The sequence below is a fragment of the Pinibacter soli genome (assembly GCF_029961145.1).
Lineage (GTDB): Bacteria > Bacteroidota > Bacteroidia > Chitinophagales > Chitinophagaceae > Pinibacter > Pinibacter soli.
The window spans coordinates 2780245-2895587 of sequence record NZ_JASBRG010000007.1 but is presented as its reverse complement, the minus strand read 5'-3'; the positions used below and the strand labels follow the sequence as shown (position 1 = coordinate 2895587).

Annotated in this window: 98 protein-coding genes and 2 pseudogenes (1 of these 100 running past the window's edge); 38 read left to right on the top strand and 62 right to left on the bottom strand. The window is 41.2% G+C overall.

Going from position 1 to position 115343, the window contains the following annotated elements:
- Nucleotides 1-113: 113 nt before the first annotated feature.
- The 4 genes from QJ048_RS22145 to ruvB all read left to right on the top strand — a co-directional run bounded on the left by QJ048_RS22145 (nt 114) and on the right by ruvB (nt 4969).
- Nucleotides 114-806: a response regulator gene (locus tag QJ048_RS22145; protein ID WP_282336623.1), complete on the top strand. Its 693-nt coding sequence runs from the start codon at nt 114-116 to the stop codon at nt 804-806.
- 101 nt (nt 807-907) lie between these two features.
- Nucleotides 908-1960, top strand: a complete 1053-nt coding sequence (locus QJ048_RS22140) for a sensor histidine kinase (protein ID WP_282336622.1) — start codon at nt 908-910, stop codon at nt 1958-1960.
- A 467-nt stretch (nt 1961-2427) separates the two neighbouring features.
- A complete protein-coding gene (locus QJ048_RS22135; RefSeq protein WP_282336621.1) occupies nt 2428-3639 on the top strand; it encodes an OmpA family protein in 1212 nt (403 codons plus the stop codon).
- Between the two features lie 298 nt (nt 3640-3937).
- Nucleotides 3938-4969 (top strand): Holliday junction branch migration DNA helicase RuvB, encoded by a 1032-nt coding sequence (gene ruvB, locus QJ048_RS22130; RefSeq protein WP_282336620.1) that lies wholly within the window; start codon nt 3938-3940, stop codon nt 4967-4969.
- 181 nt (nt 4970-5150) lie between these two features.
- On the opposite strand, the gene QJ048_RS22125 is transcribed toward ruvB, so the two are convergent.
- Entirely contained in the window at nt 5151-6650 is a 1500-nt protein-coding gene (locus tag QJ048_RS22125) for a SusD/RagB family nutrient-binding outer membrane lipoprotein (protein WP_282336619.1), read from the bottom strand.
- Between the two features lie 10 nt (nt 6651-6660).
- Nucleotides 6661-9846, bottom strand: a complete 3186-nt coding sequence (locus QJ048_RS22120; protein ID WP_282336618.1) for a SusC/RagA family TonB-linked outer membrane protein — start codon at nt 9844-9846, stop codon at nt 6661-6663.
- Between the two features lie 474 nt (nt 9847-10320).
- Between QJ048_RS22120 and QJ048_RS22115 the strand changes: the two genes are divergently transcribed.
- On the top strand, nt 10321-11823 hold the full coding sequence (locus tag QJ048_RS22115) for an oligosaccharide flippase family protein (RefSeq protein WP_282336617.1): 1503 nt from the start codon (nt 10321-10323) through the stop codon (nt 11821-11823).
- 185 nt (nt 11824-12008) lie between these two features.
- Here the strand turns inward: QJ048_RS22115 and QJ048_RS22110 are convergent, their stop codons facing one another.
- A complete protein-coding gene (locus tag QJ048_RS22110; RefSeq protein WP_282336616.1) occupies nt 12009-15290 on the bottom strand; it encodes a S41 family peptidase in 3282 nt (1093 codons plus the stop codon).
- A gap of 149 nt (nt 15291-15439) precedes the next feature.
- Here QJ048_RS22110 and QJ048_RS22105 point away from each other — a divergent pair, with 149 nt between their 5' ends.
- Nucleotides 15440-15928, top strand: coding sequence for a hypothetical protein (locus QJ048_RS22105; RefSeq protein WP_282336615.1), 489 nt, complete (start codon nt 15440-15442; stop codon nt 15926-15928).
- 246 nt (nt 15929-16174) lie between these two features.
- On the top strand, nt 16175-16849 hold the full coding sequence (locus QJ048_RS22100) for a peptidoglycan DD-metalloendopeptidase family protein (protein ID WP_282336614.1): 675 nt from the start codon (nt 16175-16177) through the stop codon (nt 16847-16849).
- An 84-nt stretch (nt 16850-16933) separates the two neighbouring features.
- On the opposite strand, the gene QJ048_RS22095 is transcribed toward QJ048_RS22100, so the two are convergent.
- Nucleotides 16934-17983 (bottom strand): IS481 family transposase, encoded by a 1050-nt coding sequence (locus QJ048_RS22095; RefSeq protein WP_282336613.1) that lies wholly within the window; start codon nt 17981-17983, stop codon nt 16934-16936.
- A gap of 363 nt (nt 17984-18346) precedes the next feature.
- Here QJ048_RS22095 and QJ048_RS22090 point away from each other — a divergent pair, with 363 nt between their 5' ends.
- On the top strand, nt 18347-18655 hold the full coding sequence (locus tag QJ048_RS22090) for an RNA-binding regulator (protein ID WP_282336612.1): 309 nt from the start codon (nt 18347-18349) through the stop codon (nt 18653-18655).
- A gap of 258 nt (nt 18656-18913) precedes the next feature.
- Entirely contained in the window at nt 18914-20164 is a 1251-nt protein-coding gene (locus tag QJ048_RS22085; protein WP_282336611.1) for a TCR/Tet family MFS transporter, read from the top strand.
- Nucleotides 20165-20167: 3 nt separating this feature from the next.
- Here the strand turns inward: QJ048_RS22085 and QJ048_RS22080 are convergent, their stop codons facing one another.
- Entirely contained in the window at nt 20168-20473 is a 306-nt protein-coding gene (locus QJ048_RS22080) for a hypothetical protein (RefSeq protein ID WP_282336610.1), read from the bottom strand.
- A gap of 227 nt (nt 20474-20700) precedes the next feature.
- On the opposite strand from QJ048_RS22080, the gene pheS reads away from it, so the two are divergent.
- Nucleotides 20701-21732 (top strand): phenylalanine--tRNA ligase subunit alpha, encoded by a 1032-nt coding sequence (gene pheS / locus QJ048_RS22075; protein ID WP_282336609.1) that lies wholly within the window; start codon nt 20701-20703, stop codon nt 21730-21732.
- Nucleotides 21733-21939: 207 nt separating this feature from the next.
- Here the strand turns inward: pheS and QJ048_RS22070 are convergent, their stop codons facing one another.
- Nucleotides 21940-22557, bottom strand: a complete 618-nt coding sequence (locus tag QJ048_RS22070; RefSeq protein WP_282336608.1) for an acyltransferase — start codon at nt 22555-22557, stop codon at nt 21940-21942.
- Nucleotides 22558-22770: 213 nt separating this feature from the next.
- Between QJ048_RS22070 and QJ048_RS22065 the strand changes: the two genes are divergently transcribed.
- The 3 genes from QJ048_RS22065 to QJ048_RS22055 all read left to right on the top strand — a co-directional run bounded on the left by QJ048_RS22065 (nt 22771) and on the right by QJ048_RS22055 (nt 25961).
- Nucleotides 22771-23196 carry a YybH family protein gene (locus QJ048_RS22065; RefSeq protein ID WP_282336607.1) on the top strand — a complete coding sequence of 142 codons (426 nt, stop codon included), beginning with the start codon at nt 22771-22773 and terminating at the stop codon, nt 23194-23196.
- A gap of 249 nt (nt 23197-23445) precedes the next feature.
- The gene (locus QJ048_RS22060) at nt 23446-25614 is read left to right on the top strand and encodes a S46 family peptidase (protein WP_282336606.1); all 2169 of its coding nucleotides are present in this window, start codon (nt 23446-23448) and stop codon (nt 25612-25614) included.
- A 173-nt stretch (nt 25615-25787) separates the two neighbouring features.
- Nucleotides 25788-25961, top strand: coding sequence for a hypothetical protein (locus QJ048_RS22055; RefSeq protein ID WP_282336605.1), 174 nt, complete (start codon nt 25788-25790; stop codon nt 25959-25961).
- Between the two features lies 1 nt (nt 25962).
- On the opposite strand, the gene QJ048_RS22050 is transcribed toward QJ048_RS22055, so the two are convergent.
- The 5 genes from QJ048_RS22050 to QJ048_RS22030 form a co-directional block, all read right to left on the bottom strand.
- On the bottom strand, nt 25963-26571 hold the full coding sequence (locus tag QJ048_RS22050; protein WP_282336604.1) for a DNA-3-methyladenine glycosylase family protein: 609 nt from the start codon (nt 26569-26571) through the stop codon (nt 25963-25965).
- 145 nt (nt 26572-26716) lie between these two features.
- Nucleotides 26717-27442 carry a hypothetical protein gene (locus QJ048_RS22045; RefSeq protein WP_282336603.1) on the bottom strand — a complete coding sequence of 242 codons (726 nt, stop codon included), beginning with the start codon at nt 27440-27442 and terminating at the stop codon, nt 26717-26719.
- Between the two features lie 102 nt (nt 27443-27544).
- Nucleotides 27545-28291: a LolA-like protein gene (locus tag QJ048_RS22040; protein WP_282336602.1), complete on the bottom strand. Its 747-nt coding sequence runs from the start codon at nt 28289-28291 to the stop codon at nt 27545-27547.
- Between the two features lie 308 nt (nt 28292-28599).
- Nucleotides 28600-29184 carry a hypothetical protein gene (locus tag QJ048_RS22035; protein ID WP_282336601.1) on the bottom strand — a complete coding sequence of 195 codons (585 nt, stop codon included), beginning with the start codon at nt 29182-29184 and terminating at the stop codon, nt 28600-28602.
- Nucleotides 29171-29650: an RNA polymerase sigma factor gene (locus QJ048_RS22030; RefSeq protein WP_282336600.1), complete on the bottom strand. Its 480-nt coding sequence runs from the start codon at nt 29648-29650 to the stop codon at nt 29171-29173. The genes QJ048_RS22035 and QJ048_RS22030 overlap by 14 nt, the downstream gene beginning before the upstream one ends.
- A 246-nt stretch (nt 29651-29896) precedes the next feature.
- Between QJ048_RS22030 and QJ048_RS22025 the strand changes: the two genes are divergently transcribed.
- The gene (locus QJ048_RS22025) at nt 29897-30265 is read left to right on the top strand and encodes a DUF4870 domain-containing protein (RefSeq protein ID WP_282336599.1); all 369 of its coding nucleotides are present in this window, start codon (nt 29897-29899) and stop codon (nt 30263-30265) included.
- 127 nt (nt 30266-30392) lie between these two features.
- On the opposite strand, the gene mfd is transcribed toward QJ048_RS22025, so the two are convergent.
- Nucleotides 30393-33818, bottom strand: a complete 3426-nt coding sequence (mfd, locus tag QJ048_RS22020; RefSeq protein ID WP_282336598.1) for a transcription-repair coupling factor — start codon at nt 33816-33818, stop codon at nt 30393-30395.
- A gap of 170 nt (nt 33819-33988) precedes the next feature.
- Complete coding sequence (locus QJ048_RS22015) at nt 33989-34438, bottom strand: carboxypeptidase-like regulatory domain-containing protein (RefSeq protein ID WP_282336596.1); 450 nt, start codon at nt 34436-34438, stop codon at nt 33989-33991.
- Between the two features lie 137 nt (nt 34439-34575).
- Here QJ048_RS22015 and QJ048_RS22010 point away from each other — a divergent pair, with 137 nt between their 5' ends.
- Together QJ048_RS22010 and QJ048_RS22005 are read left to right on the top strand one after the other, a co-directional pair.
- The gene (locus QJ048_RS22010; RefSeq protein WP_282336595.1) at nt 34576-38322 is read left to right on the top strand and encodes a S8 family serine peptidase; all 3747 of its coding nucleotides are present in this window, start codon (nt 34576-34578) and stop codon (nt 38320-38322) included.
- Between the two features lie 147 nt (nt 38323-38469).
- Nucleotides 38470-39213: a ferredoxin--NADP reductase gene (locus QJ048_RS22005; RefSeq protein ID WP_282336594.1), complete on the top strand. Its 744-nt coding sequence runs from the start codon at nt 38470-38472 to the stop codon at nt 39211-39213.
- An 8-nt stretch (nt 39214-39221) separates the two neighbouring features.
- Here QJ048_RS22005 and QJ048_RS22000 read toward each other — a convergent pair whose 3' ends face one another.
- From QJ048_RS22000 to QJ048_RS21965, 8 genes are all read right to left on the bottom strand, one after another.
- Nucleotides 39222-39506: a hypothetical protein gene (locus QJ048_RS22000; RefSeq protein WP_282336593.1), complete on the bottom strand. Its 285-nt coding sequence runs from the start codon at nt 39504-39506 to the stop codon at nt 39222-39224.
- A gap of 70 nt (nt 39507-39576) precedes the next feature.
- On the bottom strand, nt 39577-39813 hold the full coding sequence (locus QJ048_RS21995; protein WP_282336592.1) for a hypothetical protein: 237 nt from the start codon (nt 39811-39813) through the stop codon (nt 39577-39579).
- A gap of 210 nt (nt 39814-40023) precedes the next feature.
- A complete protein-coding gene (locus tag QJ048_RS21990) occupies nt 40024-41466 on the bottom strand; it encodes a glycine--tRNA ligase (RefSeq protein WP_282336591.1) in 1443 nt (480 codons plus the stop codon).
- A 121-nt stretch (nt 41467-41587) separates the two neighbouring features.
- Nucleotides 41588-42430 (bottom strand): MBL fold metallo-hydrolase, encoded by an 843-nt coding sequence (locus QJ048_RS21985; protein ID WP_282336590.1) that lies wholly within the window; start codon nt 42428-42430, stop codon nt 41588-41590.
- Nucleotides 42431-42490: 60 nt separating this feature from the next.
- Entirely contained in the window at nt 42491-43798 is a 1308-nt protein-coding gene (locus QJ048_RS21980; RefSeq protein WP_282336589.1) for an MFS transporter, read from the bottom strand.
- Nucleotides 43799-43947: 149 nt separating this feature from the next.
- The gene (locus QJ048_RS21975; RefSeq protein WP_282336588.1) at nt 43948-44742 is read right to left on the bottom strand and encodes an undecaprenyl-diphosphate phosphatase; all 795 of its coding nucleotides are present in this window, start codon (nt 44740-44742) and stop codon (nt 43948-43950) included.
- Between the two features lie 190 nt (nt 44743-44932).
- Complete coding sequence (locus tag QJ048_RS21970; RefSeq protein WP_282336587.1) at nt 44933-45196, bottom strand: DUF3098 domain-containing protein; 264 nt, start codon at nt 45194-45196, stop codon at nt 44933-44935.
- Between the two features lie 133 nt (nt 45197-45329).
- Nucleotides 45330-46202, bottom strand: a complete 873-nt coding sequence (locus QJ048_RS21965) for a cell division protein FtsX (protein ID WP_282336586.1) — start codon at nt 46200-46202, stop codon at nt 45330-45332.
- A 345-nt stretch (nt 46203-46547) separates the two neighbouring features.
- On the opposite strand from QJ048_RS21965, the gene leuS reads away from it, so the two are divergent.
- Nucleotides 46548-49310: a leucine--tRNA ligase gene (leuS, locus tag QJ048_RS21960; RefSeq protein WP_282336585.1), complete on the top strand. Its 2763-nt coding sequence runs from the start codon at nt 46548-46550 to the stop codon at nt 49308-49310.
- A 226-nt stretch (nt 49311-49536) separates the two neighbouring features.
- Here the strand turns inward: leuS and QJ048_RS21955 are convergent, their stop codons facing one another.
- The 19 genes from QJ048_RS21955 to QJ048_RS21865 form a co-directional block, all read right to left on the bottom strand.
- Nucleotides 49537-51171: a pyruvate dehydrogenase complex dihydrolipoamide acetyltransferase gene (locus QJ048_RS21955; RefSeq protein ID WP_282336584.1), complete on the bottom strand. Its 1635-nt coding sequence runs from the start codon at nt 51169-51171 to the stop codon at nt 49537-49539.
- A gap of 187 nt (nt 51172-51358) precedes the next feature.
- Nucleotides 51359-51799, bottom strand: coding sequence for a DUF937 domain-containing protein (locus QJ048_RS21950; RefSeq protein WP_282336583.1), 441 nt, complete (start codon nt 51797-51799; stop codon nt 51359-51361).
- Between the two features lie 119 nt (nt 51800-51918).
- Nucleotides 51919-52338, bottom strand: coding sequence for an SH3 domain-containing protein (locus QJ048_RS21945; RefSeq protein WP_282336582.1), 420 nt, complete (start codon nt 52336-52338; stop codon nt 51919-51921).
- 6 nt (nt 52339-52344) lie between these two features.
- Nucleotides 52345-52854, bottom strand: a complete 510-nt coding sequence (locus tag QJ048_RS21940) for a BON domain-containing protein (protein WP_282336581.1) — start codon at nt 52852-52854, stop codon at nt 52345-52347.
- Between the two features lie 243 nt (nt 52855-53097).
- Nucleotides 53098-53661, bottom strand: coding sequence for a hypothetical protein (locus QJ048_RS21935; protein WP_282336580.1), 564 nt, complete (start codon nt 53659-53661; stop codon nt 53098-53100).
- A 152-nt stretch (nt 53662-53813) separates the two neighbouring features.
- On the bottom strand, nt 53814-54152 hold the full coding sequence (locus tag QJ048_RS21930; RefSeq protein WP_282336579.1) for a DUF7674 family protein: 339 nt from the start codon (nt 54150-54152) through the stop codon (nt 53814-53816).
- 408 nt (nt 54153-54560) lie between these two features.
- Nucleotides 54561-55127, bottom strand: a complete 567-nt coding sequence (locus QJ048_RS21925) for a hypothetical protein (RefSeq protein WP_282336578.1) — start codon at nt 55125-55127, stop codon at nt 54561-54563.
- Nucleotides 55111-56463: an NrfD/PsrC family molybdoenzyme membrane anchor subunit gene (gene nrfD, locus QJ048_RS21920; protein ID WP_282336577.1), complete on the bottom strand. Its 1353-nt coding sequence runs from the start codon at nt 56461-56463 to the stop codon at nt 55111-55113. Before nrfD ends, QJ048_RS21925 begins: the two co-directional genes overlap by 17 nt.
- 71 nt (nt 56464-56534) lie before the next feature.
- Nucleotides 56535-57491 carry a 4Fe-4S dicluster domain-containing protein gene (locus tag QJ048_RS21915; protein WP_282336576.1) on the bottom strand — a complete coding sequence of 319 codons (957 nt, stop codon included), beginning with the start codon at nt 57489-57491 and terminating at the stop codon, nt 56535-56537.
- A 135-nt stretch (nt 57492-57626) separates the two neighbouring features.
- Complete coding sequence (locus QJ048_RS21910) at nt 57627-58037, bottom strand: c-type cytochrome (RefSeq protein WP_282336575.1); 411 nt, start codon at nt 58035-58037, stop codon at nt 57627-57629.
- 38 nt (nt 58038-58075) lie between these two features.
- Complete coding sequence (locus tag QJ048_RS21905) at nt 58076-59032, bottom strand: DUF5777 family beta-barrel protein (protein ID WP_282336574.1); 957 nt, start codon at nt 59030-59032, stop codon at nt 58076-58078.
- A gap of 23 nt (nt 59033-59055) precedes the next feature.
- A complete protein-coding gene (locus QJ048_RS21900) occupies nt 59056-59436 on the bottom strand; it encodes a cytochrome c (RefSeq protein ID WP_282336573.1) in 381 nt (126 codons plus the stop codon).
- A gap of 51 nt (nt 59437-59487) precedes the next feature.
- Nucleotides 59488-60153 carry a YceI family protein gene (locus QJ048_RS21895; RefSeq protein ID WP_282336572.1) on the bottom strand — a complete coding sequence of 222 codons (666 nt, stop codon included), beginning with the start codon at nt 60151-60153 and terminating at the stop codon, nt 59488-59490.
- Between the two features lie 49 nt (nt 60154-60202).
- Entirely contained in the window at nt 60203-60448 is a 246-nt protein-coding gene (locus QJ048_RS21890; protein ID WP_282336571.1) for a hypothetical protein, read from the bottom strand.
- Nucleotides 60449-60899: 451 nt separating this feature from the next.
- Entirely contained in the window at nt 60900-64040 is a 3141-nt protein-coding gene (locus QJ048_RS21885) for an efflux RND transporter permease subunit (RefSeq protein WP_282336570.1), read from the bottom strand.
- Nucleotides 64041-64164: 124 nt separating this feature from the next.
- Complete coding sequence (locus QJ048_RS21880) at nt 64165-65262, bottom strand: efflux RND transporter periplasmic adaptor subunit (protein ID WP_282336569.1); 1098 nt, start codon at nt 65260-65262, stop codon at nt 64165-64167.
- Nucleotides 65263-65282: 20 nt separating this feature from the next.
- Nucleotides 65283-66563 carry a TolC family protein gene (locus QJ048_RS21875; RefSeq protein ID WP_282336568.1) on the bottom strand — a complete coding sequence of 427 codons (1281 nt, stop codon included), beginning with the start codon at nt 66561-66563 and terminating at the stop codon, nt 65283-65285.
- Nucleotides 66564-66825: 262 nt separating this feature from the next.
- On the bottom strand, nt 66826-67524 hold the full coding sequence (locus tag QJ048_RS21870) for a response regulator transcription factor (protein ID WP_282336567.1): 699 nt from the start codon (nt 67522-67524) through the stop codon (nt 66826-66828).
- A 3-nt stretch (nt 67525-67527) separates the two neighbouring features.
- Complete coding sequence (locus QJ048_RS21865; protein ID WP_282336566.1) at nt 67528-68793, bottom strand: sensor histidine kinase; 1266 nt, start codon at nt 68791-68793, stop codon at nt 67528-67530.
- A gap of 183 nt (nt 68794-68976) precedes the next feature.
- On the opposite strand from QJ048_RS21865, the gene QJ048_RS21860 reads away from it, so the two are divergent.
- The gene (locus tag QJ048_RS21860; RefSeq protein ID WP_282336565.1) at nt 68977-69237 is read left to right on the top strand and encodes a hypothetical protein; all 261 of its coding nucleotides are present in this window, start codon (nt 68977-68979) and stop codon (nt 69235-69237) included.
- A gap of 225 nt (nt 69238-69462) precedes the next feature.
- Here the strand turns inward: QJ048_RS21860 and QJ048_RS21855 are convergent, their stop codons facing one another.
- From QJ048_RS21855 to QJ048_RS21805, 11 genes are all read right to left on the bottom strand, one after another.
- Nucleotides 69463-69939: a YcxB family protein gene (locus tag QJ048_RS21855; protein WP_282336564.1), complete on the bottom strand. Its 477-nt coding sequence runs from the start codon at nt 69937-69939 to the stop codon at nt 69463-69465.
- 185 nt (nt 69940-70124) lie between these two features.
- Nucleotides 70125-70772, bottom strand: coding sequence for an ABC transporter ATP-binding protein (locus QJ048_RS21850; protein WP_282336563.1), 648 nt, complete (start codon nt 70770-70772; stop codon nt 70125-70127).
- Nucleotides 70750-71556: an acyl-ACP--UDP-N-acetylglucosamine O-acyltransferase gene (gene lpxA, locus QJ048_RS21845; protein ID WP_282336562.1), complete on the bottom strand. Its 807-nt coding sequence runs from the start codon at nt 71554-71556 to the stop codon at nt 70750-70752. Before lpxA ends, QJ048_RS21850 begins: the two co-directional genes overlap by 23 nt.
- 110 nt (nt 71557-71666) lie before the next feature.
- Nucleotides 71667-73073 (bottom strand): bifunctional UDP-3-O-[3-hydroxymyristoyl] N-acetylglucosamine deacetylase/3-hydroxyacyl-ACP dehydratase, encoded by a 1407-nt coding sequence (locus QJ048_RS21840; RefSeq protein ID WP_282336561.1) that lies wholly within the window; start codon nt 73071-73073, stop codon nt 71667-71669.
- 406 nt (nt 73074-73479) lie between these two features.
- On the bottom strand, nt 73480-74394 hold the full coding sequence (locus QJ048_RS21835; RefSeq protein WP_282336560.1) for a DUF5777 family beta-barrel protein: 915 nt from the start codon (nt 74392-74394) through the stop codon (nt 73480-73482).
- A 165-nt stretch (nt 74395-74559) separates the two neighbouring features.
- Nucleotides 74560-75099, bottom strand: coding sequence for a YceI family protein (locus QJ048_RS21830; protein ID WP_282336559.1), 540 nt, complete (start codon nt 75097-75099; stop codon nt 74560-74562).
- 29 nt (nt 75100-75128) lie between these two features.
- Nucleotides 75129-75509, bottom strand: a complete 381-nt coding sequence (locus tag QJ048_RS21825) for a hypothetical protein (protein ID WP_282336558.1) — start codon at nt 75507-75509, stop codon at nt 75129-75131.
- A 20-nt stretch (nt 75510-75529) separates the two neighbouring features.
- Entirely contained in the window at nt 75530-75940 is a 411-nt protein-coding gene (locus QJ048_RS21820) for an OB-fold protein (RefSeq protein WP_282336557.1), read from the bottom strand.
- 32 nt (nt 75941-75972) lie between these two features.
- A complete protein-coding gene (locus tag QJ048_RS21815; protein ID WP_282336556.1) occupies nt 75973-77421 on the bottom strand; it encodes an outer membrane beta-barrel protein in 1449 nt (482 codons plus the stop codon).
- A complete protein-coding gene (locus tag QJ048_RS21810) occupies nt 77409-77984 on the bottom strand; it encodes an RNA polymerase sigma factor (RefSeq protein ID WP_282336555.1) in 576 nt (191 codons plus the stop codon). The genes QJ048_RS21815 and QJ048_RS21810 overlap by 13 nt, the downstream gene beginning before the upstream one ends.
- Before the next feature lie 635 nt (nt 77985-78619).
- The gene (locus tag QJ048_RS21805) at nt 78620-82000 is read right to left on the bottom strand and encodes a vitamin B12-dependent ribonucleotide reductase (RefSeq protein WP_282336554.1); all 3381 of its coding nucleotides are present in this window, start codon (nt 81998-82000) and stop codon (nt 78620-78622) included.
- A 295-nt stretch (nt 82001-82295) separates the two neighbouring features.
- Between QJ048_RS21805 and QJ048_RS21800 the strand changes: the two genes are divergently transcribed.
- The gene (locus QJ048_RS21800) at nt 82296-83018 is read left to right on the top strand and encodes a DUF2490 domain-containing protein (protein ID WP_282336553.1); all 723 of its coding nucleotides are present in this window, start codon (nt 82296-82298) and stop codon (nt 83016-83018) included.
- A gap of 135 nt (nt 83019-83153) precedes the next feature.
- Here the strand turns inward: QJ048_RS21800 and QJ048_RS21795 are convergent, their stop codons facing one another.
- Nucleotides 83154-83543, bottom strand: coding sequence for a group III truncated hemoglobin (locus QJ048_RS21795; RefSeq protein ID WP_282336552.1), 390 nt, complete (start codon nt 83541-83543; stop codon nt 83154-83156).
- Nucleotides 83544-83706: 163 nt separating this feature from the next.
- On the opposite strand from QJ048_RS21795, the gene QJ048_RS21790 reads away from it, so the two are divergent.
- Nucleotides 83707-84468 (top strand): phosphoglycerol geranylgeranyltransferase, encoded by a 762-nt coding sequence (locus QJ048_RS21790; protein WP_282336551.1) that lies wholly within the window; start codon nt 83707-83709, stop codon nt 84466-84468.
- A 168-nt stretch (nt 84469-84636) separates the two neighbouring features.
- Here QJ048_RS21790 and QJ048_RS21785 read toward each other — a convergent pair whose 3' ends face one another.
- Nucleotides 84637-87186: a zinc-dependent metalloprotease gene (locus tag QJ048_RS21785; RefSeq protein ID WP_282336550.1), complete on the bottom strand. Its 2550-nt coding sequence runs from the start codon at nt 87184-87186 to the stop codon at nt 84637-84639.
- Between the two features lie 396 nt (nt 87187-87582).
- Between QJ048_RS21785 and QJ048_RS21780 the strand changes: the two genes are divergently transcribed.
- The 11 genes and pseudogenes from QJ048_RS21780 (at nt 87583) to QJ048_RS21730 (ending at nt 95970) form a co-directional block, all read left to right on the top strand.
- Nucleotides 87583-88443 (top strand): MotA/TolQ/ExbB proton channel family protein, encoded by an 861-nt coding sequence (locus QJ048_RS21780; RefSeq protein ID WP_282336549.1) that lies wholly within the window; start codon nt 87583-87585, stop codon nt 88441-88443.
- A gap of 73 nt (nt 88444-88516) precedes the next feature.
- The gene (locus QJ048_RS21775) at nt 88517-89173 is read left to right on the top strand and encodes an ExbD/TolR family protein (protein ID WP_282336547.1); all 657 of its coding nucleotides are present in this window, start codon (nt 88517-88519) and stop codon (nt 89171-89173) included.
- Nucleotides 89174-89204: 31 nt separating this feature from the next.
- A complete protein-coding gene (locus QJ048_RS21770) occupies nt 89205-89741 on the top strand; it encodes an ExbD/TolR family protein (RefSeq protein WP_282336545.1) in 537 nt (178 codons plus the stop codon).
- Nucleotides 89742-89798: 57 nt separating this feature from the next.
- The gene (locus QJ048_RS21765; protein WP_282336544.1) at nt 89799-90635 is read left to right on the top strand and encodes an energy transducer TonB; all 837 of its coding nucleotides are present in this window, start codon (nt 89799-89801) and stop codon (nt 90633-90635) included.
- 138 nt (nt 90636-90773) lie between these two features.
- The gene (gene mnmE, locus QJ048_RS21760; RefSeq protein ID WP_282336543.1) at nt 90774-92159 is read left to right on the top strand and encodes a tRNA uridine-5-carboxymethylaminomethyl(34) synthesis GTPase MnmE; all 1386 of its coding nucleotides are present in this window, start codon (nt 90774-90776) and stop codon (nt 92157-92159) included.
- Between the two features lie 286 nt (nt 92160-92445).
- Nucleotides 92446-92859, top strand: a complete 414-nt coding sequence (locus QJ048_RS21755; protein WP_282336542.1) for a helix-turn-helix domain-containing protein — start codon at nt 92446-92448, stop codon at nt 92857-92859.
- 18 nt (nt 92860-92877) lie between these two features.
- Nucleotides 92878-93057, top strand: a pseudogene (locus QJ048_RS21750) (site-specific integrase); the annotation flags it as partial.
- Between the two features lie 6 nt (nt 93058-93063).
- Nucleotides 93064-93996, top strand: a complete 933-nt coding sequence (locus QJ048_RS21745; RefSeq protein ID WP_345774547.1) for a tyrosine-type recombinase/integrase — start codon at nt 93064-93066, stop codon at nt 93994-93996.
- Nucleotides 93984-94331, top strand: coding sequence for a helix-turn-helix domain-containing protein (locus QJ048_RS21740; RefSeq protein ID WP_282336541.1), 348 nt, complete (start codon nt 93984-93986; stop codon nt 94329-94331). Before QJ048_RS21745 ends, QJ048_RS21740 begins: the two co-directional genes overlap by 13 nt.
- 189 nt (nt 94332-94520) lie before the next feature.
- A complete protein-coding gene (locus QJ048_RS21735; protein WP_282336540.1) occupies nt 94521-95246 on the top strand; it encodes a DUF6577 family protein in 726 nt (241 codons plus the stop codon).
- Between the two features lie 22 nt (nt 95247-95268).
- Complete coding sequence (locus QJ048_RS21730; protein ID WP_282336539.1) at nt 95269-95970, top strand: nucleotidyl transferase AbiEii/AbiGii toxin family protein; 702 nt, start codon at nt 95269-95271, stop codon at nt 95968-95970.
- Here QJ048_RS21730 and QJ048_RS21725 read toward each other — a convergent pair.
- The 4 genes and pseudogenes from QJ048_RS21725 to QJ048_RS21710 all read right to left on the bottom strand — a co-directional run bounded on the left by QJ048_RS21725 (nt 95861) and on the right by QJ048_RS21710 (nt 103294).
- Nucleotides 95861-98626 carry a type I restriction endonuclease subunit R gene (locus QJ048_RS21725; protein ID WP_282336538.1) on the bottom strand — a complete coding sequence of 922 codons (2766 nt, stop codon included), beginning with the start codon at nt 98624-98626 and terminating at the stop codon, nt 95861-95863. The genes QJ048_RS21730 and QJ048_RS21725 overlap by 110 nt on opposite strands.
- A 126-nt stretch (nt 98627-98752) precedes the next feature.
- A complete protein-coding gene (locus tag QJ048_RS21720) occupies nt 98753-99898 on the bottom strand; it encodes an ATP-binding protein (protein WP_282336537.1) in 1146 nt (381 codons plus the stop codon).
- Nucleotides 99899-99941: 43 nt separating this feature from the next.
- Nucleotides 99942-100091: pseudogene (locus QJ048_RS21715) on the bottom strand (helix-turn-helix domain-containing protein); the annotation flags it as partial.
- Between the two features lie 89 nt (nt 100092-100180).
- Nucleotides 100181-103294, bottom strand: coding sequence for a glycoside hydrolase family 31 protein (locus QJ048_RS21710; protein WP_282336536.1), 3114 nt, complete (start codon nt 103292-103294; stop codon nt 100181-100183).
- A 445-nt stretch (nt 103295-103739) separates the two neighbouring features.
- Between QJ048_RS21710 and QJ048_RS21705 the strand changes: the two genes are divergently transcribed.
- The 3 genes from QJ048_RS21705 to QJ048_RS21695 all read left to right on the top strand — a co-directional run bounded on the left by QJ048_RS21705 (nt 103740) and on the right by QJ048_RS21695 (nt 108098).
- Entirely contained in the window at nt 103740-104762 is a 1023-nt protein-coding gene (locus QJ048_RS21705) for a glycoside hydrolase family 88/105 protein (RefSeq protein WP_282336535.1), read from the top strand.
- 17 nt (nt 104763-104779) lie between these two features.
- Nucleotides 104780-106042 (top strand): DUF2264 domain-containing protein, encoded by a 1263-nt coding sequence (locus tag QJ048_RS21700; protein ID WP_282336534.1) that lies wholly within the window; start codon nt 104780-104782, stop codon nt 106040-106042.
- A 109-nt stretch (nt 106043-106151) separates the two neighbouring features.
- The gene (locus QJ048_RS21695) at nt 106152-108098 is read left to right on the top strand and encodes a hypothetical protein (RefSeq protein WP_282336533.1); all 1947 of its coding nucleotides are present in this window, start codon (nt 106152-106154) and stop codon (nt 108096-108098) included.
- A 57-nt stretch (nt 108099-108155) separates the two neighbouring features.
- On the opposite strand, the gene QJ048_RS21690 is transcribed toward QJ048_RS21695, so the two are convergent.
- The 3 genes from QJ048_RS21690 to QJ048_RS21680 all read right to left on the bottom strand — a co-directional run bounded on the left by QJ048_RS21690 (nt 108156) and on the right by QJ048_RS21680 (nt 110506).
- Complete coding sequence (locus QJ048_RS21690) at nt 108156-108833, bottom strand: dihydrodipicolinate reductase C-terminal domain-containing protein (RefSeq protein ID WP_282336532.1); 678 nt, start codon at nt 108831-108833, stop codon at nt 108156-108158.
- Nucleotides 108834-108872: 39 nt separating this feature from the next.
- Nucleotides 108873-109394: a DinB family protein gene (locus QJ048_RS21685; RefSeq protein ID WP_282336531.1), complete on the bottom strand. Its 522-nt coding sequence runs from the start codon at nt 109392-109394 to the stop codon at nt 108873-108875.
- Between the two features lie 182 nt (nt 109395-109576).
- Nucleotides 109577-110506: a c-type cytochrome gene (locus tag QJ048_RS21680; protein ID WP_282336530.1), complete on the bottom strand. Its 930-nt coding sequence runs from the start codon at nt 110504-110506 to the stop codon at nt 109577-109579.
- Between the two features lie 227 nt (nt 110507-110733).
- Here QJ048_RS21680 and QJ048_RS21675 point away from each other — a divergent pair, with 227 nt between their 5' ends.
- The 4 genes from QJ048_RS21675 to QJ048_RS21660 all read left to right on the top strand — a co-directional run bounded on the left by QJ048_RS21675 (nt 110734) and on the right by QJ048_RS21660 (nt 113454).
- Nucleotides 110734-110859: a hypothetical protein gene (locus QJ048_RS21675; protein ID WP_282336529.1), complete on the top strand. Its 126-nt coding sequence runs from the start codon at nt 110734-110736 to the stop codon at nt 110857-110859.
- A 150-nt stretch (nt 110860-111009) separates the two neighbouring features.
- Nucleotides 111010-111471 (top strand): DUF4268 domain-containing protein, encoded by a 462-nt coding sequence (locus tag QJ048_RS21670; RefSeq protein WP_282336528.1) that lies wholly within the window; start codon nt 111010-111012, stop codon nt 111469-111471.
- A 97-nt stretch (nt 111472-111568) separates the two neighbouring features.
- Nucleotides 111569-112738, top strand: a complete 1170-nt coding sequence (locus tag QJ048_RS21665) for a glycoside hydrolase family 88 protein (RefSeq protein WP_282336527.1) — start codon at nt 111569-111571, stop codon at nt 112736-112738.
- A gap of 80 nt (nt 112739-112818) precedes the next feature.
- On the top strand, nt 112819-113454 hold the full coding sequence (locus tag QJ048_RS21660; RefSeq protein WP_282336526.1) for a class I SAM-dependent methyltransferase: 636 nt from the start codon (nt 112819-112821) through the stop codon (nt 113452-113454).
- A 40-nt stretch (nt 113455-113494) separates the two neighbouring features.
- On the opposite strand, the gene QJ048_RS21655 is transcribed toward QJ048_RS21660, so the two are convergent.
- On the bottom strand, nt 113495-114253 hold the full coding sequence (locus tag QJ048_RS21655) for a GLPGLI family protein (protein ID WP_282336525.1): 759 nt from the start codon (nt 114251-114253) through the stop codon (nt 113495-113497).
- A 10-nt stretch (nt 114254-114263) separates the two neighbouring features.
- Nucleotides 114264-115343, bottom strand: partial view of an outer membrane beta-barrel protein gene (locus tag QJ048_RS21650; protein WP_282336524.1) — the 3' portion only. The gene runs 1695 nt beyond the window's last position; only the last 1080 of its 2775 coding nucleotides appear in the window; the start codon falls outside the window, past its right edge; its stop codon occupies nt 114264-114266.

The following is a 115343-nucleotide window of genomic DNA, read 5'->3' as shown; positions in this document are numbered from 1 at the left end:
CCTTAACATTAAGGTAATACAGGCCCGATTTACTTGTAGCTTAACAATTTCATAATCGAATTCGTAATTTATGCATTAAGACGTAAATTAACTTTGCGTAAACAAATTGTTAAATGGAATCCAAAGGAAAAAAGGTACTTATAGCTGATGACGAGCCGGATATATTGGAAATCATTGGATATAATCTGGAAGGAGAAGGCTACAACGTGTACACCGCGAAAGATGGAGATGATGCTTTGAACAAGGCGAAACTGGTTAAACCGGACCTTATTATTCTTGACATTATGATGCCAAAGAAAACAGGTGTGGAAGTGTGTGAGATTTTGAGGTCGCAGCCAAATTTTAAAGAAACGCTGATCATTTTCCTTACTGCACTAAGCGACGAATCTTCTCAGGTAAAAGGTTTCGAGAAAGGTGCGGACGATTATGTGAATAAGCCAATAAGCCCGAAATTACTGCTGAGCAGGGTAAATGCGCTTTTCAGAAGAGTAAGCAAACCGATTGATGAAAATGGTGCTGGTGTATTGACAATAGATAAAATAGTTATTGACCCTGTGAGATTTATAGTAAAAGTGGGCGAAGAGGAAATTACATTGGCGAAGAAAGAATTTGAATTGTTGTACTTACTCGCTTCAAAACCAGGACGAGTTTTTCTTAGAAATGAAATCTTGAACCAGATCTGGGGAAATGAAGTTATTGTGGGTGACAGAACCATCGACGTACACATCAGAAAAGTGCGTCAGAAATTGGGTCTGGATTGTATTACCACTGTAAAAGGAGTTGGTTACAAGTTTGATCTTCAATAAATTACCTCTTTAAGTAAAAATTTAAAAGTCAAAAACCACCAGGCGCAGTGTGACTTTCTTTTTGAATTTTTACTTTTGAATTTTTACTTTTTCAATTCAGAATGCTTTCAACAAAAAACTTATCCCCCCGTCAAATAGCTGCTATCAACGCGGCGTCTATATCAATATTGGTGGCTATTGCCAACTTCATCTTTATTGGCAGTTGGTGGGTGGCTTTGCTTACCCTTATCATACTTTATACGGTCGCGTATTTTCTCATACTGTTTTTTCTGCAACAGTTCATTTACCGGAGGATCAAGCTGATTTACAAGTTTATTTATCAAACGAAAGCCAGCAAAAAGGAAGAGGTTTACTACAAATACATCATTCCCCACAAAAGCATTGACGAAGTAAGCGAGGACGTGGAGAAATGGGCGGCACAAAAAAGTGATGAGATTGAAATCCTTAAGAAAAACGAAGCTTACAGGAAGGAGTTTTTGCAAAACCTGGCCCATGAATTCAAGACTCCCATTTTCGCTGTCCAGGGGTATGTAGATACGCTTTTAAACGGAGCGATGGAGAATCCCGACGTTAGAAAAAGATTTCTTGAAAATACCGCACGCAACGTTGAGCGTCTGGTGCACCTTATGAACGACCTGGATGAAATTTCCAAGCTGGAAAGAGGCGAGCAAATATTGTACAAGCAAAACTTTGTTATACAGGATCTTATAAAAGAGCTGTATGAATCTCTGTCCATTAAGTTGACCGAAAAGCATATTCGCACGAGCATTAAAAAAGGTTGCGAAGCACCGGTAACGGTTTTTGCGGACAAGGAAAAAGTAAGGCAAGTGCTTATAAACCTCATAGACAATGCCCGTAAATACGGAAAAATAGAGGGCAATATTGTTGCCAGCGTGTATAAAACTGAAGGCGACCGGGTTTTGGTAGAAATAAGCGACGACGGGATTGGTATTGAAAAAGAACACCTGCCACGCATTTTTGAAAGATTTTACCGCACAGATAAAGGTCGCAGCCGCGACAAAGGAGGCGCCGGCCTTGGCCTCGCTATTTGCAAGCACATCATAGAAGCTCACGGACAGGCAATGCATGTACGCAGTACGCCAGACGTGGGAACGACTATAGGTTTTACGCTGGAAAAAAAGAAAGACCTGTAGTTAATTGAAAATGGAAAGTTGAAAGTTGAAAATGGGTGTCCAGCTTAATTTTCAACTTTCAACTTTCCATTTTCAATTAATAAAAAAAACCGCTTCATAGACATGAAGCGGAAACTGCATGAGAAAATTCTATTCTTTGCTCAATTAAAACCATTTGATTAACACAACAAGTAAATAAGAGCAGTACAAAAGTATCTCACCATTATTACCGAATAATTAAGTGAACATTACGCAATAATTAAATTGGCAGGGAACAGAGTTTGCAGTAGTGACAGGTGCATCGTGAAACGTGAATGCAGCTTGGTTACTGTTTCGGAGCCAGACCAGAGGCCACATTCACGATTGACTATTCACTATTGAACTCTTATCTCATTAATTTGTTCTACTTCGTTTACACTGTCCTCCCTTCGAAGACTTTGTCCTGTAGCTATTTTGATCTCATTTCTTAAAATTAAAAAAACAACATCATGGCATTCAGTCTTCTCGATTCAGTAAAAAACTATTTTCACAGCGACTTTATAAGTAAAGCCGCCGGGCTATTGGGAGAAAACAATGTTGCGGTGAGCAAAGCCGTAAATGCAGGTATACCCGCAATATTAGCCGGCATTATAGGCAATGCGCAGGCCGATGGTGGCAGCAACCTTTTAAATGCGGCCAAACAGGCGGCTGCTTCCGGGATGCCGGAGGCGCCGGAAAATCTTTTCTCTGGCGCTGGAAGCAGTTTGCTTAGCACGGGATCTTCATTTATAACCAGCATATTTGGAAATAACAGCGGTGTGATCGGAAATCTTATCTCCAATTTTTCCGGCATAAAATCATCTACCGCCACAACCATTATGAGCGCCATCGCTCCGATAGCATTGGGGTTTATCGGCAGGGAAGCAACGAGTAATAATCTGTCCGCAAGTGGTCTTACGAATTGGCTCGGTTCGCAAAAACAGGATATAATGAATGCATTACCTGCAGGGTTCACACTACCAACTCTTGGTAAAACGATGAGGCCGGCCGATACTACTTACAATGCGAGTTTGCCGCCTACTGAAAAATCCGGCACTAACTGGTTGCTGTGGTTATTGATTGCTATCGTGTTGATAGCATTGTTATGGTACCTGATGCGCGGTTGTAACAAAAATGTACCGCCTCCGCCTCCGCCGCCTGACACAACAAATGTTGTGAAACCAGATACAACCACTACTGTCGTGATGCCTCCTGCACGAGAATCACTAAAAGTAAAGTTGCCTGATGGTACTGAACTGGACGCATGGAAAGGTGGTATAGAAGATAAATTGGTTGCCTTCCTCAATGATCCGAATTCGCAACCAGGCAAAGATGTTTGGTTCGATTTTGACGACCTGAACTTTGAAACAGGGAGCGCAAAAATTACTCCTGAGAGCCAAAAGCAGATCAACAACATCGCCGCTATTTTAAAAGCTTATCCAAAAGTGAAAATCAAAATTGGTGGTTATACTGATAAGACAGGCGACAGCACTGCAAACATGAAATTGTCTACCGACAGGGCAAAATCCACTTCGGATGCTATTAAAGCTGCGGGTGCAAAAGGTGCCCAACTGCTGGGCGGAGAAGGCTATGGATCAATGTATGCGAAAGCCGCTGCTGATGCTTCGGACGAGGAAAGAAAGATGGATAGGCACATATCTGTAAGTGTGAGGGAGAAATAATGATTAGAGATTTGAAATTTGATATTTGAGATTGGTGTCGATGTTCGAAGTAATTGACGTCATTCAATATGTTTAACGAGGCTTCGGCAAGCTTAGCCTGACACTGGTTTTTGATGTCAGTCGCGGTTCGTCGAAGCCTCTTTATTTTGAGTTCTGGTGAGTTTCACTAGTTTGAGTCTGCTAGTATCTTCATTCAAACATCCGTGCAAATCAGTCTAATCTGCGTCATCTGTGAGCCATCAAATCTAAAATCTCAAATTTCCGATCCCTAATCCCAAATCGATCTATATTTGCATCAATGTCAAATCCCATTTTAAATAACGATAAATCGCAGCTGTCCGCTGCCGAGAAAGAGTTTGAGAACAATATAAGGCCGAAGCAGATTGCCGAATTTTCGGGTCAGCCGCAGGCAATTGAAAATCTCAAGATCTTCATCAAAGCCGCCAAAATACGCGGTGAGGCATTGGACCACGTGTTGTTTCACGGCCCTCCGGGATTGGGTAAAACAACATTGTCGAGGATTGTGGCGAATGAATTGGGAGTAAACATTAAAGAGACATCCGGACCTGTAATTGAAAAGCCGGGCGATCTTGCCGGATTGCTTACTAACCTCGAGCCAAACGATGTTTTGTTTATTGATGAGATACATCGTTTGAGCACTGTTGTGGAAGAATATTTGTATGCTGCAATGGAAGACTACCGCATCGATATTATGATCGATAGCGGCCCCAACGCAAGAAGTATACAACTTACGTTGAATCCTTTTACATTGATTGGTGCCACTACAAGAAGCGGTTTGCTAACTGCTCCTTTATTGTCAAGGTTTGCCATTAAATCAAGACTTGAATATTATAATGCGGCAACGCTTAAGAAAATCATCGAACGAGCTGCCGGTATTTTAAATACGGCCATCACATCTGATGCTGCTGGGGAAATAGCACGCAGAAGCCGCGGCACACCTCGTATCGCCAATGGGCTGCTTCGACGTGTGCGTGATTTTGCGCAAGTGTTAAACGATGGACAAATTGATCTGGGTATTACGCAACATGCATTGAAAGCTCTGAATGTAGATGAATACGGTTTAGATGATATGGACAATCGCATCCTCAACACGATCATTGAAAAATTCAAAGGTGGTCCTGTCGGCATCTCCACTATCGCCACTGCTGTTGGCGAAGAGCCCGGCACCCTCGAAGAAGTGTACGAACCATTCTTAATCCAGGAAGGCTTCATTCAGAGAACGCCGCGCGGCCGCGAAGTAACCGCCAAAGCGTATGAGCATTTGGGTAAGAAGCCGTCCCGGGGCGCGAATGACCAAATGCTGTTTTAAAATCAATAACTTCTTGAGTGTAATTGTGTACGAAGTACGATGTACGAAATTCGTTAGAGTAGCCTCATGAAGATGGCTTTGTGCTAGGGCCTCGCTGATATAAACTAATCATCTGTTTCTAAAATAGGGTTACATCCTGTAAGGAATGTAACCCTATTTATTTTTAATTATTAATTCCCCGCTACTTGTCCCACCAAACCTTGCCAGTCAAATCATCTTTGCCATTTAAGCCGGATTGTTGTGCAACGGCAGCTTTATAATTAGTGCCGTTGATGGTTTGCTCAGTGGTTGGATAAGCTTGCCTGCGTGGAATGGCAATGTTGTTGTTGTTAGGCGCGGGCGACAAAGTTGGATAACCGGTTCTTCTCCATTCGGCCCAGGCTTCATATCCATTTGTATAGAGGTGCACCCATTTTTGATAACCGATTTGTTTGAGTGCATCTGTTGCATTGTATTTCACAGAAGGTTGCGCCATCAATGCACCAAGGCCGGTAGTGTCGCCTTTATCGGCAGGGTTATAGTTCTTTTCCGGTGGATTGCCGCTTGGATTATATTCCTTCAAATAGCTCCTGTTCCATTGCCTTACAGAAGCTTCGATCGCTTTGTTGTAATAGGTGGCGGCATTGGCATCACCTCCGCTGATCCAGCCAATCTTTGCAGCTTCTGCCTCTGCAAACAAGAGTTCCGCATAAGTGACAATGAATGTTGGTGCATTTTGTGCGCGAATATGCAATCCTGTATATGATACATCTGCGGTTTTAATAAGTGCAATCGCATCTCCGTCGAGGCCATAAGGAACACCGGCATAATCTCCATGGCTGTTCTTTTCTGCAAATGTTGGCAGGCGTGGATCGTTAAGCGGCTTCATATAGTTAACCAATGTGGCGCTTGTCCAATACCATTTGCGGTTTTGCACTACATCCACATAATACCAGTAGTTCTCATAATTCGCCTCCGGCAAATGGGCATACACAGCATTCTGACTGTTGTCAGTAAACACCCCTGCCTGCATTGCATCGTTAAATTGGGCCTTGCCTGTTGTTGCGTCAACTTTGGATAATCGCAGCGCCATGATCATGCGTATAGAGTTGGCAAACATTCGCCATTTATTCATGGCTCCATCATACAAAACATCGCCTGTTACGGCATTGCCGTTGTCAATTTGCGCAGCCGCTTCTTTTAATTCTTTAAACAGATCATTATAAATATCCTGCTGCTTATCGTAAGTAGGAGTAAGATTGTCTTTTCCTTTCAATGCCTTGGTGTAAGGAATATCGCCCCATCTGTCTGTCATTTGCCAGAAATAATAAGCCTTCAAAATTCTGGCAACCGCTTTTTGATTTGCCTCAGAACCTTCGTTCACGTTGTAGCTTTTCGCGTTAAGAATGGTATACAGATTCTCCAGCGGTTCTGAATAGATGTCATAAAAATCAAAACTCACCACTGTGTATCGCGAGTTGTCTGTGTAAGGAAGTTCGGACCAATGTTGCGAATACAGCATGCCATAAGATGATTCAATTTCATCGGTTAAGTGATTGATGGCATAAGTTAACAACTGAGCATTGGAAGCATTGGTGGGAGCATTGGGATTGACATTGATATCATCCGAAAATTTGGTACAACCCGATTGTATTACACTTAGGGCTGTGAAGAAAAGTATATAGATTAAATAGTTTTTCATGATGTGCTGTTTAAAAATTAACGTTAAGATTTAAACCATAGGAACGAACAGTAGCCAGCTGTCCGGTCTCCAGCCAGTTCAGCGAAGAAGCGCCGGTAGCCAGTTCTGCAGGATTCACACCTTTGGGAGCCTTCTGCCATATCATGAAAGGATTTCTTGCGATGAACGCAATGTTGATGCTTCTGAATGGAAGCTTTGCATAATTAGCTTTTGCAAATGTGTAGCCGAGGCGCAACTCTCTCATTCTAATGTAGGAAGCATCATAGACCCACTCTTCATACACTTGTGTGCCGATGGTATTTCTGTAATAAGTTCTTGCAGAAACGTAGGCAGTAACGTCCTGGCCGCTTGCTGCCGAAATGCCTTCTATTTTGAAACCACCTCCGTCCGCCAGTGGGTCGCGTATATTTTTTCCTTTATCATTCATCGCAGCAGTTTCTGCAGCTTGCCCGCTTTTAACAGCAAGCATTCTTGTCCAGCTGATAAATTTTCCACCGCTTTGAAAATCGATATTCGCTGCAAAGTCAAAGTTTTTCCATGTCACAGTATTCGTCCATCCTCCTGTGAATTTTGGAACGGCTGTACCAAGATTATGACCTGTTTCATACAGCGGCATGTTGTTTGTGCCCAGTAAGATCTTTCCTGTTTTCGGATCGCGTTTGTAGCCATTGCCAATAATGGTTCCGAATGGCTCGCCAACATTTGCCAGCAAATACATGCTTACTCTGGCATAGGTATTTTGATCGAGCAGCAAAGAATTCAAACCTGGATACAGCTCCAGTATTTTGTTCTTGTTATACGCATAGTTGATAGTAGTGCTCCAGTTTGTGTTTTTTGTTTTTACAGGAATGGCATTCAGCGATAATTCCAACCCCTTGTTCTGAATATTTCCCGCATTGATCACATAAGTTTGATAACCGCTCGCTCCGGAAATATCAAGATCAAGAATGGCCTTCTTGTTTTCCTGGTGATAATAAGTGGCGCTAATGCCTAAGCGGTCCTTGAAAAAACGAAGGTCAAGCCCCGCTTCATAAGCCGTAGAGAGAGAGGGTTCCAATGATCCGTTGGAAAGGCTGTCAGGCACATACTCAGGAAAATTTCCATTGTACGGTGAACCAAGATTATAAAATGAAGTTGTTTTGTATGGCTGCAGATCTGCTCCCGCTTGCGCAAAACTCAAACGTGCTTTACCATAAGAAAGCGGTTGCCATTTCAGCAATTCGCTGAAGACAACACTTGCAGACACTGATGGATATACGTATGCATTGTTTTCCGAAGGAAGCGTTGAAGAAATATCTCGGCGCAGACTCGCATCTAAAAAGTAAGTGTTGTTATAACCCAATGTTACCGAACCATAAGCGCTTCTCACTTCTTTTTTTCTCAGGTAATTTTCAACGTTTGGTCTTTCCAGGGAATTCGAAATGTTATAAAAGCCTGGAGTAACAAGCCCTCCAACGGTTTGCTGGTACAGATAAGAATAATTCTGTTTCAAAATATTTCCACCCAATGCTGCTGCAACAGAAAACTTGCCGAACTCTTTATTATACTGCGCCAGGAACTCGTAGTTGTTTTCTTTGTTTTCATATTTCCCAATAGAAAAACTTGGTGTTCCTCTGCCACCTTCTGCATTTCGCTTATCAATGTTTTGTGTGTAGTTATCCTGCCTTATAAAACCGCTAACCTGCAGGCCCGGAATAATCGTGTAAGTCGCGCCAATATTTCCAAACAATCTGTCGCGGGAATCGTGCGCAGGATTTTCGTACGCATCAAAATAAGGATTGTTCCAGTCGATCGGTATCATGTCTTCGTAAATGCCGTCATCATTAGGATCGTTCACGTTCCACTGATAGAATGTGCCGTCAGAATATTTGTACTGCTTAAGTCTGTTCATATCAAGGTTACGCTCGAACCACTGATACATATTTCTCGAACCCAATGCCTGGTAACCCTGCGAGGGCCTTTGAGCACTGTTATTTGCATAGTTGATATTTGCAGAAATACTTAGGTTGGATAACACGTTAATGCTTCCATTCAGGCCAAGATTATTTCTTCTTAACCAGGTGTTTGGCTCAATACCCTTGATGGTGGTGTTGTTATAAGACAAACGGAAGCTTGTATTTTCTCCGCCTCCGGCAAATGATATGCTGTTGTTGATCGTGTGCCCGGTTTCAAAATATTGTTTGATGTTATCTGGCTGCGGCACGAACGGCGTCGCTTTTCCGAAGTCGGGATCGGCAGGGTAGAAGCTGTATTGATGTCTTACAGGAGTTCCGTCCATTTTTGGTCCCCAGCTTTCATCCCATGTTCCATCAACATATTTTGTTGAAACTCCGTTTATATTAATGGTAGGGAAATTTAAGCTGGAGCCCGCTCCGTAAATGTCTTGCAACGGCATATAATTTCCAGCCTTATCCAAAGTGAAGGACGAGCTGAAGTTTACAGTTGGTTTTTTGTTCTTGCTTCCTTTTTTTGTCGTGATCATAATGGCGCCGTATTGGCCGCGCAGTCCGTACAAAGCAGCTGCAGCAGGGCCTTTCAGTACGTTGATAGATTCAACGTCGTCAGGGTTGATATCTTGCGCGATATCGCCATAGTCACGTCCGTTTTTAACTGCATAGTTGCTGTTGGAAATAGGCGTTCCATCTACAATGATCAATGGTTCTCCTTCACCTGTGATTGAATTTACGCCACGCAGCTGGATTTTTTGGGTGCCACCCATACTTGCGGCAGAGGATCCGGAAAGTTGCACACCGGAAATTTTACCTGCAAGAGAACCGAGTACGTTTTGCTCTTTGGCAACAGTAAGATTCTCGCCGCTTATTTGTTGCGTGGAATACCCAATGGATCGCTCTTTGCGGGTAATGCCAAGCGCCGTTACAACAACCTCAGACAAATTTCCTCCTTGTTGTAAAACGACATTGTAAGAATTGCCAGACGTAAGGTTTATTTCCTGCGTGGAAAAACCGGAAGACGAAATTTCCAGAACAGGATTATTCCCGGCCACTTCAATCCTGAAGTTTCCTTTTTCATCTGTGCTGGCGGATCTTGATGTTCCTTTTTGATGAACCGTGGCAAATGGCACAGGACCACTTTTGGGGTCTTTAACTGTACCGGTAATGAGCCGTGTTTGACAAATGGCAACATGCTGCTGAAGCACTAGCAGGCATAGTAATGCCAGTGTAATTGCAATTCTCATGGCAGATCAGTTTTTTTTAAGGTTAGACAATATATGTGTTGAGAATAAACGCCCTTTAATTGGCAAGCAATAGTCGATTTAGTTGTTAGTTGATAGTTATTAGTGTTGGGTCAAATGGGCTGTCTTATCTAACAACCAACAACTATCAACCAACAACTGTCTTTAGCAGAATCTACCTATAATGGAAAAGAGGCAAGTAGCTGGACCGTAATCAATTAATACAAAATAGGTAATACTTTCCACAAAGTAAACAGGTATGTATACCTGTTTTTTAAATTTTTTTATAAATGGCATTTCGCTGGCAATATTTACCTTCGGTGCTCTGAATGGCAATGCTGAATGCCGTGGTTCGTGTCTTCACGAACCATTCACCAATTGGTTGGTGGTTTGTAGAGACACAAACCACGGCATTCGTGAAGACGCGACCTCGGCATTCTGTTCGGAATTTTTAAATTTGCTAAAACAACAGATGATTTGAGTAGTCTAAAATCCCTGGCATCGCAAACCTTCTGGTACGGCGCCAGTTCCATAGCAGCAAGGTTTCTAGGTTATTTGCTTACACCATACCTTACCGGGATAATGACCGGAGTTGATTACGGTGAAATGAGTATCATGTATGCCGCGATTCCATTTTTTACTGTAATTTTTACTTATGGAATGGAAACGGCTTTCTTTCGTTTTATGCAGAAAGAGCAGTACAAAGGGCAGGTGTACAGTACCAGTTGTCTTTCCATCATTATCTCTACTGCGACGCTTGCATTGATCATGTTTGCGGGGCGAAATGGCATTGCCACGCTGCTCAACATAAAAAATCATCCGGAATACTTTACATTAAGTATAGCGATCATCTCAATCGACACTTTATCTACGCTGCCCTTTGCCAAATTAAGGTTTGAAGGAAGGCCCATGAAATATGCTGCAATTCGTATTTCCGGCATTCTTATCAACATAGGGTTTGTTGTACTGTTTCTGTCTGTTATACCGGCATTTAAAAAAGCAAATCCACACCATCCCATTTCAATTTTTTATAGAGAGGATGCAAGTGTTGCTTATTATCTTGTTGCCAACCTTATATCATCTGCTGCCACTTTTTTACTGCTGTCGAAAACATTTTTTTCTTTTTCATGGAAATTTGATTTCCGTCTTTGGAAAGAAATGATGAAATACTCATCACCATTGATCCTCGTTGGCTTTGGTGGTGTAATTAATGAGACATTCGACCGTATTATGCTTGACTGGTGGTCGCCTTCATTAACGCCGGAGGCCAAAAAGCTTGATGTAGGAATTTACAGCGCCTGCTATAAACTTTCTTTGTTGATAACGCTTTTTGTGCAGGCATTTAGAATGGGTGCCGAGCCTTTCTTTTTTAAACAGGCGGAGGCTGGCAACGCACAAAAAACATATGCCCGTGTAATGAAGTTTTTTGTCATCACGGTTTGTGTGATGTTCCTCGTAGTGGTGCTTTATCTGGAAATCTGGAAATACTTTATCCGCAACCCGGTCCTGTGGCAAGGCCTGAAGGTAGTGCCTGTATTATTGCTTGCCAATATGTTCCTGGGCATTTACTACAATCTTTCTATTTGGTACAAATTGAGCAATCGCACCATGGCAGGGGCGTACATCACCATCATTGGTGCAGCCATTACACTTTTGATCAACTATTTCTTTGTTCCGCGTTTCAGCTATGTAGCTTGTGCGTGGGCAACCTGCATATGCTACGGCACCATGATGATCATTTCATTTATATGGGGACAAAAAGAATATCCTGTTCCGTATGCATGGAAAAAACTTGTGGCTTACATCGTGATTGTTGTGCTGCTTTATTTCATACAACAACTGTTCTATTTCTTTGTACCAAACAAAATAGCAAGCATGGCGTTTGGAACCATTCTGCTTCTGGGCTACATCGGTTTTATTCTGAGAGTAGAAAAGAAAGAGTTTCAGAAGCTTCCTGTAATTGGGAAATTCATTAGGTGACAATTAAGAATTAGGAATTAAGAATTAAGAATTGTTGCTGGTATGTCAGAGTAATTTTTAATCGAGCATAAAGAAGATGCCGCACTCAACTATGAATGCGGCATCCTTCTTTATTGTAGACTTTCGTTAAGGTTCTTATTTTTAGTGCTCAAAGATCGACCTAACGAATTCTTAATTCCTAATTCTTAATTAGCGGCAGTTCCTCCAATCTCCTTCAACATCTCTCTCACCGCAGCCTCAATCTGCACATCCTTGCCATTAAGGAAATCTTCATAAGGCAAAGGCACTTTGATATCTGGCTCCAGTTGCAGGTTTTCGGTTGGCCGGTTTTCTTTGCCGATAGTGGCTACCATCGGAATACCGAACACGATTGTTGGGTCAATTTGCGTCTCCCACCAAACTGCAGTACCAGTGCCGGGAACAGGCATGCCTATTAGTTTGCCAATGCCATTTTGTTTGTAAACGTAAGGGAAAATAAATGCATCACTATAGTTGCCCTCGCTCATAAGAACACAACTTGGTTTTGTCCAGCGACCCATTGGTTCTCCATCGTTAAGACGATTACCTTGCGGCGCAAAATCGAGATAACGTTTGCCGCTTAAGAAAGTCGCAAGATCATCGTGCAGCCAACCGCCGCCATTAAATCTTGTATCAACGATCAATGCTTTTTTATTATAGTTTTTTCCAAGCACTGCGTCAAACGTATTGCGGAAACTAGCGTCGTTCATACCTTGCACGTGCACATAGCCAACTTTACCATCGCTTAGTTTGTCCACCATGGATTCCATTTTTTTTGTCCAGCGTTTGTACATCAGCGCCGTTTCTTCTCCAAAAGAAATTGGTTTAGCAGTTTCTTGCCAGTGTGCATTGGCGCCATCTGAAAGGTCGAGTAAAATGTTTTTGTCCATTTTGCGGTTAAGAAATGAAGCAAAATCAATGCTGTCTGTCACCGGCGTACCATCTATCTTTTCAATGATCGTTCCGTTCTTTATTTTGCTGTAAGATTTATCAAATGGACCTCCTGCAATTACTTCGGAAATTTTGATGCCTTTGCCGGTGTAAGTTTCATCATAGATCAAACCCAACGCAGCAGTTGCATCGCCGGTTGGATTCATTGGGCTGTAGCGTCCACCGGTGTGTGAGGCGTTTAGCTCACCCAGCAGTTCACTTAGCAATTCCTGGAAGTCGTAGTTGTTACTGATGTGTGGCAGGAAGCGGGCATAGTTGCTGGTCATCATCTTCCAGTCAACTTTGTGTAGCGAGGTGTCATAAAATTTCCTTTGCACCTGGCGGCAAACGTGATTGTAAATATAAGCACGCTCTTCTGCCTGGTTCAACACCATGTCTGCATTTATGCCGATAGGACTAACTTTCCCATTTTCGTCTACTTTTACAATTGAGCCTTTATTCAATACAAAGACCGCTTTGCCATCTTTGCTCATTTCAATGCCACTTTGTGTGCCACCGAGCTTGGCCAACACTTTTGTTTCATGTGTTCTGGGCTCAGTTACCCACAGATCAAAGCCTTTTTCAAATGCTGACAGGTAATAAACTTTTTCGCCATCAGGACTAACTGCATAGTCGGAAACAGTAGAGCTGTTGATGGTTAATTTCGCTACACGGTTTTCCATGTTGTCGATGTCAGGATTCCAGGTCTTCAGAGATGTGGCTGTGTCTTTGTGCGAAGGGCCAACCTTGGTTGGTGCATGAGCATCTGCGGTTTTATTTTTTTCAGCCTTTTCTTTTTCAGCTTTCTCTTTGTCTTCTTTTTCTTTCAATAATGTAAAATCATCTTTGCTCAATTTGAATCTGTCATATTGGTCCTGATCAAAGAAGCCAACATAAATATCTACCTCGCGACTGCCTTGCATAGCTAACGATTTACGGCCTTCTTTTGCGCTTACCCAGCTTAATGCTTTTCCGTTCCAGTTCCATTTCACATTGCCTTGTCCAAAGCCACTTGTCAGCGGATGTTGAATGCCATTGCTGCCGTCAGCTTTTAAAAGGGCAACGTTCGAAGTGAACCAATGACCTTCCTGGTCATCGCTTACCAGCCACTGGCTGTTTGGACTCCAATTAAAGTTCCAGTCACCATCACTGTAAGAATAATTGCGGCCCTTAGGCAAAACTGTTCTCGATTGTTTTGAAGCAATATTGTAAACTTTCAAAATATTGCGCTCTTCCACGTAGGCGATCTCTTTTCCGTCAGGAGAATATTTCGGTTGAAATTCTTCTGCAGCGGTTGCAATCAGTGGCTCTTCTTTCAGCACAGTAGAAGCGAAGAAATAGGGCTCATCTTTGTTCACGATCGATGTGCTGTAAATGTCCCAGCTGTTGTTTCGTTCAGCGGCATAGATAACGCTTCTTCCATCAGGGTTCCACTGCACCATACGCTCTTGTTGTGGTGTGTTGGTTATTCTCTTTGTTTGCGTGCCGTCTACGCTCGTTACAAAAACTTCACCTCTGCTTACAAACGCCACTTCTTTTCCATTGGGAGATAATGCAAACTCTGTAACATTTCCGCTAACTGGAAGATTTTTTTCTATTCCTTGTCTGCCATCATTGTTGATCTGAATATTCACTTTTGCAGCAGCACTTCCTTCTTTCAATGTATAGATCTCCCCATTGTAAGTAAAGCAAAGAGTGTTGTCTTTGCTTTCGCTCAAATGACGAACGGGATGCGTTTTGAAATCAGTGAGTTTTTGCTCGGTAGCTCCCGCCGCTATCGGCATCTTATACAAATTTTGGCTGCCGCCATTTTCACTTAAATAATAAATTGATTGATTATCGCTGCTAAACAAAGGTTCACGATTCTCACCCTGGTGAGTACTTTTTTTCGCGAATGTTTTTTTATCTACATCCATTATCCATATGTCCCGGCATACAGAAGACGTCTGGTGTTTGCGCCATGGATCTTCGTACCCCTTTCTATCTTGGAACACGATCTGCGTTCCGGCATTGTTGTAATGGGCATTTTCAAAACCACCTGCACTGATCAGCAGAGCACGGCCGCCTTTCGCATTTACGCTGTAAAGATTTTGAAAAAAACGAGGGCTGTAGAACAGAATGTCGCTTGCAGGTACAATACGAGAGCTACCGAAAAGTACCTTTTTGTCGTCAGGTGAAAAATCATAAGGGTAATCTCCGGCGCTGTTGTAAGTCAGGCGAATAGGAACACCTCCTGTAGCTGGCATAATGAATACATCAAAATTCCCATAACGGTCACTGGCAAAAGCAATTGATTTTCCATCGTGGCTCCATACAGGCATCATGTCCTGTGCTTCGTGAATGGTAAGCGGGATAGCGGTTCCGCCAGATGCCGGGACAACATAAATATCCCCTTTATAGCCGAATGCAATGTTTTTTCCATCCGGGCTGATCGCAGGGTAGCGCATCCATAACGGGTTTTCCTGGGCTGTAAGGGCAAGGGAGGTTACTGACAGCAGTAGTCCTAGTAAATACTTCATTTTCAATTTTTTAGTTTCTAAAATTAATTAACGGCTGTGTTTATACAAAAGGAATTCGACAGAGGCAAAATGATAAGGATGGGTGGTAAAGTAATAAACATGCGCAACATTTCGTAACTTATGGTTGTTATTTATAAAAAGAGGTGGTTATGGCATGTGCAAATAAAAAACTGATCGAGTCCTTGCGGGAAACGGCTTCCCGCCTTCGCAATGGTGCATATTATGCATGGGGACATCATGGCGGATGTAATTGCGGCAACTTGCTGCAGGTAGTGACTTCGCTAACGAAAGAAGAAATTCTGAGTTATGCGCATACTACACGTGGGGAATGGACAGAGATTGCTGAAGAGTTTTGTGAAACCTCACTCACCCCAGCATATGTAATGATCTCAAAATTGGAAGCTATTGGCTTAACGCCTACTGATATACACAATATTGAATACCTGGAAGATGCAGATGTATTAAGCAATCTTCCCGGAGGCTTCAGATGGTTGAAGAGGAACGACAGGGCCGATGTGATCGATTACTTTGAGGCCTTTGCCGATTTACTGGAAAGCAAGTTGCGCCAGCACGAGGGCCAGCAGGTTCTTAAAAACCTTATTAGTGAAGAAGTAGAAAAACCAATCATGTACGTGTAACACAGGCAGCTCGTAGATATATTGTAAGCAACTCTACAAGCTTACCCTAGCGTATTTAGGACCTCCAGGAATGGGGGTCCTTTTTTTGAATGACTGAATAACTGAATGACTGAATAACTGAGTGGTCGAAATTTATAGCGAATGATTGAAATGAAACATTCAGTTATTCAGTTACTCAATTATTCAGTTATCGTTCACTCACGCTGTTTTCAAATCATTAGTTACATTGCACAATAAACAACCTCCATGCTCATCAGCGCGGTTTTAAAAAAATATCAATCAACATTTCATCCTGTGATTAAATTGAAGCAAGGTGAGAAGATAGCTTCGCTGGATCTGTCTGCAAAGAATGCAGAACTTACGGAAGATATTTTTACAAACACGCCATCCTTTATTCAATTCATAGAAAGCGAGCGACGCAAAGCAAATGCTGAATATCTCGCCGGTGGTTATAATGAGTTGCGAAGTATTTATGGCAAGAGTGATCTTTTTAGCGGTGAAGAGCCAAGACGACTTCATTTGGGCGTTGATTTCTGGGGAAATGCAGGAACGCCAGTGTATTGCTTTCTCGGCGGAATGGTACACAGTTTTGCTTTCAATGACAACGACGGAGACTATGGTGCCACACTTGTATTACTCCACCAATTAGATGGATTAGCATTTTATACTTTGTATGGCCACATCAGCTTACGTGATATTGATGCGATAGCACCGGGCCAATATGTTTCACATGGCCAGGAAATAGCGCACTTTGGTGAGCCTCATGAAAACGGAAACTGGCCGCCACATCTTCATTTTCAGGTAATTGCAGACATGGAGCTGAAGAGAGGAGATTACCCAGGCGTATGCAAATTTTCAGAAAGAGAAAAGTATTTAGCCAATTGTCCCGATCCGAATTTGATTTTGCAAATCATGGAATGATTGAAACATTGAATTATTTGTAATAGTTAGTATTTAATCTGACAGTTAAGGGTATTTAGTTTTATAGGGTATGGAAGAAGTTTGTTAGGCTGCTGGGTTATTTTGATCCAGCAGTTTTTGTTTTGCTAAAGGTAGAGATTCTTTGAATGTTTGCATAGGTGTTTTGCCATAGCAGTAACGCCCGCTATGCGGTCTTTCATTGTTGTAATAGTCCATCCATTCGTCTAGGTCCTGTTGAAGTTGAGCCAGATTTTCGTACAGTTTTTTCCTAAAAGTAACAGCATAGAATTCATCTTGCATGGTTCGGTGTAGACGCTCGCAAATGCCATTGGTTTGTGGATGACGCACCTGTGTCTTGCTGTGTTCAATGCCTTCAATGTGAAGATAAAGTTCATACTCATGATGCTCCATTTTGCCTTTGAACTCTGTTCCTCTGTCTGTTAATATCCTGAGCAATGGAATCTGCTGTTCTTCGAAGAATGGAAGCACCCTGTCATTAAGAATTTCAGCAGAAGTGATCGCATGCTTAGTGTCGTATAATTTGGCAAATGCTACACGAGTATAGGTGTCGATAAAGGTTTGCTGATAGATGCGACCAACTCCTTTAATCGTACCGACATAGTAGGTATCCTGAGCGCCGAGGTAACCTGGGTGTTCGGTTTCTATTTCACCTATGGCTTCTCTCTTTTCTTTCTTGCGTTCAAGAGCCATCATCTGGCCTTCGGTAAGGATAATGCCATCTTGGGAAATACGTACTTCTAAAGCTTTGAGACGTTTGTCAAATATTTCCAAATCATGGCGTTGCCAAACACTGCGAACGCCGCCCGCTGAAATAAAAACGCCTTGTTTTCTTAATTCATTACTAACTCTGCTTTGACCAAAAGCAGGATAATCAAAGGCCATTTTCACAACAGCTTTTTCAATGATTGGATCAACGCGGTTCTTTAATATTGGTTTACTGCGGCTAATTTCAAGCAGCGCTGCTTCGCCGCCTGTGTCGTACAATTGTTTGATCCTGTAGAAGCTGTCTCGACTGTAACCCATCAGCTTACATGCCTTCGTTACATTGTTCAAGTGGTCAGCTAAATTCAATAAACCTAGCTTGGTTTTGATTAACTTAGATTCTTGATTCATAATCTGACATTTTGGGGTGATTGAAAGTGTGGTAACTTAAAGTTACCCCAACTGTCAGATTAAATCTTAACTTCTACAAATTATTGAAGGCTTCATTTCAGTTATTCGCTATGACTTTCAACAACTCAATTATTCAGTTTATTCAGTCATTCAGTTATTCTAATGTTGCCATTCTGTTAATCAATTCTTCAATCATTCAATTATTAATAATTAAATCCCTATCTTTGCACCGCAATTGAGATATATCGCATAAGTAATTGAACATATTTTCTGCTACGCAAGTCCGCAATTAGTTAGTTAAGTATTCTTTTTACGCTGCTGTTTTACCTCAAAGGTTATTTATTTAAATTTTAATTAGTTAGAATGAACATTTATGTTTCAAATTTAAGCTTCAACGTTCAGGATGAAGACTTAAGAGAGTTTTTTGCAGAGTACGGCGAAGTATCTTCTGCTAAAGTAATCACTGACAAATTCACTCAAAAAAGCCGTGGCTTTGGATTTGTTGAAATGCCAAACGACGAAGCTGCTCAAAAAGCAATCGCTGAATTGGATGGTGGTGTTGTAGAAGGCAGAACAATCCGCGTTACAGTTGCTAAACCTCGCGAAGAGAGCAGCAACAGAGGTGGCGGTGGTTCTTTCCAAAAAAGAAGCTACAGCAATAACAGATACTAGTCTCTGTTTATAAAATTATAAATGATGGCTCACCAGTGGTGGGCCATTGTTTTTTTGGAGTTGTTAGAAGTTATGGGAACGTTTGGGCTGTTTATATTAATCCGCACTTTTTGAAAACTGTGCTATTAATTTGAAACTTGCACATAGTGTCTAACAACTAACAACTAACAACTAACAACTAACAACTAACAACTAACAACTATTTTTTAATCCCCACTTGCCCCGATCCGCTTGAATTTGGCGTATTTTGCACCACTTATGCCAAGTACAAAAAAGACAGCTGCACTTAGTTTTATCTTCATCACACTATTAATTGATGTTACTGGCTTAGGAATTATTGTTCCTGTAATGCCCAAGCTGATCGAGCAATTGGTTCATGGCGATCTTAGTGTTGCTTCAAAGTACAGTGGCTGGCTTACGTTTGCCTATGCGATCATGCAATTTGTATGTTCTCCCATCATCGGCAATCTTAGCGATCGTTACGGAAGAAGACCTGTGCTGCTATGTTCACTTTTAGGTTTTGGTATAGATTATATGTTCCTCGCATTTGCACCAACTATCTGGTGGCTGTTTGTAGGACGCATCATTGCAGGTATTACCGGAGCCAGCTTCACTACAGCTTCAGCATATATTGCAGATGTTAGCACGCCCGAAAACCGTGCGCAGAATTTTGGAATGATTGGTGTGGCGTTTGGTCTTGGGTTTATCATTGGGCCACTGCTTGGAGGATTTCTCGGCGATATCAGCATCAAAGCGCCATTCCTGGCGGCTGCTGCATTGGCACTTTTAAATTTTTTGTATGGATTCTTCATCTTGCCGGAATCACTTCCGAAAGAAAACCGCAGGTCGTTTGAATGGAAACGTGCTAATCCACTAGGCTCATTAATGGCTCTGAAGAAATATCCGGCTGTTTCGGGTCTCGTCGTTTCTATAATACTCGTTTATGTAGCGGCACATTCCGTACAAAGCACCTGGAGTTTTTACGGCATGGAAAAATTTCACTGGACTAACAAAATGGTAGGAATTTCTCTTGGCGTAGTAGGCTTTTGTGTAGCACTTGTACAAGGCGGCTTGATTCGCGTGGTTATTCCCAGACTTGGTCAGGAAAAAAGCGTTTACACCGGTTTGGCATTATACAGTGTTGGGTTGTTTCTTTTTGCATTTGCCACACACGGATGGATGATGTTTGTGTTTACTGCCGTTTATTGCCTCGGCGGTATTGCAGGTCCTGCTTTGCAGGCTATTATTTCAGGAAATGTTCCCAGAAATGAACAGGGCGAGTTGCAGGGCGCGTTGACAAGTTTAATGAGCGCAACATCTGTAATTGGTCCGTTACTCATGACGAACCTGTTTTCAACATTTACTAAAAAAACAGCACCCGTTTATTTGCCAGGTGCTCCATTTTTGGCGGGAGCCATCTTAATTACAGTCAGCGCCATTCTTGCTTTCAGGGCGCTACACCCCGGCCGCGTAGCAGCTGAAAGGGTTCCGGCGAATAATGAGAAATAGAATTTATTGCTCCTGGTCGCCTGATCCAATTTCATCGATCATTTGATCGTATCCCGCTATATCTGGTTTTTTACTTAATGAGTTTCTAATGAGATAGTAGGAGGCAAAAGCGAATCCATAACCAATTAACAAGGCTAAATAAATATTTTGTTGACCAAGCACGATAAGACCAACCACTGCTCCGAGTATTTCAGCAAGGAACCATGATATGATCATTATAGTTACCCATTTTCCTTTTGATTCGCCTTTGTCCAAAGCAAGTACACCAATTTTCTTAGAATAGTAAATTATTAGAATTATTTCCAGCATTTTTTCACTTTTAAGCGGGACAAAATACCAATATTTTTTAAATAAGTTGAGAGCGGGTGCGAATTGATTTTTGACAGCCAAAGCCTACTGTCGTCGTTAATGAAAATAGATACTGTAAGATCTAATTCATTACCGTTTCGCTTCAGCCAACGGTAAAATAGAAACAAATGCCGTCTAATTCCTAATTCCTAATTTCTAATTCCTGTTTGCCTCCTTATCTTTGCCGCATGGATCAGTTGATAGAAAAAATAAAACAGTATAAAGAAGAAATTGATGCCGCTGTGATAGACGGCGCCGCATCTTTGGAAGAATACCGTATAAAATTCCTTGGAACAAAAGGCATTTTGAAGGGCCTTTTCGGGGAAATGAAATCTGTTGCCAACGAAAACAAAAAGGAATTTGGCCAAATTCTGAATGATTTCAAGCAACATGCTGAAGCCAAATACGAACAATTTAAAGAACTTACGTCGGTTAACGGCGATTCTGCCACTTCGTCCCTTGATCTCACTTTGCCGGGGGATGATATTCCCGTAGGAACCCACCACCCGATTTCAATAGTGCGTAACGAGATAGTTTCTATTTTCCAGCGCCTTGGTTTTGCAATAGCCGAAGGGCCTGAAATAGAAGACGATATGCACAATTTTACCGCATTGAATCTTCCTGAAAATCACCCCGCACGTGATATGCAGGACACTTTCTATATTTCCCAAAATCCTGATTGGTTGCTGCGCACGCACACCAGCAGTGTACAGGTGCGTGAAATGGAAAAAGGGAAATTGCCAATCCGCATTATTTGTCCGGGTCGTGTATACCGTAACGAAACGATCAGTGCAAGGGCGCATTGCTTCTTCCAGCAGGTAGAGGGTTTGTATATTGATGAAAATGTAAGCTTTGCAGATCTTAAGCAAACGCTTTACTTCTTCGTACAGGAAATGTTTGGCAAAAATGTAAAAGTGCGTTTCCGTCCGTCTTATTTTCCATTTACTGAGCCAAGCGCAGAAATGGACATCAGTTGTCTTATTTGCGGCGGCAAAGGTTGTAACGTTTGTAAACACACAGGCTGGGTAGAGATTCTAGGTTGTGGAATGGTGCATCCTAAAGTATTAGAGAATTGCGGAATTGACAGTAACAAATACACAGGCTTCGCTTTCGGTATGGGCATTGAGCGCATCACCATGTTGAAATACCAGATAAAAGATTTGAGATTGTTTAGTGAGAATGATGTGAGATTCTTGAAGCAGTTTACGTCTGCAACGTAGGTTTTTGCCACAGAGGCCTAGAGATACGGAGAAGCTATTTAACCGCAAAGGGCTCAAAGTCTTGCGCAAAGGAAACAAGATATTTACCACTCTTAGTTCCCGTATGCGAGACTTTGAGCCCTTTGTGTTTAAATAAAGTATTTCCTGGTAAAATTAATTCTGTATCCTCTGTACCTCAGTGGCAACCTTAAAGACGCGAGGCGTCTCTCAACTCACTTTTTCCCACTGTCCACTCTTGTGGTTAAACTGCTTAAGCACTCTTGCAGGATTGCCGGCAACGATTGTATAATCGTCTACATCTTTCGTAACTACACTTCCCGCAGCCACAACAGAGAATTTCCCAACGCGAACACCGGCTGTTATTACAACGTTGGCACCGAGCCAGCTACCTTCGCCAATAACGATTTCATTTGTAGTGCAGGGCTGGTATCTGAAAGCTGTTTGTACATTATCAAAGCCATGATTAAGTCCGGATATCACTACGTTCTGTGCCGTCATTACATGATCTTCAATGGTCACAGGGCCGATCACCACGTTGGAAGCGCCAAGAAAAACATGATTGCCGATGTGTAAAGCGCCAAGTCCGTTATTGAGCAAAGTAAAATCCTCTACTACAGAATCGTGACCTATTGTAAACTCTTTGGAAGGAATAAGATCAAGTCTCGCGTATTTAAAGATCTTCGTGTTTTTGCCGCGCTGGTGATAAAATGGATTTACAAATTTGCGCACCCACCATCTTGGCCGGATCTCATTTTTAGCAAATAACAATTTATGTGCTACATTCTTTAATGCTGAGTTCGATTTAATTGTAGTGATAAGCGTCATACCGGTTAACTGATGTGGTTTAATGAAATGCTCTATGTTACAGGTTTTTTTAAAAACATCATTGATAAAGGACTTATCTTCAGAGGCAGCAAGAGGCTCAATGAAAAGTAAGAACGGATCATTAACTTAGCCGTTCCGCATTACAAGTGCCAAGTTAATAAACCAATTCTATTTATTAGAGCCGTGAACGCATTATTTTATAAACATTTAAACATGAAGAAATTACTAACTGCAGCATTTTTCCTGCTCACCCTCGCACCCGTATTTTCGCAAAGCAAAAATGAGGAAGCCATAAGAAAGGTGCTTAACGATCAGTTGCAAGCCTGGAACAGAGGCAATATTGATGATTTTATGAAAGGCTATTGGAAAAGCGATTCATTAATATTTGTCGGAAAATCAGGAGTGACGTATGGTTACCAAAACACGCTTGATAACTACAAAAAAAACTACAAGGATACGGTGCAAATGGGCAAACTATTCTTTGAAGTGTTACAAGTAAAACCGCTTTCAGGAGATACCTATTTTGTTGTTGGTAAATGGTTCCTTAAAAGAACTGTCGGCGATATCGGCGGTATTTATACCTTATTGTTTAAAAAAATCAATGGTAAGTGGTTGATCATTGCTGACCACAGCAGCTAGTGGTGAATGATGAAACGTCAATCGTGAATAGAAAGCCCAATTCGGTACGTTTGATTTTTATTTACGAGCCGATAAAACTCAGGATGCTTTTGGAGTTAAATGTGCAGGCTATTAACGATTGACGTTTCACCATTCATTACTCCCACGCAACCAACTATTCATCAAGGTTTCCCACTATTAATTCTTAATTCTTAATTATTAATTTGAAAAATCTCTTACGTTTGTCGCATTAAAATACTTGATCAAAACATGAAGAAAATTTTAGCAGTGATTGCGCTGTCAGTCACCTTACTACGAAGCTATGCCGATGAAGGCATGTGGTTACCTCTTTTGCTGGGACAGCAGGTGTATAACGACATGGTAAAACGTGGCCTTAAACTGAAACCTGAACAACTTTATAGCATTAATAAGGCTTCCATTAAAGATGCGATCATCATCTTTGGAAACGGATGTACAGGAGAAATTGTGAGCAAGCAAGGCTTGATCTTCACTAACCACCACTGCGGATATGCGGCAATCGCTGCGGCAAGTTCTGTAGAGCACAACTATCTGCGCGATGGTTTTTACGCAAAATCTTTCCAGGAAGAAATTCCTGCACAAGGATTGACTGCACAGTTTCTGCTCAAAATAGAAGACGTTACAAAAGAAGTGGAAACTGCCTTGAATGGTCTTTCGGGAGCTGACAGATTGAAAAAGCAAGCAGACGTAATTGCGACTATCAATGCACGCTATTCTGACTCTACTCAAAGCATTGAGGCAAGAGTGAGCCCACTGTTCAAAAATAACCAGTTCCTTGTTTTCGTATATCAGCGCTATAAAGACATTCGCCTCGTAGGCACTCCTCCTGAAAGCGTAGGTAAGTACGGTGGAGATACTGACAACTGGGAGTGGCCACGCCACACTGGCGACTTTTCTGTTTTCCGCGTATACATGAACAAAGAAGGTAAAGCGGCAGATTATTCTCCAAACAACGTTCCTTTAAAACCTAAATATTCATTGCCGGTTTCTATCAAAGGAATTAAAGATGGCGACTATGCAATGATCTACGGATATCCTGGAGGGACGAATCGCTACGAAACTTCTTACGGAGTAAAACTTTCTACTGACATCAATAACCCGTCTCTTGTTGCCTTGCGTGATGTGCGCCTGAAAGCAATGTTTGAAGAAATGAAAAAAGACCCTGCGATAAAATTGCAACTCGCGTCAAGCTATGCTGGTATTGCGAATTACTGGAAATTCTTTGACGGTGAAACCAAACAATTGTTGAAATACGATGTGTATGGTCAAAAGAAAAAAGCAGAAGATGCTTTTCAGAAATGGGCAAACGGAAAACCAGAGTATCAAAATGTAATGAGCGATTGGGGAAAAGTGTATGCTGATTGGCTCCCGTACGCAAAAGAGCGCATGTATTTAAATGAAGGTATTCTAGGTTCGCCACTTGCTGCTTTTGCTTCTTCGTTAATGCAGGTAGAAAGAGTGCTTAATATGCAAGGTTCAAAACCTGACGACGTTAAGAAAGCGATGGATGATGCAAATGCACGCCGGAAAACTTTTCTGGCAGATGAGAATAAAGTTTCTGATCAAAAGATCATGGCTGCAACAGCAGAAATGTTCTATACTGATATCGACAAAAGCCAGCATCCAATTGGCTTCTACGAAAACATAAAAACGACTTATGGTGATTTGAAAGATCCTGCGACATTCAAAAAAATGGCCGCGGATGTGTTTAACACAACAATGATCTTCAATGATGCTAAGTGGGATCAGTTTGTGAAAGTGCCTACTGCAAGTGCTTTGCAGAACGATCCTGCATATGCATACGCTACTGCTTTTGTAAAAAATTATACAGGAAAATATTTGCCTAAGTTCCAGGATTTCACCACTAAGAATAATGAATTGGGAAGATTGTATTTGAAGGGTATTATGGAAATGGATCCTGTGAAAGCAAAAAAAATGTATCCTGACGCAACCTTTACCATGCGTGTGAGCTTCGGTAATGTTAAAAGCTATACGCCGCGTGATGCCACTAAATTCGATTATGTATGTACCATGAAAGGTGTGATGGAAAAATATGTGCCGGGTGATTATGAGTTTGATCTTCCTCAACACTACAGAGATCTTGTTGCGAAAAAAGATTACGGTCAGTATATCGACAAAAGTCGCAATGATCTTGTAGTAACATTTATCACAACAAATGACATCACAGGAGGGAACTCTGGTTCTCCAGTAATGGATGCTTATGGAAACCTAATCGGTCTTGCATTTGACGGCAACTACGAAGCGTTGAGCCACAAAATGGCTTTCGACAAAGATCTTAACCGTACGATATGCGTAGACGTTCGTTATGTGTTGTGGTGCATTGATAAGTTGGGTGGTGCGAGCAATATTGTTAGTGAGTTGAATTTGGTGAAGCAGTAGGAATTAAGAATTAAAAATTAATTATTAACAGGGCGGCATTCAATATCGAATGTCGCCCTGTTTTTTTTAAGCATGAGGTGAAACTTTTTGTTTCGAATTCTCCCTATTAATTATTAATTCGTCTTGTTTCCTGCTAAAATCCGCGCCACGACTATTTAAGCAAAAGAATCACCATGAGCACAATATTTTTTACCCCCGGTTTGCCGCTGCAGTTTCCTGAAAAGTTTATGCTTGTATTCCTATGGTCAATGTTTGCTTTCGCTTTGTGGGCAGCATTGCTGTATGCATCATTATGGTTTATGAAACCAAGAAAAGTAAAGTCGATTAATAGGAACCAGAAATATTAAGTTATTCTACAGCAGGTGGGTTATCCTTCCATGCCCACAAATGCATACATGCATAAGTTCTGTACGGGCTCCATTTAGATGATATTTTCAACAGCCTTTCACGTAGTTTTTTCTTGTCGTCCGTTTTGAGTTTGTAGATTTTTATCATCGCCGATTGAACGCCCCAGTCATCAATGGCAAATACGTCCTCGCGCCCCAGCGTAAACATCAGGATCATTTCTGTGGTCCATTTTCCGACACCTTTAATTTGTGTTAAATAAGCGATGACTTCTTCATTAGACATTTTATCCAGCTTCTTCTTTTCCATGCCTTGTTCAGCCGAAAATCGTGCTACATTGTGCACATAACCTGCTTTCGCATTGGAGAGGCCAATCGAGCGCAACGTTTCAACCGGTGTATTAATGATCTGCTCAGGAGTAGGAACCTTGCCACCATACAGATCCATAAAACGCTTGTGAATTACTTGTGCCACTTTGGTAGAAAGCTGTTGGCTCATAATCGAGCCTATCAAACTCATATACACCACTTTCCGTTTCTTCAATTCAATCGGCTCGCCTTGTAGAAGTGGCTGGAACTTTTTGTCTTTGGAGAGATGTTGGATGTAATGCATGGATGAAATTAATAATTAATAATTAAGAATTAATAGGTGCGACTTACCAATAAGAAAATAGCTTTTCCTGTGTTTAAATAAACAGGAAGGCCGCATTCAATAACGAATGCGGCCTTCTTAATTATTCTTTATTAATTATTAATTACTACTTCGGCATTTCAAATATCTTCGGATCAACCTCTTTATTGATCTCTACTTTTTTAGTAACGATCGTTAAGGACATACCTTGTGGCAAAGCAAGCTCTGTAGAATATGGAACCGGGTAGCCGTAATCTGTTTTCTTATAATCAGAGAAGGTGCTGCCGATTTCGATGTCTTGTCCCTGTGCAGTGATGGTGCTTACATTTTTTACAAGGTAGTAAGTAGTAGGATCGATGTACAGCATCATTACAAGTGAATCCGGAGTGGTAACTTTCAGTTTGTAAGCATTTTTAATCTTGTTCACATCTTCTTTGCCCACCAGTTCAACTTTGTTTCCTTTTGCTGCATAGTTGAACAAGGGTCCGCCGATATCAAGTTGTGCTTTACCTCTCTTTACCATTTCAGCTGGCAACGGTTCCGCAGCTGTTTGTCCCTGGAAAGGATTGATTGTCCAGCCGCCGTCTTTGGTGTAGCACTGAACTATTTTTGAACCATTGAAGTCCATTTCATTTTTAAAGCCCTTTCCATTTACGAGAGTAGTTATAGAAGGAGCCTCGTTACCCATGATCTGCACGCTACTCTCTGTATAAATAGTCTTGATAGCTGCTATTTTTTCTTTGCCGCCAAGTGCCGCGACGTACTTATCAACTATTTCATTCGCTGTTTGCGCTTTTACGGCAATAGATGATAAAACTGTAGTTGCCAGTAATAAAGTTTTTAGAATTTTCATTAGTATGTGTTTAGAAATTTTTGTGTTGAAGAAGAGTAGAGGAATTAGGAATTAGTAAGGCAGTGTGAAAATTTATAACTCCTAATTTCTAGTTCCTAATTCCTATTCTGGTTTACTGAGTTTAGCTACATCCAGCGGTTTGTTTACTTCAATTTTTTCAAAAGTCATGCCATTCCCCATACCGCCTACCTTCACTTTAAATGGAAAAATATAACCCTGATCTGTTTTTTGATAGTCGGAAAAATCTGTGCTGATATCTGCATCTGCAGCGCCGGGACGTCCGCCACCATTGCCCGCAAAGCTGCTGCCTTTATGGGTTTCACGTAAAATGTAGTAAGTCTGGGCATCAATGTAATAAGTAATATCGGCACCGGAAGTAAGTGTTAGTTTTATTTTGTGACAGTCCTTGCCATCGAGTGTTTCTTTACCAAGGTATTCTACTTTGTAGCCTTTTGATGCGTAGTCAACCAATGAACCTGCACAATCAAGTTCTGCTTTTGTATTCTTTAATTTATCAGCAGGAATGGGTTCAAATTTTCCTCCAGAACGAGGACCTGATACCCAACCGCCTTTGTCTGTAATAATTGATGTAAGCGAACCCATCGCACCAAACTGTGATTCCCTGCGCGAAAGTTTACCATTCACTTTGTCCATCGTTGTGGTAAGTTCATTTCCGTTTTGCATAACGGCCACACCTTCCATATGAAGTGTATTGATAGAATTGAGTTTTTCTTTTCCACCCATTGCGTCAACATATTTGCTGATCACTTCATCAGCGGTTTGAGCTTGTGCGGCAAACAGGGTAAGCGTTAGAAAAAATGCGAAACCTGCAATTATCCATTTAGGCATTAGACGATGTTTTTGATAAACCAAATTTAACTGTCTTTGGGAATGTTTTCATGCCTTTTATAAAAATCTTTAGTCGCGGAATGTTAATAAAGATCGATTAACAAAAGGTGAAATTTAATTTGGTGCTTTTCAGGTGTTTTTTTTACGCCACAGGCAAATGGTAAAACCCAATATTAAGCCACAAAATATTCCTGCAACTGCCCAATAAGATATTCCACTTATCGTGCTACTCCGGTGCAACAAAACACTAAATAATATCACAAGATTTGAAATAGTGAGTAGCAAATATTGCTTTTTACCCAGGGTTTTCATAATTCTTCATTTTTTATTTGTTCCAACTTTGATATTAAAGATTGAATTCTTTTTCGTCGCTTCCTGGCGCTATAAGGGCGTATCACAAACCACAACAGTCCCAGCATAAGAGCAATGGCACTATACGTTATTATTAGAGCAGTAATATTTTGTGATAGTCCTCCATAGATGTAAAAAATATAAGCCACGCAGAAAAGTATAAAAATTCTTGCCTGTTCGTTTGCAGAACCGGTACAGGTTTTCGTTTTTTCTTCCTCTAACTGTGAAATAAATTCTTTGGCACTCAGCACCTGCATTCGCCTGGTTTTTAGAACAGCGTTTATTTTAAGAAATACTCCATAAATGATGCTAACGATAAACAGCAGGATTCCGATGCGTGCTGTCAATGTTACAGAAGGCCCACACAAAAGCATATAGATAAATACTGCAAGTGAGACCATCAATAGAGATATCTGAATTGTGAGGGGACGGTTCGTTTTTGTCTTATATTTTTTTATAGCTGCGCGTATGTCTTCCACTTGTGGGGCACGTTTTAACGGTTGCTCCAGCCACATGTCTTGTATTTCATCAAATCCGTTCATTCTTTTTCATTTTTTGGGTTAACACTTCTTTTATCCGGTGCACTTTAACCCGCACATTGGCATGGCTAATTCCCATAATCTCTGCGATTCTGTCTTGCGGTATTCCTTCCAGAAATAACCCAATGATGAGCCTGTCTATCTCAGACAATTCTGCGATACATGCTCTGAGATATTTGTGTCTTTCTTCTGTTACCTGATCTGTTTCTGCTGCAGGGTTGCAGGTTATAGGTATTGATGTGGTTTTTAGGCGTTTCTCAACCTCAATTCGTCTTAAGCAAATATTGGTGGCTATTTTGTAGATCCACGTGCCCAAGTCTGCCTGGTTCCTAAACGTGTTGAGATTTTGCCACACCGAAATAAAGGTTTCCTGTGTAAGATCTCTTGCATGTTCTTCGTCATTAATATACCCCATGCACAAACGAAATATTTTCGTCATGTAGGTACTATATATCTGTTCAAAGTCCATTCGTAAAGTTTAATTGACGCACTCTTGTTGTTTGTAGTATTTAGATACGCGAAGAGAGAAAATGTTACATCAGAGGTTTCCAAAATAGCCCATTTTTTTGGCAAAAAAAGATTTCACAGAAGCGGATCCAATTAAAAAACGCTGAAAAGATTGATTAGCAAAGGCTTTTCCATCCTTCTTGCTGTGCAGAAACTATTTGCTTGCAAGGACGAACAATTCGTTTTATCTTATAACAAAACAACGTTTATGGACCCAAATACTGAAAAAACTTTTTTAGGATCAGCAGAGAATCCTGTTGTTGCTCCAACACAGGATGAAAAAACCGTTGCGATGCTGGCGCACCTGTTAACATTCGTTGCCTCTATTCTTGCTCCTCTCATTATTTATCTTATTAAAAAAGATGAGTCGCAGTTTGTAGCCACACACGCGAAAGAGTCGTTGAACTTTCAAATAACAATGGTCATTGCATGTATAGTTCTCGCGATAACGATCATTGGTTTATTTCTTATCTGGATCGTCGGACTATTTGCGCTCGTATGTGTAATCGTTGCTACCATTAGAGCCAACGAGGGAAAAATTTATCGTTATCCGTTTACGTTGAGATTGATTAAATAGAGAGGGCGTTGCAGGTCGCTAGCGGTTTACGTGTAACAGTTATAAATAGAAGAGGCTGACTCGTACTGAACTGCCCCCAAAAAGTCAGCCTCTTTATTTATAAAAATTTGATCGCTTTATACACAAGCTACCGGCTACTAGCCATCGGCGTGTCTTCTTTCGGTGCCACAGCCTTCGCCATTCTTGCTAAAAAACGATGCATTGTATCCATATCTTTTACATCCTCAACCACCATCAGGAAGTTTTTACCCGTTTGTTTTAATCTTGCTTTGTTTGTACCTGTTTGCAGGTAATCCAATACGTTTTTGAAAAGTACAGATTCAAAATAAGGCGAATCATTTTTGTTGATGAAATAGCAGCGAAACGTTTCATTCTTCAAAGTCATTTTCTCAAAACCTATTTCAACAGCCAATCTACGGCAGCGAACGGTTATGAAAAGATCTTCCACTTGTTGCGGTATCGGTCCGAAGCGATCGCCCATTTCTGAATGGAAGGCAAGCAGCTCTTCTTCATTTTCGCAGTTGTCCAGTCTGGTGTATAGTGATAGCCTTTCTGTAATGCTTTCTACGTAACTATCCGGAATTAATATTTCAAGATCAGTATCAATCGTACAATCATGTACAAAGTCATCCTGCTGCTGAATTTCATTTTTAAACAACTCGCGGAATTCGGTACGCTTTAATTCTTTGATGGCTTCATCCAAAACTTTTTGGTACATCTCAAAACCAATCTCTGCCATAAAGCCACTTTGTTCACCACCCAGCATATTTCCCGCGCCGCGAATGTCGAGGTCGCGCATCGCAATCTGGAAACCACTTCCGAGGTCACTGTGTTGCTCCAGTGTTTGCAAGCGTTTGCGGCTGTCTGTTGGCAGCGTGCTCATTGGCGGCCCCATAAGATAACAGAACGCTTTCTTATTGCTCCGGCCCACACGACCACGTAATTGGTGCAGATCGCTCAAGCCAAAATGGTGCGCATTGTTGATGATGATGGTGTTCACATTAGGTATGTCCACGCCGCTTTCCACGATATTAGTACAAACCAGCACGTCATATTTTCTTTCGATGAAATCAAGTATTCTTTCTTCCAGTTCGTGCCCTTCCAATTGTCCATGTGCAAAACCAACGCTTAGATCCGGACAAAGCCTTTGAATCAACGCACTCATTTCCGCAAGGCCATGTACACGGTTATGAATAAAGAAAACCTGGCCGCCACGCTCAGTTTCGTAGTAAATAGCATCACGGATAAAATCTTCATTGAAGACAGCAACTTCTGTTTGTATTGGTTGCCTGTTTGGCGGGGGTGTGTTGATGATACTCAAATCTCTTGCGCCCATCAAACTGAATTGCAATGTTCTTGGGATAGGTGTTGCCGTTAGTGTTAAGCTGTCAACAGTTGTGCGCAGCGTTTTTAATTTTTCTTTTGCGGCTACGCCAAACTTTTGCTCCTCGTCAATGATCATCACGCCAAGATCTTTGAACTTGATGTCTTTGCTAAGTAATGCATGTGTACCAACGATGATATCGATTTTTCCTTCTTCCAGCTTCTTCAACGTTTCTTTTTTCTCTTTGGCAGATTTGAAACGGTTCAGATAATCAACGGTTACAGGAAAATCTTTTAAACGCTCTTTAAATGTTTTGTAGTGCTGAAAAGCAAGAATAGTGGTAGGAACCAGGATCGCGGCTTGTTTGCCATCTGTGCATGATTTGAAAGCTGCACGTACAGCAATTTCTGTTTTACCAAAGCCTACATCACCGCAGACCAGTCTGTCCATTGGTGACGGCGCTTCCATATCACGCTTTACATCTGCCGTTGCCTTGCTTTGGTCCGGAGTGTCTTCATAAATAAAAGATGCTTCCAGCTCCGTTTGCATGTAGGTGTCAGGCGTGTGTGCAAAGCCCAGTTGCGCTTTACGTTGTGCGTATAATTTGATAAGGTCAAATGCAATTTCTTTAACCTTAACTTTTGTTTTCTCTTTTAATTTGTTCCAAACATCGCTGCCGAGTTTATTTACTTTCGGCACGCTTCCTTCCTTGCCGGTATATTTGGCAATTTTATGAAGGGAGTTGATGTTTACATACAAGATGTCGCTGTCTTTGTAAATGATACGAACAGCTTCCTGCAGTTTGCCATTTACCTCCAATTTTTGCAAACCACTGTATACGCCTACCCCGTGGTCGATATGTGTTACATAGTCGCCAGGCTGCAACTCACGCAAGGTACGTATTGTAAGTGCTTTGCTTTTGTTGTAGGCCTGTTTAACCTTGTACTTATGATAACGCTGGAAGATCTGGTGGTCGGTATAACATACCGCCTTTACATCTTCGTCAATAAAACCTTTGTAAATAGAAATGGCAACGGGAACAAATTGTATCTCTACTTTCAAGTCGGTGAAGATGCTGTGCAATCTTTCAAGCTGACGCGGATTTTCAGCAAAAATGTAAATGCCGTATTTCTTCGTTTCCCAGCTTTTCAGATCTTTTATCAGAAGGTCAAATTGTCTGTTGAAGGAAGGCTGCGATTTTGTGTTGAATTCTATTTCATACGTAAGTCCCGCTGGCATGGTATTTCTTCCGCCGAACTCTGCGATATGTCGTGTAGCAAGTTGTTTTTCGATTTCTGCACCGGGAACAAAATCGTCTTTCGTGATGTTGGTTTTTTCCAACACATCATCGTCGCTGTCCTGTTTCTTTGCCTGTAAAGGTTGTACGTTGGTAATGTACAATTCGAGGTCCTCTTCCTGTGTAAGGATTTTATCTTTTATCACATCCCAATCCTGCACCCAGCAAACGGTGTTTTCCGGAAGAAACTCAAATAGTGAAACCTTGTCGCCGGTTTCAAACTGCGTTTCCACGTTCGGAATAATATTTACCTGAAGCAATTTCCTTTCACTCAACTGTGTTTCGGGGTCGAATATGCGAATTGAGTCGACATCGTTGCCAAACAATTCTACCCGGTAAGGTTTTTCATTACCAAAAGAATAGATGTCCAAAATGCCGCCGCGTATTGCAAATTGTCCCGGCTCGTAAACGAAATCAGTTCTTGTGAAGCCGAGATCCACCAATAATTCCAGCAGGCTGTTTACATTCAGCGTATCATTTGTTTTGATAGAAATGATATTGCCACTTAATGTTTTTGGAAGCACTACTTTTTCAAACAATGCCTCAGGGTAGGTGATCAATATTTTCTTATTGCCACCTGCTGAAATCTTTGTGAGCGCCTCTGTTCGCAGCATTACATGACTGCTGTTCAGCAACCTGAAATTTTTCCGGTTCTTAAACGAAGAAGGGAAATAAAACAAGTCAAGCGCATTGGTGAGATTCTCCAGTGTGTTGTGAAAATACGCCGCTTCTTCAGCATCGTTCAGTACAACAACATGATTCAGTTGCTCGCATGCCGAATGCTGAAAAATAGAAGTAATTACAAACTCGGGAGAACTGCCGTAAAGATTTTTTAGAAAAAGTCGCTGAGGTTGCGACATAGTAAACCTGTCCGCAATCTGAAAAATGCGGGGGTTATCCTTGTACTGTGCTAACAAATTATCCAGATTCATCCGCTCCTTATCTTCTTAAATTACACCGAAGGTAATTTGAAAATTTGAAAATTTGAAGATTTGAAAATTGGGGTGTGCATATCCCCAAAAAGCAGCAATTTCTCCGCTGCCCAACATGGTGATAAAATACTCTCAACATCTTCGCATAAAAACATTTTCAAATTTTCAAATTAATAAACTGCATCATAGTCCACATTCATTTTCACCTGAGTGAACTTGCCTGCTTCTACTTTTACGGGATTGATATTATCTCCTTCAAATAAATTGGCATAGAAAGCGGTATCTTTTTTTACAAACAATGAATAATGGCCGGGAGGTAATTTCACTTTAAAGTAACCTTTGTCGTTTGATTTTACGGTTTTAACAAGTTTGGTAAAAATATTGCTGTAAAAAGGCGAATGATTAATGGCAGATACCTGGTTGCGATTGGTAAGTTCATAAATAAATAACGTAGTCGAATATCCTGAAGGTTGCACCGGTTTTACATCCGGTGATGGCATTCTGTTTCCGGAGAGAAAATAGATATATCCCTCCAATCCCTGTTTGGACTTAGCTTTGAATGACAGGGTAAAAAAGGTAACAGCAGCGGTAAAAATCAACGTAAGATGCTTGATATTCATGACATTAATTTAAGCGTTTTTAAAACAATTGTTAACAGCGGTTGTTTCTGCAAACTAATGTAGGTCAATTGTTAAAGCCTATGAAATTAATCGTACTTTAGGTTACTAATCTTTTTATACTTTTTAGCATGCACTTTATGAGAAGGAATCTTTTGATCGGCTTTACTTTCTTTTTTTGTTTAGGAATTGTTAGTAAAGGTTTTTCCCAGGTAAATACAAATGCTTCTGTGTTGCAGCAAGGTGCAAAATTGCAGGCTGAAAAAGAGCGTTTGACCTTCTCTAAATTACTTACTCTGTCAAAAGAGAGAAACTGGCCAATGCTTAAGCATGGCAAAAACGGGCAGATCATGCAATTGGTAGGAACGGATCATTTAGGACTTCCACTTTATTTAAGCACTCAGAATAATATTATTTCAGCAGCTACAATAGGTACAAGCTCTTTGTGGGCAGGAGGTTCTACAGGTTTAAGTTTGTCGGGCTCATCCGATAACATGAAAGGAAAGATGGCGGTGTGGGATGGTAGCGGCGTGCGTTTATCGCACGTAGAGTTAACCGGAAGAGTTGCTCAAAAAGATGTTCCTACATCTGTTGATGATCACCCCACACACGTAGCCGGTACGATGATTGCATCCGGCGTAAATCCTGTGGTAAAAGGCATGGCGTTTGGTGCGCAGCAGCTTATCGCATACGATTTTAATAACGACATGTCGGAAATGATGGCTGAAGCGCCAAATTTGTTGTTGTCAAATCACTCTTACGCTTACAATGCCGGTTGGGTGTATAACAGTGACAACAAGAGATGGGAGTTCTGGGGTGCGCCAAATGCAACAGAAGATTACAAGTTTGGATACTACGACGATAACACGCAACTATGGGATTCTATAGCATACAATGCCCCCTATTATCTTATAGTAAAAGCAGGGGGAAACAGTCGCATTGAAAACGGTCCGGCGGTAGGTGCCACGTACTGGCGCATGGATCAGAACGGAACATTTTACAATGCAGGTCCAAGACCGGCGGGCATAAGCAACAATGACGGCTACGATATTATTGCGACTACAGGCGTAGCTAAAAATATTTTGACGATCGGTGCTGTAAATCCTATTACAAGTGGCTATGGAAAACCTGCGGATGTGGTGATGACAACATTCAGCGCATGGGGGCCAACAGATGATGGGCGCATAAAGCCCGACGTTGTGGCCGATGGATTGAATGTTACTTCCTGCTTCGCGGGTTCTAACACAGCTTACGGTACATTAAGCGGAACGTCAATGGCGTCGCCTGCAGCAACGGGTTCGCTGTTTCTTTTACAGGAACTTTATTCTAGAAGCCACAGCGGTACATTTTTGCGTGCTTCAACACTCAAAGCAATCGTTATACATACTGCTGATGAGTCTGGCCCATCTGCGGGTCCCGATTATCAGTTTGGCTGGGGTTTGATTGATATGATAAAAGCCGCTGCTGTTATCACTTCCAACAATACCGATCAGCAGATCTATGAAAAAGTTTTGCAAAACGGGAAATCAGACACGATAAAAGTTGTGGCATCCGGCAAAGGAAAACTAATGGCAACAATAGTATGGACAGATCCAAAAGCTACGGTCGATCACGCCAATACTTTGAATAACCGTACAAAGAAACTGGTGAATGATCTTGATCTTAGGATCAAAACCGGGACTACTGCTTTTCTGCCGTGGATATTGGATGTCGCAAATCCTGCTAATGCGGCAACAAAGGGAGATAACATTACTGACAATGTGGAAAGAGTAGAAGTGGATAATTCAACTCCCGGTGATACCAGTCTTGTGATCGTTACTCATAAAGGCACTTTGAACAGAGGTTCTCAGGCATATTCGCTCATCATTAGTGGCGTGGGCGGAAATACGGCGTGCGCTTCAGGTGCGCTAAACAGCGGCGGCACCAGGATTGAGCGTGTCACAATGGGTAGTCTCAATTATTCCAACACTACATCCTGTACAACTTATACAGATAACAGGGGTTCTATATTAAACCTGGAGCCAAATCAAAGTGTTCCATTCGGTATAACTGTGGGGAGTTGCGACGCAACAAGCGCCTCGTCTATGATTAAAATCTTTATCGACTATAACCAGGATGGAGATTTTGATGATGCCGGTGAAATGGTGGCGCAAAGCGGCGTTCTGAACAAAGGAGGAAGTTTTACGGGCACTATTCAAACGCCTTTAACCATTACTCCTGGTACGAATTTCTTAATGCGAATTGTTGCACAGGAAACTACTAATATCAATGACATAAAAACCTGCGGTACTTATTCAAAGGGAGAAACGCAGGATTACACAGTCAAGGTTGTTTCTTCGTCAATTGATTTTGGCGTGCTTCAGGTTGTAGCGCCAAGTTCAGGTTACTGCGTAAATGCAGCACAATACATAACCTTGCGAATTAAAAATTTTGGAAGCGTTGCTGCTAAGAATATCCCTGTTACTGTTGTCGTGAAAAACGGCACAACAACAGTTGCTACTCTTACGGGAACATATCCCGACACGATACCGGCAAACAGCTATAAAGACTTTACATTGCAAACTCCGGTAGCATTGTCGGCCGCCGGCACATATAGCATAACTGCGTCTACCTCTTTCACATCAGATCAAAATACGACCAATGACGCGACTACAACAAGCGTGATTATAAATGGCAAAACAAACGATGCTGCAGGAAGGGTAGTGATTTGTGGAACGGATAATGTTTCACTCATTGCCGATTCAAGTTCAGGAAGCGGTAATGTGTACAATTGGTACACCAGCGCAACTTCTACGACGCCCATCGCAACAGGAAGCTATGTTGCAACGAATGTGGTCACGACTGACAAAAAATATTATCTCGCAAAAAATGACACCAAACTCAGCATCGGGCCTGCCGATAAGAGTACATTGGGTGTTGGCAGCTACATGACTGACGGCGGCCAGTTTATCGGATTTACTGCCAGTGTTCCGCTAACGCTTGAAACGGCAAAACTATTTGTGGGCCACTCCGGTAAAGTAACCTTCATTGTTGCAGATACATCCAATACAAATGCGGCAAACGGTTCCTACTCGTATGTAACGCTGTCTACGACAACAATTGACGTCTATGCAACACAAGGAACTGACAACTCCGATAATGGAGCAGTGTTTAATGTTGGTCTTTCCATTCCGGCGGGTAAACATGTAATTATTTTTTCGCTAAGTAACGGAGCTACTTTATATAGAAACAATGGCGTTACATCCAAGCCATATCCGTTTACCATTCCTGGCGTATTCTCTGTCATTGGTAACAGTGCCGGATTAACCGCAGATTATCAGAATTTCTATTATTACCTCTACGACATGAAGTTGCGTTTGGCTAATTGCGAAAGCAATCGCATTGTGATAGATGCCACGACAGCTTCGCCGGTGGCACCTACTATTATGCTCACAGGCACCATGTTTACCAGCACCTCATCTACAGGCGGAAAATTGCAATGGTTGCTGAATAACGCACCGATACCTGGCGCAAATGCATCAACATACTTAGTTAGACAAGGAGGCACTTACAAACTTGTTGATACCACTACCAGCGGCTGCATTATGTATTCAAATGAGATCTTTTATGGCAGTGGCAATGCAGACATTGATCCGGTGGTAATATGGCCAAATCCGAATAACGGTACTTTCAACCTTTCCTTCGTGGCATCACAAGCCGGAGATATGAAGGTGGTAATTTTTAACTATATTGGTCAGAAAGTATTTGAACAAACTTATAATAATGTTGTTGGAAATTACATTCAGCTGATAAATGGGGGCCTGCTTGCGAGTGGAGTATATGTGGTGCGAATAGAGCAGGGCGGAAAAATGTATTCCAAGAAAATGTTTGTGCATAGTTGGAGATGATAAAGCACCGGAACAGCGTTGACAAGGATCATGCTGATTTACACGGGATTAATAATCGAATCATTGAATAGTTGGGACTGAATGTTGACATTGCACCGGTTATTCAATCATTCAATTATTTAACCTTCAAAACTCAAACATCTAATCATGCTACCTTGGCTTACTGGAAAAGTTATCAAAATTCAGGATGAGACAAATGCCACAAGGCGTTTCTGGATACAAGTGCCGGAACTGGAAAAATTTGATTTTTCCCCTGGTCAGTTTGTAACCCTCGATCTCCCCATTCATGAACTGAAAAATAAAAGATGGCGAAGCTATTCAATCGCTTCCTGGCCGGATGGCACAAACGTAATTGAGTTGGTGATCGTATTGCTGGAAGGCGGTTTAGGCACTACTTATTTATTTAATGAAGTAACTGTTGGCTCCGAACTGACATTACGCGGCCCTCAAGGTGTCTTTACTTTACCTCAGGTTATAGAAAAAGACTTGTATTTTATTTGCACGGGCACAGGCATTGCGCCATTCAGGGCGATGGTGAGGCATATTTTGAACAATAATATCCCCCACAAGAATATCTATCTGATCTTCGGATGTAGAAAATGTGGAGATGCTTTATATAAAAATGAAATGCAAGAACTTGAAAGTCAGCTTAGTACCTTTAAATACTTGCCAACCTTTTCCCGTGAGGAAGGAAATGACCTCGTGAGGAAGGGTTATGTACATGCTGTTTATGAAGACATTTGCACCAATAATAAAAACGCTGCTGACCCTTTTTTAAGGCCCGCTCACTTTTATTTGTGCGGATGGAAGAACATGATTGATGAGGCGAAACAGCGCATCCTGAGCCTGGGGTATGACAAAAAAGACATACACCTCGAACTATATGGGTAACGGATATGTTAGCTGGATTTGCTGACTCCGGTTTTACCACCCTGGATTTTAGAAGAGCCGATGGTGATTACCGGTACATCCACTTTACAGCCTTCGTTTTCCATGCGTGCGATCTGTTCGGTTAATTTGAGAATATCTGCATGATTTTCAACCATTTCGGTCTCAAGTTCCAAAACGGATCTTTTCAGCTTTCTTATTATGGCTTTTCTAACCATGAGCCCGGATGAGAATCCTACGGTTAAGGCAGCAGCGATGCAAACAATCGTTGACAGACTGATTCCAATGTATAGCATAGGGTAAAAAATTAGTATCACAAATTAAGGTTAGGGTACTGTACTTGCAATAGTAGAAATCCTCGATTAATTATAGTAAAAGCTTCAAGGCGCCACCAGTGCTTCCCGAGTCCTTCGGAGGGTATTTTTTCGATGAACTACTTTCTTTGAGTGATACCACGGGAGCATCAGAGGTGCCGGAAGCTGCTGACTGCATAGTAGCAATCTGCTCCTGCAGTGCAAGAATTTCCGCATGGCTCTCCACCATTTCTCTTTCCAGTACTTCAATCCTCTTTTTTTCGAGGGACTTTTTGCTGAATCTGAACATAAAACCAATTATCGGCAAGATGATTATCCCTGCAATAACCCAGATCAGATCTAATTTGATTATAATAGCTAGCATCGCATTCTATAAAATAAATATTAATAATCTTCTTAGGATAAGTGATCGTTGATAGCTTTCATAGAATTACGGACTTTTGGGATTCAACGGACAGTCCGGATAAAACTGTCCGTTGAAATATATTGATAGTAGAAACTATTGATCGATTGCCTCGTTTATAATTCTACTGATTTCTGCAATTGGAATTCTTTCCTGTTGCATACTGTCGCGATAACGTATCGTTACAGTATTGTCTTCTTTTGTCTGGTGGTCAACAGTTACACAGAAAGGCGTTCCTAACGCATCCATCCTGCGATAGCGTTTTCCAATAGTATCTTTTTCTTCGTAAAAACAACGGAAACTTTTTTTGCAACCGTCCATGATTTCCCTTGCTATTTCTGGAAGACCATCTTTTTTTGTCAGTGGAAGAACAGCCAACTTAATCGGAGCTAATTTGGCCGGAAATTTTAATACAACGCGGCTGTCTTTCTTATCTTCTGTGCTTAGATCCTCTTCTGCGTATGCTTCGCTGAGAACCATCAATACCGTTCTGTCAAGGCCAATAGATGTTTCAATAACGTAGGGTATATAATTCTGGTTTATCTCCGTATCGAAATACTGCATCTTTTTCTTGCTGTACTCCTGGTGACGGCTAAGATCGTGATCCGTCCTCGAATGTATACCTTCCACCTCTTTAAAGCCGATAGGGAAATCGTATTCGATATCGCACGCTGCATCGGCATAAAATGCCAGCTTTACGTGGTCGTGGAAACGATATTTATCGGGTGAAATGCCAAGGCTCAGGTGCCATTTCATTCTTTCAGCTTTCCAATATTCGTACCATTCTTTTTGAGTACCAGGGCGAACAAAGAACTGCATTTCCATTTGCTCGAACTCCCTCATACGGAAAACGAACTGACGTGCAACGATTTCGTTACGGAAAGCTTTACCAACCTGCGCAATACCGAAAGGTATTTTCATGCGGCCGGTTTTCTGAACGTTAAGGAAATTAACAAAAATACCCTGCGCCGTTTCCGGTCTCAGGTAAATTTCGCTGGCTTCCTCAGCAACACTTCCAAGCTGGGTAGAGAACATCAGGTTAAACTGGCGAATATCTGTCCAGTGAGCAGTGCCGCTGACGCTGCATTTTATTTTGTTGTCTTCGATTAATCTTTTCAGTCCGTCAAAATCATCTTTGGCAAGCAGGTTGTCCATTGATTGCAACAGTGCAGCCTCTTCTTCCTTTTTACCTTCAAGAGCTAGTTTCTCGGCATGCGCCTCAATAAGGTGATCCACGCGGTAGCGTTTTTTGCTATCCTTGTTGTCGATCATAGGGTCGCTGAAATTGTCCACGTGCCCGCTCGCTTTCCATGTGGTAGGATGCATGAAAATGGCTGCATCGATGCCTACGATATTTTCATGGAACTGCGTCATGCTCTTCCACCAATAATCACGAATATTTCTTTTCAGCTCACTACCATTTTGACCGTAGTCATAAACCGCACTTAATCCATCATAGATTTCGCTGGATTGGAAAATGAATCCGTACTCCTTGCAGTGTGAAATGATCGCCTGAAATTTGTTATTGTCTGTTGCCATAAGAATGTGCAAATATAAACGTCAAAGGTGAATGGTGAATCGTTAATTGTGAATAAGTTGCCGATTATTTGGTTCTCCGGCAGTCAGCAACCCGTTCATTATTCACTATTCACCGGTCCCGTTACACCTCCGACAGCAGAAACGAGTCACCGGCGCGGATACCTTTCTCCGTTTGCACAAGCGTGCAGCACTCGGTTTTCAGGTCGTGCTCAAAGAAAAGAATGTATTCATTTTGCTGAGCCTCCTGTAAAAAAGCCTTTTTCTCCTGTAAAGTCGTGAGGGGAAACATGTCGTAAGCCATTACATACGGCAAAGGAATGTGGCCGGTAGAAGGCAGAAGATCTGCCATATAAACGATTGTTTTTCCCTTATAAGAAAGCTGCGGCAGCATCATGGCGTCTGTGTGGCCGTTGGCAAAACGGACCTTGATATTGTCGGTAAATGAAGCCAGTACACCGTTATCCTCAATAAATTTCAGTTGACCGCTTTCTTGAATGGGTAGAATATTTTCTTTTAAGAAAGATGCTTTTTCGCGTTCATTGGGTTTCGTTGCCCATTCCCAATGTCTCTCATTGCTCCAGTATATAGCATTTTTGAAAGCCGGAACGAGTTTGTCGCCTTCGCGTACAATGCTGCCGCCGCAATGATCAAAATGAAGATGCGTTAGAAAAACATCGGTAATATCATTTCTGTGGAACCCTTGTCTGGCAAGCGATTTATCTAAAGTGTCGTCACCATTCAGAAAATAGTGCCCCATGAATTTAGCGTCTTGTTTATCGCCAATCCCATTGTCGACCAGAATTAACCTGTTGCCATCCTGAATGAGCAAACAACGCATAGCCCAGTTGCAAAGATTGTTTTCATCTGCGGGATTCAATTTGTTCCAAATGCTCTTTGGTACCACGCCAAACATAGCGCCGCCATCGAGTTTAAAATTACCTGTGTGTATGGAATAGAGTTGCATAGTAAGAAGTTTTGTAGTCGTGAAACGTGAATGCAGGTTGTACGCCCTGAGTCTACCCATTCAAGATTGACGATTCACGTTTGACACTTTCAACGCTGAATATAGCCAAACCAGGCCTATTACAAAGAAAACGATCAATGACAGAACGGAGTTTTTCATACTGCCCGATAACTCCTCAATAAAACCAAAGCTGAACATGCCGATCACGATCGCTATTTTTTCAGTCAAATCGTAATAGCTAAAGTAGGAAGCGGTATCTTTTGTTTGGGGCATTAGTTTTGAATAGGTAGAACGGCTAAGCGATTGAATGCCGCCCATGACAAGGCCAACGGCAATGGCAAGTCCATAAAATCCGTATTCCGGGTCCCCTCCATTTTCTTTGAATTGAGCGGTATAATAAGCTGCCACACAAATGCCAATCCAGAACAGAACCACGCCCATCAAAACCTTTATGTTTCCATAAACTGCGGATAAGCGGCTCATCATAATAGCTCCGGGAATCGCCACCAATTGGATAAGTACAACAGTGATAATAAGTTTTGTATCTGGGAGCCCGAGCAATTTGCTTCCGAATAAAGTAGCCGCTAGCATTACTGTTTGTACGCCCATGCTATAGAAGAAGAACGCACGCAGAAATCTTTTAAGCACCGGCAGTTTCTTTACTTCGCCATACACTTTTTTCACTTCGGTAAAACCATCTGTAAAAATGTTGATCCTCTTTACAGACTCTTTGTTCACTTTAGGTAGCACGGAGAACGTTATCTGTGCAAAGCTGATCCACCAAATACCCACAAGCAAGAAAGTTATCCGGGATGCAAGCGCAGAATTGTCCTTCATTACAACCACCAACGCAAAGCCAATCATCTGAAGTATTACACTACCAATGTAACCCATTGAAAAGCCTTTGGCGCTTACACGGTCCTGATCTTCCGGGGCTGCGATTTCGGGAAGATAAGCGTTGTAAAAAACCAGACTGCCTACATAACCCATGGCTGCAAGCATGAAGCAGATGATTCCCCACCATAAATTGGCGCCTTTAAAAAAGTACAAGCAAGCGCAACCAATAGAACCCATGTAGCAAAAGAACTTCATGAAGTTTATTTTGTTGCCTCTTGTATCTGCAATGGATGTAAGAATGGGGTATAGTAATGCAATGAATAAATAGGCAACTGCCAGCGTGTAATCATACAGAGAAGAGTTTACAAAGGTTCTACCCAGAAAAGGAATATTCTCCGATCCAAAATGGCTTTTGGTTACTGAGGTAAAATAGATAGGGAAGAACGTTGTAGTGATTACAAGATTATAAACGCTGTTGGCCCAATCGTACATGGCCCAACCGTTGATGACTTTTTTTGATGCTGTTTGCATAAATTAAAGTGAGTGGTGAAACAATGCTATTCGGCCAAATATTACCACTAAGGCACTAAGGGCACAAAGCTTCACTAAGAAAACCCGCTTATCGGGAACCCCTTAGTGGGGCTTAGTGTCCTTAGTGTCTTAGTGGTAAAGAACACATCCTAAGACCCAATCACTCCCTTCCATACCAATAACAAAATCACAATGCCCGCCAAAATTCTATAGTAGCCGAACAGTTTGAAACCGTATTTTTTTAAATAGTCTATAAAGAATTTAATCGCAAGCACAGCAACAATAAATGCAATGATATTGCCAGCAGCAAGAAATTTTATTTCCTCGCCGGAAATAGCTCCTTTCTCCTTGTACCAGTCCAGCAAATCCTTTGCAGTAGCAGCAAACATGGTGGGCACCGCAAGAAAGAATGAAAACTCGGCTGCTGCACTGCGTGTCAGTTTTTGCTGCATACCTCCAATAATGGAAGAAGCACTTCTGCTCACACCGGGAATCATCGCCAAACACTGCCAGATGCCTATTACAAATGCTTTTGGATACGTAACGTGCTGCTCGTCCTTAATAACAGGATTTTTAAATGCATTATCGATGAAAAGCAAAACGATACCGCCCACAAGCAGGCTGATGGCAACGGTTACATTGCTTTCCATCAGACTTTTGATCTTATGACTAAACAAAGCTCCGAAAATAAGCGCCGGAATTACGGCAACGATAAGCTTTATGTAAAACTGCCAGCGGGAGAAATCAAAGAATTTTTTCCAGAATAAAACCACTACCGCAAGAATGGCACCCAATTGGATACATACTTCAAAAAGTTTTACGAAGTTATTTGACTCAATTCCCATTAAAGAACTGGTAACAATCATATGGCCGGTTGACGAAACGGGTAAGAATTCGGTAATACCTTCTACGATGGCAAGAATAATAACTTGAATGAAATTCATGTGGGTTGTGTTTATAAAGGCATAAAAATAATCAAGGAAAGGAAAGTAAATAATAATTAATTAGGAATTAGGAATTAAAAATCAGGAATTGAGGTGTTCCAGGTTACGAGACCTGGCAGGTTTTTAAACCGAACCTAAACAAAAAAAGCGACACCTTTCGGTATCGCTTTTCAATATTATATTAAAGATATTAAGCTTTTGGCTTTTTGAATATCGCGAAAACTTCCACTCCAAGACCAATGATGATCAACAATGGAGCAATGGTGATACGGCGTGTGCTGTACACTTCGTTTTGGTTAAATTCTGCTGGATTACTGCTTTTGCCTCCGGCCATCAGCAACATTCCCAAAGCAATGATGGCAACGCCAACCAACATCCACATGAAATTTTCCTTACCTAGTACAAGATTGCTTGAGCTGCTTTTTTTTGCAGTAATTACTTTCTTTTCGCTCATATAGATTAAAAACTTAGGTGCGCAATATAGCAATAATTGAATAAACTGAATAATTGAATAACTGAACGTTTACATTTTATCAAACCTTTAGTATTTCAACCTTCAGTTATTCGATTATTCAATAACTCTGCTATTAATATAAGTCGTCCAGTTTCATCTTCAGGTATTTAATCACGCTACGGTGCGTACTTACCAGCGAAATGAAGATGCCGATTACCAATAAGCCAATGCATAAAATGGAGAACCAGTACGGATCGCGAAGTGCTTTCAGCTCAGGTATTTGTTTTTCCAAGAACACTACCAGGCCAAAAACGCCGATAAAAGCCAGGATAGCGCTCAAGGCACCGTTGACGATGGCGCGGATATCCATCGGTTTCGCGATGAACCATCTTGTCGCACCCACCATTTGCATGGTTTTAATAAGAAAACGGTTGCTGAACATGGCCAAACGGATGGTATTATCAATTAATATAATCACCACGATGGAGAATATGATGGCAATAACAAGAAAACCGAGGCTGATCGGTCTCATGTTCTTCAAAAGGCTGTCCACCAAAGATTGCGGGTATTGAACGTCGCTTACGGAGATGTTTTGCTCAAGATCTTTTTTAATGGTCGCCAGCGTATCGGTATTAACATATTCGCTTCGGAGTTTGAAATCTATGCTTGCAGGCAGAGGATTTGCGTCCAGAACATTTTTCCAGTCTTCGTTGCCGTCCCCAATAAATTTCCTGCGGGCAAGGTCTTTTGTTACATATTCATATTCCTTAACGTAAGGTTTGTTAGCAATATATTGAGTAAGGGTTACACTGTCCTTTGCAGTGATATTTTCGCGCAGGTAAACACGAACCTCTACATTTTCTTTAAAATACTGGCTAAGTTTATTTGCATTGATTGCTATCCAGCCCCAGATGCCAAGAATAAAAAGCACCAGCGATACTCCTAAAATGGACATGAAATAGGAAGGTTTGGATCTTTTTGCGGAACTTTTTCCGGTTTGCGCCATACTGTTGATATTTTTCTGGTTAGTATTACGTTGCTAGACAGGCAAAAGTAAAGGATTTAAATGCTGAATCCGTATTTTTGCCGCCCTAAGTAACGAGTAGGGTTTGCAAAATATTTTTCAAATACATTGATTAAAAATAATTGTCGGCTTTTTTAAGATTTGTTTAAGGATTTCTATTTTACACATCAGCAAATCCCAAACCCTTGAATGGACGGTCTTCTGGAAGCTTAGGCTATTAACTAAACATGAGCCGGAACAACTCAAAACTGTTGGCTTCCGGGGCTTTTACTCAGCCGTTAGCAATATAACAAAACGAATAAACATTTTTCTATAAACTGAAGAATAATGGAATACGATTTCAGACGAATAGAGAAAGACTGGCAGAAGAAATGGATCGATGCCAAAGTCTACAAAGTGAGCAATGATACGACAAAGCCAAAGTATTATGTACTGGACATGTTTCCTTACCCAAGTGGTGCGGGACTGCATGTGGGTCATCCGCTTGGTTATATTGCGAGCGATATTTTCAGCAGATACAAAAGATTAAAAGGCTACAACGTGTTGCACCCAATGGGTTACGACGCATTTGGTTTGCCAGCAGAGCAATACGCTATCGAACACGGCATTCACCCTGCAGTGAGTACGGATCAAAACATTAAAAACTTCCGCAGCCAGCTTGATAACATTGGTTTTTGCTACGATTGGGACAGAGAAGTGAAAACAAGCGATCCCAATTATTACAAATGGACGCAATGGATATTTCTGCAATTGTTTAAAAGCTGGTATAACCGCAAAACACAAAAAGCAGAAAGCATTGATGGTTTAATTAAGGTATTTGAAACAGAAGGCAACGGCAATCACGTTTGCCCTGGCGATAAGACTATTTCTTTTTCAGCGGAAGAATGGAAGTCTTTCGATGAAAAACGCCGCGAAGATATTTTGATGGAATATCGCTTGTCCTTCTGTGGATACGGTGAAGTAAACTGGTGCGAGGCGCTGGGAACCGTGTTGGCAAATGACGAGGTGGTAAATGGCGTGAGTGAGCGAGGTGGTTATCCTGTGGTAAAAAAGAAATTGCGCCAATGGTACCTGCGTATTACGGAATATGCTGACCGCCTGCTAACAGGGCTCGATAAGATCGAGTTCAGCGAAGCGATGAAGGAAATGCAAACCAACTGGATCGGAAAGAGCTATGGTGCTGAGATTAAATTTGATATCAGTGCTTCTTCTGAATCTTTGGTGGTTTACACAACCCGCCCTGACACCATTTTCGGAGTTGACTTTATGGTAATTGCTCCTGAGCATGATTTGATCGAAAAGATTACGTCTGCCGATCAAAAGCAAGCCGTTGAAGAATACGTAACCTACGTTAAAAGCCGTAGCGACAGGGAAAGACAAGCCGAGAAAAAAATCACAGGAGCTTTCACCGGTGCTTATGCAGTGAATCCGTTTAACGGAAAACAAATCCCCATCTGGATTTCAGAATATGTGTTGATCGGTTATGGAACCGGCGCTATCATGGCCGTTCCTTGCGGTGATGAAAGAGATTTCAAATTTGCACAGCATTTTAATATTCCTATCACCAACATTATCGGAAGTCATTTTGATGGATTAGAAGCAAACGCTACGAAAGATGCACTTTTGGAAAACAGCGATTTCCTGAACGGTGTAAAGATGCGTGACGCAATGGACGTCGTGATCACGAAATTAGAAGAAATGGGCATTGGTAAGCGCCAAACCAACTACCGCATGCGCGATGCAGCGTTTAGCCGCCAGCGTTATTGGGGTGAACCTTTCCCGATTGTGTGGAAAGACGGTATTGCGCATCCTTTGCCAGAAAGCGAATTGCCGGTACTACTTCCGGAAATGGACAAAATTAAAAACGGACCAGAAGGTGAGGGGCCATTAGCAAACCTTACCGAATGGAAAAGCTATAACGGTGGTATTCGTGAAGTAAACACGATGCCGGGCTATGCTGGTTCATCATGGTATTTCCTTCGCTACATGGACCCTGAAAATAACCAGGAGTTTTGCAGCAGAAAAGCAAGCGACTACTGGGGACAAGTTGATCTGTATATCGGAGGAACGGAACACGCGGTGGGACATTTGCTGTACAGCCGTATGTGGACAAAAGTATTGTTCGACCTCGGCCTGATTGGTCACGAAGAGCCGTACAAGAAACTGGTGAACCAGGGAATGATACAAGGTTCGTCAAGATTTGTTTATCGTGTTCACGGCACAAGCAAGTTTGTTTCTCACGGCTTGAAAGAACAATATTCAGTAGATGCGATCCACGTAGATGTAAACTTTGTGGATGGTCTTGAGTTGGATACAGAAGCTTTCAAAGAGTGGAAAAATGGAGAATTTGGCGATGCTGAATTTATTTTGGAAGGCGATAAATATATCTGCGGCGTTGAGGTGGAGAAAATGAGTAAATCAAAATTCAATACCGTTAACCCGGATTATCTTGTTGATAAATACGGTGCCGATACTTTCCGCATGTATGAAATGTTCCTCGGTCCGGTGGAAATGAGCAAGCCGTGGGATACGAAAGGTATTGAAGGTGTACACAGATTTTTGAGAAAATTCTGGCGCCTGTTTGCCGACGAAGATAAAGGACTAATCGTTACCAACGACACACCCACAGACGCAGAGTGGAAAGTGCTGTACAAAGCCGCTAAGAAAATTGAAGAGGACACAGAAAAGTTCTCTTTCAATACGGCAGTAAGTACATTCATGATCGCCGTAAATGAGTTAGGTGATTTGAAATGCCACAAGAAAGCGATACTGGAAAAATTGCTGATAGCGTTAACGCCGTATGCTCCGCATATTGCAGAAGAATTGTGGCACATGATCGGTAATGAAGGTTATATTCTGGATGCGGCGTATCCGCCGATTGAAAATAAATACCTGGTTGAAACCGCGAAGGCATATCCTGTTGCAATCAACGGTAAAACGAGAACTGAATTAACCATTGCACTTGATGCCACGCAGCAACAAGTAGAAGAAATGGTAATGGCCGATGACATCGTAAAAAAATGGCTCGAAGGCAAAGCGCCCAAGAAAGTGATCTATGTGAAAAACAAAATGATCAACGTGGTGATGTAGGAAGTGTTTCACGCAAAGGCGCGAAGGAGCAAAGACGCAAAAGGTTATTAAGTATAAAAGAGAGACTGTAGTTGATGCAGCCTCTCTTTCTTTTTTAGGGTAAGGAAGCTTCAAAAGCTGATCAAAGAAAAAGGGTATTCTGCTTTTAAACAGAATACCCTTACTTATCTTAAGAGATCTTTGCGTCTTTGCTCCTTGGTGCCTTTGCGTGAAATAAGCCTGAAACTTAAACCAGCATTCTCAAAGGCTCTTCCAGGAAGCTTTTCAGCGTTTGCAGGAAAGCTGCGCCGGTTGCGCCGTCCACTACACGGTGGTCGCAACTCAAAGTAACCTTCATGATGTTTCCTGGTTTTACAACACCGTCTTTTACTACAGGCACCTGGCTGATACCGCCTACTGCAAGAATACAAGCATCAGGAGGGTTGATGATCGCTGTGAATTCATCTACACCAAACATACCTAAGTTAGAAATAGTGAATGTGCTTCCTTCCCAATCTGAAGGTTGCAATTTTTTAGCTTTTGCACGAGCCGCGAAGTCTTTCACTTCCGCACCTATCTGCGTTAGAGATTTAGTATCTGCAAAACGCACCACTGGTACTAACAAACCTTCGTCAACTGCAACGGCAACGCCAATGTTCACGTGATGATTCACCCGAATTTTATCACCTAGCCAGCTGCTGTTGATAGCAGGGTGTTGTTTCAGTGCAATAGCACAAGCTTTTAATACAAGGTCGTTGAAAGAGATTTTTACAGCCGCTTTCTCATTGATCTTCGTACGTGCAGCGATAGCGTTGTCCATATCGATCGCCATTGTTACGTAGAAGTGGGGAGCAGTGAACAAGCTTTCTCCAAGGCGTTTCGCAATTACTTTACGCATTTGAGAAACCGGTACTTCATCGAAGCTTACTTGTCCTGCCGGAGCGGAAGCCGCAGCTGGTGCGCTTTTCGCAGCAGGAGCCGCTTGTTGTGCAGCAGGTTTGTAGCTGTCAACATCTGCTTTTATAATACGTCCGCCATCGCCACTTCCCGGAACTTGTGAAATATCGATACCTTTTTCCTCTGCTACTTTTTTAGCAAGCGGAGAAGCTTTTACTCTTCCGTTGTCAGAAGAAGATTGTGCCGGAGCAGCCTGTGCAGCAGGAGCCGCTTGTTGAGCAGGAGCAGCCGCTGGTTGAGAAGCACCCGCAGATGCAGTGCCTCCACCTTTTGCAGAAGCAACAATTTTATCAACATCTACTTTTCCTTCTTCACCAATGATACACAGCAAAGCGTTCACCGGAACTTTGTCGCCTTTTTGTGCACCTATATATAATAACTTACCATTCTTGTAGCTTTCCAGCTCCATGGTAGCTTTATCTGTTTCGATTTCAGCAAGCAGGTCGCCTTTTTTAACGTCGTCGCCTACTTTTTTGTGCCACTCAGCGATCACACCCTCAGTCATGGTGTCGCTAAGGCGAGGCATCAAAATAACCTCTTCAACTTTGGAAAGATCAACTGACCCGCCAGTTGCAGGAGCAGCTTGGGGAGCCTGCTCTTGTTTAGGAGCTTCTTCTTTTTTCTCAGCTGCAGGTGCTGCAGCCGGAGCACCGCCTTGTTTATTTAGAATTCCGGAAATATCTTCACCAGGAGCGCCGATGATGGCTAACAAATCATTCACCTGCAATTTTCCACCGTTCTGTACGCCAATATGTAATAAGGTACCGTCTTTATAGCTTTCCAGCTCCATTGTGGCCTTATCTGTTTCTACTTCAGCTAACAGATCACCCTTCTTCACAGTATCGCCTACCTTTTTATGCCATGCAGCAATTACCCCTTCTGTCATGGTATCACTCAAGCGGGGCATTAATATCTCTTCTGCCATAGATTATGATTGTTGATTTGAGGGTTCGAAATTAGGGCAAAATGAGGAAAAATCAGCAAAATAGCTTGAGGATCACCCAATAACTCCGTACTACCCCGGTTAACGCATTTTATTTTCAGCGATTTCAACAAAAAACCGGTTTTCAATCAAACCGGTTTATGAGAAATATCAGTCGTAGATGAAATTTTTACAAACCAAATTTGCCGAGCAGGCTCGATAAGCCGCCGCCACCACCGCCGGTAAATGCGCCGATGATGTTCTGGAAGTTGAAGCTTTGATCGTTGGGATCATTTGTTTTGTGAATGAATTTTGCCATTACCATTGGAATGATAGCAGCAGCAATGCTTTGTGCCTGCGTTCCGCTGATGCCAAATTTTGAAGTAATGGATTCAACAAAATTGTTCGAAATTCCTTGCACCGCGGGGTGATCTGCGGAAATGCCGCTTTGCGATTGGAACAACTGCATAATGCCTTCTGCATTTCCCTGGCCATAGCTCTGCAGCCCGTTGGTAATTGAACTTACAGCTTCGTTCATCACATCTTGGTTGTGCTCATTGGGAATAGCGCTATTGTCAACAACGGCCTCCTGGCTGTGTTGCTGAACCAGTTGTAATAATTCTTCTAACATAAAATTTGTTTTAATGAAAATGAGTTAAAAAGAAGTTTTGAGTAATAAGTTTTGAGTTATCAATTTATGAAATTCGGTGCCCTAAAACTCATAACTTATAACTCAAAACTCATAACTCGCTATGCAGGCTGCAAGTACTGCGCATATGCATAACCTTCAGCTCCGCCATCTGTTCTGATAAGATACCACTGGTCGCTTGTCTTATTTACTAATGTTACGATCTCATTGTGTCCGGCTTTGCCTACAATAGGCTGGTCTGTGCCGGGGCCTTTGCGAATATTCAGGTTGCTGCTTTCTGTAACCACTTTCAATTTGCCTCCATCTGCAGCACTGCCGACATTTACATTTAAAACAAGATCGCCGGCACGAAAATCCGGATCTATTTTATTGTAAATGTTCCAAAGGTTGTCTTTAGCGCTACCGCTTGGTGCATCACCGTCAACGTATAAAACACCATCCTGCTCTCTTACCTGCAGGTTAGACACACCCGAAGAACTTGCTGTATCGATCAGCTCTTTGTATTTATCCTGTAGTGCCATGATATTTTATTTTATGGTTAATTTGTTTTCAACTTTTTTCGGTTTCAGAGCCTGAACCTTTTGCATGAGTTTAGGAAGGTCTGCTCTTTTGATTTCTCCTGTCAAGGTTACCACGCCATCTTTTACAGAAGCCATAACACCTGCATTATCTTTAATAGCATCAGTTACCATCTTGCTTAAGTTGTCATCTGCAGAAATAGTAACAGGAGCAGCAGGAGGCAATGGCGGAGGCGGAGGCGCAACAGTTACATTGCTGACCACTTGTTTTACACCTTTTATGCCTTTCACAACATTCTCGCTGCTTACTTTGCATGCATCGTCTTTGCACTCACCGCTAATAGTAGCAACTCCGTCTTTTACACTCACCTGGAGCGCAGAAGTTGTAGGATCGCCAGCGAGCGCGGTAGCTGCAGCAGATTGGACATCTGCATCTTTAGGACCACAGGAAGCAACGCTTAAAGAAATGATCACTGCTGTTCCGAGAACAGCAAGGTTTTTTAGCCAGTTTTTTTTCATATTCATGATGTTTAATTCTAATAATGAGCAAGTTATCATTGTTGTTGTCTCCACATCATTACTATCAAAAAATGAACCCTTTGTCGTAGTAATTGAGTTTATAGCAGCTACATAAAATAAAATGCTTCATGTGTGTATGCATTTTGTGTGCCATTGCAGGCAAGGACAATAAAACAACCATTCAGACTAAAAGGTTTGTTGTTTTTTTAAGAAATTTGAGGGTTAAAAAGTAGTGTGATGCGGCTAAAATGCGTAAGCGACCTTTAATACCCAAATACCGTAACCTCCCTTCATTAAACTATTGGCTTCGGGCACTCCATAGCTGGGTAGCGTGTTGATTAACCGAAGGCCAACCTCAATGCCTCTTTGTTTTGCAATATCAAACTTGTAACCAACGGAAGGAGCCAGCGAAAGATGAGTGCCAGTGTTACTGCTTGCCTGGATCATTGCACCGATTTCAGCGCCGAGAAACAGTTTGTTCCAGCAATAAAATCTTAAACCTGCAAACAGAGGAACGTTGCCATAGCTGTTTATGGTTGTGTCGTGCGCAAAACTTGAATAGTTAACATAGGTATAAGGGCCGGAAAAATGGATATAGCCTGCGCTCGCAGTGCAGGAAATTTTTTTTGAAAAAAGACGTTCGGTTTGAATTTCAAAACCAAAGCCTGTAGCATTGTTGTTTTCTGTGTTTGAGAAATAAGCGGGCCTCGAAAGCAGTGCACCAACTGAATAACTGGTCTTCTTCGATTGCGCAAATGAAAAAACAAATGTGAGGGAGGTCATCAATAACAACAGCGACTTTTTCATTAATGGGCTTTTGTAGTTGACCGGGCTAAAAGAATAGTCGTTGCATGGGGAATGTTGTCAGTTGATGGTTGTTAGTTGTTAGGCTTTAAATGCAGAAACTACAATTTAGTAATATCGCACTGAAAGTCTAACAACTAATAGTCGGCAACTTCCTAGTCTCTGCTGAAACCCTGCATTACATAAAGCTGGTACAGCCCAACAGGAATATAAATCTGTAACAATCTTGCTTCTGCGCAATTGCGATTGATGGCCTGCTTAAGTGCGGGAATATAAACACGTTCAATGAGTGTTTTTAATTCGTCGTCTCCATTAGCATATAACTCGTGGGCAACGCTCATGCATTTTTTAATCCGGGAAATATCACAATCCTGTGCAGATTGTCGAGTGTAGGTAGCAAAGGCAACCATGGCATCTTCAATGCCATTTTCAGATGTAGTGATTTTGGGGATGCTTTTCAATAATAAGCCGTTTGCCTCTTTACTTGTAATCATAGTCGGTGCTCTTTCTTCTGTTTTTTTTAAAAAGTTTAACCAGTAAACACAATCGTTAGCGTTTTTTCCAGGTTGATGTTCTACCAGTATTTGGAAAAAAAGTTGTTTAATAAATTTACTGAAGTTTCATGTTTTAGACAAAAGTTTTTTGAAAATCCAAATTTTTTGAGCAGAATTTCCGGTAGATGGTTTTCAAAAAACTGATGCGGATCATATCTTGGTCGTATTGGGCGAAGAGGCTGGTAACAGAAGTATGATGGCTGTTGAATAACTGAATGACTGAATAACTGAATACTGAGTAACTGAATGACTGATGTTCAAATTCAAAGATGACTGTCAAACAGAAACATTCAGTTATTCCGTTTATTGAAATCAGTGCAACTCAGTCTAATCAGCGTCATCTGTGTGCTATGCTTTTCCCAAACGATTTATTTTTCCCAGTTGTAGCACCATGTAAAGAATAATTCCCCACACAAGCGCCACTAATGATACAACTGTTACAACGAGCGTTAGGGGAGCATTTTCGGCGGTTCCCCAAAGCGTTCTTTGATCAAATCTGTCTTTTACAGTTGTCGGCACGCCCCAGTTGGTGGATTTTGATGCCAGGAGTTCTCCGGTTTGGTCGTTCTCATCGACCTTGGCGAGCACTGTTACATTGCCTTGCTGATCACCGGGCATGTCAGTTGGAAAGTCTGCCACTGCTTCGCCATTATCGTCGGTTGTTACGGCATCACCCAAAGGAAGTGAGCCGAAACTTTTTTTAATTAAAAAAACTACATCAACGCCTTTTAGAGGTGTATGATTTTTTGTAACAACGGCCTTGGCTTGTTTAACGCTGTCCTGTTCGCCGAAGGTGAGTGTAATTTGCGCTTCTGCATTTGTGCTATCCTGTGCAGACAGACGTTGCGCGGAAAACACAAAAAGACTGCAGCACAGTACTAAACCGCGGATGATATTATTAGGCTTGAGCTTCATACAAATTCGTTTGTTCATCAATTTGAGGTGTTTGCTGCTCTTCGGTCATTTCCCAGATTGAAATGATAGGGAACAGTCTTACAAAAAAAGTAATAACCAACAGCGCTCCGGCCAGCGATGCCGCTGTAATGGCCCACTCTTCCCATGTTGGCATATAAGTGTGCCATGATGCAGGAACGTTCTGGATGGGAATGAAAGGGTGAAGAAGCGTAGGCACAACAATGAGGAAGCGCTTGAACCATGCACCGACCACCACCATGAGGGAAACGATAAATACCGGAAGCGGCGCTCGCCCTTTTTTAAACAGCATAACGACAATGGGAACTATCATGCCGAATATCTGCACGCTCCAAAACAATGGCGCATAGTGACCGGTGAACAAAGATTTCAAATGTTCACCATCTACCGTTTTCATTTTATAACCCGGTACCAAATATTCGTTGATGTTGAAATAGAGATAAACCAGTGACAACAGCACCAATAGCTTTGCCATGTTATCAAAGTGTTTGGTGGTGATGTATTTTTTTAAGTTGTAATGATTTCTCAAAACATATGTAACGGCAATTACGCCTCCGCAACCTGCCTGGAACGCACCGGCCACAAAATAAGGTCCGAAGTTGGAGCTGTCCCAACCGGCCCTGTAGGTCGTTGCAAACAACCATGAAGTAACGGTGTGAATGCCTAACGCAAGAGGAACAACAAGCACTGCAAGCACATTGATACATTTGTGTATGAGAGCGTATTGTTGGGCAGTACCTCTCCAGTTCAAGGCGAAGAAAGTGTAAAACCATTTTTTGAACTTTGAAGACTCGGGAGTCAGGTCGCGACAAATAGCAATGTCAGGAAGTAATGGAATGTAAAGCAATAAAGAGCTTACAACAAGATAAGTGGTTATAACAATTACATCCCAAAGGATAGGCGATTGAATTCTTCCATATGCAAACAAATGCCAGAATCTTTCAGGTCTTCCCATGTCCACAATGATGATGATAGCAGCAAAAAATATAGCAGCAACCGCAATTATTTCTGAGATACGCACAAGCGGTGTGCGCCATTTTACATTTGTGAGTTTGAGAATGGCACTCACGAGCGAACCAACGAGGCTTATGGCAACAAAAAAAACGAAGTTGGATATGTATATTCCCCATGAAGTAAAATCGCGCATATCGGTTACAACAAGGCCCTTTTGCAATTGCCGGATGTAGGCAAAGAAGCCTATCACGACTATTACCAGCAGGAAGCCTACCCATAACTTTCCCGAGGCGTTGAATTTTTTCGGCATCAAATCCGTGAGCAGTTGATTCGATTTATCCAACTTTATTTTTACAGGTTCCATTTGTAATTAATAATTAATAATTAACAATTAATACGTGCAGCATTTGTTACCGGTTCGATTATTCAAACCGTTTAATGACCTGATTCATGGCTGGTTTGTCCGTCTGTCTCATTTTGTCCTTCAACATCTTTAAATGGGAATTGTCTGTTTACCGGAGGCAAATAATAAACTCTTGGCTTGGTTCCCAGGTCTTCGAGGTATCTGTAACCAGACTTATCTTTTAATAACTGACTTAGTCGAACTGTCTCGTCGCCGTTGCTTACCACGTCTTCCACTTCATCGCCAAAATAGAATACACCATTGGGGCAAGCCTGCACACAATCCGGTAATTCATTCTTAGCAGTATTGGTCGGGCAGAAATCACATTTCTCTACTGTACCCGTTACGTGCGTGCTGCATGCGGCGTGTGGCTTTATTTCATTCATCTGTGTAATGTTCAACTGGTACTCGGTATCCCAGTTAAAAACCCTTGCGGAATATGGACAGGCTACCATGCAGAACCGGCAACCAATACAGCGTTCGTTATCGATGGCCACAATGCCATCCGTCAATTTAAAAGTGGCGCCCACAGGGCACACTTTTACGCACGGCGGATTGTCGCAGTGAAAGCATGGCGTAGGCATCCAGTAAGGCGCAGCCTTATCTGAATCCTGCATTTTGTTGATCTTGATGTAGCTGCGATTGTCCGGCAGATAGTGCATCTTTGAACAGGCACTCTTACACTTGCCTGCATTCCTGCACCTGGACAGATCAATCACCATTACAAACTTTTTACCGGGCACACCCTCTCGCACATTGTGATTGGAGAGAAGTGAGTCCGGTATCGCAGGATTGATCATTGAAGAATCCACTTCCACTATTTTGCCATCAGGGGAAAGCAGTTTCACCGTATCGCCTGTTTTGGATTTTGTATCCTTGCACGCCGTTTCCGTTAGCCCCAGCCCTGTCGCGACAGCGGCAGTGGCCACAAAACCTTTTCGCAGGAAATCTCTACGCGAATCATTCAAATCGTTATTTTTTGAATCCATAGAGCTATGTTTTGAAAGTTGAAAATTGAAGTTTGAAAATAGAATTGAAAATTGAAAATGATTGTCCTGTAATCTTAATTGGTCTGTTCGACCGCCAGTAACGCTCATTTTCAACTTTCAACTTTCAATTTTCAACTATTTTTTAAAAGTGCGTATGTAGTTTACCAGACTCCATATTTCATCTTCGTCAGAAATTTTCTTTTTAAACGCAGGCATATCGTCTCTTCCTTCGCTTATTTTATAATACAGTGCTCCATCTGATTGACTTTGCGTTGCAGCAGTTGAAAAATCTCCTGGATGTGTGGTTAATTTCGCTGCTTTTGATCCATCGCCCTTACCCATTTTACCATGGCATGAAGCGCAGTTCTTTGCCCATGAAGCCTTACCTGTATTGATAGAGGCAGCATCAGCTTTAATAGGGTTGGCCATCTTAGCGTTTTTGTCAGGAACGGGCCATGGTTTCGGTTGCTGTTTTGAAAAAGTAAAACTTACAGCTACGATAAAAGTTGTCATCAGTAAAAGGACACTCAGTGTTTTTGTTTTCATAATCTTGTTTTGAGGTGTATTGATAAAGAATATTGTTTCTACCAGTTCCAAAGCCTTGTCATGTTAAACCCAATCAGCCACTGCCCATCTTTATAATCATTGTTGTTATAGTAATTGTTCCGGGATGGTGTTATGTAACGATAGTTGCCCACAATTACCTGGAATGTGTGACCTGTTGTATTGATTTCAAGTCCTGCCGAGAGATTTGGATTTGGGTTGTTTGTCAAATGCTTTGTGATTGGCTGGTCATAGTTTAGTAACAGGTTAAGCGTGTTATTCAATTTTACTTTTCCTGAAAAAGCTATTGCAAAATGGTCGTGTTTCATTTCCTTGCCGAGCACGCTCTTGCCATCCGCTGTTGTATCTCCCCCATAATAACCTTGTACAACGTTCACGTGTGTGAGGCTGGGCGCCACCTGTATGGAAAATCTATCACCGAACTTTCTGGCGATAAGTATTTGGTTAAAGAACATCAGGCGATCACTGCCATGGGGGTAAAGACCACCGGTAGGATCTGATCGTGTATCGACAGCCATATTGCCGTAGTAGGTTACACTCACTGGAATTTTATCATCTTTCGTTTGCTTAAGCCCCGCATATTTTACATATCCTTCCCAGGTTAGGTTGTACTCCGTTAAGGAAATTCCGACCATCAAATCTTCTCTTGGCACATAGTCAGCTCCTATGCGGATATTGATGCCACCAAAAAGACCAAACAAGCTTTGGTAGCCACCATCGATAGTACCGAAGCGGTGCATGAAATCAAGTTGGAATGACCCTTTCGTGGGCACCATTACAGACTGGTTATCCAGCAGCCAGATGTTTTCAAATGTATTTGGCACCGGCTTGCTTTTTTTAGGTGCTGCGGAAGCTGTTGCTTCTTCTTTAACTGCAGTTGAGTCTTGCGCATTCAAAAAATTCAGGCATCCCAGCAAGCAAAACAATACTAAAGCCGCTTTATGTGATCTATGATATAGTGTTGTGTGTGCTTTCATTTGTGCGTTTTTTTAGGATGTAGTTAGTTATTAGGAGCGCCTATTTTGATCCAGTCCAGCACCATTTGAATCTGAACCTGTGGCAGCTTGCCTGTTGGAGGCATTAAGCCGTTATTAATTTCTTTATACAAAATACTTTCTGTGGGAATGGTTGTATTTACAAAGCCTCCCGACAGAAGCGCATTGTAAGACTTATCTGCTGTTAAGATTGGATTATGTCCACCATCGCCATGGCACCCGGTTGTGGCGCAACTGGTATTAAAAATCGGCTGAAGGTCGTTACTGAAGCTTACATTTTGTGGCGGTGCGTTAGGATCGGGCGGAGTGATAACATCGTAGTAACAGCCTGTTGTCAATGCCATTATTAACATTGCCATCACCCAATATATTTTTCTGACTTTCATAATTGATATTTTGCGTTAGTCATTAAATGGTGTTTAACATGTTTTGCAGCGTCAGAACTTAATTGCCGCATTACAGATAATGTCTACGTTATCGCCAATACTGGATGATACAATGCCGAAATCAGAAATGGCCAGAATGGAAAAATCCAAGCTGAATCCGTAGGTGTCCTGTGTTCCCTGCTCAGCTTTTCCATCGTAGCTTAGCTTGGCAGTAATTTCTTTGGTCACACCGTGAAATTTAAAATCGGCAGTTACGATGTAGCCTTTATCTGTTGTGCTGAACACTACTTTCTTGCTGGTGATTACAGCTTTATTACTATCTACATCACCAGCTCCGGGAGCAGTACCAAATGTTCCAAGTAAACAACCGCCGTCTCTTCCCGGTTCGCTCGTGTTTACAGAGTTCAGCCATACATCAGCCGTGAAGTAGATGCTGTCTGGCTTTTCTTCCCAGAATTTGAACCGGGTAATGTGGAACGTATTGAAACGTCCGGTTAGGGCTGAAACCGAACCAAGGTACTTGGTTGACCAGTTAACGTTGGAGTGAGCTTTGTCAAAGCCCGCTGCGTTGTCAACGTGCTGTTCGCCACGTGTGATAGGGCCACCGCTACCGCCACTTGGTACAATGTCATCCTTATGTGTACAGGAAATAACGTAAAAAAGCAAGGTTAATATAAGCGTAACGCTTATTGCAGAGATTTTTAGTTTCAGATTCATGACGGTTAATTTGGAATTGAAGAATTTTAGTTAAACTCTTTGCAGCAGGTCATTTTTTATGTGCATCATTCATCCAGTCGAAAACTTCTTTTTCCGTGGCTTTTTTGGCGACGGTACTTTGGTCAATCACAGATTTTTTTACCATTACCAATTTGCCGTCCGGCATCAGCATTGGTACTAGCGAAGTGTCTTCCGACGTTAGATGATGCAACAGTGGAGTGCCGACACCAAGTGTGGTGCCCGCGACGATGACCGACTTAATAAACTTTCGTCGATTGTTTTTTGAAGTAGGCATATGATTAAATTGCTTATTGACTATTTGATCCGCGTCACATGGACGTGGACGTGAAAATTCCCTAAAATCAAGGGGCTCCGGCTTGGGGCATGCTAATCAGTTTTTGGAATTCTTCTCTAGAACTTGCCCGATTTAAGGTGCAAGTTGAGTGTAGAAGTTTTACGTAAGGTATCGATTGCGGTGTGAGTCTGCTCCTGGAATGATTCTTCTTTTTTTGTCCGTACAACTGCTCGCGTTCCGTTTTTTGACAAATAAAAAAGGTATTCCCTGTGGTTCTATGACTGTTTTATGACCGTTCCTAGAATAAGACAACCTAGGTACGTAATTTGTTTGCAGTGGTGAAAAAAAAATTTTGACCGAATCGGCTCATTTGTAAAAATGGCTCCGCAAAAAAAAGAGCCACCTCAAAATGAGGCAGCTCTTTTTTGTTTTTAGCGAGTGGTTTTATTTTTTACTTCCTGCTGATTAATCCCGCTTTTCTAAGGAGTCTTCTAATTTGGCTTCTATGCATGAATTTGAATACCAATGCATAAATGATAGGAAGGATTAGCAACGTAAGTAGTGTAGAGGTGATTAAACCACCGATTACCACGATTGCCAATGGCTTTTGCGTTTCCGAACCGATACCTGTAGAAACCGCTGCCGGCAGCAAACCAATCATCGCCATCAACGCCGTCATTACTACCGGACGCACACGCGAGTGAACGCCTTCGAGAATGGCTTCGTTTAAATGCATTCCACCTTCGAGGTTTTTCCGGAACACGGATATCATGATTACACCGTTTTGGATACAGACACCAAACAAGGCGATGAATCCAATACCTGCGGAAATACTGAAGTTGATGCCGGTAACATGCAATGCAAGAATACCACCGATCAAGGCAAACGGTACGTTCATTAACGTTAGTATCGCATCTTTGGAATTGCCAAAAGTTACAAACAAGATCAGGAATATAACCAGTAAACAAATCGGAACTACGCGAGCCAGTGTTTTAGTGGCGCGTTGCTGGTTTTCGAACTCACCGTTCCATGACATTTTATAACCGTCAGGCAGTTGAGTTGCCGCGTTTACTTTTTGCTGCGCCTCTGCAATGGTGCTTCCAAGGTCACGGCCACGAACAGAGAACTTCACTGTGATATAGCGCATGTTGTTGTCGCGGTAAATAAATGCCGGACCAGTTAAAGTTCTGATGCTGGAAATTTCCTTCAGCGGAACTTTGGCGCCGTCAGTTGCAGGCACCATCAGGTTTTCGACTGCTTCGCGTGTTGCACGATAGTCTTTTTGATAACGAACACGCACATCAAATTTTCTTTCACCTTCAAATAATTCAGTCGCTGCTTTACCGCCAATCGCCATTTCAATTACAGCATTTGCATCTGCCGTAGAAACACCGTAGAATGCCATTTTCTGTTGGTCCAATTCTATACGGAACTCAGGCTGACCAAGGTTCCTGATTACTCCCAAGTCTTCAACGCCCTGCACGCCTTTCAAAATATTCATGACATGGGTGGCGCTTGTATCAAGCACATTGAAGTCCTGGCCAAAGATCTTCACCACCAACGCGGCAGGCACGCCGGCAACAGCTTCTGCCACGTTATCGCGAATTGGCTGTGAATAGTTGAACACAATGCCCGGAAACTTTTGCAGTTTGGCATCCATTTGATCAACGATCTCATCAGTGGAGAGTTTATCTGTTCTTTCTTTTTTAGGTGTAAGATCAACGGCGATCTGTACATTGAAGAATCCTTTTGGATCGGTACCATCATTTGTACGGCCCACCTGAGTCAAAGTATTTTTAACGTCAGGGAAAGTTTGGATCACTTTATTCATTTCCGCAGCTATACTGTCCGCTTCGTTCAATGACACGCTTCGCGGTAACTCTGCAGATACCCAAAGAGCACCTTCATCCAACTGTGGTAAGAACTCGGAACCTAAAAACTTAAAGGAGAAGAAGGACAAGAACATTATGATGAATGCGATGATCACACTCATCTTTTGATTGGCATACAATTTCTTCAGACCCTTTAGTGTAATGCTTTCAAAGAAGATCACGATCGGGTTGTGTTTTTCTCGCACATTTTTTTTCAGCAAAATACTAGCTAACGCGGGCACCAACGTAAGTGTAAGTATCAATGCTCCCAATAAGGCAAAACCTAATGTGTAAGCGAGTGGAGAGAACATTTTACCTTCTACTTTCTGGAACGCGAAGATTGGGATCAAACAGGTGATGATGATCAACTTAGAGAAGAAGATGGATTTACCCATTTCAGCACCGGTATTCTTGAACAGGCCAAGCTTAGCGAGTTTGTTGAACTTCTCCATGCCTACTTCATGTGCCCGCTTGTCGAGTGCCACAAACAAGCCTTCCACCATTACGACGGCTCCATCTATGATAATACCAAAGTCAATCGCTCCCATCGAAAGCAGGTTGGCGTTCATGCCTTTGATACGCATACAAATAAATGCAAACAAGAGCGACAGCGGAATGATGACACTCACTATCACCGTTGTGCGCCAGTCTGCCATGAAAAGAAATACGATCACTGTTACCAGAACGATACCTTCAATAAGGTTGTGAATAACCGTTTCCTGTGCAAAATCCATCAGCGTGGTACGATCGTAGAAAGGAACGATCTTCACATCTTTTGGCAAAATGGTTTTGTTGAGTTCCGTTATTTTTTCGTGTACGCGATCTAAAACCTCACTTGGGTTTTCTCCCTTGCGCATTACCACAATACCTTCTATCTGGTTACGTTTGTTATTCAGCGCAACAGTTCCCAGGCGGGGTTTACCGGCTTCCATAACATTGGCAACATTCTTTACCAGCAACGGCACACCGTTTATTTTCGTGATAATAATGTTTTCAATTTCATCAATGTTATTAAGCAAACCAATACCACGCACTATATACGCCTGGCCATTTCTTTCAATTACATCGCCACCTACGTTTACGTTGCTTTTTGAAACGGCCTCGTATACATCAAGTGAGCTTAAGTTGTATTTGATCAGCAACTCAGGGTTCACACTTACTTCAAATATCTTTTCTTCACCACCAAAACTGTTTACATCGGCAACACCCGACACTGATTTGAACTGGCGATCAAGTACCCAATCCTGCAAAGCTGTAAGCTCATGCACAGATTTGGTAGCGCTTTGCAAAGTGTAGCGGTAAATTTCACCTGTTGGCCCGTAAGGCGGTTGTACTTCGGGTTGTATATTATCAGGAAGATCGGCGTTAATAATACGGCTCATTACCTGCTGCCGTGCAAACGCATCGTCTACTCCATCATCAAATATCAGTGTGATATAACTAAGACCAAATGAAGAGTTGGTACGGAGATTCGCTTTCTTTTGTACAGAGTTCAACACTGTTTCGAGAGGAATGGTGATAAACTTTTCTACCTCCTCCGCACTTCTTCCCGGCCATTGTGTAATAATAACGATCTGTGTATTGGTAACATCCGGAAATGTTTCAATAGGGGTTTCTTTATAACTCCAGATCCCTATTGCCACAAGCACTACTGTCATAAAGAAAACGAAGTAGCGGTGGCGCAGTGAAAAATGGATAATACTTTTTATGAACTTATTCATGCTAATGATTGAATAACTGAATTATTGAATTGAGTTAAGTAAAAAATCAAAAGTCAAAAATCAAAAATCAAAAAATGATGAGTGTGCAGTTTTTACTTTTGAATTTTTACTTTTGAATTTATCACTATTGCTGCGACAGCGCTCTAAAGAACAGTACCTGATTCTTCGAGATTACTTTATCTCCAAGCTGTACGCCTTCTTTAATAAATGCCGGACCGCCTTCCGTTGCTTTAATCACTTTTACTTCGTGGAGCTTCAGATCGCACTGACCTTTGTATGTAACAACGTAGCTTTTGCCATCGTCGCTTACCAATGCAGAAGCAGGAATGCTCATCGCTCTTCTTCCTTCTTTATTTTCTATCAGTACGTTGGCGAACATTTCAGGTTTTAGAGCTAGTCCTTTGTTAGGCAAATCAATTCTTACTTTCATTACTTTGGTTTGTGGATCAAGTATTTGATTGATCATATCTACTTTACCTACAAACACAGAATCAGGATAAGCAAGTGTGGTTACTTTAGCAGTGTAACCTTCTTTTATACGTGAGATGTCCGACTCATACACGTTTGCAATTACCCAAACATCAGTTATGTCACCAATGGTGAACATGTTTTCAGTATTGTCAGCTCTTATAAAGCTTCCCGGATTGATTTTTCTTTCCAGTAAATAACCGCTTCTTGGAGCAATGATGGTGAAGTTTCCGTTTTTATCGGTGCGGCCGCTACCATTGATGCGCAGCGTTTCCCTGATCTTTGTTTCGACAGAAGTTGCTTTTTGCAAATTTTGTTTTGCTTCTTCAAATTCACGCTGGCTGCTAATGCCGTTGTTGTACAAAGCTTCAGCGTTTTCGTATTGTCTTTTAGCAATCGCAACATCAGATTCTGCTGCTACAAGGTCGCTGTAGTTCCCCGCGATCTCAGCACTTTTAATTACTGCCAATACTTGCCCTTGTTTGATTCTGTCGCCGAGATTTACTTTTACTTCAGCCACCTGGCCACTGCTGAAGGGATATAGTTTCACTACTTTACTTTCATTAAAACTGATCTCTCCTGAAAGCTTAAGCTGGTCATCGATGTTAGACATTTTTACAGAGTCTATGCTGATCATGGGCAACATAGAATCGCTTACACATACCTGTTTTGACACGGGGTCCGGTTGTTTCTTTTCTTTACAAGCAAATAAGAATATCGGGAATCCCAAAGTCGCTATTATTAATTTGTTCATATTATCGGGTTGAAGAGTACTTATTGAATGATGTTTTTGCCCACTGTGTAATTTAATTCCGCTATTGCGTTGCGTAAATTAAGTTCCTGCTCCATGCGGTTTGATTTTGTTTCCTTGTAAGAATCGAAGAAATCGATAAACTCGATCAGGCTCACCTGTCTTTCTTTATAGCTTTTGATCATGTTTTGCAGCAAATTGTCGTATGGCTGATCAAGTACGCCGATGCTCTTGCCTACAATTTTTTGAGAGATGAGCCACTTGTTATAGGCGCCTTGTACTTCCTGCTCAATTTGTGATTGGTATTGGGTTACCTGCACCTGTGCCTGCTGAATGCTTTTTTGCGCAGCAGTAATATTTCCTTTGTTGCGGTTTAAGATTGGTAAAGGAAGGCCAACGCCCAAACCCCAGTAATTGAATTGATAGCTGGAAGCATGGTCGTACTCAACACCAACCGTTACATCAGGTGCTACCAATGCTTTTTGGTATGCAAGATTGTGTTGTTGGCTGAGGACGTTTGTTTGTGTTAGCAAATAATCAGGTCTTGTAGCGCGGGCAGTATCGAGCAGATTTACAAGCGGCACAGGAGTGCCAAATTCAGCATTCATCTGCGGCATATCTACTACGATCGTAGAGTCTCCGCTCATTTGCAACAATACACGTAAGTCTCTTTGTACATCCGCCATTTGCGTTTCTAGCGACGCCTGGTCTGTTTGCAGGGAATACAGTAAAGCTTTTACACGGATATTTTCTTTTTGCGAAATGTTACCCGCTTTATACTCGGCATCCATGGCGTTAACCATTTGCTCAAGAGAAGTCAGCTCTTCCTGGTATAATTGAAAAGTAGACTGCTGCTGATACAATGTGTTCATGCTGGTGTGCAAAACAAAACTCAGGTTGCGCAACAGGTCATTAAATTGTTGTTCAGCTGAAAGAACCTGGTCGTTCGCAAGATGTATAAGCTTGTTTCTTTTGCCGGCAGTAAGAATAACCTGTTGTAATTGTACATCAAGCTGGCCGCCGTGCCCCAGATTGTCCTCTTTCACCAGCCCTTGCCTGATCGTCTTCAGATCGAGATTCTGCGCAACCGTTAGTGTTGGATTTTGCCAATACTTCGCCTGTTGTACAAGTGCTTTGTTGATGTCAACGTTGTACTTCTGTGCAATAAGTGAAAGGTTCCGCGTAACAAATATTTTCTCCGCATCGGGTAGGGAAAGATGTATGCTGTCAGGTTTATTCTGCGCCCTCAGAAAAGAGGTGGCAAAACATAGGATAAACAGCAAACTGTACGAGTGCTTCTGCATATATAAATAATACTGGTTTACAAAATGAGTGCAAAGATGTTTTCGTATTTAGTTAAGCCGCGATTAACATCTGTTAACCGCTGGTTAACTAACGAATTGACAATTATTTGATCTGATTTGTTTAACATTTCCGGATCAAAATGGCATGAAGGCTCGTTAGAGTGGTAAGCGAGAGGTCTGGTGTCGTCAATCGGGAATGGTGAATGTTGCACCAAGATTATGTGCGAACGTGTAGCAAGGTGACGCATTCACGATTGGCCATTCACGATTTTACTGGCACATTAAACCGGAATCCTACACCATGTATGGTTTCCAGTACAACGTCCGGATCGGTTTTAAAATGCTTGCGTACTTTGGTAATAAAAACGTCCATGCTTCTCCCGAGGAAATAGTCATCTTTTCCCCAGACGTTTAAAAGCACTTCTTCGCGTTTTAATACTTTGTTAGGGTGCTGGCAAAGGAACAGTAACAACTCAGCTTCTTTCTGAGTAAGCGTAGTGTTGCCTTCAGGAGAGGTTATCGTAAGGTTGGCAAATGAAAATTTGAGTTTGCCGATCTGGTAGTCCTGCACTTGTTCGGAGTACATTTTTTTGGTTCTCCGTAAAAAGACATCCATACGCAGCAAAAGTTCCGGCATACTAAACGGCTTGGTAATATAATCATCGGCGCCGCTTTGAAAGCCCTTGATCTTATCTTCCTCCAGTGATTTGGCAGTGAGGAATAGAATAGGAACAACGTCTGACTGTTGTCTTATTTTTTTAGCTACTTCAAAACCATCTTTATGTGGCATCATCACATCCAGTAAACAGATGTCAAATTCATTTTTGTTGAACCTTTCAGTCGCTGTTTGTCCATCGGCACACAAAATTACCTCGTAGCCGCCCTCTTCGAGACTGTCTTTGATTACAAAACCCAACGCCGCATCATCTTCTGCCAATAAAACTTTTGCCTTGTAACTCATTGATTATAATTTGGGTAAAACAATTTTAAATTCTGTACCAATCTCCGGGATGCTATTTACCGTGATTTTTCCATGGTGTGCATCGACTACTTTTTTTACGAAGTTCAACCCGAGGCCAAAACCCTTTACATTATGCACATCACCGGTGGGGATCCGGTAAAACTTCCTAAATATATGTTTTAAATACTCCTTTTTAATGCCTACGCCGTTATCTTTTACAGAAAGCGTAAAGTGCCCGTTTTGCGCACTGGTGGAAATTATTACCAACGGCTGTTCGGAGTATTTGATTGCATTCTCCACAAGATTCACTACAACAAGCGATATGTGGGGTTTGTCTGCAGATATAACAACGTATTTCGGGTCGAGCTGCAAATCGATCTTTGCATTTTTCATCTTGATCAGCGGGTCCAGTTGCGTTATCACTTCGCTGATCATGTCATTGGGATCGAAGTTGGTTTTTTCCAATGTCAGAAAGTTTTCATCGGTCGTTGCCGTTTTCAAAAGCCGTTCTACCTGGTATTGTAAATGCTCCGTTTGCTGCTTGATGATCAGGCTATACTGTTTCAACCGGTCAGGCTGGTTGAGTATAGCCGGGCCCACGAGCACGTCCGATGCAAGCTTCATTACGGCAAGGGGTGTTTTAAATTCGTGGGTAAAGTTGTTCACGAAGTCCTTCTGCAGCTCATTAAGTGTTTTTTGTTTGTACAAATAAAACAAGGTGGCCGGTAATGCGAGCAGCACAAGAAAAAGCAGGATGGTAGCGCTTATCCACCAGCCGAGCTTTTGTACAATGTATTGTCTTCTGTGCGGAAAATACAGGTATATGTATGAGTGATCAAGCTCCAGTTCGGGAAGATCAATTTGTGTTTCGCGAGGGTTGAGTGAAGCGGCAGTAGGCAGGTATAATTGGTACAAATATTTTTTTGAGCCCACATCATACAATGCCATCTTACAATCCGACAGCACCTCAAAGTCTTCAAATTCGCTGATAAGAAAATGGGAGAGAGAATCTTTCGGCGGAATGCTGTCTATCTCGATGATGAATGTGTTGAGGTCTGGATGATCAATGAGCTTCTGCAGCTGGGTTCCGGGATAGTCCGCAATGTCAATATCTTCAAAAAGACCGCGGACGCTTTTTACAACATTGTTATTAAATTCACGTTCTTCAAACTTGTAAACCTTATTCAGCCAATACAACTGCACACCAATGATGATGACAATTATTACGGTGGATAGTAGTAAGATCCATTTTAGAGTTTTTGAACGCATACGAAAATTGGTACTGGAACGTTTATTAGCAAAATTCATTTCAAATATTGAATGAACCTGTGTTGACCTTGTTAAGCCGTGGTTAAGCTGTTAACACTGGTTAAACTGAAGTTAACACAAAAAAAAAATTTTTTGAGTTAAAAATAGTTGTTCATTTTTACATCGTTAAACGAATCCAACAACATGAAAAAATTAGTTCTTGCCGCTGCAATGCTGTTCTCTGTAAGTGCTTTCAGTTTTGCACAAACAAAGACTCCGGCTGCGAAAACGCAGACGAGCCAACAACAAGCTAAAAAGGACACTGCTCATACTAAGAAAGATGGCACTCCTGATAAGCGCTATAAAGAAAATAAAACTGCAAAAGATACTGCGGTAGTACACGCCAAAAAAGATGGTACTCCAGACAAAAGATATAAAGAAAACAAAGATGCTCAAAAGCATTAAAAGATAGTAATAGAGGGTTTTTTAGGGTTAATGACGCTGCTTTTCCAAGCAGCGTTTCTTTTTTTGCCTAAGCAAAAAAGAAAAATGTGGAAATATGAAAATTTGAAAATGTGGTAATGCTTTAGGTGCGATTTTCATTCCATAATTTAAACACTTTACCCGGCAGGAATGAAACATTCAATTAGAGAGTAGGACAGCTCATTTTCACATTGCCACATTTTCACATTATGCTTTTATATGTTCCTTGAGCAAGCTACGTGCAGTTTGCATATCGGGAAGATCCTTGAACGCATCTTTTGGTATGAGGAAGAAGGAGCGGGCGTCAAAATAAAGGTGGAAGAAATAAGGCGTTTCCAAAAAATTACTGAAGAGGTTCCATTCCCATTTTTTTGAACCTCTGTCATTTGAAAGTGTAAGACCATCATCTTTAAAGTCAACAGAAAATTCATCTTTAAACGTATGGGCCCTTCTGTAAATGCTGGCCGGCAATACACTCCAGATCACTACCATCAATACAAGCCATAACAACGAGAAGATCAGAAACGAAACCGGTTGTATCTTTTTAAAATAAAAAAGACCAGCAGACAACAGCGCAAACACATTGATGATGATGATCAAAAATTTTATTTCAGGTCTTGTGAAAAAATGATACCGCAAGCCTTGTATTACCTGTTTCTTGTTATAGTTGAAATGAATGGTCATAGCGCAAAAGTAGAGGTAATGTGGGAATTTGAAAATTTGAAAATATGCTAATTTGAGAATTTGAAAATGCTTTAGACGCAGTTTTCACTTAATAGTTTGAACATCTCGCATGGCCGGAGTGGAGCATTCAATTAGAGAGACGCCCGTCAATTTTCAAATCTTCAAATTTTAAAATTTGCACATTGCTACTTGTAATCCTGTATGGAAATTTTTTCTGTGCAAAACCCGTACTCTTCAATGTCGTTGCTGCTCACGATGATCAGGCGGCCATTGCCAAATTCGCTGATCATGCGCTTGTATAGTTCATAGCCAGCGTCATCAAAGTTTGTGCAAGGCTCATCGAGCAGAAGTAAATGTGAGTTGGAAAAAATGGCCTGCGCAAGTTTTACCCTTTGCTTCATACCGCTGCTGTAGTAGCGGATCTGCTTGTGGGCTGCTTTTTCAAGGCCAACGTAGTCAAGTATTTTCTTTTCGTTCCAGCCATCGAGTAAAGGCTTGAATGTTTGGTGGAAAGAAAGAAATTCCATTGCGGTCATTTCCTCAATCAATTCGAGGTATGGAGCGCAAATAGAAAGATGTTTGTAAAGATTTTGATCGCTGATAGAAGCGGGTTGTTTAGTTTCGGATTTACCTGCTGGTAAATCCGAAACTTCTATTTTCCCTTCACTGAAAGCTGTTGCGCCTCCAATGCACTGTAGTAATGTAGATTTGCCGGAACCGTTTGGTCCCACTATAGCATAAGCGTTGCCGCCTGTGAATGTGTAATTGACGTGACGAAAGATCCAGTCGCGGTTAAACCGCTTTCCTGCATCAGATAGCGAGATCGTCATCATTGTTGCCTTTGGTATATCTTTTAATAATGCCACGGCCACTTTCTCTCACAAATGTCAGGATATCATCACGCTCATCAGTTGCCGGATATTCTTCTTCAATGAACTCAAGCGCCTGAGATGTGTTGAGACCTTTGTTATAAAGAACCCTGTAAATATCGAGAATGTGATTGATGCGCTCAATTGTAAATCCGCGACGCTTTAAACCTACAGAGTTTACACCTGCATAGCTAAGCGGATTTCTTGCTGCTTTGATAAATGGAGGAACATCTTTGCTTACCAATGAACCACCGCCTATGTAAGAGTGCTGACCAATCTGAACGAATTGGTGAACGGCGCACATACCTGCGAGAATAGCCCAGTCGCCCATTACTACGTGACCGGCCATTTGTGTATTGTTAGTAAGAATGCAATTATTTCCTATTACACAGTCGTGTGCGATGTGGCTGTAAGCCTGGATAAGACAATTAGAGCCTACTGCAGTTTTACCTCTTTCCTTTGTACCGCGGTTGATTGTAACAAATTCGCGGATAGTTGTGAAGTCTCCAATTTCAACGAGTGAATCTTCGCCTTCAAATTTCAGATCCTGAGGGATGGCGGAAATAACGGCACCAGGAAAAATTCTGCAATTTTTTCCGATCCTTGCGCCTTCCATAATGGTAACATTGGAACCGATCCATGTTCCTTCTCCGATTTCAACATTGGGATGGATAACGGAAAATGGGTCAACTTTTACGTTGGGAGCTAGTTTCGCACTAGGATGAATATATGTATGCGGGTGAATCATAAAGACATTATAAAAGAGCCAGTTTGAACTGGCTCAATAAAAATTTATTTGCAAAAGTAGGTTGGCCAAACCATATAACCTATTTAATTGATATTAAGAGCTTGCTAATGTTAACTTCTCTTTACTAATTGGGCTACTAAATCAGCTTCTGTGGCTACTTTATTTCCCACATATACAGTTCCTTTCATTTCGCAGATACCACGACGGATCGGTGCAGCCAGCTCCATTTTAAGGATCATTGTATCACCCGGCACTACTTTTTGTTTAAACTTACAGTTGTCGATTTTAATAAAGTAAGTATCATAGCTGCCACCGCCTAATGCGTTGATAGCCAAAATGCCACCTGTTTGTGCCAGCGCCTCGATCTGCAATACTCCCGGCATTACAGGGTTTCCGGGGAAGTGACCTGTAAAGAACGGTTCATTGAAAGTTACGTTTTTAATACCGATGATGCGTTTGTCAGTAAGCTCAATAATTTTATCTACCAGTAAGAACGGATATCTGTGTGGTAAAGTTTTTTCAATTTGCTGAGTTGTGTAAACTGCAGGCATTGAAGGATCGTAAATAGGAATATCCTTTACGTGCTTGTTCTTCTTGATGTATTGTTTGATCTTTTTAGCAAACTCAACGTTTGTGCTGTGACCGGGACGGTTAGCAATGATTCTTGCTTTGATAGGATAACCGATCAGTGCCAGATCTCCCACAATGTCAAGGAGTTTGTGGCGGGCCGGCTCGTTTGGATAGCGCAGCTCAAGGTTGTTAAGGTAACCTTCGCTCTTCACTTCCATTTTATCTCTCTTGAATACTTTTGCCAGTCTGCCCATTTCTTCCGCTGTAACCGGCTTGTCAACCACAACGATCGCATTATTGATGTCGCCACCTTTAATTAGGTTGTGTGCCAGCAAAGTTTCCAGTTCATGCAGGAAGCAGAACGTACGGCAGGGAGCAATTTCCTGTTTGAAATCACGCATGTGTTTCAAACCGGCGTGCTGTGTGCCCAATACCGGAGAGTTAAAATCTATCAACGTAGTGATCTGATAACCAACAGAAGGCATGGCTACCATTTCCACTCTTTTTTGCTCGTCGTAATGATGAATATTTTCATCGATGCTGTACCAAACTTTGGTAGCATCTTGTTCCAACACACCAACTTCTTCAATCATTTCTACAAATGGCTGAGAACTACCGTCCATAATCGGAGTTTCTGGTCCGTTGATTTCGATAAGACAGTTGTCGACACCCATGCCTACGAGGGCTGCCAAAACGTGTTCAACTGTACTCACTTTTGCGCCATTGTCTTCTATGGTTGTACCTCTGGAAGTATCTGTTACTAAGTCGCAATCTGCTTTAATAATGGGATGTCCGGGCAAATCAACACGTTGAAACTGAAGGCCAAAACCTGGATTTGCAGGTTTCAAAGTCATATCAACACTTATTCCTGTGTGTAATCCTGTACCTGAAATGCTAACTTCTGCACCAAGCGTATGTTGTTTGTCGGGATTGAAATTTAAGTCCATTCGATTTTCTTAAGTCCGCAAAGATAGTTATTAACTACGAATAGACTTGCTAGTAATGTGGATGATTTATTTACAAGCATTTATACTATAAAAAAAGAAAGCCATAACCGTAACATTACGATTATGGCTGTAAAAGCTCAATGAAAAAAGTTATTATCTCACGTTGTGGCACCGCTTATAACGACCACTTGCAGCTTCTGAAGTTGTAAGTGTGCGGGCACACGACGATAAAAAAGCGACTACAATTGCTAGGGTGATGGCTGTTTTCATTTTGTATGGATTAAATGGTGAATACGGTAACTGTTAACGCAATTTAGCATAAAATAGTATGGAAAACTTTAAAGTTTACTCCGAATTGCCACCTAATCAAATATTTGCAGGCATTCTGAAATTTGCCCCACAGAAATTACCAGGACGCTCTGTTCTTCGCATTCTTCGTTATATTGAAGCTTCGGGAAATATTAAACCCAAAATAAATGGCTCCATCGCCCCACTTGCCCATTGTTCTTCCGATGTATTGGGTTTCAACCATTCCCTGTGAGTTTGTAAACACAAGTTGAAAAACGTGGCCGCCTGTTTCAATGTCCCAGCCGAGAGAAAATGAATTGTAAACGTCCATTGAATTTACCTGGTTAGGAAGCAGGTAATTGTATTCAGCATTAATGCTCATTCTCTTTGTGATCTTTACGCGGCCGCCGGCAGAGATGGCGAACTCATTATTTTTATCATCTGCTGTTGGAACAATGTTGTAATGAAGAAAAGTAGGAGCCAACTGAAATGAAATATTCCGGTTGAATTTTCTTGCAATCAGTAATTGTGCGGTGTATGCTGTTCGATAGGTCGCGTCTAAGTACGGTTTGTCGTCGTAATGTTGTGTGAAGTGAGTAATGGAACCAAGCAGGCTCACAGATATTGGCATGTTCACTTCTCCTGTTGATTGTCGCAGCAGTTTATACTTCACATAGCCGTCAAACGTCTTTTCATAAGAGCTTCTGCCAACGCCAACGGCGAGTCTTGGAGAAATGCCATAATCAAGTCCTAAACGCAACGTAGCGTTATCCAATCCCCACAAATTGTACGCACCACTGTTGATTTGACCAAATCGGTGCTGTATCACAAAGTTCAACACACCTGCTCCTGGTGCTTCAATCGTTTGCATGTTGATGATGTGCAAAGCCTTAAACGTACCGGTAGTGTAATTAACGCCACCACTGGTCTGCATGGAATCATTCAATGATTTTAAAAGAGAAGAATCCTGTGCGTGAAGTTCTCCAATCGTTATTATGATTATTAATGAGCAGATAACTTTCTTTAGAAGCATGAGAGTTTAATTTATGATGAAAGGGAAATGGTAATGGTCAATCGTCAATCGTGAATGGGAGTGGCTGACACACACAATGTATCGTTGAAGGCGAATCGTAAATCGTGAATGTAAATTATCATTCCCGCAGTTCTATTTACGATTGACGATTCGCCATCTACGACTTCACTTAGTGTTACAATCTAACTTAACTACCACGTTCATCTCTTTGGCTATTTTGTCACGCACAATAGATGGAATGGAGATGTTGTAATCTTCGGGTTTCATTTTGAATTCTGCATTTCCTATCAATCTCCCTTGTTGCATTTGCAATGTAGCAGGTATTTCTACAGGCCGTGTTACGTTGTGCAGCGTCATGTTTCCTTTGATGGTTACTTTGTAAATGCTGTCACTTCCCGGAGGCACGTTAATGGTATAAGTTCCTGTGAAACTTGCTTTAGGATACTTATCACTCTCCACATAGTTTTCGTTGAAGTGCTCCTGCATCAATTCTTTGGTAAAAATAAATCCTTTGAGCAGCAGTGTAATAGCCATCTCTTTATGGCCTGCATCAATAATGGCGTACACTTGTTTGTTTTCTGCCCTTATATCTTCCATTGGGGTTTTCCCATAAAAACCTATAAAACCTGAGCGTGTCATGTATTGCTGACTGTGTGCCCAATGGCAGTTAATAAGAAGGATAAGGAAGATAAAAATCTTTTTCATCGTTGTAATTTTTCGCTTATTCTTAATCGTTAATTATTCTTTGCTCCCTGGTTTACCCAGGCTGTTATCTTGTTGATTGAACAATTATCCAGCTTGGGTCTGCCATAAGGCATTGCAGGGTACCCCGGTGCGTGTGTAACAACGGCCACCAAATGTCCGGCGTCTGCATGAACCTTAAGATTGCTATAAGTGCTGAGATCAATGCCTCCGCTGCCGGCGGTGCTACCTGCACCATGGCATTCATAGCAATTGTTGGACAGAATGTTAACGATGTCGGTGCTGTATCTTACCGCTGTTGTGTCGCAGGTGTTACCGTCGTTCAGGCTTTCTTCATTGGCTTTAGAACAGGAGATTGCAAAACACGTTATTACTGCCGCAACGATTAACGTGGATGAAATGTACTTACGCATAGAGTATTCTTTTTCGTTGATTATTCAATAACACAATCCACCACATTTACATCGAGCAGAAACCCGGTGCATCTGCCTTTTATGGTTATGGGTGAATTAATCGCAGGGACTTTAAATGATTGTGCATTGTAAAAGCTACAGTTGATCCCTCCTGGTGCTTTGTCGCCTGCGCTAAGCAAAATGTTTACGGTAGTGCTGTCTTTCTGAACTGCATTCACTGTTCCTTTGATGCTTATTACTTTTCCTGTGTATTTCTTATCAGCTTCTGTTTCATTTGAGAGATAAGCGTTGAATAGATCGGCTGCGTTAACATTTGCCGAAGGCGCAATATCTCTTGCATCTGTATGCGGTTTTTGGTAGGCATAGTATGCCCAGGCGGCGACGCATAACAAAACAATGCCCGCTGCGAGAAAAAGCACTTTTTTTCGCATATGCTTAAGTGTTACTGTAAACAATGATTATATCAGAAGTGGTGTGTAATGCCCACTTGTAAACCTATGCTAGAGATAGGAAGGTTGCCGATACCAACTCCCGTTAACGGAAGTCTTAAATATGGCTCTGTTCTTAAGCTGCCTATTTTACCAAGTTTGTGCTCGTAACCTGCGCTCAACGTCATGATCGAAAATAAGCTGTTACCCGAGTTATTATATGTTCTTTCTGCGCCGTAATAATTACTACCATGCTTTGCCCAGTAATAATAGTCCTCTTTTTTCATAAAATAAGAGGTAAGCCCGGCCGTTGCGAAAAAGTTTCCTTTTTTCTTGAAAGAGAAATTATAACGAGCATTTACAGGTACTTCAAACATGTTACAGTTGCCGTCGATCCACAAAACCTGGCTGGCAGCGGGGATGTTGGTTTTGCTTTTGTCAAAATACTCTCCATCGCTGTAGTATTGTTTCTTGTCCCAAAGCACCCCTGTTTCTACTGCCCATTTTTTATTGAACTGATAACCTACTAACACGCCTGCTCCAAAACCCATATGTTCTACTGTTTGCATTTTGATGGTACTTACATCAGCGGCGCCTACTAGACTGATGTAAATCCCATGCTGTTTGCCTTTGTCTACTTTGATCACATTGTTTTTTGAAGCAGCAACGGTGTTGTTGATTGCAATCGAGTCTTTATGTTTTAATGCTAAAGAATCTGGTTGCGGATTTGTGTTTTTTAACGGGATATTGGATACATTTTGTTGATCAGTACTTGCTGTCAACGGTTGATCATTATTGGATATGGATGGTTGGTCATTATCGGATATGGACTTCTTGGATACGGATTTATTGGATATGGATTGCCGGTCGTTCCTGGATATGGATTTTTGGTCTTGATCGGATATGGATATTAGGTTGCCGGACTTTTGATTTTTCCTGGATTTGGATTTCGATCTTTGGTTATCATAGGTAATATCTTGTGTGTTCCTCAGATTAGAACTGCTTGTATTTGTTGTTAAGTCATTTACATTTGTTTTAGGGTGATTAAATAGTTTTCCGGATTGATTTTCATTTTTCAAGGTTATTGGATTGTCATTGGTTTTCCCTTGCAGGGAAATTGGATTTTGGTTCGAAGCTTCTGTTTTTTCTGGATATTGGATATTGCTATTAGCTGTTATTAGTTGTTTGTCTGCCTGAGCATTGGTTTTTTCATCTCCGCTTTTGGCCGCTGCGATTGTGTTTGCTTTGTTCAGTGCTCTGCCGGATTTTATATTATGCGTAAAAACAAATCCAAGCGGAAGTAGCAACAGGAACCAAAGAAGTCGTCTGTTATCTCTTTTATCTCTTCCGGAAGGCAAAGGAGTGTTGTTCCCCATTTGCAGGGCAGATTCGATTCTGCTCCAGTCTGGTTCAGGTGATTTTAGGGGATACTCTTCAGCAGCCTTCCTAAACAGTTCGTCCATATTGTCGTCTAAATACTGCATATTTCTATTGCCCCACTGTCTTTGTTAATAAATTTTTGCAGTAATGCCCTTGCTTTCGATAAGTTAGATTTAGAGGTTCCAACAGAAATACAAAGAGACTCTGCTATCTCGTGGTGCGTGAAGCCGTCTATTACAAACATGTTGAACACAATCCGGTAAACCGGCGGTAACTTTTTTACATAAATCATAAGCTCCTTATAGAGCACCCGCTGATCGGCATTCGCACTTCTATCGGGTTCTTCCCATACATGATCAGCGATACCGCCGATTTCCGGCATAAGGTCATTTTTACGTAAAGCATCAATTGCTGTGTTCACCATAATTTGTCTCAACCATCCCATGAACATCTTTTCTAAATGCTCCTCATTTTCACATTTGAAGGTTGAGAACTTCATAAACAGTTTTACGTACCCATCATTTACCACATCTACCGCTTTGTCATAGTGATATATATAGCGGAACACTATCTTCAAGGCATAGCCGTAATACTTCTCATAAAGTGCCTTCTGACACCTTGCGTCTTGCTTTAAGCAACCCGATATTATTTGTGTAATGCCTATCAAAATTCTTGTTGTGTTGTGCTATTTGAAAGTATATACGAAAGGTACAAAAAAAGGTTGCCTGCCGGAGGCGAAGAAATAAATAATTGAGTGATGGGATAATTTAGTTCGTTGGTTTTCAATGGATTGAAATTTAGGGTTTAAACAAAGAAAATTTAGAAATTATTGGTTTTGGGTAACGTAATTATATTAGAAACGAATGGAGGGGTATATATATTATGTGTTGACATTCGTTCTGGAGTGGGTCCATGCATGAGGCGATTCAAGTCAATCGCTTCGCGATGTTTAACATGTCGCCCCTACGGGGCTGGGATTTGGCCTCCACCAGTCTCAAGCTCTCTACGAACGTGTCGCCCCGCTGGGGCTATTAGCAACTCGCTGACTGTGCTTAAACAGCCCCAGCGGGGCGACACGTTCGTAGCAAAACAACAGTTTTAAAATGCATTGCCAGCCCCGTAGGGGCGACATGTTAAACGTCGAGAAGAGAAACGCTTCGGAACGTTTTGGATGAAGGTAATGGAGGAGATCAATCACCACCGAACAGCGCATTTATTCAATCTTTAAAAACAAAAATCCCGATAGTTGAAACTACCGGGATGAGTTTTTGGTTGGTTTATTGTCGAAAAAGATAGATCAATTTAGCTGCAACCCATGCTATTGCCGCAGTTCAGGCATTTGTAGCAAGTGCCGCTGCGTAGTGTAATGTGTCCGCACACATTACAGGAAGGCGCATCGCTCTGCATATTTTTCGCTGCTGCGTTTACTGCGTCCAAGCCGCTTTCCACTTTAATAGCCGCTTTTTGTGGTTTGTGCGAATGAGAATGATGAGGCTGCGGTGCAGGTGCGCTTGCCGCCGCCACGATCCTTACATCGCTCAGCTTTGGTGTCTTTTTATCGTATTCCAGTGTAGTTGGAATTTCGTCCCAGTCATCAGTTCCTGAATTGCCCACTTCCGGTCTGTCAAGTACGTGAACCAGGTCAGTTCTGCCTAAGTATTCGTAAGCCAATGAGCGGAACAGGAAGTCAACAATAGACGTAGTGGTTTTGATATTCGGGTGATCTACCATACCTGCTGGATCGAAGCGAGTGAATACAAATTTCTCTACAAACTCTTCCAAGGGAACACCATATTGTAAACCGATAGAAACAGCTATAGCAAAGCAGTTTAACATGCTGCGCATAGTAGCTCCTTCTTTCGCCATATCAATGAAGATTTCACCTACTGTACCATCACCGTATTCGCCTGTACGTACAAACAAAGTCTGGCCGTTTATTTTAGCTTTTTGTGTGAAACCTCTGCGTTTTGCCGGAAGTGTTTTTCTTTCAACGATGCGTGAAAGCTGACGCTTCAATTTTGTATCAGGAGAAGCCTGAACACGTTTTTGAACTTCTTCCAGCAAATCTTCTACTGTTAATTTACCAAGATCAACAATTACAGATTCCTGAGCAGGAGCTTCTTCCGCTTTTTCCTCTGCTGCTTCTGTAGTTTTTGCTTTCTTATCGCTCTTTGTGCTTAATGGTTGGCTGAGTTTACTTCCATCACGGTATAAAGCGTTTGCTTTAAGACCAAGCTTCCAGCTAAGCATATAAGCATCTGCAATTTCTTCTACAGTTGCTTCATTTGGAAGGTTGATTGTTTTAGAAATTGCACCGCTGATGAATGGTTGCGTTGCACCCATCATACGGATGTGACCGTGTGCATGAATATAACGTTCACCTTTTTTACCGCATTTATTTGCACAATCAAATACTGAAAGATGTTCTGTACGCAAATATGGAGCACCTTCAACAGTCATTGTTCCGCATACGTAATCGTTCGCTTCTTCAATTTGGGCGTCTGTAAAGCCTAATGCTTCCAGTAAGCTCCATTCGAAGTTGAAATATTGTTCAGGTTTGAAGCCAAGACGTTGCAGACATTCTTCGCCCAAATTGTATACGTTAAATACAAAACCAACTTCAAAAGCTGAACTTACAGCTGCATCCAATTTTTTAATTTCTTCTGCAATAAATCCTTTTTCGCTTAATGATTGGTGATTGATATGCGGTGCGCCGGCAAAGTTTGCTGTACCTACAGCATATTTCACTATCGCATCAATTTCTTTGGCGTTGTAACCAAGATTTCTTAATGCAGTAGGAACGCTTTGGTTGATGATTTTGAAATATCCGCCACCGCTTAATTTTTTAAATTTCACCAGGGCGAAATCCGGTTCAACACCGGTAGTGTCGCAATCCATAACCAGACCGATTGTTCCAGTAGGAGCGATCACAGTTGTTTGAGCGTTTCTGTATCCAAATTTTTCACCTAGTTGAACAGCTTCGTCCCATGCTTTGGTAGCGGCTTTCAATAAATCTTCCGGACAATATTTTGCATTGATACCTTGTGGTGCAAGGCTCAAACCTTCATATGCACCATTTGCATCGTATGCAGCAGCACGGTGGTTGCGCATTACGCGAAGCATGTGCTCTTTATTTTCTTCGTAACGAGGAAAAGCACCCAATACTTCAGCCATTTCAGCAGAAGTTGAATAGGCAACGCCCGTCATGATCGCTGTGATTGCACCGGCGATTGCTCTTGCTTCTTCGCTATCATAAGCAATACCTTTTACCATTAGCATGGTACCAAGGTTTGCGTAGCCAAGGCCAAGCGTTCTATAGTCGTAAGAAAGTTGTGCAACTTCTTTAGAAGGGAACTGGGCCATTAACACAGAAACCTCCAATACTACTGTCCACAAACGGCAAGAGTATGCATAACCTTCGATATCGAAAACATTCGTATCGATATCGTAAAACTTCATCAGGTTGGCAGAAGCAAGGTTACAAGCCGTGTTGTCCAGGAACATATATTCTGAACAAGGGTTAGAAGCACGGATCGGACCGCCTTCAGGGCAAGTGTGCCATTCGTTGATGGTAGTGTCGTATTGAGTGCCCGGATCTGCACAGCGCCATGCAGCGTATGCAATTTTGTTCCAAAGCTCACGGGCCTTTATTTTCTTCATTACGCGACCATCGGTTCTTGCTTTCAGTTCCCAATCTTCTTCGGCTTCAAGTTTTGCGAAAAAGTCGTTGGGAATGCGGACAGAGTTATTAGAATTCTGCCCGCTTACAGTTCTATATGCTTCGCCTTCGTAGTCTGATGGATAACCTGCAGCGATCAATGCACCTACTTTCTTTTCTTCTTCTACCTTCCAGTCGATGAAATCAATAATTTCAGGGTGGTCAAGATCAAGACAAACCATTTTCGCCGCACGACGTGTAGTGCCACCGCTTTTAATGGCGCCTGCTGAACGGTCGCCAATTTTCAGGAAGCTCATTAAGCCGCTGGACGTACCTCCGCCGCTTAATTTTTCTCCTTCGCCGCGGATGCTGCTGAAGTTGGTGCCAACGCCGCTTCCATATTTAAAGATGCGGGCCTCACGGATCCAAAGATCCATGATACCGCCGTCATTTACTAAATCGTCTTCTACACTTAAGATAAAACATGCGTGAGGTTGAGGACGCTCATAAGCAGAGGTTGACTTTTTCAATACACCGTCTCTTGCATCTACAAAGTAGTGGCCCTGTGGTTTACCAGTGATACCATAGCTTTCATGCAAGCCGGTATTGAACCACTGCGGACTGTTTGGTACACAAGCCTGGTTCAAAATGCTATATACAAGCTCTTCGTAGAAAACCTGTGCGTCTTTTTCAGAAGCGAAATAGCCGTAGCGTTCGCCCCATACGCGCCAGCAATTGGCCATACGGTGTGCTACCTGTTTTGCGGAAGTTTCACGGCCAAGGGAACCGTCGGCCTGCGGAACGCCAGCTTTACGGAAATATTTTTGGGCAAGAATATCTGTTGCAATCTGGCTCCATTGTTTCGGTACTTCAACATTCGTCATTTCAAACACTACTTCGCCGCTTGGGTTACGAATTACCGAGGTGCGGTAATCGTATTCGAACTGGTCAAACACGTTCACTTCCTCTTTTGTGAAGCGACGGTTGAACTGCAGTCCTTTTACAGATTGCTTTTTATTTGCCATAATGAAAAGTCTTTAGAAGTTTAAGTAAGTTTTAGTCCAATATCCTTTAGGGAGAAGACGAAAGTATTTTTTAACCTTGACAATATCCAGTCCTAAATATTAACAGGTTGTGGAAAAAACAAAAGGAAAATTACACAAGTCCCTCGGGTCGTGGATTCCTTAAAATTCAAGGAAAACCATGATTTTTGTTAATAAGAAAATTACGATTTTTTATGTAAATAATTTTGAAATTTGCCATACTTTTTTATATTATAAAGGATATTAACTCTATTACTAATACTATACCAATTTATTGATGAAGAAGATTTTATTGATCGCATTTGTTGCCCTTACTTGTTCTTATGCAGGGTTTGCCCAGTCTACATTTACCGGATGGTTTGCATCATTTAATACTGTTAAGTTAAATTCAAAATTCAGCTTGCACACAGATCTCGCAGCACGTTCTACAAACAAGTGGGAACACGTAGCTACGTATATTGTAAGACCTGGATTAAATTACCACATCAATAAAAAGATGATCGCTACTGTTGGGTATGCTTATGTTGCCCACAGACGGACTATTGATGGTGTAAATGGCTACACTCCGGAACACCGCATATGGGAGCAGTTTATTTTTAATCAACCGGTTGCTTTTACCACATTACAGCACAGGCTGAGACTTGAGCAACGTTTTATAGCAACGCCTCAACTTAAAGATGGAAAAATTACAAGTGATGATCACATATATGCAAACAGGCTTCGTTATTTCTTCCGCGATGTGATTCCTTTCAGCGGACAAAAACAATTTACTAAGGGTGTATTTGCTTCTGTACAGAATGAAATCTTCGTTAACCTGGGAGACAAGTCCAATGTGAATGGGAAATTTTTTGACCAAAACAGGGCTTACATTTCTATTGGTTACCGTTTCGTAAAAAGTTTTGATGCGGAAATTGGCTACATGAATCAATATGTTTCGGGTAAGGGAAGTAGTTATGTGAATAATAGCATACTGCAGTTAGCAACATATTTGAGGCTGTAAAAATTAGCACGCAGATGACACTGATTTGACTGATGAACACAGATTATTTTCGAAAAATTTGATTTGAAATTTGAGATTTAAAGCGACAATTTAATCTCAAATCAAAAAGATCAGCGTTAATCAGTCAAATCAGCGTCATCTGCGTGCTCTCTCACTCTCCGCAATTTTAATTTGCATGATAGTTGCTATAGATTGGGATCTTTGTTTTGCAAGAATTGCAATATCGCCTTCAAAGTATTCGTCAACAGTTTCGTGAAACAGTTTTAACCAGCGGTCGAAATGGGCCTTGGTCAAAGGAACTTTTTCATTAAGCGATACGTGTAAAGGCATCGGGTTTCCGGAGTATTTATTGTTTTGCAATAGCACATTTTCCCAAAAGTCAAACATGACCGGAAGATGCGCATCCCAGTTTACTTTTGCCACATCGTTGAAAATAAAACCGATCGTTTCATCGTTAATTACCTTATCGTAAAAGTTTTTTACAAGTATTTCGATGTCTTTTCTTGATTGTATTGTTTTCTTCATACAGGTGTAAGGCCTGATTATTTAAGGACTAATGTATAGTAAGATTTCGTTGTAAAGTTATTTTAATCCTTTTTGATAAGTCATTGGAGCAACAAACTTTAGTATTAATAACTGTTAAACCCAAAAAGTTTTGCATTTTTGTAAATAGGCAATCAATATATAGATGCGAAATAGTATATATCAATCGTTAGTTCAAAAGAAACAACAGGGGAAAAAATCCTTTGCCGTATTAATCGATCCGGATAAAGTGGATATCGCTTTGCTCGATCAGTTAATTGCGCTCTCCATTGAAGCTAAGGTAGATTATTTGCTAGTAGGAGGCAGTTTGGTCGTAAGCAACCATCTTGATGAATGTATACAGCACATTAAGGAAAATTGTTCCATCCCGGTGATATTGTTTCCCGGCAGCCCTTCCCAGATTTCTAAATACGCAGACGCTTTATTGTATTTATCACTAATATCCGGCAGAAATCCAGAATTATTAATCGGTCAGCATGTTATTTCTGCGCCATTTGTGAAACAAAGTGGCCTTGAAATTATGAGCACCGGCTACATGGTAATTGACGGCGGAGCGCCTACCACTGTTTCTTATATCAGTAATGCATCGCCTATTCCTGCCGATAAAAACGAAATTGCATTGTGTACTGCATTGGCCGGTGAAATGCTTGGTATGAAATTGATCTACATGGATGCAGGTAGCGGCGCAAAACGGGCAATTACAGAAACAATGATCAAAAAAGTGGCGTCAAACATTGAAGTTCCGTTAATAGTGGGCGGCGGTATTACCACTCCTGAAAAGGCGTATCTTAATTGCAAAGCCGGAGCCGACGTAATTGTTGTAGGTAATGCAATTGAAAAAGATATTGCTCTCATAAAAGAAATAAGCGAAGCTGTACATAAAGTGCAGATAGAAATTGAAAATTGAAAGTTGAAAATTGAAAATGGTAGAGCGAATCGCATTTGCCCTTTATAAAAAGAAAAAAGTCGAACATTCAATAATGTTCGACTTTTTTCTTTTTATAAATAGGGCGCGAAGTTAATATTCTATCACGCCCTATTTTTCAATTTTAAATTTTCAACTTTCAATTCCCCTCTACTTCTTTGGATCAAGAGCTGTTGTAAGCTTATCTGCAATATCCTGCAAATGAGCTTTGGTAACAGCGTCAGGCGCAGTTGCAACAGCCGCACGTATTTCAGCCGCGAGCGTTCTTGCATGTGCTTTTGCCAGAGACGTAACGTCGCTTGATTTCATTGGAGCACTCATCATCGTTGGGCTTGGGTTGTCCTGAGGAACAAACAACGCGATCAATCTGTCTACATAAACTTTTTGAAGGTTTCTTCTGTAGATGTCGATTTTTTGATGCGCGGCCACTTCTGTCCAAATGCCTTTTTTCAGGTCAGAGAGCATGTCCGTTACAGTATACGCTTCTGTGCCCAATTGAGCTTCAGCCTTTACCAATGAATTTAAAATGCCGGCATTAAGAAGCCTGTTTAATGAACTTTCCTGCAATAGACCAATTGTGCTCACAGGATCGCTTCCTGTAACAGCGGAATACTTTTTATTTATGAGCCAGGTTGGTGTTTTGAACAGCTGAGCCTGTAAGAAAGCCATTGCTTCTTTTTGTTTTGCTTTGGAAACAAACTCATACACTGCGCCGCTTTGCTCGATCGTTTTAGGCGTTGTCATAACACCACCGATATTTTTAGCTGCATGGCCCATGTAGCGACCAAATTGACTGGTAACCTCACGATACATTGTCGCCAGGTTGTTGTAGCCATCATTTGGTTCTTTTGTCCACTCTTCAAGATTTGGCAAAATGCGCTGAAGGTTTTTAATGCCATAAGCGCCGGCTTTCATTGCATCGTCACCAAGGTCTTCGTTTTGACAGCGAGGATCCAAAGGATCTGATTCTGTACCGAACCAAAGACGTTTATTAGCGTTAAGGCTGTCAATGATCCATTTGTTCAGAATTGGGTCTTCAGCTTCTGATGTTTTTGCCTCAGGGAACCATCTGTAACCCCACTGAATGGCCCACATGTCGTAATCGCCAATGCGAGGGAACAAACCTTTTTCTGTAATGTTATCTTCCGGCTGTGCTACGTAGTTAAAACGTGCATAGTCCATGATAGAAGGCGTGTGGCCGTTTGCTTCTACCCATTTTTTATCTCTTAATTTTTCAACAGGAACAGTAGAGGATGAGCCAAAGTTATGGCGCAGACCCAATGTGTGCCCTACTTCGTGAGAAGATACAAATCGGATAAGTTGTCCCATCAATTCATCATCAAAACGCATTTTTCTTGCTTTAGGATCAACTGCTGCAGTTTGGATCATGTACCAGTTGCGAACAAGCGACATTACGTTGTGATACCAGTTAACGTGTGTTTCAATAATTTCCCCGCTGCGTGGATCATGAACGTGAGGGCCACTTGCGTTTGGAATATCAGAAGGTTTGTAAACGATAGCTGAGTGGCTCGCGTCTTCAAGGCTCCATTGAGGATCGTTAGTTGGAGCTTCTTTCGCAATAATTGCATTTTTCCAACCTGCTTTTTCAAATGCAGCCTGCCAGTCATTTACACCTTGAATAAGATATGGAACCCATTTCTTAGGCGTTGCAGGATCTATGTAAAAAACGATTGGTTTTTTAGGCTCAACCAATTCTCCGCGTTTGTATTTTTCAACATCTTCCGGTTTTGGCTCCAGTCTCCAGCGAGTGATCATGCTAACGTTTTTCACACCCTGTGGATCCGCATCAAAGTCAACGTAGCCAGTAGCGAAATAACCTACACGGCTGTCGAAATAACGCGATTGCATTGGAACGGCAGGCAATAATACCATAGAGCTGTTCAGCTCATAAGTAGCCGGGGTAGAAGAAGGCGGTACTCCCGGAAATTGAGGGCCGGATTTAAGATATGTTTTCACGGTTCTGATCTCAACATTCATTGGGAAAGAACGCACATTCTGGATGTATGATTTGTCTCCCTGATACATGCCGAGTTTGAAAGTGTTTTTCGCAGCAGATTCAAAAAACAGGATATCGTTATCGCCACTGATGTAGTCTGTAAAATCAATCACAGAAGCATTGGGAGATTTGCTTGTGCTGTCTTTGTAAGCGTATGCTTTAACATCAAATGCTGCAACGATCGGCTGCAGGTTAGAGTTTAACACTGAGCGATACATCCCGTTTGCAGAAGTATCCTTGGAAACTTCCTGGAACGAAATGCTCTTAATGAAAATTTTATTGTTTGGACCTTTGGAAAATTGAATAACATTATCACCAATCTGGTCACCGGCATATCCTAAGAAACCCGAACGGGCGCCGGATGCGGCCTTGGTAATCCTGTTTACGATCAAAATATCTCTGCCCAATAGAGAATCTGGTATTTCAAAATAGAATTTGTCTTCTACCTTATGTACTTTGAACAAACCAGCATCGGTAATTGCTTTGGACGTAATAACCTCTTTGTAGGGTTTGGGCCCTTCTTTAGGGGGTCTTGGTGGCATCCCCTGAGGCATTTGCGGCACCGTTGCAGGTGCTTGGGTGGGCTGCTTTTTCCCTGGGTTTTCCTGGGCAATAGCTGCGCCGGTAAGAGCTGAGCAAGCTATTGTGGAAAGTAATACGGTTCTAAACCTGGTCATTTTCATTTCAGTAAATAATTAAGAGCCGAAAATAGTTTAAGCGATCTCCAGCCCAAAATAAATTACAGCAACGGAAGAAATCGAGGGACGAAACGGCAAAGTAGCTGATCCGAATACGAGAAATATAATATATTATAACATTATCTAAAAAACTGTATCTTACTATGAAGTTTTTATTAAGACTTCCATACATTGACTAGCCCGAATTAGCTAAAATCAAGACCTGATAAAGTTATTTAGAACTTTATTTACCAAAAATTATTATTTTTTCGGTGTTTATTAAATTTTTCTGATCATAATTTGGTTTTTGAAAAAGTTTTTTCAGTAGAATTGTGTCCCTTAAATTTTGTGTATTAAAATTTGTAAATAAAAATTTGTTTAAAAACTAAAAAACAAACGATCATGGCTGAAACAAAACCTACAGCGACAGTTAAGGCTGCTACATCCGTTCAGGTTCAAAAGAGAAGTAATTCAATTTCATGGCTAGCTCCAGTATGTTGTATCATTGCTGGATACGTTATCTGGCGCTTTGTTCTGGGAAGTGCAAGCAATTTTAAAGTTCCAGATCCAAATGGTGGATTTTGGCCTAACCACAAAGGACCAATCGGAACATTCACTAAAATGTACGAAGGTGGTATCATCGTTCCTATTTTGATCGGTTGTTTGTTGACTGTAATAACTTTCGTAATTGAAAGATTGCTTACAATTTCAAAAGCTTCTGGTACTGGTAACAACGCTGAGTTCATCCGTAAAGTTCAGTATCACCTTGCAAACAGAAACGTTGACGCTGCTCTGTCTGAGTGCGACAAACAAAAAGGTTCTGTTGGTAACGTAATGAAAGCTGGTTTGCGCAAATACAAAGAAATGATTACTGTTACAGAACTGGATACAGAACAAAAAGTACTGGCTATCCAAAAAGAAGTAGAAGAAGCTACATCTTTGGAATTGCCAATGCTTGAGAAAAACCTGGTATTCCTTTCAACAATCGCTTCTGTAGCTACATTGTTGGGTCTGTTGGGTACGGTAATGGGTATGATCCGTTCATTCTCTAAACTGGGTGATGAAAGTGGTGGAGGTGAAGCTGCTCGTGAGCTTTCTCAAGGTATCTCTGAGGCCCTTTACAACACAGCATTGGGTATCGGTACTTCTGCAGTATCTATCATCATGTACAACGTATTTACTACAAAAATCGATAGTATCACTTACGGCATCGACGAATCAGGATTTACTTTGACTCAGAGCTTCGCTTCTTTGTACAAATAAGTAAATTATTTCGCCACACCTTATGGAAAAAGGCGATAACTGAATCTAAATAGTGAATATTAATAATTAAGTCATGCCTAGAGTTAAATTACCGCGAAAGAGCACCTCTATTGATATGACTGCGATGTGTGATGTGGCGTTTCTTTTGTTGTCATTCTTCATCCTGACAACTAAATTTAAACCTTCTGAAGCACTTGCGGTTGTAACACCTAGTTCGGTGTCTTCCAAAGTAGCGGAATCAAAAGATGTAGTTCTGATAACCATCGATAAAGAAGGAAAAGTTTATTTTTCTTTATCTGATGACGCTCCCAAAAAAGAAGTGCTCGAAGCAGTTAATACCAACAGAAATCTTGGTTTAAGCAGTGCTGAGATTGCAAGTCTTGCAAAAGCTCCTTTTATAGGGGTACCATTTTCTCAATTAAAGTCTTTGGCATCCAAAACACCTGAAGATTACAAGGGAATGAAGTTTCCTGGTATTCCGGTGCTTGATTCTGCAAATAATGAGTTGATAACATGGGTCGGCGGAGCCGTGTCTGCTTTCCAGGGTCAGAAAATGAGCCTGCAAGTGAAAGGAGATAACGATGCAAAATATCCTGCGTTCGATGCAGTTATTAAAGCATTTAAGAAAAATGACCAGATGAAGTTCCAAATGGTTACAAATGCAGAGGGTGTTCCTGAAGGTTCTGAATTGTATAAAAAGAACATGGCAGGCAAAACAGCAGAAGAGTAAATAATTTTTTTAACCAAAATATTTTTGCGATATGGCAGAAATGGACACATCAGGCGGTGGCCATAAAAAAGGCCCCGGCGTTAAGAAAGGTAAAAAGCTTTCTACACGTGTTGACCTTACGCCAATGGTGGATCTGGGATTCCTGTTGATCACTTTCTTTATATTCACTACAACAATGAGCCAGCCCACGGCTATGAAGCTTAACCTGCCTAAGGATACTGATAAGCCTGAAGAGCAGAACAAAGCGAAAGAATCCGGAGCGCTTAGTTTATTGTTGGGAAAAAATGACGTGGTATACTATTACGAAGGTATTTTAGCACCAGATGGTTCTAACTTTAAATCAGCTTCGTTTAAAGATATACGCGATGTCATTTTGAATAAAAAGAAATCAACCAATCCTAATGATTTTGTAGTGGTTATCAAGGCTAGCCCGGAAGCTACCTACAAAAACACTGTGGACATATTGGACGAAATGACCATTAACGATGTAAAACGTTACGCTCTGGTAGACATTTTTGATGTTGAAAATCAACTGATAAAAGTTACAGAAGGTAGTGCTGCAAAATAATAATGGTTGTTTTTGTGGAATTACTAATGAAATGAATCTAATTTAAAAAGCTTTACGATGGAAGTAAACAAAATATTAACCTCCGACATTCTTGACATCATTTTTGATGGCAGGAACAAGTCGTATGGTGCTTATGAGTTACGCAAGACATACAATAAGCGCATTGTAACAGCTTTGATTGTTACAGCGTCTCTATGTCTGCTTATCTTCCTGGGTTATTTCGTTTCACAAGCGCTTGCAAAGAAAACTGATACCAAAGAAATGGTAGTGCAAGATGTTCAATTGGAAGAAGTAAAACAAGAAGAGAAAAAGAATGAACCGCCACCTCCGCCTCCACCACCAAAACCAGTGGAGCCACCAAAAGTGGAGATGGCAAAATTTACACCTCCTAAGATTGTAAAAGATGAAGAGGTAAAAGAAGACGAGAAACCACCAGAAGTTGAAAAACTTGAAGATGTAAAAATCGGTTCGAAAAACCAGGAAGGTGTGAAAGACGAAGGCGTTGTAGCCCCTCCTGTATCTGACGCTGGTAAAGGTGTAGTTGAAGGTCCTAAAAAAGTAGAGGAAGACTGGGATAAGACTTTTACAAAAGTGGAAATCGAGTCTGAATACCCCGGTGGAACAAGTGCATGGGCACGCTACCTGAACAAAAGCTTAACTTACCCAACCGAAGCTCAGGAAGCTGAAATCCAGGGTACTGTAGTTGTACAGTTCATCGTGGACAAAGAAGGTATCGTGAGCGAGGTAGAAGCGATCAGCGGGCCGAAAGAATTACAGGCAGAAGCTGTTCGTGTAATTAAGAAAAGTGGTAAATGGACTCCAGCCGTTCAAAACGGTCGCCAGGTAAAAAGCTATAAAAAACAGCCGATTACTTTCCGCTTGGAATCTGAATAATATTTACACTTCAGAAATACATTAAACCTCTCCAGTTTGGAGAGGTTTTTTTATGGATATCGAGAAGATCAGCCTCATTCACGATTGCCGGTTCACCATTCACGATTCTCAGTTATTTTTGTCAATAAATCTTTTTACATGATTGGAAAATTAGCAGGTTGGGATGATACGATAGTGGCGTTGGCAACACCGCCGGGAATTGGAGCAATTGGGGTCATCCGATTAAGTGGTAAAAAGTCAATTGAAATAGTAAATGACCTTTTTCATTCCAAGGACCTGGCGAAGCAAGCTGCTAATACATTGCATGTTGGATTGTTAAAGAATAACAATGTTGTTCTTGACGAAGTGGTCCTCTCATTATTTAAGGCGCCGGCAAGTTATACCGGCGAGGATGTAATTGAAGTTTCTTGCCATGGCTCACCATATGTACAGCAACAAGTGATTGCTGCTTGTATTGAAAAAGGGGCAAGACTCGCAAAAGCAGGTGAGTTTACGCAAAGAGCGTTTTTAAATGGCAAGCTCGATCTCACGCAGGCCGAAGCGGTAGCCGATTTGATAGCAAGTAATTCTGAAGCTTCAAGAAAATCTGCACTGCATAATATTCGCGGAGGATTCTCCGGCAATCTAAAAGAATTGCGGGATCAGTTGTTGAGTTTTTCCGCTTTGATAGAACTGGAGCTTGACTTTTCACAGGAAGATGTAGAGTTTGCTGATCGCACGCGTTTATATGATCTCGTGAAAAGATCCTACGCGACAACAACCTCATTGCTGAATTCTTTTCAGCTGGGAAACGTAATTAAGAACGGCGTGCAGGTTGCTATTGTTGGAAAGCCTAATGCAGGCAAGTCCACGCTCCTCAATACTTTGCTAAATGAGAATCGTGCCATTGTAAGTGATATCGCAGGTACAACACGGGATACGATTGAAGAAGTATTGAATATCGACGGCATTTTATTTCGCCTGATAGATACCGCCGGTATTCGCGAACACACAAGCGATATCATTGAATCAATTGGTGTTGAAAGGAGCCGCGAAAAGATTCAACAGGCAGACGTTGCCTTGTATCTGTTTGATGTGAACACAAACACAAGGGCAGATATAGAAAGCATCTTGCAGGAAATCAAAAAAGAGAATTCTCAAATACTTCTGGTTGCCAATAAAATTGACAACACCAACGAAGAGTCAGTTCGTTTGGCATTTGGCAATTTGCCAAACGTATTATTTATTTCGGCTAAGGAGCATTGTTATATAGAAGTGTTGAAAGAAAGATTGGTTGATATGGTGTTGCAAGGCAATGTTCAAACGGAAGGAACCATCGTGACAAATGCCCGCCACTACGAAGCGCTGCAAAAAATATCGACTTCACTTGCAGATATTGTTAACGGAATGGATAACAAACTGCCAGGAGATTTACTTGCTCTTGATATCCGCCGCTGTCTTCATTTCTTAGGTGAGATAACCGGTGAGATTACTAACGAAGATCAGCTGGATTACATTTTTAGTAAGTTCTGTATCGGCAAATAGTAGGCTAACCAACTCTTTACTCAGGTTATTTTAACTTACTTAGTTGATTGAAGATCAACTCGCTATAACATTTTAATCTACTACATTTTATTTCCTTTTTTATTGCCTTGGATTCCCTTATTTGTACCTTTTCAAAAGTTTTTTGAAAGGTACAAATCAACTGGACAATTGGGGAGAACATGGCAGTTACAGTCAGTAATAGTCAGTAACTGGCAGTTGGTGACAGTATTAGTCAGCTAAAATGTTTAGCGCGGCTGATCGTCAATTGCATAAAAAAAGTAAGTAAATGAGTTCTAACATCCGGCTGAAAAAAATCTGTCAGCATTGTAATGAAACGTTCATTGCGAAGACAACCGTGACCAAGTTCTGTTCTGACAATTGCGCCAAACGTGATTATAAGAAGAGACAAAAAGAGGAGAAAATAACCTCGGTAATCTTGGACACCAATTACCAGTTATTAAATACCTATTGCACCGAAAAAAAAGAAAGGGATAGAGGAAGGGCAACCGTCAAGAATAAGCGTCTTGAAAAAGATTGGATCAATATCTGTGACCTTTCCGAACTATTAGGTGTTAGTGAAAGGACTTTGTATCGTGCTATCAAAACGAGTGAATTTCCAAAGGTAAAACTTGGAAAGAGATTGTTGTTTAATAAGCCAAGTGTGCTTGATTACTTAATGAGTAAAAATGAGGAGTTATGAGGTAAACTAAGAAAAAAATTATTGAAGTCAGGTAAGTACAGCTTGTACATCGATTACTATCCGCCAGTTTGGAACCCGCAAAAACAGGTGTATACCAGACGAGAATTTTTGGACCTGCATTTACATGAAAAGCCAGTTACTGCTATTGAAAAAAAAGAAAACCTATTGTATCAGGAAATTGCCGAAAAAATCTATATCAAGAGAATGAAAGCCTTGATGCTGGATGCAAATGGTCTTTACAACAAAGATGTACTGGACGCTGATTTTTTTGCCTATGCGTTGAATTTTATTCGCAACAAACAAAGAGATAAAGTTGATACTACACATTATGAAACTGCAATAAAATATTTGAAAAGATTTGTCGGCAACAATTGTAAGTTCAAAGACGTTGATGATCGACTTCTTCAAAAATTCAAAGAATATTTGTTGACATCCACATCGTTGAAATCAAAGTTTGCGAAACTTACTCAAAATTCGGCGGCATCATACTACGATAAGTTTTCATTAATCGTGCAGCAGGCATTTTTGGATAGATTTCTATCGGAAGATTATACGCTTCGTGTTCCTCGGATAAGTAATGTTGATACATTTCGTCAGATTATAGACGATGATGAATTGCAACTTTTACTTGCAAATCCGGTTGAGGATGAACTTGTATTTAGGTCTTCCATATTTGCACTATTAACAGGCTGCAGATTTAGTGCGCTCAAAATTTTGAGATGGAATGATCTTCATTATTCCACTAGTCTAAATACCTGGTATATCCATTTTATTGATCCAAAACCCGACCGTTGTTTTAAACACTATATAAATCAAGAGGCTGTCGACGTACTCGGTGAAATCAAGCAAGGCGACGGGCTCATTTTCCCCGATCTGATTTACTCAAGAATTCGAAGCAAATTAATTAGCTGGTTTGAAAAAGTGGGGTTGAAGGATAAAGCAAAGTTTCATAACTGGCGACATAAATATGCTACCAATCTTATTGAGAAAGGAGAAGATATTTACATTGTTAGCAAGATGCTTAACCATAAGCATGTTAAGACTACACAGATCTACGCCCAGGTGCCAGATACAAATAGAGCGAAAGCTGCATCAAAACCTTCATTAACTGTAAATCAAAAGATATGCAACAATTAAAGCTGGAGCAAAGACTTGAGAATATTGAAAAGCATGTTGATGAGATCAAAATGCTTTTGAAGGAATTGCTAATTGGAAAGGACGAGACCAATGAAGCGTCGAAAAGCAATGAAGTTATGAGTGTAAAGCAACTCGCTGGGTTCATTGGTCTTGATGCCAATATTATATATGCAAAATGTGCTAAAGGTGAAATTCCATTTATCAAGATTGGCAATCAATACAGGTTCAAAAAGGATGAAATACTAAAATGGATGAAAGACCAAAAGGAGGAATCTGAATTTTCGGTAGATAATTATGTAGAAAGGTATTTGCAGAAAAATGTTTTAAAAGGGTAGAGCGCCTACTAATTTTGACGATAACTAGATTGTTTAAACAGGAGTTCGGATTGGATATTTTTTTAATTGCTTGTCGGCAATGACCTGTGAAAATAATTTTTAAAAAATACTATAAACTTTGGCAAAAACGGTCTACTTTTGCCAAAGTTTAGTTTTATTTCAGATGTTTTAAACCCTTTACAAATACTAATGAAAGACTATGGACAGATCATTTTAAATGTATTGCAGTCTCAGCAAACCTTGTCAAAAAGAGAGCTGTTCTCTTATGTTTATAGTTTCGACTCCGGCGTGAATCTGTCATCATTTACATGGAAATTGCATCAATTAAAAAAGCAAGGTCTAATCAATAGTCCAAGTCAAGGGATATATAGCATCATTGCTGAAAATAATTTTACTCCCGCAATATCCTCTTCGTTAAAACGAATTCATAACAAAATTTCTAAGGAATTTCCCTATGTACAGATCTGCGTGTGGGATAGTAGATGGTTCAATGACTTAATGTTGCACCAGTTATTCCGCTACTACTTGGTAATTGAGGTAGAAAAGAATTCCGCTGAGGCCGTTTTTAATTCCATGACAGATGTAAGCAAAAAAGTTTTCTTAAATCCTACTGAAGATATTTTCAATATGTACATAGCAAACTTCAATGAGGTCATTATAGTGCAGCCGTTGATATCGGAGTCCCCCATTATAGAACAAGAGGGAGTTAGGATTGCTTCATTGGAGAAGTTGCTCGTGGACTGTGTAGCAGATAAAGACCTATTCGCTGCTCAGCAAAGTGAAATTGACTTTATTTTCAAAACAGCACGATCAAAATATTCAATAAACACAAGTAAAATAAAGCGATACGCGAGAAGGCGAAATCAGCTTGACAAAATCGAATCACTTTTAAACAAAACATTGGCAAATAAGTAGCTTTTTTGCCAAAAAATAGCCAATGATAAAATCCTCAACATATACACTGGACTGGATTACCGGCTTGAGAACCAAGCTAGGGAAAAAGGTTGACCCCAAAATGATTGAAAAAGTCATTAATGCATTAGTGCTTTTAGAGCAATTAAGGATAAACAATCTTGATTTGATTTTCAAAGGAGGTACGTCATTGTTGCTCACTTCAAAAACCCCTAAAAGATTTTCAATTGACATAGATATCATTACCAAGCACACCGAAAAAGAAATAACTAAAGTATTAGATAAAATTATTGGTAACGGGCTGTTTACTAGATGGGAATCGAACAATGAACGAAAAGCTGCTATGGAGGCACCGGTTACGCATTATAAGCTTTATTACGAAAGTAAAATCGACACAAATTATGGAGAGGAGCCTATTCTTTTAGATGTTCTTCACACACCCAACCCTTACCCTAAAGTTATTGACTATCCAATAGAACATGAGTGGCTTGAATCTGAAGGCGAAATAACGCTCGTTAAGGTACCTGTTTACGATTGTATACTCGGCGATAAATTGACAGCCTTTGCGCCAAAAACTACGGGCATATTATACAGCAAGGAAAGACCTGTTGAAATTATTAAACAGTTATATGATTTGAGTTTTTTATTGCAACATCTTTGGCAACGCTTGCTGCCATTTCTCTTACTTTGTCTACATCTTCAAACTTTGTCCCGTAACGGTCATTAAAAGTTTTCAGAATATTTGAAAGATTGTCAATATCTGAATCAGATATGCCACTTCTCATATCTGTGGGCATGGGTTGTAACTCTTCGCCCTGTTCCATTGCAATATTGTTTGTTGCTTCCAACTGCAAACGATAACTATCCATATCAATATTGTCCAAAATACCTTGTGCCATGTCGATAGGAGCTTCACCTCCTAATTTGTTTTGCAAATGACTTAAGAAGATGTAGAGCCTCTCCAAATAAGGGTTCTCAAAGGGTACGATCTGAGAAAGAAAAATATACAAACGAACATAGGTCTTTACCTTAGCTCTGAAGTCGACTTGTTGTTCGATTGCCAGGTCATTTCTGAAAATGGCAGATGAGCTGTCTAGTATTGCATGCAGTTGATCTACAGCCACCTTCCCCAATATTTTATCCGAGAAATCCGTAACTTGTTCTTTGGTGTATACCTGAAAATTATCCAAGGCGTCCTGCAGATCGAACAACTTGTTAGGATCTGTAGCATCTCCCAAAATGGTGCTTTCAAAGTAAGGATCAAACGCACTTTTAATGTCATCTGCAGTGTTGGCAAAATCTAACACGAAGGTGTCTTTCTTTAAGGGATGACTCCTGTTTAAGCGGGACAAGGTCTGCACAGCATTTACACCTCCCAATTTTTTATCTACATACATGGTATGCAGCAATGGTTGATCAAAGCCCGTTTGATATTTGTTCGCGACTAGCAAAAATCGATATTCATTTTTGTCAAATTCTGAAGGAATGGCGTTACTTGAAAAACCATTTAAGTTAGCTTCTGTTTGTCCGTCTATCTCGCCTGAAAATGCAACAATGGCTTTATAAGGGCTGTTTATTTTTCGCAGATATTCATCAAAGGCTATTTTATATTTTACAGCATTGGCTCTTGTACCTGTTACCAGCATCGCCTTTGCCAAACCGCCCATTCTCTTTTTGCGAATAACATTCTCCATAAAATTTTCAATCATCAAAGCTGATTTCTTTTTTATGGCGTGCTCATGGCTTTCCACATAAGCTTTTAATTTCTTTTGTGCCTTAAGCTTATCATATTCAGGATCGTCTTCTATTTTTTTAAGTAAGGCATAGTAACTTTGATAGGTCGTATAGTTTTGCAGTACATCCATAATAAAGCCTTCTTCTATGGCCTGCTTCATGGAGTATAAATGAAATGCCTTGAATTTCGTTTTATCACCTTCCTGAAATGGCACGCCAAACAATTCGAGTGTTTTGTTTTTGGGTGTTGCGGTGAATGCAAAATAACTCGCATTGGGCAACAGCTTTCTCGATATGATCAGGTCTGTTATCAGGTCTTCGCCCGTTATGGTATCATGATCCTCTGTTTCTATCTCATCATCTTCATCGGTTTTAGACAAAGCCTCATTTAATTTTCTTGCCATTTGTCCGCTCAGGCTGCTGTGTGCTTCGTCTATGATGATAGCGAAGTTCGCGCCAGGCAATTCTCCTATTTCTTCTACTATATGCGGGAATTTCTGAATGGTGGTGATAATGATTTTTTTACCTTCTTCCAGTGCCTGCTTTAGCTGCTTACTGCCTTCTGTAATAGCTTCCACCACGCCATTTACCTGCGCAAATTGTTTGATATTGTTTCTTATCTGCGCATCCAGCACCCTTCGGTCGGTTATCACTACTACACTATCAAAAATATTTTTACTACCCTGCTTATCATGCAAACCAACCAGCTGATGCGTCAACCACGAAATGGAATTGGATTTGCCGGAACCTGCGGAATGCTGAATCAAATATTTTTGCCCCGAACCATTTACCTGTGCGTCCGACAGCAAATTGCGAACAGCCACAAGTTGATGATAACGCGGGAAAATCAGTTTCTCCTGGACGTCTTTTGCTTTTTTGATGTGTGTTACAAAATTCTGAATAAGGTCTGTAACGCTGCTCTTTGTCAATATTTCCTTCCACAGATAATCTGTTTTGATGCCTTTGTTAAGCGGATTACCTGCGCCATTATTATTGCCTTTATTGAAGGGAAGAAAGTATGATTTATCACCATCCAGTTTTGTACACATCCATACTTCTTCGGTATCTACAGCAAAGTTGACAATAAGTCGTCCCAATCGAAACAGTTCTTCTTTTGGATCGCGGTCTTGCTTGTATTGTTTTATGGCGTGTTGTACCGATTGTTTGGTAAGTTCGTTTTTTAATTCAAACGTTATTACGGGGATACCATTGATGAACGTAACCAAATCAAGCGAGTTTCTATTGCTGGGAGAGTAGTACATCTGCCTCATCACGGAAAACAAATTGGACTGGTATAAATCCCTTGCAGTCACATTGTAATTAGACACAGGCTTGTCGTAAAACAAATGCAATTTTGTATCAGTAAACCCATCTGTAATGCCTTTGCGCAATACTTCGATTATGCCTTTCTGTTGTATCTGATCGTTGAGGCGTTTTATAATCTTTTGTTCGTACAGATCCTTATGATGTGTTTTAAGTTTGGCTACTGCTTTGGGTTGGGTGCTTTCTAAAAACTGAAAGAGCAGCTCGCTATCCAGACAGCTGACATTGTTATAGGCAGTATTTGGGCGAAGTAAATATTTGTTTTCATTTACTAAGTGGTCTGCAATAAAAGTTTCAAGTCCTTTTTCAGTAGTATTTGTTCCCATTTTGTCCCTTTTTGTTCCTTTTTGTCCCTTTATTTGTGTCAAAAAACGGCTGCTTAATCAATTAATATTCAACTAATTGGATTTAATTTTCGTCTAAATCACGTCTAAATCACGTCTAAGTCACGTCTAAGTCACGTCTAAAATCCATCCTTTGTCCTCGTTGGGTTTGATCAACTTTTCCCGCTTCATTTTTTGCAAAATATTTTTGATCTTATTTCTTTTTTGTGTCGCATCCAGCACATCAGGCAGTTTATCAAAAAGCATTTTTTCAAAATTCTCTCTTCTCCCTTCTCCAAATTTTTTAAGATAATTTAAGATCATTTTCTGACAATATTCATCGTCTATACCACGGTGTTTGATATAGTCTTCTTTTTCGCCGGTGGCTTTGGCAACTGTCGCTGATATATGAAAATTAGGTTTTCTTCCTTCTATCAGCCCTTTGTTTTTAAGTTTACTGATTTCATCATCATCGAGTGGTTTCGATTTTGAAACTTTATCCAAAGCGATAATGTCCAGAAGGCTCAAGTCAGGAATGGCTGCGACCTTCCTTGCATAGTTGATGTCTACTACTTTACCAGTGATCGTAAGTTTTACCTTGTTGCCGGTAAACTCATAATCAGGCAAAGGGAAAAACTTTTTTCGCTGAATATTGAACATGCGTTTTATACCACTGCCAATGGCATCTATCATATTCAGGTTGATCATCGCCTCTACCAAAAAGGGATTTCGGTAAGTGGGTTCCGGTGCATCTGAAATAACAACTTCTTCTACACTGGATGGAATGAATTTACCGGAATTGATAAACACAAGCTTGCCGTCTTCATGCTCCACCACATTGATCTTACCACTTAAGGTATAGTCCTGATGAGCAATACAGTTGTTCAGCGCCTCTCTTATAATGTAGGCATCATACTGATCCACCTCTTCTGGGAAAAGTGTGCCCTCGGGCAGGTAACGGTATTTCAGATTTCTTATCTTCTTATACACTTCCTCTGTATTCAATAGCAGGGGGCAGGTGAAGTGCTGGTAATCTTTTTCCATATTATCCTTGTCCCGCAATATCCACGATATTTTAGCGGTAGCGGGATTGATAAAATGTTCTGATTCTGATTTACCCAATAGCAATATGGCCGTCCTTGTGATTTTGCCTTTGATGGTGATCTTTGCTTTGTTCAAAAACGTAGCATCATCCCATAGTACGATCTCTGATGCTAAATGTTGATTTTTGCCCGCGTAATTCGCTCTTGCTTTTTCAATAGCTTCTTTGGACAAGTCATTGATGGTTGCATTTTCCACAATGCCGGCACTCCAGTCCTTCGCCGCCTGTGTCGTACAATTGTTTGATCCTGTAGAAGCTGTCTCGACTGTAACCCATCAGCTTACATGCCTTCGTTACATTGTTCAAGTGGTCAGCTAAATTCAATAAACCTAGCTTGGTTTTGATTAACTTAGATTCTTGATTCATAATCTGACATTTTGGGGTGATTGAAAGTGTGGTAACTTAAAGTTACCCCAACTGTCAGATTAAATCTTAACTTCTACATGTAATTATAATTATTTAATTAAAAAATGCTGTGTCCCACTTGTGCTAAGGTTGTTTGATTTTACCAATAGTATATTTCCATTCAGATAAAATCCAGATGCGGCTGTGTTGAACTCAATCATCGAAGCACATTGTTTCAACTGTTTTGTGTTTTCCATCACTGAAGCAACTTTAGCCATATTGTGTATTTGCAATACATAGTTGCGCGTTAAGTATTTGCCTTTGTAGTCGCCTTTGGCAGCATTAACTGTAACAGTTGTTTCTTTACCCGCGATAACAGTAACTAACGTTTTAGCAGATGCACCATTTCTGTGTTCTCTTGTCAATCCATCATCTTCGTATAAATTGAACATCGATTTCCCTGAAGGAAAAATGTCCAATGTTAATGTGTCAGCACGGCGCTCTCCATCATAATTCATTTGTGGATACATGGGAATAATGGCGCCTGCTTTTACGAACAGCGGTAATTTATCAAGAGGCGCATCATAATTGTTGATCCATTTGTTGCCGGTATACTCCGTACCATCCCAATAGTCATACCATTTGCCTTTTGGCAGATAAATGCTGTCGCGCTTGCACTCCTTTTTGTACACAGGAGCCACCAGGAAAGATTCGCCTAACATGTATTGGTACTGCGTTTGCTTGCCCCAGGTAATAGAATCTTTTGGAAATTCCAATACCATTGCTCTTACTGTAGGCGTGCCTTTCTCGTAGGCTTCATTGCAATAAGTGTACATATACGGAGTGAGACGCAATTTCAGTTGTAAATACTTTCTGTTTATAGAAGTATAGGGTTCGCCATATACATATGGTTGCTTGTCTTTTTTTGCCCATCCGCTCATGGTCATTAGTACAGGCGTAAAGCATTTCCATTGCAGATCTCTTACGTAAGTTGAATCACTTCCTCCGAAGATGGCATCAACATCTCCTGTAGCACAGTTTTGTGCAGACAGTCCTGAGCCGATAACGGTAGGTATATGAAAGCGAATGTACTCCCAGCTTGATGACTGATCTCCGGTCCATACTACACTATAACGATGTGTGCCTGCCCAGCCCATCACGCTCCACACAAAACCACGGCCATCACTGTTGTTCTCAATACCGTTATAAGCAGCCTTGCATCCATCCAATGCATATTTGTAACCCGGGCCCACCCATGCCACATCCAGTTTGCATAATCTTGAGCCTAGTTGCCCCACTTCACGTGCTATTTTTTCTACGCCGTTTTCGGTCCATAACCCCGTGTAGAAGCCGCGTTTATGAAGTTCGTTAATAGTAGAATCCAGTTGTACGTATCCGCAACCATAACCATCATTAGGCAAAATCCAACCACGGGGCATATCGTGTTTGATATATTCATCTGCAACCTTGGTTATTACATCAGGAGTTGTTCCCTTAAATCCTGTTCCTCCTTTTGTGCCTCTGTTGTAGCAATTGGCATCGCCCATACTTAATGCCCAGCGAGGCATTAAAAACGGCCGGCCGGTTATACGCGTATATTCTTCTAAAATATTTTTTAATGATCCGCCTGTAAAATAAAAGGCGTCGAAACGGTTTTCGTTGTGCGTAAATCGCATGTTTTGTTTAAAGCTGTAAATGCCCGCATCAAAGGTGTTTCTCAAAACACCGTAGCCATTTGAGCTCATGTAAAAAGGAACAGGATTGGGTCTTCCTCCGTTATCCCAGCCACCACCTTTTTCAATCATCATTTCTGTATCCCGGTGAGAAAAATATCCGTTCTGCATTCCGCAGCCATAGAAGTATTCATTTTTGCTGCGAGACATAAATTGCGTGGTGCGTGGACCAAATTCCATCGGTTTGCTTTCTTCCCAAACGACCTTTGTATTGGAAGCATCATACAAAGCAAAACGAATAGCTTTTTTGTATATCCTGAGTGCCGTTGTTTTGGTATTTAATAAAACATAGGCTCCCTTATCTGTTGCTTTTATAGAAGGCAAATTTTGCGTAGGCAGGTTAATTACAATATCATCCGGAGCAGAAAAATTTCCATCGGGGCTAAACCATATCCGGAAAATGTCATCAGCATAATAGGCTACTTTAAATTTGGATACACCAGAAATAATTTCACAAACATTATCAGACACTTTATATCCCGTCATATTTCCAATGGATAATGCGGAGGAATTTATTTTTACAGATAGGTTGTCATTGGCCTTGTTTTCATCTCCTTTAAGGTTTACAGAGAAATGCAGTTTATGAACAGGAGAATTTGTCAAATCAATCGCAGGAAAACTAACGACTCTTTCTTCGTTGGGCTGTAGTGGATGGATCTTTGCGTCTCCAGTTACTTTTAGCTCTTTACCATCTACATCGGCCAGTACATCAAAATCCGTTGAAACGGTTGCCGTTCCTGAGTTTTTAATTTTAATTTTCAGTACATCATTCTTGGTAAACTTATTATTTTCTTCGGTATGAGATGTTAGCTGCAATACCGATAAGTCATTTTGATAGGCTTCTGCCAGTTCCACATCATCAACCATCCAATACCAGCCCATAAAACCTTTCCAGTAAAAACGTATGTAAACTGCAGGCTGATTAGCTGCTATATCTGTAATATTCAATTCTTCGCTTAACGGTGTGAACATATCAGTTGCAGAAGGAACATTGTTTCTTACATCATAATCTTTCCAATGCTTTTTATCTGTACTGATTCCAACAAACAAACCTGCTGAATCTTTTTGTTTATAATCCCACCAGCGAAATTTTTGCTGGAACCTTAGTATAACAGAATTTTTCCCTGTACAATTAATGGCTTTAGAGATTACGTAACCATCGGGATATTTTTTCTTTTTTGCCCAGCTGTCTACATCTTCGTCTGTGAAATAGCCGGCCTGGAACATTAAGAACGATTTCCGGCTTTTAGAAGCAATAGGAGGTGCCTGTTGCTGGTATTTATATGATCCCGGAAACGGCTGGTCGGTTACAATCCATTCGGGGTCCCATTTTCCAACCTCCGGAAATTCCCATCCTTCAGGTTTTGCACCCGAATTAAAATTTTCTTTCCAGAATGTTTTTGTGTCGTCCTGCTTTTTCTGTGTAAAGCCTGTGTGCCAGGACAGAGAGAGTGTGATTAACAAGAAAGAAAAACCAAATACAATTTTCATTATTGGCGTTTTAATTAATTGAGGTTAAAAGGCTCCAAACTAGAGCTTGGTTTACATTATTGATACTTTACTACGTACGTTTTACGAAATAATGGTCCCCTTGTTCCCGCTGTACGCATGAACGGTATACTCATTTTTACCAAACTTAGTTAAGGAAAGCGCACATTTGTTACGCAACCGTTTGATTAAAATTATTTACGCAAACGGTTGTTTGCACTTTAATTAACACTATAAAGTACTTTTAAGCGTGAACCGAAAGGTTGTAATTGCCCTATCAACAAAATAAAAGAGTAGAAAATTGCCTATGACAAGTTTATCAAACCCCAGATTAACTTCACCTGGTTTCATAAAAAGGATGGCTGCCGTTTTTTGTTTGTTTGCATGTATAGTAACTGCGAATGGGCAGTCTTCCGAATATATAAGGGAAGACTCGATAAGAAAAATCATGCAGAAAGTTGCCGAATGGCAAATGTTACAAAAGAATGCCGGCAACACAACCGCCGATTGGGAAGATGCTGTTTTATACAATGGTATGGTGGAGTACGCAAAATGCAACAGCGATAGTACAGCTTTTAACTGGCTGAAAGGCGTTGGAAAAAAATTACATTGGGCTCAAAACCTGGAGGTCAATCCGTTTTTACGTTATCACGCAGATGACTACGCCGTTGGGATGATGTATGCGCAAATGTATCGCGCCTTCAACGATAAGGCCATGTATCGCCCCATGGAGAATTACTTTGATTTTATATTGATGTATCCTTCTACACGAAGCCTTAAACACACTTTTGAGCCGCATAGTTTTTGCACCGAACGGTGGAGCTGGTGCGATGCCTTATTTATGGCGCCTCCTGTGTGGGCCAAAATGGCAACTATTACAGGTAAAAAGCAATACATGGAATTCCTCGATAGCGAATACCATTACACCTATAATTACCTCTACGATAAGAAGGAGCATTTGTTTTACAGGGATGATGAGTATTTCAACAAGAAAGAAGCGAACGGACAACAGGTATTTTGGGGCAGAGGAAATGGCTGGGTGTTAGCCGGTTTGCCGATGATCATCCAGGAACTACCTGCTGATTTCAAAAACAAAAAGTTTTATGAAGAGTTGTTTGTTGAAATGGCAACAAAAATTGCGTCGCTACAAGGCAAAGAGGGTTACTGGCATGCTAGTCTCCTTGATCCTGATAGCTATCCCAATCCTGAAACCAGTTGTACTGGCCTCTACACCTATGCCTTGGCTTGGGGAGTAAACAATGGATACCTTGATAAAAAGAAGTTCTTACCAGCAGTTAAAAAAGGATGGCAGGCATTGGCAAATGCAGTTGACTCCGATGGTAAATTATGTTGGGTACAACCTGTTGGTGCCGATCCAAGAAAGGTTACTCGTGATATGACCGCAGTATACGGAGTAGGCGCTTTTTTAATGGCAGGCACTGAAATGATTCAACTTACTGCCAAACACTAATTGAAAACAATACCAGGATGAACAAACAATTGAAGCTAGTCTTATGTACCCTGTTTTTGTGGGGTGGAATATTTCACGTTAATGTAACGGCACAAAAGAATAAGGAACCTAAGCCGGCCGTAACAACCGGACAGCAGGATCGCGAATACTGGAGCAATTTGTTGTATAAAATGGCTTCGCCGGTGATATTTAACCTGGCCAATAATACATTGAGGAAAAATATGCCTGTTGAAGTACCGCCAGGTGCAAAACCCGATTTTTATAAGAAAGTAACTCATTTGGAAGCCGTTGGTCGCACCATGGCTGGAGTGGCACCCTGGCTTGCGTTACCGGATGATGATACAAAGGAAGGAAAGATGCGTAAGGAACTGCGTTCAGCACTACTGAAAGGTATCGTTAATGCAGTGGATCCGGCAAGCCCTGATTATTTGAATTTTAGAACCGAGAGCCAGCCGATCGTGGATGCGGCGTACATGGCACAGGCATTTTTAAGAGCGCCTAAAGCCCTGTGGGAGCCTTTGGATTCTCTAACCAAGAGAAGAGTAGCAGAAGAGTTTAAAGCTTTACGTACCAGGACTGGTGCTTATAACAACTGGTTACTATTTGCCGGTATTAATGAAGCTTTCTTAATGTCTATTGGTGAGCAGGCTGATCCTGTACGTATTCAATACGCACAAAATAAAATTAAAGAATGGTATGTAGGAGATGGATGGTATAGTGATGGACCTTCCTTTAGTATGGATTACTACAATAGTTATGTTATTCATCCTATGCTTGTCGATTTTTTTAAAGTGCTGTTAGCAAAAAATAGAGTTAAAGCAGAAGACTACGACCTTGCTTTGAAACGCATGATCCGTTATTCAGAATTTTCGGAGCGGATTATCAGTCCAGAAGGAACTTATCCCGCATTTGGTCGTTCCAGCACTTATCGTACAGCGGCGTTCCAGGCGCTGGGCCAAGTGGCTTTGATGGAAAAATTACCGGAGTACATTCAGCCTGCACAGGTTCGTTGCGCTGTGAGTGCAGTAATGCACCGCATGTATGACCAGTGCAATAACTTTGACAGCAATGGCTGGCTGGTATTGGGCTTCTGCGGTTCGCAACCTATGATTGCTGATAGCTATACTTCAACCGGAAGTTTGTACATGGCTACTTTAGGATTCTTACCGCTTGGCTTACCTGCTGATAATAAGTTCTGGACTGATCCCGCTGCTGACTGGACCTCGAAGAAGGCGTGGAACAGTCAATCCTTTAAGAAGGATTATCATGTAGACTATTAGCATGCGTACAGTTCATCGATTATGGGAACTGCAAGTTGCTATCGTTGATTCGAAAGTGAACCATTGCATGAAATATTAATCGCACGCAACATTATAAAAGAACATACAAGTGAAGACACTCCTATATACCCTGCTTTTTTTAGGAACAATATTGCCCTATAATCTAAAAGCACAAAGTGAGCTAAGTGGCGATGCAGGTGTATTGCCCTGTCACTTAAAAGAAAATCCACTGTATCAGCAGGAGAGAGACAGGATCTACCTGCTAATTGAAAAGCAAGTGCATCACCTTCGTGGCGAAATGCAAAACTGGAAAGGCGATTCTTCTATGAAGCTAATCACCAAAAGCGGATCAGCAGAAGCGTTCATTCGTCCAAACGCTGCTTGTGCAGCCAGTTTGTCTTTTCTGTACCGTTTTGGAAAATATGATGAAACCGCTGTTGGAATATCAAAAAAAGAAATGTTGCAGAAAGAAATTATTCCTATGCTCAGGTATATGGTGCGTACACATAAAGTAGGAGATTTAAAAACAGAAGACGGCAAAGCGTGGGGAGATGCTTGGCAATCGGCACTTTGGGCTTCCCTAATGGGAGATGCCGCCTGGTATGTATGGGATGAACTGCCGGCTGATATTCAAAAAGGAGCAAGGAATGTTGTGGCACATGAAGCAGACAGGATCGCAGCCGACAATCCTCCACATCAGCTTAAATTAGATAGCAAATCAGAAGAAAATGCGTGGGACAGCCAGGTGATTTCTTCAGCATTGTTGCTAATGCCAAATGATTCACGATATGCCAGATGGGAAAAAGCGCTGCAAAAATGGGCCATGTCCAGTTATCAGCGTCCAACCGATTCCACTGCAACCACCATTGTAGACAACGTACCTGTATCAAAACAATTTAACGGTGCCAATATTTACAACGATTTTACTTTGGAGAACCACGACATTGTTCATCCTGATTATATGGGTGCCTGGATTCAGAATGCAGAAAATGACGTCTATTATTTATTGTCGGGAAGAAAACCACTTCAGGCTTTTTTATACAATCTGCCTCAGATTTATAACAATCAAAAGCGATTGTTTTTACCCGATGGCGGCTACTGCTATCCGAACGGTCAGGATTGGGCAATATTCAGGAATGCCGACTGGATGCCCGCACACGCAGCAGCCGTAGCAAGATTTAACGACCCCGAGGCGGTTTATTTTCTGAGGAGCGGGCTTGAAGCTGCAGAAAAAATGCAACAAAGAAATCAAGACGGAGCCATTTATGCACCAGGCGAAAACTATTTCCCTTCCGCCCAGGGACACTTAAGCTATTGGTTGGCGCAAGCATGGCTGGAGTTACAGTTTGCACAAAAAGAATTACGGCCTGCCTTGCAAAAAACGGGGATCAACTATTTTGTTGATGGCAAGATTCTTATCAACAGAACGAAAAATGCATTCCATAGTATTTCCTGGGGAGAAAAAATAATGATTCAGTTAATGCCGCTCGCAAAAGATCATATTATTTCCCCTGATCAGCGAAACGGCATCGGATCTATATCTGTAAATGATACACTGCAGCGTGTTGTACTAAAATCTGTCGACGTAAAAGAAACAAAAAACAGCTTCGTCGTAAACATGGTAGTGCAGCATGGGAAATATATTCAAGCAGATATTAGATGTGAATCAGATGCCGATGGACAATTAACGATCCGTGAAAAACTTACGGCATTAAAAGACTGCTCTACTAATTCTGTAGGGACACTGTCTTTTGGTATTCTCAACAACCCAAACTGGGTGTATGAAAAAGGATCGAGAACACTAAAATTGGATTCGCAGGAATCCAATGTAAAAGCGGCATCTGGACAGATTTATCAGGCCGTAGCAAAATCTGTGAAAGTAGATCAATTGAATTTTGACATGGGGGCGCCTTCTAACGTTGTTTATAAAGCAGCCACTAAACTGCAGGCCTCACGCTACACAGATGTGCTTGTTTTAAATGCTATACAAGGCAAACACGAATGGAAACAAGGAGCTGTGCTCTCAGAAAATACGGTCAGCATTACTGCGAGATGAAGATGAATGGAGCAGAAGTTTTTATCGGTTCTTATTGTGATATGCTGTAGAAACTATCTACAGCATATTTCTATCAATCAGCTCCAATACATTATACTTTCTTTTCTCGAATGAATTTGAAAGAACAGCATTGATAATTTTTTTGACACCATTGACGTATGAATCATGCCCGAGCACTTTTGTTTCAATGATTACCTGGTCGGGCCCATCTTCAATAATTATTTTGTGATAGGCGTGTTTGCCAAGATATTCTGCAGATATGCCCACTTCATTTAATTGGGTCTCTGCATCTCTAATGGACTGGATGTCATTTGCAGGAAAGTTCAATGAGTTAGCAAAGTTGTAAGCCGTACCAGGAACAGATTGTTTCGCAGATTGATGAGATTCTATAATGGAAATTTTATCTTTTGAAAAATACTGCCCATATAGTTTCAGCATGTTCATTGTCTTCAATAATAAAATTGAAGTATTTGGACAGACGATCAATGTAAAGTCCGCCTCCATATTTTCGGTTGAAAGACCCGTTGAAAGTTCCACAAAGATGGATCCCGTTTTTTTGCAAAACGCAATGCACTCGTCCAATTGCCTGCCCGAACCGGCGTGAACGACAATCGCTTTTTCGTTTGTTGTTGCAAAATCAGTTTCCCACTTTTGTACTTCACATGAAGGAAATGATATTGATGCGGATAGTATTGCGCTTGCCAATTTGCCTGAGCCTGCGATGAATATTTTCATTTTGTTTTCTTGAATAGAATCGAGTTGTAATCTGCAAAATTAGCTCTTAGCACTCAGTTGTTTTAGAAAAATATCAATCCTTGTCTTCTGCCTGAGGTGATGACGGAAATGCATTTCTGCAAATTGCAGCCAATCTCCTGCACTAAAGTAATTCAATCCCGGATGCTTTGTTTTTCCCTTATAATTGCTTTTCGCCATTAGAGCGGCCGCTTCATTCATTTTAATTCTTAGAGAGAGCATGTCCGTATGCAATTGCTCCTTACTTGCGGGTTGCATTGTTAGCGCATTTGCTGTAGGGCCCTCAATTAATTTATCGGGGAAATCATTGTTATCGAACATATTCTTTGCTGCCGCTGCAGCTTCTTCATTCATAAAATCATTGTTCGTTATACAAATGAGGATTTGATTTGCGTAGTAGTCTGTGTTTTCTATTAGGTGCATACACAACTGGCCAAGCGACCAGCTTTTGTCCGAAGGTTTCGCACAGATCTGTTCGAAGGTATATTGGTTCAATTCGGTGATCCAGTAATCTATAATATGGTTAAACTCGTCAATATGCATGAGGTGGCAAGCGCTTTTTGCAAGGTTTTATTTTTGTCAAAAAATGACCAGCAGCAATTGTTGGTAACCTGGTGCAAGTTTAAAGATAAGCATTGCGTTTCTTTATCAATAAGCAAAAAGAACTCCCGTTATGTGCAGGTATTAAATGCGCATAACGGGAGTCCAATCTGTGTCGGAGAAACCTATTTTTTTATAGTTGTTGTTTTTACAGGTTTCAGCGTTTTAAGGTAGTTGTACACCGCTGTTAATTCGTCATCGTCCATGCGCTTAAATGAATTCCACGGCATTGGGCTACCAGGAATAAGTTTGCCCATACGAAAGCGATCAATAAAATTTTTCTTTGACCAGTTAAATATTCTGCCGGTTGAATCGGGTGTAAGGTTAGGTGTGATAAAGCCCTCCACCTCACCGCCACCGCCAAAGGGCTCACCAATGAACGCTCCGGAAAGGTCTCTTTGTGTGTGACAACCATTGCACTCTGCAACACTTAGTGCAATATATTTTCCGTAGGCAGCAGTCGTATCTTTTGTCACAGTTTTAGGCACATTACCGGTAGGGCCAACTGGTTTTACCAAAAACGCTTTCACAATGTTTCCCATTATATTCAGTTCATTCTCAGGCACCTGATTTCTTACAGGTTTTTGTGCACGTAAATAGGAAATGACTGCTGTAAGATCTTCATCGCTCATATTGTGAAAAGGCATGAAGTCGTACACCGCTGCACCGTTTGGATGCACGCCAAAACGCAATACCCGTGCTATTTCACCATCTGTAAAATTACCTATGCCCGTTTCTTTATCTGGTGTAATATTTTTAGAATATACAGTTCCCAATGGCAGGGCAAACTTAAAGCCACCTGTAAGTGGCACTTCCTGGCCAAGCTCATAAAGTGAGTCAACATTCGCGGTGCTGTGACAATTGATACAATGCGCAGAGCTGAACACCAAATGCTTTCCCCTGGCAATAACTGCCGAATCAGCAGAGGCTTTGATCTCCGGATAAGGCGCCTCATATCGCAAGTCTTGTCTTGATGCCACCGTAACTGTAATGCCCGAAACGATAACTAGAAGCACAATGAATGTCCATTTTAAAATTTTTTTCAACTTTCTCATAACAAGGAGTGGTAAGGTTTGGTAGAACCACGCCACAAAGTAGAAATGGTAAAAGGGCTATGCAATGAGAGAGGGGATGAATCGTTGAAGCTGGCGTATGAACTGAAAATTTGGGAATATGGAAATATATAAATTTGAAAATGCTGAACTGCTGCGTCCCAAACATCTACGCAGATTGAGTAGTTTAAGATGGCATGATTTTTTAAACGGTTCCGTAAAATAATTTTATGAGAGACTGGCTAAGAACATTACTCGCCGGTTACGGCGCATATAAGTGGGGCGGAGGTTGTTTGGGAACAATCGTTGTTTTCATCATTCTTTACTGGCTTTTGGGGCATGTGGGATGTAACTAAGAATAGAACGCAGATTGTCATGATTTAATATGATTTGAGATTTAAAATTCGACCGCGGCACCTAATCTCAAATCTCACATTTTAAATCATCCTAATCATATTAAATCATGACAATCTGCGTTCTTTCTCTCCTGTTATTATCTTTGAAATATGTACACCAAACAAGAAGCCGCCTCACTGAAACAAGCATTCTGGACTGCGTTCGGACAATACATGTCATTGCATCTTTCTGCCGATGGCGGAAAGGCGAATTGGATCAACTATAAAACTGGCGAAAAGAATATTTACTTCAGGATGAATGCTGGCAATAAAACGGCTTCTATTGGTATTGAAATAGCTCATCCTTCCGATGGTATTCAACACTTATACTTTGAACAATTCGAGCAACTAAAAGCGGTTCTTCACGAAACATTAAATGAAGAATGGATCTGGCAAAAAGATGTACAGGATGAAACGGGGCGCTACATATGCCGCATTTACACATTTACCGAAGGGGTAAATATTTTCAAAAAAGAAGACTGGCCTGCAATTATTTCCTTTTTAAAACCTCGCATTCTCGCACTTGATGACTTCTGGGTTTCAGCGAAATATGTTTTTGAGGCACTACGTTAAAACCACGTCACAGTGGGCTACGTCATTAATTTCAAACTGTTTATACTAACTTGGCCCACTCTTAATGCGGCATTAAAACAACCAAATATCAGGACTCATGAAAAGAACGCTTGTCTTATTTTTTTTACTTGTATCTGCAATGGCGATTGCGCAACCAAAAGTTGATGTTGACAAACAGATCCAGCTTTGTGTGAATCAATATAAGGGGATGCTTGCTGTTTGTACAGATACCACGCTGTTTCCGCAATCAATCAGCCCGGATGGGTCTTTGTATAAAAGAAAAAGCGATTGGTGGTGCAGTGGTTTCTTTGGCGGTTCGTTGTGGTATTTGTTTGAGGCAACAAAAGATGACAGCTTAAAACGTGCGGCCGAAAAATGGACGATGGCGGTTGCCAAAGAGCAATATAACAAAGGAACCCACGACTTAGGATTCATGCTGTATTGTCCGTTCGGAAATGGTTATCGCCTTACGAATAACCCAACTTATAAAACAGTTATGCTGAATGGCGCCCAATCTTTATCGACAAGATTCGATCCTAAAGTGGGTGTTATCAAATCATGGAACAACTTCAATGGCTACAAATACCCGGTGATCATCGATAACATGATGAACCTGGAATTTTTATTCTGGGCAGCAAAAACTTCTGGCAATAAAAAGTTCTATAACATTTGTATTTCACATGCTGACAAAACATTGAAAAATCATTTCAGACCAGATTACAGCAGCTATCATGTAGTGTGCTATGACAGCGTAGGAAATGTGATGGCAAGAAAAACAGCGCAAGGCTATGCAGATAGCTCAGCATGGGCGAGGGGACAGGCCTGGGGGCTTTACGGCTACACAGTAATGTACAGGGAAACAAAGGATAAAAAATATTTGGACCAGGCGGTAAAAATAGCCTCGTTCTATATGAACAATCCAACTTTGCCTGCGGATAAAATTCCTTACTGGGATTTTAATTCACCGTCAATTCCAAATGATGTGCGTGATGCGTCTGCGGCTGCCGTTGCTGCCTCTGCACTACTTGAATTAAGCGGATATGTGAAGAAAGACAAAAGCAAATCTTACATAAACTTTGCAGAGCAGGTTTTGCAAAACCTTTCCGGTCCGGAATATTTCGCAACAGAAGGTAATCAGCATTTTATACTTAAACACAGCACCGGGCACAAGCCTGCTAAAAGCGAAATTGACACTCCGATAATTTACGCTGACTATTACTACATAGAAGCGCTACTACGTTACAAGAAACTTATGGCACGCGGATAACATCTCAGCTGTTGATTTTATTCGGGCAGGGATTGTGCGGAGGAAAGCGGATATTTGTGGCCACGAAATGATTGGGCGCTATGGTGGGTAAACTTTCTTTAGAAATAATTGAGTTTGGCGATGTAGCCATCAAACTTTATGTTCCGGGCTACGACTATGTAAAGCAGAAATATGAAGCAGGTATGTTGAATGCGGCAGTGCCGCATTTTCCTTATTGGGCAAAAATATGGCCCGCGGCTATTGGTATGTGCAATTTCATCAGTGCGCATACCTTACTAGTGAAAGGCAGAAAGGTGTTGGAACTGGCGGCCGGATTAGGTTTGCCTTCCCTGTTAACTGCTGCTTATGCTGCCGATGTTTGTTGCAGCGATTATTTGCAGGATGCCATTGACGTAATTGACAGATCAGTTGCTATTAATGAGTACAACAACATTCATACACGTTTACTGAATTGGCACCATTTACCGGATGACCTGCACCCGGATGTTTTGCTGATGAGCGATGTAAATTATGATGCACATGAATTTGCGATTCTTCATAAAGTAGTTGAAAGATTCATAAACAGTGGAACAACAATTATTTTATCTACACCTCAAAGGTTAATGGCAAAATCATTTATTGGTAAATTATTGCCATGGGTAGCCATGCAGCAGGAAATGGAAATAAGTGTTCCCGAAAAAACATTTGTTTCCATTTTTGTTTTAAAAAAAGGATAAGGTTTAATTGATACGGAATAAGCAGTAGCGGATTACGGCTCTAGAGAAATGCGTTCCAAATAAATATATTGCCCTTGCTTCCAGGCTCTCCTAAATGTTCCTTCAATATTGTTTGTAAAGCTTTGTTGTCAACTTTTTTACCCTTCTTCGGTGCGACCAACTGCGTCGGCGGTACTTCTACCAGCTCCAGTTTTGTTGCGAACCATGTTACATTGAGTCGCGGAATGGCAACGCCCAGTATCATTCCCGGCAGATTAGTAAAGGACTCTGGTCCGCCGTGCGTAATGATTTCGTCTGTATAAAATGCAATGACATACACTGAATCCATGATTATGCCGACGGCCTTGCGGCACTCAAACCCGGCAATGTTCCTGGTGTCTGAAGTGATTTTCCAATTTACTTTTCTGAGGCTGTCCTGTATTAAATAATTGCCTTCATAAATACTTTTTTGGCTTACACTTTGATTCTTTGCCAGATCCGTAAAAACAGTGTTTTCATTGGCAAGCAGCAGCCAGTCAGGCATGTGCCCAATGCTTACTTCTTCGCGTCCCGGTTTGTACAGGGTTTTGTCGCCATTAAAGTAAAGATCAAAATAGAAGTTTTTGTGATCGGGCAAACTCTTTTTATATCCGTCTACCCATGACCTTGAATCTTCGTCGTTATCAACTGTCGCATCTAACATTTTATAAAGATTAACCCTTTTTTCAAATTCAATTTTTCCCTGTGTAACAAATATTTGCTGCGCGAAACTTTGACTTATACTGGAAACTATTACAATAAGAGTGAAAAGCATTTTCATAGTAAATCGTTTAAGGTTTTGCGGTTGGTGTTGTCATGGCACTTTTCGAAAAATTCCACACAAAGCTCAGCATGAAGTAACGACTGATCGTTTGGTAGTTTCTCTCCATAATGTTTGAGTTGGAGATATAACGATAATAACCCCTGTTTTGATTCAGCAGGTCGTGGGCGCTAAATTTGATCATTGCTTTATCTTCTTTAAGCAATTTGTAACCGAGGTAGCCGTTCCACAGAATGACGTTATTGTTTTGGTCAAATGTTGCTGTTTTTTGACGGAACTCACCTGTTACATCTGTTCCTATTTCCACTTTCTTTTTTATATATACTGTACCGCTAATGCTTTGTGAAGTGCTCCAGTAATTATTCTTAACACCGGTGTTCACTGTAGAGTGCGATCCATTGAAAGTAACCCCGGGACTATAGCTAACGGTCCATTTCTGATCCTTGTATTTGGTAACATTAATCCTGACATTTGGCGAATAGCTCCTCGTAACGTTTTCCTGCTGATTGATATAGCTTGTGTATTTGTTGTAGCTCATGCTCCCTGACAAGTTCAGATTCATCTTTGCTTTCTTAAAACTTCTGTAGTAAGCACCACCCATATAACCGTTAATGTTGCCATTGGTATTGATGTACTGGTAGATTGTTTTACCTGTACTAAGGTCAGTGTACTGTGTACTGGTAATGTTATTTGCAACAGCTGAAATGCTGCCCCACATATACATTCCGCAATCTTTCATTACCTTAAAAGAGTTGTAGTTAAAGTTGATAGTATGCGTGAACTGTTGCTTTAGAAGCGGATTACCTACATAAATGACCAGCGGGTTGTCGTTGCTTGCAACGGGTTGTATCTGGTAAATGGAAGGCTGGCGGGTGGCACCGTTATAGTTTATGCTCAAGCTTGAAGTAGTGTTGAATTTGTAGTTAAGATTTGCACGGGGAAACATGTTCACATAGTTTCTTTCGAAGGAACTATGGTTTACCTTATCCTCCTGATTGAAGTTTTGAAAAGCGAGATCGCTTCCAATGCCAGCGACAATTTTCTTTGAATTGTATTTAAAAGAAAGGCCGGCAGTGTTGGTTGTGACGTC

What these genes read in the sequence shown, in the direction of transcription:
- QJ048_RS22145 (WP_282336623.1), top strand. Translation starts at nt 114, where the DNA reads ATGGAATCCAAAGGAAAAAAGGTACTTATAGCTGATGACGAGCCGGAT.
- QJ048_RS22140 (WP_282336622.1), top strand. Translation starts at nt 908, where the DNA reads ATGCTTTCAACAAAAAACTTATCCCCCCGTCAAATAGCTGCTATCAAC.
- QJ048_RS22135 (WP_282336621.1), top strand. Translation starts at nt 2,428, where the DNA reads ATGGCATTCAGTCTTCTCGATTCAGTAAAAAACTATTTTCACAGCGAC.
- ruvB (WP_282336620.1), top strand. Translation starts at nt 3,938, where the DNA reads ATGTCAAATCCCATTTTAAATAACGATAAATCGCAGCTGTCCGCTGCC.
- QJ048_RS22125 (WP_282336619.1), bottom strand. Translation starts at nt 6,650, where the DNA reads ATGAAAAACTATTTAATCTATATACTTTTCTTCACAGCCCTAAGTGTA.
- QJ048_RS22120 (WP_282336618.1), bottom strand. Translation starts at nt 9,846, where the DNA reads ATGAGAATTGCAATTACACTGGCATTACTATGCCTGCTAGTGCTTCAG.
- QJ048_RS22110 (WP_282336616.1), bottom strand. Translation starts at nt 15,290, where the DNA reads ATGAAGTATTTACTAGGACTACTGCTGTCAGTAACCTCCCTTGCCCTT.
- QJ048_RS22105 (WP_282336615.1), top strand. Translation starts at nt 15,440, where the DNA reads ATGGCATGTGCAAATAAAAAACTGATCGAGTCCTTGCGGGAAACGGCT.
- QJ048_RS22100 (WP_282336614.1), top strand. Translation starts at nt 16,175, where the DNA reads ATGCTCATCAGCGCGGTTTTAAAAAAATATCAATCAACATTTCATCCT.
- QJ048_RS22095 (WP_282336613.1), bottom strand. Translation starts at nt 17,983, where the DNA reads ATGAATCAAGAATCTAAGTTAATCAAAACCAAGCTAGGTTTATTGAAT.
- QJ048_RS22090 (WP_282336612.1), top strand. Translation starts at nt 18,347, where the DNA reads ATGAACATTTATGTTTCAAATTTAAGCTTCAACGTTCAGGATGAAGAC.
- QJ048_RS22085 (WP_282336611.1), top strand. Translation starts at nt 18,914, where the DNA reads ATGCCAAGTACAAAAAAGACAGCTGCACTTAGTTTTATCTTCATCACA.
- QJ048_RS22080 (WP_282336610.1), bottom strand. Translation starts at nt 20,473, where the DNA reads ATGCTGGAAATAATTCTAATAATTTACTATTCTAAGAAAATTGGTGTA.
- pheS (WP_282336609.1), top strand. Translation starts at nt 20,701, where the DNA reads ATGGATCAGTTGATAGAAAAAATAAAACAGTATAAAGAAGAAATTGAT.
- QJ048_RS22070 (WP_282336608.1), bottom strand. Translation starts at nt 22,557, where the DNA reads ATGACGCTTATCACTACAATTAAATCGAACTCAGCATTAAAGAATGTA.
- QJ048_RS22065 (WP_282336607.1), top strand. Translation starts at nt 22,771, where the DNA reads ATGAAGAAATTACTAACTGCAGCATTTTTCCTGCTCACCCTCGCACCC.
- QJ048_RS22060 (WP_282336606.1), top strand. Translation starts at nt 23,446, where the DNA reads ATGAAGAAAATTTTAGCAGTGATTGCGCTGTCAGTCACCTTACTACGA.
- QJ048_RS22055 (WP_282336605.1), top strand. Translation starts at nt 25,788, where the DNA reads ATGAGCACAATATTTTTTACCCCCGGTTTGCCGCTGCAGTTTCCTGAA.
- QJ048_RS22050 (WP_282336604.1), bottom strand. Translation starts at nt 26,571, where the DNA reads ATGCATTACATCCAACATCTCTCCAAAGACAAAAAGTTCCAGCCACTT.
- QJ048_RS22045 (WP_282336603.1), bottom strand. Translation starts at nt 27,442, where the DNA reads ATGAAAATTCTAAAAACTTTATTACTGGCAACTACAGTTTTATCATCT.
- QJ048_RS22040 (WP_282336602.1), bottom strand. Translation starts at nt 28,291, where the DNA reads ATGCCTAAATGGATAATTGCAGGTTTCGCATTTTTTCTAACGCTTACC.
- QJ048_RS22035 (WP_282336601.1), bottom strand. Translation starts at nt 29,184, where the DNA reads ATGAACGGATTTGATGAAATACAAGACATGTGGCTGGAGCAACCGTTA.
- QJ048_RS22030 (WP_282336600.1), bottom strand. Translation starts at nt 29,650, where the DNA reads ATGGACTTTGAACAGATATATAGTACCTACATGACGAAAATATTTCGT.
- QJ048_RS22025 (WP_282336599.1), top strand. Translation starts at nt 29,897, where the DNA reads ATGGACCCAAATACTGAAAAAACTTTTTTAGGATCAGCAGAGAATCCT.
- mfd (WP_282336598.1), bottom strand. Translation starts at nt 33,818, where the DNA reads ATGAATCTGGATAATTTGTTAGCACAGTACAAGGATAACCCCCGCATT.
- QJ048_RS22015 (WP_282336596.1), bottom strand. Translation starts at nt 34,438, where the DNA reads ATGAATATCAAGCATCTTACGTTGATTTTTACCGCTGCTGTTACCTTT.
- QJ048_RS22010 (WP_282336595.1), top strand. Translation starts at nt 34,576, where the DNA reads ATGAGAAGGAATCTTTTGATCGGCTTTACTTTCTTTTTTTGTTTAGGA.
- QJ048_RS22005 (WP_282336594.1), top strand. Translation starts at nt 38,470, where the DNA reads ATGCTACCTTGGCTTACTGGAAAAGTTATCAAAATTCAGGATGAGACA.
- QJ048_RS22000 (WP_282336593.1), bottom strand. Translation starts at nt 39,506, where the DNA reads ATGCTATACATTGGAATCAGTCTGTCAACGATTGTTTGCATCGCTGCT.
- QJ048_RS21995 (WP_282336592.1), bottom strand. Translation starts at nt 39,813, where the DNA reads ATGTTCAGATTCAGCAAAAAGTCCCTCGAAAAAAAGAGGATTGAAGTA.
- QJ048_RS21990 (WP_282336591.1), bottom strand. Translation starts at nt 41,466, where the DNA reads ATGGCAACAGACAATAACAAATTTCAGGCGATCATTTCACACTGCAAG.
- QJ048_RS21985 (WP_282336590.1), bottom strand. Translation starts at nt 42,430, where the DNA reads ATGCAACTCTATTCCATACACACAGGTAATTTTAAACTCGATGGCGGC.
- QJ048_RS21980 (WP_282336589.1), bottom strand. Translation starts at nt 43,798, where the DNA reads ATGCAAACAGCATCAAAAAAAGTCATCAACGGTTGGGCCATGTACGAT.
- QJ048_RS21975 (WP_282336588.1), bottom strand. Translation starts at nt 44,742, where the DNA reads ATGAATTTCATTCAAGTTATTATTCTTGCCATCGTAGAAGGTATTACC.
- QJ048_RS21970 (WP_282336587.1), bottom strand. Translation starts at nt 45,196, where the DNA reads ATGAGCGAAAAGAAAGTAATTACTGCAAAAAAAAGCAGCTCAAGCAAT.
- QJ048_RS21965 (WP_282336586.1), bottom strand. Translation starts at nt 46,202, where the DNA reads ATGGCGCAAACCGGAAAAAGTTCCGCAAAAAGATCCAAACCTTCCTAT.
- leuS (WP_282336585.1), top strand. Translation starts at nt 46,548, where the DNA reads ATGGAATACGATTTCAGACGAATAGAGAAAGACTGGCAGAAGAAATGG.
- QJ048_RS21955 (WP_282336584.1), bottom strand. Translation starts at nt 51,171, where the DNA reads ATGGCAGAAGAGATATTAATGCCCCGCTTGAGTGATACCATGACAGAA.
- QJ048_RS21950 (WP_282336583.1), bottom strand. Translation starts at nt 51,799, where the DNA reads ATGTTAGAAGAATTATTACAACTGGTTCAGCAACACAGCCAGGAGGCC.
- QJ048_RS21945 (WP_282336582.1), bottom strand. Translation starts at nt 52,338, where the DNA reads ATGGCACTACAGGATAAATACAAAGAGCTGATCGATACAGCAAGTTCT.
- QJ048_RS21940 (WP_282336581.1), bottom strand. Translation starts at nt 52,854, where the DNA reads ATGAAAAAAAACTGGCTAAAAAACCTTGCTGTTCTCGGAACAGCAGTG.
- QJ048_RS21935 (WP_282336580.1), bottom strand. Translation starts at nt 53,661, where the DNA reads ATGAAAAAGTCGCTGTTGTTATTGATGACCTCCCTCACATTTGTTTTT.
- QJ048_RS21930 (WP_282336579.1), bottom strand. Translation starts at nt 54,152, where the DNA reads ATGATTACAAGTAAAGAGGCAAACGGCTTATTATTGAAAAGCATCCCC.
- QJ048_RS21925 (WP_282336578.1), bottom strand. Translation starts at nt 55,127, where the DNA reads ATGAAGCTCAAGCCTAATAATATCATCCGCGGTTTAGTACTGTGCTGC.
- nrfD (WP_282336577.1), bottom strand. Translation starts at nt 56,463, where the DNA reads ATGGAACCTGTAAAAATAAAGTTGGATAAATCGAATCAACTGCTCACG.
- QJ048_RS21915 (WP_282336576.1), bottom strand. Translation starts at nt 57,491, where the DNA reads ATGGATTCAAAAAATAACGATTTGAATGATTCGCGTAGAGATTTCCTG.
- QJ048_RS21910 (WP_282336575.1), bottom strand. Translation starts at nt 58,037, where the DNA reads ATGAAAACAAAAACACTGAGTGTCCTTTTACTGATGACAACTTTTATC.
- QJ048_RS21905 (WP_282336574.1), bottom strand. Translation starts at nt 59,032, where the DNA reads ATGAAAGCACACACAACACTATATCATAGATCACATAAAGCGGCTTTA.
- QJ048_RS21900 (WP_282336573.1), bottom strand. Translation starts at nt 59,436, where the DNA reads ATGAAAGTCAGAAAAATATATTGGGTGATGGCAATGTTAATAATGGCA.
- QJ048_RS21895 (WP_282336572.1), bottom strand. Translation starts at nt 60,153, where the DNA reads ATGAATCTGAAACTAAAAATCTCTGCAATAAGCGTTACGCTTATATTA.
- QJ048_RS21890 (WP_282336571.1), bottom strand. Translation starts at nt 60,448, where the DNA reads ATGCCTACTTCAAAAAACAATCGACGAAAGTTTATTAAGTCGGTCATC.
- QJ048_RS21885 (WP_282336570.1), bottom strand. Translation starts at nt 64,040, where the DNA reads ATGAATAAGTTCATAAAAAGTATTATCCATTTTTCACTGCGCCACCGC.
- QJ048_RS21880 (WP_282336569.1), bottom strand. Translation starts at nt 65,262, where the DNA reads ATGAACAAATTAATAATAGCGACTTTGGGATTCCCGATATTCTTATTT.
- QJ048_RS21875 (WP_282336568.1), bottom strand. Translation starts at nt 66,563, where the DNA reads ATGCAGAAGCACTCGTACAGTTTGCTGTTTATCCTATGTTTTGCCACC.
- QJ048_RS21870 (WP_282336567.1), bottom strand. Translation starts at nt 67,524, where the DNA reads ATGAGTTACAAGGCAAAAGTTTTATTGGCAGAAGATGATGCGGCGTTG.
- QJ048_RS21865 (WP_282336566.1), bottom strand. Translation starts at nt 68,793, where the DNA reads ATGCGTTCAAAAACTCTAAAATGGATCTTACTACTATCCACCGTAATA.
- QJ048_RS21860 (WP_282336565.1), top strand. Translation starts at nt 68,977, where the DNA reads ATGAAAAAATTAGTTCTTGCCGCTGCAATGCTGTTCTCTGTAAGTGCT.
- QJ048_RS21855 (WP_282336564.1), bottom strand. Translation starts at nt 69,939, where the DNA reads ATGACCATTCATTTCAACTATAACAAGAAACAGGTAATACAAGGCTTG.
- QJ048_RS21850 (WP_282336563.1), bottom strand. Translation starts at nt 70,772, where the DNA reads ATGATGACGATCTCGCTATCTGATGCAGGAAAGCGGTTTAACCGCGAC.
- lpxA (WP_282336562.1), bottom strand. Translation starts at nt 71,556, where the DNA reads ATGATTCACCCGCATACATATATTCATCCTAGTGCGAAACTAGCTCCC.
- QJ048_RS21840 (WP_282336561.1), bottom strand. Translation starts at nt 73,073, where the DNA reads ATGGACTTAAATTTCAATCCCGACAAACAACATACGCTTGGTGCAGAA.
- QJ048_RS21835 (WP_282336560.1), bottom strand. Translation starts at nt 74,394, where the DNA reads ATGCTTCTAAAGAAAGTTATCTGCTCATTAATAATCATAATAACGATT.
- QJ048_RS21830 (WP_282336559.1), bottom strand. Translation starts at nt 75,099, where the DNA reads ATGAAAAAGATTTTTATCTTCCTTATCCTTCTTATTAACTGCCATTGG.
- QJ048_RS21825 (WP_282336558.1), bottom strand. Translation starts at nt 75,509, where the DNA reads ATGCGTAAGTACATTTCATCCACGTTAATCGTTGCGGCAGTAATAACG.
- QJ048_RS21820 (WP_282336557.1), bottom strand. Translation starts at nt 75,940, where the DNA reads ATGCGAAAAAAAGTGCTTTTTCTCGCAGCGGGCATTGTTTTGTTATGC.
- QJ048_RS21815 (WP_282336556.1), bottom strand. Translation starts at nt 77,421, where the DNA reads ATGCAGTATTTAGACGACAATATGGACGAACTGTTTAGGAAGGCTGCT.
- QJ048_RS21805 (WP_282336554.1), bottom strand. Translation starts at nt 82,000, where the DNA reads ATGGCAAATAAAAAGCAATCTGTAAAAGGACTGCAGTTCAACCGTCGC.
- QJ048_RS21800 (WP_282336553.1), top strand. Translation starts at nt 82,296, where the DNA reads ATGAAGAAGATTTTATTGATCGCATTTGTTGCCCTTACTTGTTCTTAT.
- QJ048_RS21795 (WP_282336552.1), bottom strand. Translation starts at nt 83,543, where the DNA reads ATGAAGAAAACAATACAATCAAGAAAAGACATCGAAATACTTGTAAAA.
- QJ048_RS21790 (WP_282336551.1), top strand. Translation starts at nt 83,707, where the DNA reads ATGCGAAATAGTATATATCAATCGTTAGTTCAAAAGAAACAACAGGGG.
- QJ048_RS21785 (WP_282336550.1), bottom strand. Translation starts at nt 87,186, where the DNA reads ATGAAAATGACCAGGTTTAGAACCGTATTACTTTCCACAATAGCTTGC.
- QJ048_RS21780 (WP_282336549.1), top strand. Translation starts at nt 87,583, where the DNA reads ATGGCTGAAACAAAACCTACAGCGACAGTTAAGGCTGCTACATCCGTT.
- QJ048_RS21775 (WP_282336547.1), top strand. Translation starts at nt 88,517, where the DNA reads ATGCCTAGAGTTAAATTACCGCGAAAGAGCACCTCTATTGATATGACT.
- QJ048_RS21770 (WP_282336545.1), top strand. Translation starts at nt 89,205, where the DNA reads ATGGCAGAAATGGACACATCAGGCGGTGGCCATAAAAAAGGCCCCGGC.
- QJ048_RS21765 (WP_282336544.1), top strand. Translation starts at nt 89,799, where the DNA reads ATGGAAGTAAACAAAATATTAACCTCCGACATTCTTGACATCATTTTT.
- mnmE (WP_282336543.1), top strand. Translation starts at nt 90,774, where the DNA reads ATGATTGGAAAATTAGCAGGTTGGGATGATACGATAGTGGCGTTGGCA.
- QJ048_RS21755 (WP_282336542.1), top strand. Translation starts at nt 92,446, where the DNA reads ATGAGTTCTAACATCCGGCTGAAAAAAATCTGTCAGCATTGTAATGAA.
- QJ048_RS21745 (WP_345774547.1), top strand. Translation starts at nt 93,064, where the DNA reads ATGAAAGCCTTGATGCTGGATGCAAATGGTCTTTACAACAAAGATGTA.
- QJ048_RS21740 (WP_282336541.1), top strand. Translation starts at nt 93,984, where the DNA reads ATGCAACAATTAAAGCTGGAGCAAAGACTTGAGAATATTGAAAAGCAT.
- QJ048_RS21735 (WP_282336540.1), top strand. Translation starts at nt 94,521, where the DNA reads ATGAAAGACTATGGACAGATCATTTTAAATGTATTGCAGTCTCAGCAA.
- QJ048_RS21730 (WP_282336539.1), top strand. Translation starts at nt 95,269, where the DNA reads ATGATAAAATCCTCAACATATACACTGGACTGGATTACCGGCTTGAGA.
- QJ048_RS21725 (WP_282336538.1), bottom strand. Translation starts at nt 98,626, where the DNA reads ATGGGAACAAATACTACTGAAAAAGGACTTGAAACTTTTATTGCAGAC.
- QJ048_RS21710 (WP_282336536.1), bottom strand. Translation starts at nt 103,294, where the DNA reads ATGAAAATTGTATTTGGTTTTTCTTTCTTGTTAATCACACTCTCTCTG.
- QJ048_RS21705 (WP_282336535.1), top strand. Translation starts at nt 103,740, where the DNA reads ATGCAGAAAGTTGCCGAATGGCAAATGTTACAAAAGAATGCCGGCAAC.
- QJ048_RS21700 (WP_282336534.1), top strand. Translation starts at nt 104,780, where the DNA reads ATGAACAAACAATTGAAGCTAGTCTTATGTACCCTGTTTTTGTGGGGT.
- QJ048_RS21690 (WP_282336532.1), bottom strand. Translation starts at nt 108,833, where the DNA reads ATGAAAATATTCATCGCAGGCTCAGGCAAATTGGCAAGCGCAATACTA.
- QJ048_RS21685 (WP_282336531.1), bottom strand. Translation starts at nt 109,394, where the DNA reads ATGCATATTGACGAGTTTAACCATATTATAGATTACTGGATCACCGAA.
- QJ048_RS21680 (WP_282336530.1), bottom strand. Translation starts at nt 110,506, where the DNA reads ATGAGAAAGTTGAAAAAAATTTTAAAATGGACATTCATTGTGCTTCTA.
- QJ048_RS21675 (WP_282336529.1), top strand. Translation starts at nt 110,734, where the DNA reads ATGAGAGACTGGCTAAGAACATTACTCGCCGGTTACGGCGCATATAAG.
- QJ048_RS21670 (WP_282336528.1), top strand. Translation starts at nt 111,010, where the DNA reads ATGTACACCAAACAAGAAGCCGCCTCACTGAAACAAGCATTCTGGACT.
- QJ048_RS21665 (WP_282336527.1), top strand. Translation starts at nt 111,569, where the DNA reads ATGAAAAGAACGCTTGTCTTATTTTTTTTACTTGTATCTGCAATGGCG.
- QJ048_RS21660 (WP_282336526.1), top strand. Translation starts at nt 112,819, where the DNA reads ATGGTGGGTAAACTTTCTTTAGAAATAATTGAGTTTGGCGATGTAGCC.
- QJ048_RS21655 (WP_282336525.1), bottom strand. Translation starts at nt 114,253, where the DNA reads ATGAAAATGCTTTTCACTCTTATTGTAATAGTTTCCAGTATAAGTCAA.